The sequence below is a fragment of the Tractidigestivibacter montrealensis genome (genome assembly GCF_024741235.1).
Taxonomy (GTDB): Bacteria; Actinomycetota; Coriobacteriia; order Coriobacteriales; family Atopobiaceae; genus Tractidigestivibacter; species Tractidigestivibacter montrealensis.
The window spans coordinates 173,015-288,357 of the sequence record NZ_JANSKA010000002.1 but is presented as its reverse complement, the minus strand read 5'-3'; the positions used below and the strand labels follow the sequence as shown (position 1 = coordinate 288,357).

90 protein-coding genes, 2 tRNA genes and 1 pseudogene (2 of these 93 running past the window's edge) are annotated in these 115,343 nt (G+C 64.2%); 16 read left to right on the top strand and 77 right to left on the bottom strand.

Annotation, left to right across the window (positions count from 1 at the left end):
- The 11 genes from NVS32_RS04380 to NVS32_RS04330 all read right to left on the bottom strand — a co-directional run.
- Window positions 1–508: the 5' portion of a transposase gene (locus tag NVS32_RS04380; protein ID WP_258498854.1), read on the bottom strand. The gene continues 251 nt to the left of window position 1, outside the view; the window shows 508 of its 759 coding nt (coding positions 1–508); it begins with the start codon at window positions 506–508; its stop codon lies off the left edge, out of view.
- A gap of 115 nt (window positions 509–623) precedes the next feature.
- A complete protein-coding gene (locus NVS32_RS04375) occupies window positions 624–1,730 on the bottom strand; it encodes a 5-bromo-4-chloroindolyl phosphate hydrolysis family protein (RefSeq protein ID WP_258498853.1) in 1,107 nt (368 codons plus the stop codon).
- A gap of 44 nt (window positions 1,731–1,774) precedes the next feature.
- A complete protein-coding gene (locus NVS32_RS04370; protein WP_258498852.1) occupies window positions 1,775–3,292 on the bottom strand; it encodes an IMP dehydrogenase in 1,518 nt (505 codons plus the stop codon).
- A 533-nt stretch (window positions 3,293–3,825) separates the two neighbouring features.
- A complete protein-coding gene (locus tag NVS32_RS04365; protein WP_118077976.1) occupies window positions 3,826–5,130 on the bottom strand; it encodes a glycosyltransferase family 2 protein in 1,305 nt (434 codons plus the stop codon).
- Window positions 5,131–5,192: 62 nt separating this feature from the next.
- Window positions 5,193–6,209, bottom strand: a complete 1,017-nt coding sequence (locus NVS32_RS04360) for an RluA family pseudouridine synthase (protein WP_258498851.1) — start codon at window positions 6,207–6,209, stop codon at window positions 5,193–5,195.
- On the bottom strand, window positions 6,202–6,717 hold the full coding sequence (gene lspA, locus NVS32_RS04355; RefSeq protein WP_258498850.1) for a signal peptidase II: 516 nt from the start codon (window positions 6,715–6,717) through the stop codon (window positions 6,202–6,204). The genes NVS32_RS04360 and lspA overlap by 8 nt, the downstream gene beginning before the upstream one ends.
- 99 nt (window positions 6,718–6,816) lie before the next feature.
- Entirely contained in the window at window positions 6,817–9,630 is a 2,814-nt protein-coding gene (gene ileS, locus NVS32_RS04350; protein WP_258498849.1) for an isoleucine--tRNA ligase, read from the bottom strand.
- Window positions 9,631–10,050: 420 nt separating this feature from the next.
- A complete protein-coding gene (locus NVS32_RS04345; RefSeq protein ID WP_258498848.1) occupies window positions 10,051–11,937 on the bottom strand; it encodes a DUF4012 domain-containing protein in 1,887 nt (628 codons plus the stop codon).
- Window positions 11,938–12,135: 198 nt separating this feature from the next.
- Entirely contained in the window at window positions 12,136–14,040 is a 1,905-nt protein-coding gene (gene ftsH, locus NVS32_RS04340; RefSeq protein WP_258498846.1) for an ATP-dependent zinc metalloprotease FtsH, read from the bottom strand.
- 137 nt (window positions 14,041–14,177) lie between these two features.
- On the bottom strand, window positions 14,178–16,073 hold the full coding sequence (locus NVS32_RS04335; protein WP_258498845.1) for a fructose-1,6-bisphosphatase: 1,896 nt from the start codon (window positions 16,071–16,073) through the stop codon (window positions 14,178–14,180).
- Window positions 16,074–16,353: 280 nt separating this feature from the next.
- Window positions 16,354–17,178: a TrmH family RNA methyltransferase gene (locus tag NVS32_RS04330; RefSeq protein ID WP_258498844.1), complete on the bottom strand. Its 825-nt coding sequence runs from the start codon at window positions 17,176–17,178 to the stop codon at window positions 16,354–16,356.
- A gap of 173 nt (window positions 17,179–17,351) precedes the next feature.
- Here NVS32_RS04330 and NVS32_RS04325 point away from each other — a divergent pair, with 173 nt between their 5' ends.
- A complete protein-coding gene (locus tag NVS32_RS04325; protein ID WP_258498843.1) occupies window positions 17,352–18,815 on the top strand; it encodes a L,D-transpeptidase family protein in 1,464 nt (487 codons plus the stop codon).
- A 120-nt stretch (window positions 18,816–18,935) separates the two neighbouring features.
- Here the strand turns inward: NVS32_RS04325 and ffh are convergent, their stop codons facing one another.
- The 19 genes from ffh to NVS32_RS04230 all read right to left on the bottom strand — a co-directional run bounded on the left by ffh (window position 18,936) and on the right by NVS32_RS04230 (window position 39,988).
- A complete protein-coding gene (ffh, locus tag NVS32_RS04320; RefSeq protein ID WP_258498842.1) occupies window positions 18,936–20,327 on the bottom strand; it encodes a signal recognition particle protein in 1,392 nt (463 codons plus the stop codon).
- Between the two features lie 2 nt (window positions 20,328–20,329).
- On the bottom strand, window positions 20,330–21,232 hold the full coding sequence (ftsY, locus tag NVS32_RS04315; RefSeq protein WP_258498841.1) for a signal recognition particle-docking protein FtsY: 903 nt from the start codon (window positions 21,230–21,232) through the stop codon (window positions 20,330–20,332).
- Window positions 21,232–24,774 (bottom strand): chromosome segregation protein SMC, encoded by a 3,543-nt coding sequence (gene smc, locus NVS32_RS04310; protein WP_258498840.1) that lies wholly within the window; start codon window positions 24,772–24,774, stop codon window positions 21,232–21,234. The genes ftsY and smc overlap by 1 nt, the downstream gene beginning before the upstream one ends.
- Window positions 24,775–24,797: 23 nt before the next feature.
- Complete coding sequence (rnc, locus tag NVS32_RS04305; protein WP_258498839.1) at window positions 24,798–25,553, bottom strand: ribonuclease III; 756 nt, start codon at window positions 25,551–25,553, stop codon at window positions 24,798–24,800.
- A gap of 25 nt (window positions 25,554–25,578) precedes the next feature.
- A complete protein-coding gene (locus NVS32_RS04300; RefSeq protein ID WP_258498838.1) occupies window positions 25,579–25,818 on the bottom strand; it encodes an acyl carrier protein in 240 nt (79 codons plus the stop codon).
- A gap of 76 nt (window positions 25,819–25,894) precedes the next feature.
- A complete protein-coding gene (gene plsX / locus NVS32_RS04295) occupies window positions 25,895–26,884 on the bottom strand; it encodes a phosphate acyltransferase PlsX (protein ID WP_258498837.1) in 990 nt (329 codons plus the stop codon).
- A gap of 100 nt (window positions 26,885–26,984) precedes the next feature.
- Window positions 26,985–27,164: a 50S ribosomal protein L32 gene (gene rpmF, locus NVS32_RS04290; RefSeq protein ID WP_032111637.1), complete on the bottom strand. Its 180-nt coding sequence runs from the start codon at window positions 27,162–27,164 to the stop codon at window positions 26,985–26,987.
- 121 nt (window positions 27,165–27,285) lie between these two features.
- Window positions 27,286–27,903, bottom strand: coding sequence for a YceD family protein (locus NVS32_RS04285; protein ID WP_258498835.1), 618 nt, complete (start codon window positions 27,901–27,903; stop codon window positions 27,286–27,288).
- Window positions 27,904–27,908: 5 nt separating this feature from the next.
- On the bottom strand, window positions 27,909–28,406 hold the full coding sequence (locus NVS32_RS04280; protein ID WP_032111636.1) for an ATP synthase subunit B family protein: 498 nt from the start codon (window positions 28,404–28,406) through the stop codon (window positions 27,909–27,911).
- Window positions 28,407–28,520: 114 nt separating this feature from the next.
- Window positions 28,521–29,030, bottom strand: coding sequence for a pantetheine-phosphate adenylyltransferase (gene coaD / locus NVS32_RS04275; protein ID WP_258498833.1), 510 nt, complete (start codon window positions 29,028–29,030; stop codon window positions 28,521–28,523).
- The gene (rsmD, locus tag NVS32_RS04270) at window positions 29,023–29,607 is read right to left on the bottom strand and encodes a 16S rRNA (guanine(966)-N(2))-methyltransferase RsmD (RefSeq protein ID WP_032111634.1); all 585 of its coding nucleotides are present in this window, start codon (window positions 29,605–29,607) and stop codon (window positions 29,023–29,025) included. Before rsmD ends, coaD begins: the two co-directional genes overlap by 8 nt.
- The gene (locus NVS32_RS04265; RefSeq protein ID WP_258498831.1) at window positions 29,604–31,814 is read right to left on the bottom strand and encodes an ATP-dependent DNA helicase RecG; all 2,211 of its coding nucleotides are present in this window, start codon (window positions 31,812–31,814) and stop codon (window positions 29,604–29,606) included. Before NVS32_RS04265 ends, rsmD begins: the two co-directional genes overlap by 4 nt.
- Window positions 31,815–31,820: 6 nt before the next feature.
- Entirely contained in the window at window positions 31,821–33,491 is a 1,671-nt protein-coding gene (locus NVS32_RS04260) for a DAK2 domain-containing protein (protein ID WP_258498829.1), read from the bottom strand.
- Window positions 33,492–33,524: 33 nt separating this feature from the next.
- Window positions 33,525–33,875 (bottom strand): Asp23/Gls24 family envelope stress response protein, encoded by a 351-nt coding sequence (locus tag NVS32_RS04255; RefSeq protein ID WP_032111631.1) that lies wholly within the window; start codon window positions 33,873–33,875, stop codon window positions 33,525–33,527.
- Between the two features lie 182 nt (window positions 33,876–34,057).
- Entirely contained in the window at window positions 34,058–34,939 is an 882-nt protein-coding gene (gene lsrF / locus NVS32_RS04250) for a 3-hydroxy-5-phosphonooxypentane-2,4-dione thiolase (RefSeq protein ID WP_032111630.1), read from the bottom strand.
- A 115-nt stretch (window positions 34,940–35,054) separates the two neighbouring features.
- Complete coding sequence (locus NVS32_RS04245) at window positions 35,055–36,203, bottom strand: substrate-binding domain-containing protein (RefSeq protein WP_081920172.1); 1,149 nt, start codon at window positions 36,201–36,203, stop codon at window positions 35,055–35,057.
- A 69-nt stretch (window positions 36,204–36,272) separates the two neighbouring features.
- On the bottom strand, window positions 36,273–37,352 hold the full coding sequence (locus NVS32_RS04240) for an ABC transporter permease (RefSeq protein WP_081920171.1): 1,080 nt from the start codon (window positions 37,350–37,352) through the stop codon (window positions 36,273–36,275).
- A gap of 2 nt (window positions 37,353–37,354) precedes the next feature.
- A complete protein-coding gene (locus tag NVS32_RS04235; protein WP_233519083.1) occupies window positions 37,355–38,347 on the bottom strand; it encodes an ABC transporter permease in 993 nt (330 codons plus the stop codon).
- An 84-nt stretch (window positions 38,348–38,431) separates the two neighbouring features.
- On the bottom strand, window positions 38,432–39,988 hold the full coding sequence (locus tag NVS32_RS04230; RefSeq protein WP_042089315.1) for a sugar ABC transporter ATP-binding protein: 1,557 nt from the start codon (window positions 39,986–39,988) through the stop codon (window positions 38,432–38,434).
- 435 nt (window positions 39,989–40,423) lie between these two features.
- Here NVS32_RS04230 and NVS32_RS04225 point away from each other — a divergent pair, with 435 nt between their 5' ends.
- The 4 genes from NVS32_RS04225 (at window position 40,424) to rpmB (ending at window position 43,742) form a co-directional block, all read left to right on the top strand.
- Window positions 40,424–41,365, top strand: a complete 942-nt coding sequence (locus tag NVS32_RS04225) for a sugar-binding transcriptional regulator (protein WP_258498828.1) — start codon at window positions 40,424–40,426, stop codon at window positions 41,363–41,365.
- Entirely contained in the window at window positions 41,362–42,924 is a 1,563-nt protein-coding gene (lsrK, locus tag NVS32_RS04220) for an autoinducer-2 kinase (protein WP_258498827.1), read from the top strand. Before NVS32_RS04225 ends, lsrK begins: the two co-directional genes overlap by 4 nt.
- A gap of 93 nt (window positions 42,925–43,017) precedes the next feature.
- Complete coding sequence (locus tag NVS32_RS04215) at window positions 43,018–43,368, top strand: cupin domain-containing protein (RefSeq protein WP_032111627.1); 351 nt, start codon at window positions 43,018–43,020, stop codon at window positions 43,366–43,368.
- 185 nt (window positions 43,369–43,553) lie between these two features.
- Window positions 43,554–43,742 carry a 50S ribosomal protein L28 gene (gene rpmB, locus NVS32_RS04210; RefSeq protein ID WP_032111626.1) on the top strand — a complete coding sequence of 63 codons (189 nt, stop codon included), beginning with the start codon at window positions 43,554–43,556 and terminating at the stop codon, window positions 43,740–43,742.
- Between the two features lie 259 nt (window positions 43,743–44,001).
- Here rpmB and NVS32_RS04205 read toward each other — a convergent pair whose 3' ends face one another.
- Window positions 44,002–45,366: a thiamine diphosphokinase gene (locus NVS32_RS04205; RefSeq protein ID WP_258498826.1), complete on the bottom strand. Its 1,365-nt coding sequence runs from the start codon at window positions 45,364–45,366 to the stop codon at window positions 44,002–44,004.
- Between the two features lie 185 nt (window positions 45,367–45,551).
- Here NVS32_RS04205 and NVS32_RS04200 point away from each other — a divergent pair, with 185 nt between their 5' ends.
- Window positions 45,552–45,734: an FmdB family zinc ribbon protein gene (locus NVS32_RS04200; protein WP_032111624.1), complete on the top strand. Its 183-nt coding sequence runs from the start codon at window positions 45,552–45,554 to the stop codon at window positions 45,732–45,734.
- Between the two features lie 441 nt (window positions 45,735–46,175).
- Window positions 46,176–47,528, top strand: a complete 1,353-nt coding sequence (locus NVS32_RS04195) for a polysaccharide deacetylase family protein (RefSeq protein ID WP_258498825.1) — start codon at window positions 46,176–46,178, stop codon at window positions 47,526–47,528.
- On the opposite strand, the gene NVS32_RS04190 is transcribed toward NVS32_RS04195, so the two are convergent.
- The 14 genes from NVS32_RS04190 to NVS32_RS04125 form a co-directional block, all read right to left on the bottom strand.
- Window positions 47,525–49,348 carry an ABC transporter ATP-binding protein gene (locus NVS32_RS04190; RefSeq protein ID WP_258498823.1) on the bottom strand — a complete coding sequence of 608 codons (1,824 nt, stop codon included), beginning with the start codon at window positions 49,346–49,348 and terminating at the stop codon, window positions 47,525–47,527. The genes NVS32_RS04195 and NVS32_RS04190 overlap by 4 nt on opposite strands.
- Window positions 49,335–51,125 (bottom strand): ABC transporter ATP-binding protein, encoded by a 1,791-nt coding sequence (locus NVS32_RS04185; protein WP_258498822.1) that lies wholly within the window; start codon window positions 51,123–51,125, stop codon window positions 49,335–49,337. The genes NVS32_RS04190 and NVS32_RS04185 overlap by 14 nt, the downstream gene beginning before the upstream one ends.
- On the bottom strand, window positions 51,125–51,655 hold the full coding sequence (locus NVS32_RS04180; protein WP_258498821.1) for a MarR family winged helix-turn-helix transcriptional regulator: 531 nt from the start codon (window positions 51,653–51,655) through the stop codon (window positions 51,125–51,127). Before NVS32_RS04180 ends, NVS32_RS04185 begins: the two co-directional genes overlap by 1 nt.
- A gap of 104 nt (window positions 51,656–51,759) precedes the next feature.
- The gene (locus NVS32_RS04175) at window positions 51,760–53,196 is read right to left on the bottom strand and encodes a transcription antitermination factor NusB (protein ID WP_258498819.1); all 1,437 of its coding nucleotides are present in this window, start codon (window positions 53,194–53,196) and stop codon (window positions 51,760–51,762) included.
- 3 nt (window positions 53,197–53,199) lie between these two features.
- Window positions 53,200–54,126, bottom strand: coding sequence for a methionyl-tRNA formyltransferase (gene fmt / locus NVS32_RS04170; protein WP_258498818.1), 927 nt, complete (start codon window positions 54,124–54,126; stop codon window positions 53,200–53,202).
- Between the two features lies 1 nt (window position 54,127).
- Complete coding sequence (def, locus tag NVS32_RS04165) at window positions 54,128–54,682, bottom strand: peptide deformylase (RefSeq protein ID WP_258498817.1); 555 nt, start codon at window positions 54,680–54,682, stop codon at window positions 54,128–54,130.
- Between the two features lie 46 nt (window positions 54,683–54,728).
- Window positions 54,729–57,032: a replication restart helicase PriA gene (priA, locus tag NVS32_RS04160; protein WP_258498816.1), complete on the bottom strand. Its 2,304-nt coding sequence runs from the start codon at window positions 57,030–57,032 to the stop codon at window positions 54,729–54,731.
- Between the two features lie 264 nt (window positions 57,033–57,296).
- Window positions 57,297–58,004: an ABC transporter ATP-binding protein gene (locus NVS32_RS04155; protein WP_258498815.1), complete on the bottom strand. Its 708-nt coding sequence runs from the start codon at window positions 58,002–58,004 to the stop codon at window positions 57,297–57,299.
- Window positions 58,005–58,817: an ABC transporter ATP-binding protein gene (locus NVS32_RS04150; protein WP_258498910.1), complete on the bottom strand. Its 813-nt coding sequence runs from the start codon at window positions 58,815–58,817 to the stop codon at window positions 58,005–58,007.
- Window positions 58,818–58,899: 82 nt separating this feature from the next.
- Window positions 58,900–60,099, bottom strand: coding sequence for a branched-chain amino acid ABC transporter permease (locus NVS32_RS04145; RefSeq protein WP_258498814.1), 1,200 nt, complete (start codon window positions 60,097–60,099; stop codon window positions 58,900–58,902).
- A 10-nt stretch (window positions 60,100–60,109) separates the two neighbouring features.
- Window positions 60,110–60,985 carry a branched-chain amino acid ABC transporter permease gene (locus tag NVS32_RS04140; protein WP_032111618.1) on the bottom strand — a complete coding sequence of 292 codons (876 nt, stop codon included), beginning with the start codon at window positions 60,983–60,985 and terminating at the stop codon, window positions 60,110–60,112.
- A 101-nt stretch (window positions 60,986–61,086) separates the two neighbouring features.
- A complete protein-coding gene (locus NVS32_RS04135) occupies window positions 61,087–62,286 on the bottom strand; it encodes an ABC transporter substrate-binding protein (RefSeq protein WP_258498813.1) in 1,200 nt (399 codons plus the stop codon).
- 195 nt (window positions 62,287–62,481) lie between these two features.
- On the bottom strand, window positions 62,482–62,976 hold the full coding sequence (locus tag NVS32_RS04130) for a VanZ family protein (RefSeq protein ID WP_258498812.1): 495 nt from the start codon (window positions 62,974–62,976) through the stop codon (window positions 62,482–62,484).
- The gene (locus NVS32_RS04125; RefSeq protein ID WP_258498811.1) at window positions 62,976–64,253 is read right to left on the bottom strand and encodes a hypothetical protein; all 1,278 of its coding nucleotides are present in this window, start codon (window positions 64,251–64,253) and stop codon (window positions 62,976–62,978) included. Before NVS32_RS04125 ends, NVS32_RS04130 begins: the two co-directional genes overlap by 1 nt.
- Window positions 64,254–64,491: 238 nt before the next feature.
- On the opposite strand from NVS32_RS04125, the gene NVS32_RS04120 reads away from it, so the two are divergent.
- Entirely contained in the window at window positions 64,492–65,277 is a 786-nt protein-coding gene (locus NVS32_RS04120) for an SDR family NAD(P)-dependent oxidoreductase (RefSeq protein ID WP_258498810.1), read from the top strand.
- Between the two features lie 145 nt (window positions 65,278–65,422).
- Here the strand turns inward: NVS32_RS04120 and rho are convergent, their stop codons facing one another.
- The 7 genes from rho to NVS32_RS04085 all read right to left on the bottom strand — a co-directional run bounded on the left by rho (window position 65,423) and on the right by NVS32_RS04085 (window position 73,856).
- A complete protein-coding gene (gene rho / locus NVS32_RS04115) occupies window positions 65,423–67,633 on the bottom strand; it encodes a transcription termination factor Rho (protein ID WP_258498808.1) in 2,211 nt (736 codons plus the stop codon).
- 287 nt (window positions 67,634–67,920) lie between these two features.
- Window positions 67,921–68,631 carry a MarR family transcriptional regulator gene (locus NVS32_RS04110; protein ID WP_258498807.1) on the bottom strand — a complete coding sequence of 237 codons (711 nt, stop codon included), beginning with the start codon at window positions 68,629–68,631 and terminating at the stop codon, window positions 67,921–67,923.
- Window positions 68,632–68,819: 188 nt separating this feature from the next.
- The gene (gene argS / locus NVS32_RS04105) at window positions 68,820–70,664 is read right to left on the bottom strand and encodes an arginine--tRNA ligase (protein ID WP_258498806.1); all 1,845 of its coding nucleotides are present in this window, start codon (window positions 70,662–70,664) and stop codon (window positions 68,820–68,822) included.
- 101 nt (window positions 70,665–70,765) lie between these two features.
- The gene (locus NVS32_RS04100; RefSeq protein WP_258498805.1) at window positions 70,766–72,259 is read right to left on the bottom strand and encodes a nicotinate phosphoribosyltransferase; all 1,494 of its coding nucleotides are present in this window, start codon (window positions 72,257–72,259) and stop codon (window positions 70,766–70,768) included.
- A 75-nt stretch (window positions 72,260–72,334) separates the two neighbouring features.
- Window positions 72,335–72,646, bottom strand: a complete 312-nt coding sequence (locus NVS32_RS04095; protein WP_258498803.1) for a hypothetical protein — start codon at window positions 72,644–72,646, stop codon at window positions 72,335–72,337.
- Window positions 72,647–72,699: 53 nt separating this feature from the next.
- Window positions 72,700–73,710 (bottom strand): radical SAM protein, encoded by a 1,011-nt coding sequence (locus NVS32_RS04090; protein WP_258498801.1) that lies wholly within the window; start codon window positions 73,708–73,710, stop codon window positions 72,700–72,702.
- A 70-nt stretch (window positions 73,711–73,780) separates the two neighbouring features.
- Window positions 73,781–73,856 (bottom strand) — tRNA-Ala (locus NVS32_RS04085).
- Between the two features lie 695 nt (window positions 73,857–74,551).
- Here NVS32_RS04085 and NVS32_RS04080 point away from each other — a divergent pair.
- The gene (locus tag NVS32_RS04080; protein WP_303646508.1) at window positions 74,552–75,799 is read left to right on the top strand and encodes a glycosyltransferase family 4 protein; all 1,248 of its coding nucleotides are present in this window, start codon (window positions 74,552–74,554) and stop codon (window positions 75,797–75,799) included.
- Between the two features lie 289 nt (window positions 75,800–76,088).
- Here NVS32_RS04080 and rplT read toward each other — a convergent pair whose 3' ends face one another.
- The 11 genes from rplT to NVS32_RS04025 all read right to left on the bottom strand — a co-directional run bounded on the left by rplT (window position 76,089) and on the right by NVS32_RS04025 (window position 88,711).
- The gene (gene rplT / locus NVS32_RS04075; RefSeq protein WP_258498800.1) at window positions 76,089–76,454 is read right to left on the bottom strand and encodes a 50S ribosomal protein L20; all 366 of its coding nucleotides are present in this window, start codon (window positions 76,452–76,454) and stop codon (window positions 76,089–76,091) included.
- A 46-nt stretch (window positions 76,455–76,500) separates the two neighbouring features.
- The gene (rpmI, locus tag NVS32_RS04070) at window positions 76,501–76,698 is read right to left on the bottom strand and encodes a 50S ribosomal protein L35 (RefSeq protein WP_032111610.1); all 198 of its coding nucleotides are present in this window, start codon (window positions 76,696–76,698) and stop codon (window positions 76,501–76,503) included.
- A gap of 1 nt (window position 76,699) precedes the next feature.
- Window positions 76,700–77,272: a translation initiation factor IF-3 gene (gene infC / locus NVS32_RS04065; RefSeq protein WP_258498908.1), complete on the bottom strand. Its 573-nt coding sequence runs from the start codon at window positions 77,270–77,272 to the stop codon at window positions 76,700–76,702.
- Window positions 77,273–77,567: 295 nt separating this feature from the next.
- Window positions 77,568–77,653: transfer RNA gene (locus NVS32_RS04060), tRNA-Leu, on the bottom strand.
- A 121-nt stretch (window positions 77,654–77,774) separates the two neighbouring features.
- Window positions 77,775–78,452, bottom strand: a complete 678-nt coding sequence (locus tag NVS32_RS04055) for an MBL fold metallo-hydrolase (RefSeq protein WP_258498798.1) — start codon at window positions 78,450–78,452, stop codon at window positions 77,775–77,777.
- Between the two features lie 2 nt (window positions 78,453–78,454).
- Window positions 78,455–80,884 carry a RelA/SpoT family protein gene (locus NVS32_RS04050; protein ID WP_258498797.1) on the bottom strand — a complete coding sequence of 810 codons (2,430 nt, stop codon included), beginning with the start codon at window positions 80,882–80,884 and terminating at the stop codon, window positions 78,455–78,457.
- Window positions 80,885–80,896: 12 nt separating this feature from the next.
- Window positions 80,897–84,238: a single-stranded-DNA-specific exonuclease RecJ gene (recJ, locus tag NVS32_RS04045; protein ID WP_258498796.1), complete on the bottom strand. Its 3,342-nt coding sequence runs from the start codon at window positions 84,236–84,238 to the stop codon at window positions 80,897–80,899.
- A gap of 1 nt (window position 84,239) precedes the next feature.
- Window positions 84,240–85,223 (bottom strand): protein translocase subunit SecF, encoded by a 984-nt coding sequence (gene secF / locus NVS32_RS04040; protein WP_258498795.1) that lies wholly within the window; start codon window positions 85,221–85,223, stop codon window positions 84,240–84,242.
- On the bottom strand, window positions 85,216–86,751 hold the full coding sequence (secD, locus tag NVS32_RS04035; protein ID WP_258498794.1) for a protein translocase subunit SecD: 1,536 nt from the start codon (window positions 86,749–86,751) through the stop codon (window positions 85,216–85,218). Before secD ends, secF begins: the two co-directional genes overlap by 8 nt.
- Before the next feature lie 474 nt (window positions 86,752–87,225).
- A complete protein-coding gene (tgt, locus tag NVS32_RS04030; protein ID WP_258498907.1) occupies window positions 87,226–88,365 on the bottom strand; it encodes a tRNA guanosine(34) transglycosylase Tgt in 1,140 nt (379 codons plus the stop codon).
- 73 nt (window positions 88,366–88,438) lie between these two features.
- Entirely contained in the window at window positions 88,439–88,711 is a 273-nt protein-coding gene (locus NVS32_RS04025; RefSeq protein WP_258498793.1) for an HPr family phosphocarrier protein, read from the bottom strand.
- A 259-nt stretch (window positions 88,712–88,970) separates the two neighbouring features.
- Here NVS32_RS04025 and NVS32_RS04020 point away from each other — a divergent pair, with 259 nt between their 5' ends.
- The gene (locus NVS32_RS04020; RefSeq protein WP_258498792.1) at window positions 88,971–90,386 is read left to right on the top strand and encodes a coiled-coil domain-containing protein; all 1,416 of its coding nucleotides are present in this window, start codon (window positions 88,971–88,973) and stop codon (window positions 90,384–90,386) included.
- 49 nt (window positions 90,387–90,435) lie between these two features.
- Here the strand turns inward: NVS32_RS04020 and queA are convergent, their stop codons facing one another.
- The 6 genes from queA to NVS32_RS03990 form a co-directional block, all read right to left on the bottom strand.
- Complete coding sequence (gene queA, locus NVS32_RS04015) at window positions 90,436–91,602, bottom strand: tRNA preQ1(34) S-adenosylmethionine ribosyltransferase-isomerase QueA (RefSeq protein WP_258498790.1); 1,167 nt, start codon at window positions 91,600–91,602, stop codon at window positions 90,436–90,438.
- 107 nt (window positions 91,603–91,709) lie between these two features.
- Window positions 91,710–92,378: an epoxyqueuosine reductase QueH gene (locus NVS32_RS04010; protein WP_258498789.1), complete on the bottom strand. Its 669-nt coding sequence runs from the start codon at window positions 92,376–92,378 to the stop codon at window positions 91,710–91,712.
- Window positions 92,359–93,159, bottom strand: a complete 801-nt coding sequence (locus NVS32_RS04005; RefSeq protein WP_258498906.1) for a nucleoside/nucleotide kinase family protein — start codon at window positions 93,157–93,159, stop codon at window positions 92,359–92,361. Before NVS32_RS04005 ends, NVS32_RS04010 begins: the two co-directional genes overlap by 20 nt.
- Complete coding sequence (locus NVS32_RS04000; RefSeq protein WP_258498788.1) at window positions 93,159–93,986, bottom strand: PHP domain-containing protein; 828 nt, start codon at window positions 93,984–93,986, stop codon at window positions 93,159–93,161. Before NVS32_RS04000 ends, NVS32_RS04005 begins: the two co-directional genes overlap by 1 nt.
- Window positions 93,987–94,239: 253 nt before the next feature.
- Window positions 94,240–94,791: a DUF3267 domain-containing protein gene (locus NVS32_RS03995; protein WP_258498787.1), complete on the bottom strand. Its 552-nt coding sequence runs from the start codon at window positions 94,789–94,791 to the stop codon at window positions 94,240–94,242.
- Window positions 94,788–95,552 (bottom strand): YwaF family protein, encoded by a 765-nt coding sequence (locus NVS32_RS03990; protein WP_258498785.1) that lies wholly within the window; start codon window positions 95,550–95,552, stop codon window positions 94,788–94,790. Before NVS32_RS03990 ends, NVS32_RS03995 begins: the two co-directional genes overlap by 4 nt.
- A gap of 180 nt (window positions 95,553–95,732) precedes the next feature.
- On the opposite strand from NVS32_RS03990, the gene NVS32_RS03985 reads away from it, so the two are divergent.
- Window positions 95,733–97,778, top strand: coding sequence for a class I tRNA ligase family protein (locus NVS32_RS03985; protein WP_258498783.1), 2,046 nt, complete (start codon window positions 95,733–95,735; stop codon window positions 97,776–97,778).
- Window positions 97,779–97,847: 69 nt separating this feature from the next.
- Here NVS32_RS03985 and asrC read toward each other — a convergent pair whose 3' ends face one another.
- From asrC to NVS32_RS03955, 6 genes and pseudogenes are all read right to left on the bottom strand, one after another.
- The gene (gene asrC / locus NVS32_RS03980) at window positions 97,848–98,837 is read right to left on the bottom strand and encodes a sulfite reductase subunit C (protein ID WP_258498782.1); all 990 of its coding nucleotides are present in this window, start codon (window positions 98,835–98,837) and stop codon (window positions 97,848–97,850) included.
- Between the two features lie 9 nt (window positions 98,838–98,846).
- Entirely contained in the window at window positions 98,847–99,623 is a 777-nt protein-coding gene (asrB, locus tag NVS32_RS03975) for an anaerobic sulfite reductase subunit AsrB (RefSeq protein WP_258498905.1), read from the bottom strand.
- Between the two features lie 13 nt (window positions 99,624–99,636).
- The gene (gene asrA, locus NVS32_RS03970; protein WP_258498781.1) at window positions 99,637–100,419 is read right to left on the bottom strand and encodes an anaerobic sulfite reductase subunit AsrA; all 783 of its coding nucleotides are present in this window, start codon (window positions 100,417–100,419) and stop codon (window positions 99,637–99,639) included.
- Window positions 100,420–100,770: 351 nt separating this feature from the next.
- Entirely contained in the window at window positions 100,771–101,532 is a 762-nt protein-coding gene (locus NVS32_RS03965; RefSeq protein WP_258498780.1) for an ABC transporter ATP-binding protein, read from the bottom strand.
- Window positions 101,529–102,590, bottom strand: a pseudogene (locus NVS32_RS03960) (FecCD family ABC transporter permease). The gene NVS32_RS03965 and the pseudogene NVS32_RS03960 overlap by 4 nt, the downstream one beginning before the upstream one ends.
- A 4-nt stretch (window positions 102,591–102,594) precedes the next feature.
- Window positions 102,595–103,545, bottom strand: a complete 951-nt coding sequence (locus tag NVS32_RS03955; protein WP_258498779.1) for an ABC transporter substrate-binding protein — start codon at window positions 103,543–103,545, stop codon at window positions 102,595–102,597.
- A gap of 231 nt (window positions 103,546–103,776) precedes the next feature.
- Here NVS32_RS03955 and NVS32_RS03950 point away from each other — a divergent pair, with 231 nt between their 5' ends.
- From NVS32_RS03950 to NVS32_RS03940, 3 genes are all read left to right on the top strand, one after another.
- The gene (locus NVS32_RS03950) at window positions 103,777–104,901 is read left to right on the top strand and encodes an aldo/keto reductase (RefSeq protein WP_258498778.1); all 1,125 of its coding nucleotides are present in this window, start codon (window positions 103,777–103,779) and stop codon (window positions 104,899–104,901) included.
- Between the two features lie 59 nt (window positions 104,902–104,960).
- Window positions 104,961–106,670 carry a KAP family P-loop NTPase fold protein gene (locus tag NVS32_RS03945; RefSeq protein ID WP_258498777.1) on the top strand — a complete coding sequence of 570 codons (1,710 nt, stop codon included), beginning with the start codon at window positions 104,961–104,963 and terminating at the stop codon, window positions 106,668–106,670.
- A gap of 86 nt (window positions 106,671–106,756) precedes the next feature.
- The gene (locus tag NVS32_RS03940; protein WP_258498776.1) at window positions 106,757–107,635 is read left to right on the top strand and encodes an alpha/beta fold hydrolase; all 879 of its coding nucleotides are present in this window, start codon (window positions 106,757–106,759) and stop codon (window positions 107,633–107,635) included.
- 443 nt (window positions 107,636–108,078) lie between these two features.
- Here NVS32_RS03940 and metK read toward each other — a convergent pair whose 3' ends face one another.
- Both metK and NVS32_RS03930 read right to left on the bottom strand, forming a co-directional pair.
- A complete protein-coding gene (gene metK / locus NVS32_RS03935) occupies window positions 108,079–109,332 on the bottom strand; it encodes a methionine adenosyltransferase (RefSeq protein ID WP_258498775.1) in 1,254 nt (417 codons plus the stop codon).
- 140 nt (window positions 109,333–109,472) lie between these two features.
- Window positions 109,473–110,282 (bottom strand): TetR/AcrR family transcriptional regulator, encoded by an 810-nt coding sequence (locus NVS32_RS03930; protein WP_118100594.1) that lies wholly within the window; start codon window positions 110,280–110,282, stop codon window positions 109,473–109,475.
- 230 nt (window positions 110,283–110,512) lie between these two features.
- Between NVS32_RS03930 and NVS32_RS03925 the strand changes: the two genes are divergently transcribed.
- The gene (locus tag NVS32_RS03925) at window positions 110,513–113,479 is read left to right on the top strand and encodes a YhgE/Pip domain-containing protein (RefSeq protein ID WP_258498773.1); all 2,967 of its coding nucleotides are present in this window, start codon (window positions 110,513–110,515) and stop codon (window positions 113,477–113,479) included.
- On the top strand, window positions 113,476–115,343 hold the 5' portion of the coding sequence (locus NVS32_RS03920) for a YhgE/Pip domain-containing protein (protein WP_032110804.1). It continues 313 nt past the right edge of the window; the window shows 1,868 of its 2,181 coding nt (coding positions 1–1,868); the start codon lies at window positions 113,476–113,478; the stop codon falls past the right edge of the window. Before NVS32_RS03925 ends, NVS32_RS03920 begins: the two co-directional genes overlap by 4 nt.

The following is a 115,343-nucleotide window of genomic DNA, read 5'->3' as shown; positions in this document are numbered from 1 at the left end:
CTTCATATGCATCGAAGGCATCAAAGCCACCGAAGTATTCGAGAAGCACGCTTGTATCCACTACCCAATGGGTTCCTGCGTACTCTTGGTAGCTGCTCCAACGATAGTCCCGCATGGACGCTATTCCGGCGGCTTCGGGGTTCATATGTACATAGAAAACCGTGGCGACAAGCTGTGCGTCATCGGTAATGGGCTTGCTCCAGAAACTACCTTGGAAGAGGGTGCCCTCTCGGCCGGTTCGAGCGTTGAAGTATTTGCTGTATGGCAAGTCAATACTAAACATGAAATCGCTAATCGAAGACGGCAACTCACCAAAGTCGACAACAAGATGAACGTGGTTGGTCATGAGGACCCATGCGATAACGTGTGCGCCGGTTTTGTCTCGCGCATCTTTGAGCAGCCTGAGATAGCATCTGCGATCAGCATCGTCCTCGAAGAGCGCCACCTTTCCCGCACTCCTCACAACGATATGGTAGTAACCAGATTCGCTCAGACCGCGCCTGGGCATACAGACCCCCTCCCAACCGAGTGGTGGTTATCTGTACCCCAGAACTCACCGTGGGATTCAGTTACCTGGCAATGGGATTCCATTACCTGGCAATGGGATTCCATTGCCAGGTAAATCAATCCCGCTCGGAGAGACCATCCTGCTCAAGCATGGTGCGCAGGACCTCGATGTCGCTGTGGACGTCAATCGACTGGTCAAGCACCAGCTCGTCTGAAAGCTTCGAGAGCGCCTCGTCCACCTGCGCAAACGATGCGCGCAGATCCGAGAGGGTCCTCACTGCCTCTGGCCCTCCCGCATGTCCCTCGAGCTCGGCGTAGGACGCCGCAAGCTTGGCCGTGGTGGGCAGGTAATAGGTTGCCGCCCGCCTGAACTGAGAGGCAACCTCAGGGTGATGCATGACGTAGGCGCAGATGTCCTCGCTCTTCGATGCGATGCGTCCAAGTGTGGCGCTGACCTCTGCCTCGCGGATCCTTGATGCGCAGTCACTTATCTGCTTGGCACTCTGGGTGGCGGCGGATAGCACCTCTCGCGCCTCCTCCGGCAGAGTCGACGACCCAACGTCGTCACCGTCAGTTGCGGGTGCCGGTTCGTCAGCCGTCGCCTCCGAGGGACGCGTGCGCGCCTGCACGGCGTCCCAGGCGTCGTCGGTAAGGTAGAGCATCTTCTTGGTCCCAGCGACATCCAGATGCCCCTCGGGAATAAGCCCCCTCGATATCGCCTCATCAAGCACCGAGACAAGCTGCGGCACGGGAACGCCAGCCTCGCCGGCAAGCTCGGCCACGGAGACGCTCTGCCTATCCCCTAGAGCTTTGTCAACGCGCTGCAGCATCTGTGCGAAGGCCTTCTCGTGCGCCCCCTTGCCCACAAGCCGCGAGCCCGCTACGGCCGCTGCGACACCGAGCGCCAGCGTCACAATGCCGGAGAAAGGGCTAAAGACGAGAAGTGCAAGCCCTACGACAACCAGGGGAATTGTCACGAAGAAGAGGATCGCAAGGCCTGCCCACATGCGCCAGCGCGCCCGGCTCACGTCCTGTGGGTCGCTGATGACGTAGGGCGAGCGCTCGTCTCGCCCAAAGGTGCTCAGCTGCCAGCCAACGTCACGGACTGCCTTCTCGATCGACTTCGAAACGCCCGAGAAGTCAATCTGCGTGAAGGCCTCGCCCACCTGACGCGCGGCATCGGTGCCGGCACGCCGCATGTTGTCGAAGTCCTTCTCGTCCATCCTGATTCCCCCATGAGACAAAGGGACTGTCCCTTTGTCTCACTCTACGAGCGGAAGTTCACCTGCTGGCTGGAGTCCTTGAGCAGCACGTCGTGCGCGCCGCCCTCGACGAGCGACGTGGCCGAGACAAGCGTGAGCTTGGCCTTCTCGCGGAACTCCGCAAGGTCAAGCGCACCGCAGTTGCACATCGTGGAGCGGACCTTGAGCAGCGAGTTGTCGACGTTCTCCTTGAGCGGGCCGGCGTACGGCACGTAGGAGTCGACGCCCTCGACAAACGAGAGACCCTTCTTGTTGCCGCCCAGGTCATAGCGCTGCCAGTTGCGGGCGCGCGCGGAGCCCTCGCCCCAGTACTCCTTCATGTAAGAGCCGTTTACGTTGACGCGGCGCGTGGGGCTCTCGTCAAATCGGGCGAAGTAGCGGCCAAGCATGAGGAAGTCTGCACCCATGGCCAGCGCGAGCGTCATGTGGTAGTCGTAGACGATGCCGCCGTCGGAGCACACGGGCACGTAGACGCCAGTCTCCTCGTAGTACTCGTCACGCGCGCGGCACACGTCGATGAGCGCGGAGGCTTGGCCGCGGCCGATGCCCTTCTGCTCACGGGTGATGCAGATGGAGCCGCCGCCAATGCCTACCTTCACGAAGTCAGCGCCGCAGTCTGCCAGGAAGCGGAAGCCCTCGGCGTCGACCACATTGCCCGCACCCACGCGCACGGAGTCGCCGTAGTTCTCGCGAATCCACGCAAGGGTGCGCTTCTGCCACTCCGAGAAGCCCTCGGAGGAGTCGATGCACAGCACGTCGGCGCCGGCGTCCACCAGCTTGGGGACGCGCTCGGCGTAGTCGCGCGTGTTGATACCGGCACCCACGAGGTAGCGCTTGTGCTGGTCGAGAAGCTCGTCCGGACGGGACTTGTGGGAGTCGTAGTCCTTGCGGAAGACAAGCGCGACCAGGCGGTTGTCTGCATCGACGATGGGCAGCTGGTTGAGCTTGTTGTCCCAGATGATGTCGTTGGCGGTCTTGAGCGAGGTACCGTCCTCCGCAACGATCATCTTCTCGCGCGGGGTCATGAACTCCGAGACGAGCTTGGCGCGGTCGTCGCGGGAGGGACGATAGTCACGCGAGGTCACAATGCCCACGAGGTGACCGTGGGAGGTGCCGTCGTCGGTGACGGGCATGGTGGAGTGGCCGGTGCGCTCCTTCATCTCCATGACCTGGCCGAGCGTCATGTCGGGCGTGAGCGTGGAGTCAGAGACAACAAAGCCAGCTTTGTAGGACTTCACCTCTCGCACCATGGCCGCCTCGTCGTCGGCACTCTGCGAGCCATAGATAAAGGAGAGACCACCCTCCTGGGCAAGCGCCACGGCAAGCTTGGGGCCGGAGACCGCCTGCATGATGGCCGAGACCATGGGGATGTTAAGGCTCAGGGCCGGCTCCTCGCCGCGCTTGAAGCGCACGAGGGGCGTGCGGAGCGAGACGTTCGCGGGGATGTTCTCCGCCGAGGAATAGCCAGGAACAAGCAGGTACTCAGAGAAGGTGTGCGATTCCCCTTCGAAGAACGTTGCCATGCGCGTGCGCTCCTACTCTCCGCGAATGCGGTACTGGTAGCCACTATTGCGGGCCATTGTAGCATCCGACGGACGGCTCTTTGCCCCCGGCTGCCGAGCTGCGAGAACGCATCACAGGTGGGCGCAGCGAGGCGGGCACTGGTCTTTTCCGCGCGTCGCTGTCCAACTCCCCAACTTGGTAAATGTGTACAATTTGGCATTCAGTTGCCTGAAATTCCCGGTTGGGTTTTCTCGCATGCAACCAAATTGTACACATTTGCCGAGAGAGACAGCCGTTAAGACCCGCTCAACAGGGTCTGGGGTTCAGTGCAGCAAGTCCCGACCTCCAGTGCCGCAAGTCCCGGGGTCCAATGCCGCGCGTTATCGCCGGTTAGGAATTTTCCGAACGGTTAGACCGGCTTAACCGTTCGGAATCCGCGGCATTGCGACAATGCCGCGATATCTCGCCGGTTAAGTGCCCTTAAACAGCGAAATCGCGCGGTATAGAGAACGGCACGCACCGCCCCGCCGCCGCACGCCGCGTGCCCGCTCCCCTACTTGCTGGCGTCCTCCGCCAGGACGTCCTCGACGTTCACGGCAATGTCGTGCTTGGTGGGAATCCACTCGACCTTCTTGAAGAGGGCAACCACGGTCATAGGGATGTAGGTCATCATGAACAGCGGGAACGTGAACAGGTTGGTGAAGATAATCCAGCGCCTGTTCTTGTGGCAGTGGATGTGCTTGCGCTCGGAGATGGTCGTGATGATGGCGAGCAGGAAGAACACGAAGTACATCGAGAAGAATGTCATGATCAGCGAACCCACGCACATGGAGAGCTCAGCCTGCGTGGCAATGAAACCATGGCTCAGGCTGCCCACGATGAGGTAGGTCGCGTTCACAAAGGCCGAGAGGAGAGTGAAGATCATACCCGGCGCGATGGTCATGAGCATGTCGTACGAGGCAAAGCGCCCATGGCGGATTCCATGGAAGAGGTCCCTGCAATACGAGAAGAACACCTGGTAGAAGCCCTTGGTCCAACGCAGGCGCTGCACCCAGCTGGCTTTGAAGGTAACGGGCTGCTCGTCGAAGAACTCGGCAGGCGCATAGCCAATCTGGATGTTGTTTGCGCAGCAGAACGTGGAGAACTGGATGTCCTCCGTAAGCGTGTGGAAGTCCCACCCATGCATGCCCTTGATGATCTTGCCCGAGACGAGCCAGCCCGAGCCGGAGATAGCGCAGCTCGTGCCAACCATCATGCGCGCGTTGTTCAGGAACTTTGCCTCGCGCATGAACCAGAGCGCGTTTGCAGCAGAAATCCAACTGGAGTCGAAGTTCTTGGAGTTGCGGTAGCTCGTGCACACCAGGTAGCCGGCATCGAACGCGTCGTTCATGATGCGTGCGTAGTTGGGCGAGACCAGGTTGTCCGCGTCGAAGACGAAGAAGCCCTCGTACTTGTCGCCATACTCGTTGAGGATGCGATCAAAGCCGTAGTCCATGGCCCAGCTCTTGCCACGGCGCGCAAGGTCGTTTCTGTCCCAGACAATGGCGCCGGCGCGCTCGGCCTCCTCGTGCGTATTGTCGGTGCAGGCGTCGCAAACCACGAAGACGTCCATGAGCTCGCGCGGATAGTCCTGGGCAAGAATGGACCGAACAAGGTTGCCGATGACCGGCTCCTCGTTGTGCGCCGAGATGAAGAAGGCGTAGCGGTGCAGCTTCTTTGCCGGCGGCAGCTTGACCATGCCGCGAGCGGCAACGCGAATGAGGTAGACAAACTGGTAGAAGTACGCCAGCGTGAAGAAGAGCCACACAATCATGTTGAAAATCACGATTGGCGTGAGTCCGATCCTGTTGAACTCCATAGCAAGCTCTCTCTCACGTTGCCGCGCACACCAAGAGCACGCGCGCAGGACGACTGTGTTAGTTACACACCAAGCTGCGGGCAGATACGCTCCCCGGCCGCGGTTCGACCCATTGAGGTATCCTTCAGCGATTCTAGTACAGAGCGCAGGTCCTCCGGCAGCTCATCAGCAAGCTCGATGGTCTCTCCGGTCACAGGATGGTCAAAGCAAATGTGCCACGAGTGAAGGAACTGCCTGGTAAGGCCCAGGTTCTGGCGCAGGTCACCACGCCCATAGAGAGGGTCGCCAACTACGCAGTGGCCAATGTGGCGCATGTGAACGCGAATCTGGTGCGTGCGACCGGTGTAGAGGTGGCACTCAAGCAGCGTGTAGCCGTCGTCTCGGCGGCCAGCCTCAAAGCGCTCGAGCGTGGTGAAGGTGGTGATGGCCTCACGGGCACCGGGGTCGTCGGTCACCATCATGCGCAGGCGGTCCCTCGTGGAGCGCGCAATGCCACTCTCGATGGTGCCCTTGTCAGGGGCAACGTAGCCCTGCACCAGGGTCACGTATCGACGATCAAGCACACGCAGGCGAATGAGGTCCTGCAGGGCCTTCTGGGTCTCGTCGTCCTTGGCGGCGACCATGAGGCCCGAGGTGTCCATGTCAAGGCGGTGCACAATACCAGGCCGGTCGTCACCCTGAAGGCGACCCAGGTGTGAGTAGCCGCAATGTGCGACAAGGGCATTTGCCAGTGTGTCATCCACATGGCCGGGGCTAGGATGGCACACAAGTCCCGCCTGCTTCGAGAGAACCATGAGGTACTGATCCTCAAAGCGGATGTCCAGCGGAATGTAGGGATTGGGGGCAAGCACGCCGGTGGTGGGCTCCTCCTCGGGAAGCGTCACCTGCAGGCGATCTCCCAAGCAGAGGCGTTCGCTCTTGGACGAGACGGGCGTGGCGTTGAGCGTCACCCGCCCCTCCTCGACGAGACGCGCGCACGCGCTTCTCGACGGCATGCCATCTTGTGCCGAGAGGAACGCATCGATGCGCACGCCATCCCCCTCGGGCCCCACGAGCAGGCCAACGAGACGATCAGGCATCCTGGCGGTCTCCAACGCTGGGCGAGGCGGCGTCGCCGGTGCGCGCGGAAGCCTCCGCCGCGCCCGCAGGCGCATCAACCATCACAAGGTAGAGAATGACCGAGACCACAATGCCCACAGTGACAAAGATGTCCGCCACGTTGAAGACGGGGAAGTCCATGAACGTGGTGGCAAAGAAGTCCGTGACGTAGCCAAAGATCATGCGGTCGATCATATTGCCAACGCCCCCGCCGCAGACGCATGCAACGGAGACCACCAGAGGCATGGGCAGCGAGTCGTGCGACCACACGAGCCAAATGCCAAAGGCAAGCACCACGGCCGCAAAGACAATGAACACGGGGCCGGCGCCCTCCCCTATGGAGAACGCCGCGCCCGTGTTCTTCACGAACGAGAGAACCAGGACGCCCGGGATGAACTCCTGGGGCTGTCCCGGAACAAGCGACGCGCGGACGGCGGCCTTTGTGACCTGGTCGACAAGAACGGCAAGCACGCAGATAACCCAGAACACGACGAGCCTCGCGCCCCGCCATGACCGAGCCGTATGCATTGCGTCAACTGTCACAAAAGCCCCCTACGAACGTCTCCCAACAAACTTCCCTCAAAAAAGCTAGCCCTGCTCAGATGCGCCCTCAACCGCGTCGTGGCAACGGCAGCACAGGCCGTCCTCGCCAAGCTTGCGCCAGTTCCAGCACCTGGGGCAGCGCTCGCCCTCGGCGTGGCTCACGGCTGCAGAGAACTCGTCCCCTGCGGCAACGGTGACCGCAGAGCACACGAGCGGCTCGGCAAGATCGATGCCCGTGGCCTCGAGCTCCTCGAGCGCCTCGGCCGGCATGGTGAGCGCTGCGCGAGCGGCCTGCGAGGTCTTCTCGGGAATGACACCCTCGGAGGTGGCCTCCTCGTATGCCTTCGTAAAGGCGCTTCTCGTCTCGGCGAGGGCCTTGTGGGCCTTGAGCAGCGGCTCGTACTCAACAGTCGTCATGGGCGCCTGATACCAGTCAAGCAGCGCCGCGTGCTCCTGGTTGTCTCGCATGGAGGCGGGCAGGTGCGGCATGACCTCGTCGGTGGTGTAGACCAGGATGGGCTGGAAGTCGTGGATGAGCATCGACAGGATGTAGGCCCAGGTGGTCTGCGCAGAGCGGCGCTCGGGCGAGTTGGTGGCACCGCAGTAGACGCGGTCCTTCGTCGCATTGAGGTAGCCGTTGGAGAGCTCGGTCACGTAGTCGTAGAGCGTGCGGAAGACCACGTTGAAGCGGTAGCCCTCGTACGCGCGCGCAACGGTGTCGTGGACCTCGCACATGTGCGCGAGCGTTATGCGGTCGTAGGCAGTGAGCTCGGACACGGGGACGCCCTGGGTAGCGGGGTCAAACTGATCCTCGATCTCGCCCAGCAGGAACCTAAAGGTGTTGCGGATCTTGCGGTACGCATCGCCCACGTGGTCGAGGATCGTGTCGTCGCAGGGGACGTCGGTCGAGGTGTCGACCGAGGCCACCCACAGGCGCAGCACGTCGGCGCCACGGGTGTCGCACTCCTTGTTGGGGTCGATCACGTTGCCGAGCGACTTGGACATCTTGCGACCCTGGCCATCGAGCGTGAAGCCCTGCGAGACGATCGACTTGTACGGGGCCACGTCGTACGCGCCAACCGAGGTCATGAGCGAGCTCATGAACCAGCCGCGGTGCTGGTCGGAGCCCTCGAGGTACATGTCGGCGGGGAACTTGAGGTAGCCGCGGTGCTTGCACACGGCGGTGTGCGAGACGCCGGAGTCCCACCACACGTCGAGGATGTCGGTGTTTGCCTTGAGATTGTGGCTGCCGCACTTGGGGCACACGCAGGCGTCGCCCAGGTAGCTCGCGGGGTCCTCGGTGAACCAGGCGTCGGAGCCCTTCTCGCGGAAGAGCTCGATGACCTTGTCGAGCGTGGCGTCGTTCATGACCGTCTCGCCGCAGTCCTGACAGGTGTAGGCCGGGATGGGCACGCCCCAGTTGCGCTGGCGAGAGATGCACCAGTCGGGCCTGCCCTCCACCATCGAGGTGATGCGGTTGCGGGAGTGCGCAGGGTAGAACTTGACCTTCTCGAGCTCGCGCAGGGCGTCCTTGCGCAGGCCGGTCTTGTCCATCGAGACAAACCACTGGCTCGTGGCGCGGAAGATGACGGGCTGCTTGCAGCGCCAGCAGTGCGGGTAGCTGTGGGTGATGTCCTCGTGCAGGATGAGCGTGCCGCGCTCCTCGAGCCACTCGATGATCTTGGGGTTGGCGTCGTTCACGTTCATGCCGGACCACGGGCCGCCGGTCCCCATGCCGTCGCCCTTGTAGAAGTTGCCGTCGTCATCGACGGGCATGACCACGGGGATGCCAAAGCGCATGCCGGCGTTGTAGTCGTCGACGCCGTGACCGGGGGCCGTGTGGACGATGCCGGTGCCGTCCTCAAGCGTGACGTAGTCGGCGTAAATGAACTCGCCCTCGACACCCTGGTCGCCAAAGATGGGCTGCTTATACTTGTTGTGGCAGAGCTCCTCGCCCGTCATGCGCCAGACCTCGCCGTTTTCGCGGCGCGCAAGCTCGTAGGACTCGTAGCCAAACTTGGCGCAGTCCTTCTCGACAAGCGCCTCGGCCATGAGCTCGGCGCGGCCATCGACAACAACGGCCACGTAGTCTGCCTCGGGGTGCAGAATCACCGCGTCGTCGGCGGGAAGCGTCCAGGGGGTCGTGGTCCAGATGTCAACCCAGAGGTTGCCCTCGTAGGTCTCGAGGCCAGCGGGGACGGTGGTCATCTCAAAGCGCACGAAGATGGCCGGCGAGACCTCGTCGCCATACTCGATCTCGGCCTCGGCGAGGGCCGTGTGGCAGTGGGTGCACCAGTGCACGGGCTTGCGGCCGCGGTAGATGGCGCCCTTGTCGAAGATAGCCTTGAAGATCTCGACGTCGGTGGCGTCGTAGTCGTGGACGTAGGTGAGGTAGGGATTGTCCCACTCGGCCAGCACGCCCAGACGCTTGAAGCCCTGGCGCTGGGTGTCCACCTGCTCGACGGCCATCTTGCGGCAGAGCTCACGAATCTTGACGGTGGGGAGCTGGTTGAACTTCTCGGTACCCAGCGTCTCCTCGACCTTGTGCTCGATGGGCTGGCCGTGGCAGTCCCAGCCGGGGACGTACGGCGTCTGGTAGCCGCGCATGGCCCAGTAGCGGTTGATGATGTCCTTGCTGATCTTGTTCTGCGCATGGCCCAGGTGGATGGGGCCGTTGGCGTACGGGGGACCGTCGTGCAGGACGAACTTCTCGTGCCCCTCGTTCTTCTTGAGGAGCTGCTCGTAGAGCTTGTCCTCATTCCACTGCGCGAGGCGCTTGGGCTCGTTCTGGGCGAGCGACGCCCTCATGGGAAACCCCGTCTTGGGGAGGTTCATCGTCTTCTTGTACTCGTTTGCCACCTGAACACCCTCCATCTCGCGGACACAAAAAAGCGCCCGTCCCTCCTGCTGGGACGAAGCGCTCGTTTCACACTTCGCTTGTGACCACCCAGCGAGCGGATCTTCCGCCAAACTCGGCTGGCCTGTATCGGCGGCCACTCCGTCGGCGCCTACTTGCGAGGGCGAGAGTGCCTTCGCTTTGGGGCCGCAGCTCCGGGGTGATCTTGCGACGGACGCCAAGGCGGGCTTCCACCATCCCCGCTCGCTTCCCATGGCGCTGTCCGAGGCTACCTGTCCCCTTCACAGCCTTCGGGGCTGCATGATAGCACGTTCGCCGTGGCCTTACGAGCGCTGGCGGATTTCACGCCAGAAGAGCACGACGCCGCACGGCGTCTGAGCCTTGCGGCGTCGTGGTCGGTTGCGCAAAACCGCGCCCATGCGCTAGTTTTCGGCACTTGCGGGCGCAGAGTTGGTCATGAGGCTCTCCTGCGCAAGCGGCGTGGTGCGAAGCGCCAGGGGCTGCGTGGCCTCTGCGGGAACCGTGACCTGGTAGGTGAAGGTCCCCGACTCCCCGGAGCGCAGGTGCGTGCGAACGCGGATGAACTGCAGGCCGCTCAGCGTGGCATTGTTGATGCCGTAGTCGGTAAAGATGAGCCCATCACTTGCCGAGAAGTTCGTGATAGCTCCGCCCGCAGGAGCAATGAAGTACACGAAGTGGAGCATGTCGGAGTGGTCGCGCTTATCGGCGTTGCCACCATAGATGTAGATGGGGGCGCTTGCCGCCTCCTCCGGCGTGATGGTGTTGGTGAGCGTAGTGGTGACGTTGTAGGTCGTGGTGCCGTCGGCGTTCTTGGTGCCACCGTCGATGGTAGTACCCGCCTGCGTGTACCAGCTGAGCTTGCTGTAGGAGTCGTCGTTCATGTAGACGCCTAGGACGGGCCTTGCGGGGTCAGTCGAGAGGCCACCGGCAACGCCGAGCTCCTGCATGACCTGCTCCTCGCCCTGGTCGTTCATCCACACAAGAAGGCGGCCATCTGCGGCAGACTTCTTGTAGACGTCCTTGAGGTCCTTGATGCTGGCATTGCCGAGGTTGCTCAGGACCGACTTGAACGCAAGTTCAGCGACGCTTGCGAAGTAGGCGTCCTGGGCGTCCCCATTGTTGCCGTACTTCCAGTAGACGTCGCTCAGGAGCGCCTGCGCCGTGTTGGTGCCGTCGAGGGTCGCACCGTCCGGAGCGGTGATGGAGCCCGTAAGGGCAACAAGGCGCTGCAGGAAGACCGGGTCGATGGCAATGACACCGTCAACGTTGCCGCCACCCGTCTGGGCCCAGTAGTCACGGGCAAGCTCGCCCACGCGCACAAAGTCGGGGTCGCAGTTCACCTGGGCAGGGTCGGTGTCCATGTTGGTAGCCATGGCGTTGCGCTCCTCGTCGGTGATGTCCACCTTGAGGCCCGACTCGTGGAGAATCGTAGTGAAGTTACCCATGGTAAGGGTGCCGTTGTTGATCGTAACGGTACCCCAGGAGCCGGGAAGGCCTCCCGTGGAGCGCAACTCGGAGTTGTTCTGGGCAATCACGAGGTAGGTGCGCGTCTGGCCATTTGCGCCAAGCATCTGCGGGAGCACGTCGAGCATGGGCTTGGCCTTTGCAAGCGTGTCGCGTACCTGGGTGGTCTGCGTCTTGACCTTCTCGATGGCAGAGGCGAGCTGCGGGATGTGCGCCTCGGGCAGCGAGTGGATGGTGTCGAGCGTCCCCTCGATGGTGGGCGTTGCCTGGTCAACGGCGGCAACAACGGAAGAGATGGTCTCCACGTCGAACGAGCCGTCGTGCATGATGTCCGAGAGCTTCTTGCCCGAGACGCTCTGCGCTATGGGCACGAGGGCGTCGTTCACGAGGGCAGACGAGGCCGCACCCAGCGTCTGGACCGAGCGCACGTCCTCCCCCACCACGGGAAGGTTCGCGGCGAGCTTCCAGAGCGGCGAGGTCACCTCGACGTTCAGGGCGTCGCTGTCCTCGACGATGGTGTTCACAGAGTTGTTGAGGGCTTCCGTGTCACCACTCTTGACGGCTTCCTTAAGGGTCGAGAGCTCGGTGACCATATCCTCCGCGTGCCCCTTGGCCGTCATGGCCGAGCGGTAGAGCTGGAAGGCGCAGGCGCCGCACACCGCGACGACGGCCACGATGACAAGAGCTATGACGAGACCCACGCGCGAGTGATGACGACGCCCGTTGTTGTTCCCGCGGTGGCCTCGATGTGCGGTCTGGGGCGTGTAGTTGCTACGCGAGAGCCGCTCGTACTGGCTGTCGTGGGCAGCGAAATGGGAAGCCAAGGAAAACCTCTATTCATGTCTGGCATATAGGCACAGACACTATAGACGAACTTAAGGTCCCGGCCAAAGGCCGCTCCGCCAGGCGTCACGGCCCAAACACACGGGTGTTCTGCCAGCAAGCGCAGCTCGTACAAAAAGCCCGGCCCCAGCGGAAGGTCGCTGGAGCCGGGCTGCTTACCGACGTATGGTCGCGAGAGCCTACTTGGCGCTCTGTGCGGAGAACTGTGGAGCAAAGCCGTCATCGCGCTTGAGCATCTTCATGAACTCATCGCCCGTGATGGTCTCCTTCTTCTGGAGGTAGTGAGCGATCTCGTGGAGCTTGAAGCGGTTGGCCTTGAGGGTCTCCATGGCTTGCGTGTGACCCTCCTCGACCAGTGCCTGGACCTCGGCGTCAACCTCCTGCGCGGTTCCCTCCGAGCAGGTGAGCTCCGCACCTCCACCAAGGTAGCGGCTGCGCTGCTGGCCCAGGGCAACCATGCCAAACTTGTCGGACATGCCGTACTGGGTCACCATGGCGCGCGCGATCTGGGTGGCCTTCTCGATGTCGTTGGAGGCGCCGGTGGTCATCTCGCCAAAGATGAGCTCCTCGGCCGCGCGGCCGCCGCACAGCACCGCGATCTTGTCCTTGGCCTCCTTGCGCGTGGTGAGGAAGTGCTGGTCCTCCTCCACCTGCATGGTAAAGCCCAGGGCGCCCGAGGTGCGCGGGACGATTGTGATCTTCTGGACGGGCGCGGAGCCGGTCTGCATGGCAGCGACGATGGCGTGGCCGGTCTCGTGGTAGGCCACGACCTCCTTCTCGTGCTCCGAGAGGACCGTCGACTTCTTCTTCTCGCCGGCAATGACCACATCGACGGACTCCTCCAGGTCCTCCTGGGAGACGCGGTTGCGACCGTAGCGCACGGCACGCAGGGCCGCCTCGTTGATGATGTTGGCGAGGTCGGCGCCGGAGGCACCGGGCGTGGAGCGGGCGATCACGCTGAGGTCGATGTCGCGCTCCATCTTGACGTCGTTGGCGTGGATCTTGAGGATGGCCTCGCGGCCGGCGAGGTCGGGCAGCTCCACGGGGATACGACGGTCAAAGCGACCGGGACGCAGCAGAGCCGGGTCGAGGGTCTCGGGACGGTTTGTCGCGGCGAGAACCACGATGCCCTTGTGGTTGTCAAAGCCGTCCATCTCGGAGAGCAGCTGGTTCAGGGTCTGCTCGCGCTCGTCGTTGGAATTGATGGACATGTCGCGCTTCTTGCCCACGGCATCGATCTCGTCGATGAAGACGATGCAGGGGGCCTTCTCCTTGGCCTGCTTGAAGAGGTCGCGCACCTTGGCAGCGCCGCGGCCCACGAACATCTCGACAAACTCGGAGCCGGAGATCTGGAAGAACGGCACGCCCGCCTCGCCTGCGACGGCCTTGGCGAGCAGCGTCTTGCCCGTGCCCGGAGGGCCAACAAGCAGCGCGCCGCGGGGGCACTTGGCGCCGATCTCGTTGTACTTGCCGGGGTTCTTGAGGAAGTGGACGATCTCCTGGAGGGACTCCTTGGCCTCGTCCTGGCCTGCGACGTCCTTGAAGGTGACGCCGGTGTCCTCGCCCTTGACCTCCTTGGCGTTGGAGCGGCCAAGGCCGCCGCCCATGCCAAAGCCGCCTCCGCCAAAGTTCATCGACGGACCGTCGTCGCCCATCTGCTTCTTCATTTGGCGGTTTGCCCACCAGCCGAGCAGGAACAGGCCAACGAGAGGCAGACCGTAGGCAATGAGCATGTAGAGCCAGAGGTCACCCGAGGTATCGGGGATCGACGCCGTCATGTCGACGCCGTGCTCCTTGAGCGTGGTGGCGAGGGAGTCGTCGTTGGGCCATGCGGTGGTCTTGTAGATCTTCTGGGAGTCGCCTGTGCCCTCGGTGTACTTGATCTCGTTGTTGCTGGTGTCGATCTCGGCCGAGACAACCTTGTTGTTGTCGACATCCTCGAGGAACTGAGAGTAGCTGGTCTCAGTCACCTGGGAGCTCACCAGGTTGGGATAGAGCGTCTGGCTCACCGCGAGGTACACCACAATCGCGATGAGCACGTAGATCAGCATCGACCTGCGTCTCTTGTTGTCATCCATGTCCATTTGTGGACCCTTTCGTCCGGTGCCGTGCATGAACCTGGCTCTAGCGTACCCATTTGCCGGGGATCCATTAGTAACGTGTATCAACCATTCACGGGTACCGCACGTTGCGGGCTCCGGCCCAGACGTGGCGGGCTGGCCTATCCCCTCTCGGGCAGAAGGCCGGTGCGATATGCGTCGAGAAGCGCCCTCAGGTCCGCAACCTGCCCGCGAATCTGGGTGCCTGTGTCCGTGTCGCCAATGGTCTTGGGGCTGGGGTAGATCTCGAAGCGGTCGTCGTCGCTCATGATGTCGGCATTGAGGTCGAGCACGTCGGCAATGGTGCCAAACGGGCGGTGCGCCTTGATGCGCATGCCCCGGGGGTCAGAGATGAGGGTGTAGCCCGCTATCCCCGTGGTCCTGTGGTAGGCCTGGCAGAAGCCCCCGTCGATAACAACGAGCAGGCCACCCGCCTTGACGGGGCTCTCCCCGTCCGCGGCGTGGACGGGGGTGTGGCCGTTGATGATGTGGCCGTGCACCGGGTCTGCACCAAACTCCGCGAGTATGCGTCGCGCCACCTCGGGCTTCTCGGTGAGCCTGAAGTAGGGGTCGCGCGGCTCCTGCCAGGTGGAGCGGTCGGTGAGGTAGGTGCGCTCGAACGTCTTCACCACGCGGCCCGAGAGCGGTGAGTAGCGCCCACACCAGAGGTACCACATCCAGTCGAGCGAGACCTGGTCATGCTCGTGCCATGCCTGGCGCGCAAGGCGGTCGGCGTAGTCATAGTACTCGCGGCCGGCGAGGAGCCGGTCCTGGTGCCGCACGGCGCAGAAGGCGCCATCCTCGTTCATGGGGACGCAGGCGTGGAAGATTGCGTTGCCATTGCGAACCAGGTAGGCGGAGCCGTGGTCGTAGAGGAAGCCTATGTGGGCGCGCAGCTTGTCCGAGGAGCGCACCGCGTCCATGAGGCCGTCCATCACGCGTCTCTCGTCCACCGAAAGCTCGTAGGGGTGCGCCGGGTCAAGCGTGGGGAAATCTCGCGTGCGCATCTCGTATGCGGTGCCGTTGAGGTCGAGCACGCCCCGGGCGGGATCAACGTGTTCCAGAAGCAGCCTGTCCTCCATGTGCCAGTTGGGATGGCGCATGATGACCTGCCCCTCGAGCTTGAAGAGAATGACCGAGATGGCCTTCTCCATGGGCGTCATACCGTCGTCCTGCGTGTAGGTTGCCTCCGAGAAGAGCGTCAGCTCGCGCAGGCTCACACCATAGGCGCTCTCGAGGATCGAGAGGCTCTCGTAGTGGATGTTGTTGCGAATCACGGCCGCCAAGCACGCGGCAGAGCCAGAGGCCGCGCCCATCCACACGATGTCGTGGTTGCCCCACTCGACGTCGATGGAGTGGTAGCCCATGAGGCGGTCGCAGATCTTGTCGGCATGTGGTCCTCGGTCAAAGATGTCGCCTACCAGGTGCATGTGGTCCACGGCCAGGCGCTTGATGAGCGCCGCAAGCGAGCAGATGAAGTCGTCCGCAGAACCAGTGTCGATGATCGTGTCGATGATGCGTTGGTGGTAGGCAAGGCGGGTCTCCCGCTCGTCGGGCGAGATGTGCAGGAGCTCGTCAATGATGTAGGCATAGGCCACGGGCATGGCCTTGCGCACCTTGGAGCGGGTGTAAGAGCCGGAGAGCCGCCGCGCGAGACGAACGAGCCTCATGAGCGTGATGGCATACCACTCGCTGGTGGCCGTGCCCTCCTCGCGCAGCCGGCGGAGCTTCTCGGCGGGGTAGTAGACGAGCGTGCAGAGGTCGGCCTGCTCGCTTGCCGTGAGCTCGAGGTTGAAGATCTCCTCCACGCGCTCGCGGATGACGCCCGAGCAGTTGTTGAGAATGTGCTCGAAGGCCTCGTACTCGCCGTGGACGTCCGAGACAAAGTGCTCGGTGCCCTTGGGCAGGTTGAGGATGGCCTCGAGGTTGATGATCTCGGTGAACGCGGCCTGCGTGGTAGGGAACTTCTCGGAGAGAAGCTCGAGGTACTTGAGCTGTTCAGGGTCTTTCTCCTGCATGTGGCGGTCTCCCTCAGACGGTTGCATCGTTTTAGTCTGCACCGGGCCCCCGGGGCCAACGGCGTGAATTCGGCGAGACGCCTTTGGTTGGGCCGCTTGGGGTTCGCTGGGCACCCGTCTAACCGATCGAAATTTTCAAGGTCGTAATTAGCCTGCAGATTCCGATCGTTTAGCCGCCCCTAACCAATCGAAATTTGCAGGTGGGGATGCGGCGTTATGAGGGGGGACGGCCTTCGGAAGGAGGCAGCCTTCTAGAAGACCTCCAGAGAAACGGCCCCACCTACCTCCTGCGAGCGAAGAGCTCCCAGAACGCGACGGCGGAGGACGCGGCAACGTTCAGGGAGTCGACCCCGTTTGACATGGGGATGATAACGGAGCGTCCAACGGCATCAAGCGTTGCGCGCGCAAGCCCGTAGCCCTCGCAGCCAAAGAAGAGCGCGACCTTCTCGGCAGACGCCAGCCCCGGGTCGTCGATGGGCACGGCGCCCTCCTCGAGCGCCATGGAGAGGCATGTAAAGCCCCTGCCGCGGAGGTCTGTCACAAAGTCCGTAGGCCAGGCGCCGGCATCGACGCGCGCCCACGGCACCTGGAAGACCGTCCCCATGGAGACTCGCACTGCGCGCCTGCCCAGGGGATCTGCGCAGCGCGGCGAGAGGAGCACGGCGTCTGCACCAAGGGCAGCCGCCGAGCGGAATACCGCCCCCACGTTGGTCACGTCGACGAGGTCCTCGAGTACGGCAACGTGACGGGCGCCGAGAAGCACCTGCTCCACCGCTTGCGGACGCGGACGGCGCATGGCACAGAGCAAGCCCCGGTTTACGTTGAAGCCGGTGAGGCGCTCCATCTGGTCGTGCGGCAGCACATAGGCAACGCACCCGGCGCGCTCGATGAGGTCCGCACACGACTCCAACCTGGCGTCATCGACCAGAAACGAGAGGGGCTCGAGACCTGCGTCCAGAGCAACCTCAACGACCAGCCTGGACTCGGCGATGAGCACGCCCTTCTCGGGCTCGAGCTTGTTTCTGAGCTGGTGGTCGGTGAGCCGCACGTAGGTGTCAAGCCTTGGGTCATCCGCGCTCTCGATGCGTACCTTCTGCAAGCCCACGTCACTCGCCTTCCTGTCACACTCCGCGCCGGCTTCATGCCGCCCTGGCCTTTGGAGCTTTTCTCATGAGTCGGTCGGGGGACGGCTGTTGGCCGCCCTGGGTTACTATAGTCACACATGACAGCACTCTGGAACAAACACTCATCCCATCCTGAGGGAGACCAGCCATCACCATGAAACAGTCCTCACGAGGCGGGCACTTCGCCGGCTCGCACAAGAAAAAACACAACGGCCGCGGCCCCGTCATTGCTCTTCTCGTCTCGCTTGCCGTTGTCGTCGCCGTATACCTGGGGGGCGTGGCGTACTTCAACTTCTTCTTCATGCCTTCTACCAGCGTAGATGGTCAGGACGTCTCGCTCATGAGCGTCGACGAGGTTGCAAGCTCGCTCTCCGCCACCAAGACGTCTGGCTGGAAGGCAAGCGTCTCGGGCGACGGCGTCTCGTTCGAGCTTGATGGGGCGGACGTCTCGCTGGCCTATGACGGCGAGAGCGCCGCGCGCGCCGCCATTGCCCAGCAGCACCCCTGGGCCTGGCCCGTTGAGCTCGCGCAGGGCACCACACAGAGTCTCTCGACGGGTGACGTCTCCTCCTACGTCACGCTCAACTCGGATGCCATCGCGACCGCGCTGGCAAACGCCGTGAGTGCCGCATCCTCCGCAAACGGTGGATCAAGCACCTCCGACGTCACCTATGACTCAACGGAGAAGGTCTACACCGCATCTGACAGCGCGCAGGCGAGCCGCATCAATCAGGCTGCGGCCACCCAGGCAATCGCGGGGCAGGTCAAGTCCCTCGCGACCTCCATCGAGCTTGGCGACGAATCTCTCCAGGCCGGGGAGTCCGTGGACGATGCCATCAAGACGGCGAACGCTATGCTCGCCGCAACCGTCACGCTCACGCTTGGCGGCACCGAGGTCACGACCGTTGACGCCGACCTCATCTCTCAGTGGATCACCATTGGAGACGACCTCTCGGTGACCCTCAGCCAGGATGCAATCACCACCTGGGCAAAGGGTGGCCTCTCCGCAAAGACAGACTCGGTGGGCACGGCACGCACCTACACGCGTCCCGACGGCGTCCAGGAGTCCGTGGTGGCCGGCGGCGTCTACGGCTGGTCGATCAACGGTGCCGAGGCTGCGCAGGACATCTACAACAACATCATGACGGGCTCCCCCACCACGCTTGAGCTGCCCTGCTACACGACGGCAGCCACGTACAACCCCGGATGCCAGGACTGGCCAACCCGCTACATCGACGTGGACATCTCCGACCAGCACGCCATCTTCTTCGACTCGGATGGCTCTGCCATCTGGCAGGCCGACGTTGTGACCGGTCAGCCCAACCTCAACCGCAGCACGACGCAGGGCACCTGGACCATCACGAACAAGCAGAGCCCCTCAACGCTCGTCGGTCCCAACGACGAGTCGGGCAACCCCCAGTGGGTGAGCCACGTGGACTTCTGGATGGGCGTCGTGGGCAACCTCATGGGCTTCCACAACGCGCCGTGGCGCTCGGCCTTTGGCGGCGACATCTACCTCACCAACGGCAGCCACGGCTGCATCAACCTCTCCTACGATGACGCGGACAAGCTCTACTCGCTGTGTAACGTGGGCGACGTGGTCATCATCCACGAGTAGCACGAAGCTGGGTCCGGCAAAGGCGCCGGGGGGTCCTACGATATGGGCCCTCCGGCGCCTTTTTACGCCAGAGGGCCCCTTTCTTCAACAGGCGCGCACGGAACTCATGGACTGGCGTCGCTACATGCCCCAGCCGCGGCCGCCGCCGGGCATGCCGCCGCCCATGCCCATGTTGCGCATCATCGACTGCATCTGGCGACGCTGCTTCTTGCTGCCGCCCTGGGTGGCCGCCCGCATCTTGCTCATCATCTTGTTCATCTCGCCCCACTGCTTGAGGAGCTGGTTGACCTCCTGGACGCTGCGCCCGGAGCCAGCCGCGATGCGCTTCCTGCGCTGGCCGTTGATGATCTTTGGCCGCGCGCGCTCCTCCTTGGTCATGGACCGAATCATGGCCTCGATGCGCCCGAGCGAGCTCTCGTCTACGCCGCCCTGCTGCGCCAACGCGCGCTCACCGCCGGGAAGTGCGGAGATGATCTTTGCCAGGCCGCCCATCTTTCTAATCTGCTGCATCTGGCCGAGAAGGTCATCCATCGTGAAGCCCTCGCGCAGCATGCGCTCGGCCGCGTCGATCTGCTCCTGGTCGGCTACCTTCTGGGCCTGCTCGATGATCCCGTAGACATCGCCCATACCCAGGATGCGCTTGGCCATGCGGTCGGGATGGAAGACCTCGAGCGAATCGGGCTTCTCGCCCATCGAGACAAACTTGATGGGCTTGCCCGTCACCGCGCGAACGGAGAGGGCGCCACCGCCACGCGCGTCGCCGTCGAGCTTGGACATGATGACGCCGTCGAAGTCCACGCGCTCGGCGAAGGTCTGCACCACGTTCACGATGTCCTGGCCGGTCATGGCGTCAACCACCATGAGGATCTGGTCGGGCTTGACGGCCTGCTTGATGGCGACCGCCTCCTGCATCATCTCCTCGTCGATCTGCAGGCGGCCAGCCGTATCCACAATGACGATGTCATTCAGGTGGTCAACCGCCTCGCGGATGGACGCCGAGGCAACCTTGACCGCATCCTTGCCGTCACCGCGAAAGACCGGCACACCAATCTCGCTACCCAGCGTGGCCAGCTGGTCGGCAGCTGCGGGACGGTGCGTGTCGCAGGCGGCGAGCAGCGGAGAGTGGCCCTGGCCCTTGAGGAGGTAGGCGAGCTTGGCCGCGGCCGTGGTCTTGCCCGAGCCCTGCAGACCAACGAGCATGATCACGTTGGGCGTGCGGTTCTGCGCCAGCACGAGCTTGGACTCGGTGGTGCCGAGAAGCTCGGTCAACTGGTCGAGCACGATGCGCACCACGTTCTGCGCGGGCGTGAGCGAATCCAGGACCTCGGCCGTGAGGCACTTCTCCTTGCAGGAGGCGACAAAGTCCTTGACCACGCGGAAGTTGACGTCGGCCTCGAGCAGGGCCATGCGGATCTCGCGCATGGCCACGTTGATATCGGCCTCGGTGAGCTTGCCCTTGCCGCGGAGCTTGTCGAAGGTGTCCTGGAGGCGTTCGGAGAGGCTGTTGAACATGGCTACTTTCCTTCCCCAACGAGTGCGCGGCAGAAGTCGAGCGCGTCGAAGGTCTCAAGGTCGTCGATGGACTCCCCCACGCCAATGCGGTAGATGGGAAGCCCCAGCTGGTCGGAGATCGCAAGCGCGATGCCGCCCTTGGCGGTGCCATCGAGCTTGGTGACGATAAGCCCGTCGAGGTCCAGGGCGTCGTTGAACTCCTTGGCCTGCGCAAGGCCGTTCTGGCCGGTGGTGGCGTCAATCACAAGGACGACGGTGACCGGCATGGAGGTGCAGCGCTTGCGCGTGACGTTGACCACCTTGGCGAGCTCGCGCATGAGGTCGGACGAGGTGTGCAGGCGCCCTGCGGTGTCGATGAGCACCAGCTGAGAGCCGCGCTTCTCGGCCTCCTCGACCACGTCGTAGCAGACGCTCGCCGGATCCGCGCCGCGCTCGCGGGTGATGACGTCCACGCCTGCGCGCTTACCCCACACCTCGAGCTGCTCGATGGCGGCGGCGCGGAAGGTGTCGGCACCTCCTATGAGACAGGACTTGCCCTCGTCGCGAGCACGGCCGGCGAGCTTGCCCACCGTGGTGGTCTTGCCGGCGCCGTTGATGCCCACAAAGAGGACGCACGAGGGCACGTCCTCGAAGGGGTCGCGATCGGCCGTTCGGAACTCCTGGGCAAGGCGCTTGGCCAAGGCGTCACGCAGCTGGTCTGCGCGGGTGAGGTTCTCGCGCGCCGCCTGCTCGCGCAGGTCGTCGGCCACGCGCATGGCAAGCTCGCCGCCCATGTCGCCCATCACGAGCGTGTCCTCGAGGTCCTCCCAGAAGTCCTCGTCGACCTCCCCACCCATGTAGAAGATCTCGTTGATGGCCTCGCGCGAGCGCGAGAGGCCGCTTTTCAGCCTGTCGAAGAAGCCCATCAGGCATCGACCACCTTTCCAGTCGCCTTGTCGAGGCGCTGAGAGACGACGTGGCTCACGCCGTCGGCCTGCATGGAGACGCCGTAGAGGACGTCAGCCTGCTCCATCGTCCTTCTCTGGTGCGAGATGACAATGAGCTGCGTCGTGTCCTTGAGCTGCTCGATGGCGTCAAGGAGCTTGGAGAGGTTGGAGTCGTCGAGCGCGGCCTCTACCTCGTCAAACACGTAGAAGGGCACTGTGCGCGTCTTGTAGACGGCAAAGAGGAGCGCCAGCGCCGTGAGGGACTTCTCGCCGCCGGACATGAGAGACATCTTGGTGATGCGCTTGCCTCTGGGCTGCGCCACGATCTCGATGCCCGTCTCGGAGAGGTTGTCCGGATCGGTCATCTCGATGTGGGCATGGCCGCCCGGGAAGAGCATCGAGAAGATCTCCGAGAAGTTCTCGTTCACCTTGTCAAAGACCACGAGGAACCTGTTGCGCATCTTGCGGTCGATGGCGGCGTTGATCTTCTTGAGCGCCATGCGCGCGGCCTCGAGGTCTGCGACCTGCTCGCCAATGTAGTCCGCACGCTGCTTCAGGCGGATGTACTCGTCCATCGCGACCTCGTTCACGGGGCCGATTGAGGCGAGCTGGCCCTCGAGCTGGTCCGCCTCGCGCTCGGCGGCCTCGCGGTCGTCCGGTGCGGGGAGCGAGAGCGCCTCGTCGAGCACGAAGCCCGTTGCCTGGATGGCATCGATGGCGTTTTGGACCTGAACCTCCAGACGGCCGAGGTCAACCTTCACCGCAGACGCGGCGTCGCGGGCGCGTGTGAGCTCGGCGGTGGCATCGTTCACGGCGGACTTGGCGTCGCCGATGGTGCGCTTCAGGGAGTCGGAGTCAGCCTCGGCGAGCGAGGCGCGGTCCTTGAGGCGCGCGGCCCAGTCGAGCGCACGGGTGCGGATGGCGTCGTAGCGGTCGTGGAGCGGGTCAACGCGCAGGCGCACCACCTCAAGGGCTCGCGATCCCTCCTCGGTTGCCACGATGCGGGCATCGAGGTCGTGCTTGCGGTTGGCAAGCTCCCGCTCGCGGGACGAGAGGTTCTTGGCACGCTCCTTGGCCATCGCAAGCTCAAGTCGCGCGTCAGAGAGCTCGTGGGACGCCTTGCCCTGGGCGCGCACTGCCTCGTCATGCTGCGTGCGCAGGTCGCCCAGGCCGCCTACTAGCTCCTCAGCCTTTGCGCGCGCGGCGGCAGCGGCTGCCTTGTGCTCCTCGATGTGCGAGCGGGCATCCGCCGCGCGCTCGGAGGCTGCGTCGCGCTGGCGCGTGACCTGGCGCTGCTCGTCCGCCGCACGCTGGCGCTGGGCGTCCAGGCGGCCCATCTCGGACGTGACCGAGGAGAGCTCGCCGGAGAGACGCGCGACGTCGCCCTTTGCGGCTGCAGCGCCGTCGCGCGACGCGGCAAGCGCAGACTCTGCAGCGCTCACGGCCTCCGTCGCAGCCCCAAGCGAGGCGCGCAGCTCCCCCATGCCCTCCTCGAGGGCGCGGATGCGGCGCTTGCGCTCGAGGGCGCCCGCCTCGGTCGATGGCGCGGTGCCAACCACGCAGCGGCCGTCGGGCGTGACGGTGACGCCGTCCTGCGTGACGTAGGTGAGCGCCGGCATGGCCTGGTGCGCGCGAATGGCCTCCTCGGCGCTGCCCACGAGCCTGATGTCGCCGAGAAGCGCCGTGAGAAGCGGGCGCGCGGCGTCAGAGACGCGCAGGTGCGAGATGAGCGCCTCGCCGGGAGCGCCCTCCGCCGCCACCGCAACGGGAGCGGCCTCGCGGAAGACCACGGTAGCCCTGCCCTCGGCGCGCCCCTGCGAGAGCGCCGAGGCAGCGAGCGTGCCGGCATCGGCGGCGCTCGCCACGACGAAGGCGGCAAGATCGTCGCCAAGCAGGCGCTCGACCAGCGACTCGGTTGCCTCGTCGGCGTCGATAAGGTCTGCTAGGCGACACTCGACGAGGCTGGCAGCCTGCCCCTTGGAGACGGCCTCCACAAGCGGGCTCGCCTTCTCCACGTTGGCGTCGACGGAGCGCAGCGCCGAGAGGGTGGCCTCGGAGGACGAGAGCTTCGTGCGGGCAGAGCGCTCCTCGTCGCGCGCATGCTTGAGCGCGGCCTGGGCCTCGGCAATGGTGCCGGCGAGCTCCTCCGCCTTGGCGCGGGCGTCTGCGAGCTGTTCCTCAAGGCGGGCCTTGCGCTCTCCCCTCTCGGCCAGCGCCTCCTCTGTTGTGGCGAGGGTCTCGGCGACCTGCTCGAGGCGGCTCTTGTACATGCCATCCTCGACCTCGGCGTTCGAGATCTGGTCCTCGAGCTTGGCAAAGGCGAGGGTCTCCCTATCCGCCTCGGAGCGCGCCTGGCGCTCGTCTGACTGGCGCTTGTTGAGGGCGTCCTCCAGCTCGCGACGGTGCGCCACCGCCTCCCGCGACGCCTTCGAGAGCGCATCCATGCCCTCCTCGAGCTCTTGCTGGCGCACGCGGGCGTCGGAGAGGTCGCCAGCCACGCGCTCGTGCTCCTCGGTCACGTCCGCGCGCTGCTTGCGCATGGTCGAGAGCTGCATGCGCATCTCGGAGAGGCGCGAGACCATGTTCTTGCCCTTCTCCTCCAGAAGGCGCATGTCCGAGTCCATACGGCCGAGGATGTCCTGCATGCGGCGACGCTGCTCGCCGAGGTCGCCCACAAAGAGGCCCTTCTGCTCGAGGAGCGACTGGTACTTCTCAAGCTCGGCGGACTTCTCGTCCAGGCGGTACTGGGCAAGCTCGACGGCGGCGTCGGCCTCGCGGCCGCGGGCCGAGAGCGTGCCGTAGGAGGCCTGCAGGCGGCGCAGGTCGTCAACGGCGAGCTGCGTGCGCAGCTCGGTCAGGCGCTCGGTGATGTCATGGGCGCGCTTCGCCTTGTCGACCTGGCGCTCGAGGGGCTTGAGCTGGCGGTTGATCTCGCGCGCCACAACCTTGGCGCGCGCCAGGTTGTCGTCCATCGAGGAGAGCTTGCGGAGGCTCCGCTCCTTGCGCCTGCGGTGCTTGGAGATGTCGGCGGCCTCTTCGATGAGCTCGCGGCGCTCCTCGGGACGGCTCTGGAGGATGGAGTCAAGCTTGCCCTGGCTGATGATCGAGTGGGTGTCCTTGCCCAGGCCCGAGTCATGGAGGATGTCCTGCACATCCATGAGGCGCGCGGGCGCCCCGTTGATGAGGTACTCGGACTCACCCGAGCGATACATCCGGCGCGTGATGCCCACCTCGGAAAAGTCGATGGGCAACGTGTGATCGGAGTTGTCGAGAACCAGGGTGACCTCCGCCACGCCCACGGCGGGCCTCGCGGAGCTGCCCGAGAAGATTACGTCCTCCATGGCCTGACCGCGGAGCATCTTGGCGCTCTGCTCGCCCAGGACCCAGAGAATGGCGTCAGAGACGTTCGACTTGCCCGAGCCGTTGGGGCCCACAACCACGTTGAGGCCGGGGTCGAAGGACATGGATGTCCTGTCGGCGAAGGACTTGAAGCCCTTGAGGGTGAGCGACTTCAGATACAAGGGTGGTCCTCTCGCTTCTCGGGCTAGTGCTCGTCGGCGTCAGCAGGGGCGACGCTGGCGTCTGCCCCCTTGTCGCCGCCCTGTCCCATACGCTCGAGCGCGTCCGCGGCGGCGGCGTTCTCGGAGCTCTTCTTGGAGGGGCCGGAACCCCGGCCCACGCGCTTGCCGTCGACCAACACAACGGAGGTGAAGGTGGGGTCATGGGCAGGCCCCTCCTCGCCCACGAGCTTGTACTCGGGAGCAAGGCGCAGGTCGCGCTGGGTGATCTCCTGCAGGCGCGACTTGGGGTTTATCGGCCGCTCGGAGAGGCGATCGACAAGCTCGGGCGTGAAGTGCGGAGAGAGCGTGTCAAGCACGAACCTGCGGGTGTCCTCGTAGCCGGCATCAAGATAGAGGGCGCCCACGATGGACTCGTAGACGTTCTCGAGGGCGGAGTGCATGCCGCGCGCGTGCGTGCCCTTCTCGGACTCGCCCACCACGATGAGCGGCGCAATACCGAGGTCACCCGACACCTCGGAGAGCGTCTCGCCCGAGACGAGCAAGATCTTGAGCCTTGTGAGCGCGCCCTCGTCGAGCCCGGGAAAGCGCTCGAAGAGCTCGGTGGCGACGATTGCACCCAGGATGGAGTCGCCCAGGAACTCGAGCCTCTCGTAGGAGGCCGAGACAGGCTTTCCCTCCACAGCCGAGGGGTGCGTGATGGCAGACGTTATGAGCCTTTTGTCAGTGAAGTGATGGCCGCAGATGCGCTCCACCTCGCTGACCCTTTCATGCGTGTTCAAGTGAGAGAGCTCCCCTTACAAAAGCTTACTGAGCGACCTCGATGGCGCTCACGGCGTCACCCACGGTTGCAATCTTCTCGAGGGCCTCGTCATCAAAGGTGAGGTCGAACTCGTCCTCGAGGGCGGTGACCAGCTCGAGCAGGTCAAAGGAGTCTGCGCCGAGGTCCTTGAAGGCGGTCTTCTCGGTGAGCTCGACGTCTGCAGGGACCTCGAGGGTGTCGTTCACGACCGAGATGACCTTCTCGAGAATGGCGTCATGGTCCATGGGTTCCTCCTAGCGGATTGACGTTGCCGATTCGCGCGGGCCGAGAAGGCCCGCACACACGAGCCTATGGTACCCGTTACTCGGCCTTCTCGCAGGCCTTGGCGATACGTTCGCAGAGCTGTCCGCGAGCGGCGCGGGCGCAGGCAAGGGTGCCGCTGGCCACGGCCTCGGCGCTGGTGCTGCCATGGCCCTTGACCACGGGAGCGCGCAGGCCGAGAAGGACGGCGCCGCCCATCTCGTCGCCAGAGAGCTCGCCCGCGACGGTCTTGAGCGCCGGCTTGAGCATGAGGGCGCCCAGGCCCGCGCGCTTGGACTCGCCTGCCGCGGCCTTGACGCGAGACACGATGAACTTTGCCGTGCCCTCGATGGTCTTCAGCGCAACGTTGCCCGTGAACCCGTCTGCCACGATCACGTCGTAGGTGCCAGCAAGAAGATCCGTGCCCTCGGCGTTGCCCACAAAGCCGCAGTTCCCCTCTGCGAGCGCCTTGTGGTAGGACAGTGCGAGCTCAGAGCCCTTGGTATCCTCGGAGCCATTGCAGAGAAGCGCAACGCGGGGCTCCTCGACGCCAAGGACCACCTGTGCATAGGCGCGACCCATGTGCGCAAACTGCACGATGGCGTCGGGATGGACGTCTGCGTTGGCACCGCAGTCGAGAAGGACCGTCTTCTTCCCCGAGATGCCGGGGGCGGCAAGCGTGAGCGCCGGACGGCGGATGCCCTTGATGCGCCCGATGCCAAAGGTCGCAGCCGTGAGCACTGCGCCGGTTGAGCCGGCCGAGAAGAGGCCGTCCGCCTGGCCCGCGCGCACCGCGGAGGCGGCGCGCACGATGCTCGCGTCCTTCTTCTTGCGCACGGCGGAGGCGGGGTGCTCGTCCATGGCGATGACCTCGGTGGTCACGAGGGCCTCCGCGCGCTCGTGGTCGCGGGCGAAGGGCTCGACCACAGAGGCGTCGCCCGCCACGAGGACCTTGAGCTCGGGGTCGAGCTCGAGGGCCTTGGCAACGCCTTCGAGCAGCACGGGAGGCTCGCGGTCGGAGCCCATGACGTCAACGCAGATGGTGGTCATCTATCCTCCAAGGTCGCTGTGAGGCGCTCGCGCGCAAGATTAAAAAAGGAGGCCGACCCCAGAAGGGACCGACCTCCCAGGCCATGTTGCAGGCATGGGGCTACTCGGTGACAACGACCTCGCGGTCCTTGTAGTAGCCGCAGTTGGGGCACACGTGGTGCGGGAGCTTGGGGGCTCCGCAACGCGGGCACACGGAACGGGCCGGAGTGGCGACCTTGCTGTTGGCCGAACGACGGGTGTGCGTGGCTCCACGGCCCTTTTTCTGCTTAGGAACTGCCATCTTGAACCTCTCTTGCTCTTACACCGCGCCCCTCGTAGAGACGCGGGGCAACTTGACCAAAAATCATGCGTAGATGACTATACCACGCAATTGGGCATATGCGCCAGATGCGGCAATATCTTCACTCCGCATCCGGTTTGTCGTTTTTGGGTTGCTCGCCGGGGACGGGCGCATCGCCCTTCTCGTCCCCCTTGTGGTCTAGGTCCAGCGAGGCGAGAACCGCGAACGGGCTTGCCTTCAGGCGGTCCTCCTCGATCTGGGCTGCGTGGCCACAGTCCTCCTCGTTGAGGTTGGCGCCGCAGACGGGACAGAGACCCTTGCAGTCCGGACGGCAGAGCACCACGAAGGGCGTCTCCATGACAAGCGACGAGAGGAGCGCGCCCGAGAGGTCGATGGTGTTGTCGGCCGAGACGAGCGAGAAGTCGAGCTCGTCGTCATCGTCGTCACCCGTGTCCTCGGGCTCCTCGAAGAGGTAGTACTCGTCGACCTCGCCGCTCACGTCGAACTCCGCGGTGCTGAGGCAGCGGTCGCAGGTGCCCACCACGTGTGTGGTGAGGATGCCTGTGGCGAGGATGCCCTCGCCCGCGTTGGTGAGCATGAGGTCGTAGTCGATGCCCGAGGGCAGAGAGAACTCGCGCTCGCCAAGGGTGTAGGACGTCTCGTCGAGGTGGCCCTTAAGGGGCAGGGTGTCACCTGCCTCGCCAAGGCGCGCGTCAAGAGCAAGAATCACAGGCTGCATGGCGCTTACCAGGGAACGTTGTTCGAGGTGTTGCGCGGACCGGAGTTCTCGTCGAGCGTCTGGCGGACGCGGGAGACAGAATTGGTGAGCGACTTGAGGTTCTCCTCGAGGTGCGCGAGCACGGTGTCTGCGTACTCCTCGGCGTTGTAGCGGGTGTCGCGCTCGTACTGGGCAGCCTGGTCCTTGATGCTATCGGCCTGCTGCTGGGCGAGACGGACGACCTCCTGGTCTCCCGCAAGGATCATGGCCTGCTGCTGGGCGTCGGCGATGATGCTATCGGCCTGCTGCTGGGCACGGTCGAGCGTCTCCTGCTCCTCCTTGAGGATGCGGCGGGCGTCCTGGAACTCCTGCGGGAAGACCCTGCGGATCTCGTCGAGAATCTCGTACACGTCCTGCGCGTCGACTATCTTCTTCTGGCCGCCGCCGGTGAGCGGGGACTTCGCCTCGTTCACTAGCTGCTCGAGCTCGTCGACCAGGCTCTCTATTTCCTCACCCGGCTGCATCCAGGTCTCCTTTCGAGTACGGGCCACTGCTCGGGCGTTCCCGTGCGCTGCCCGAGGGGCATATCATATCGATGGTAGCAGAAAAGCAACGCAAGTCCCCAAACGAGCCAAAGCTCACGCATAGTGCGCACGGAGCCGCTCGGCCACGCACGGCGGCACGAGGAAGTCAACGTCGCCGCCCATGGCCGCAATCTCGCGCACGATGGAGGAAGATACGTAGCCGTACTTGGGGCTCGACATGACGAAGATGGACTCCAAGTCGGGCGCCATGTAGGTGTTGAGGTCGGCCTGCTGCAGCTCGTACTCGAAGTCCGTCGTGGCGCGCAGTCCCTTGACAACGCCGCCTGCCCCGCGCTCCTTGCAAAACTCAACGAGAAGGCCGCAGAACGGCACCACCTCGATGCCGTCGGTCATGCCCTCGTCGCGCAGGGCGCGCTTTAGCATGTCCACGCGCTCCTCGAGCGTGAACTCGGTGCCCGTGCCGCGCTTGTGGCGCGACTCCGCCACGGCTACCGTCACCTGTGGGAAGAGCTTGCGGGCACGGCGAATCACGTCCATGTGGCCCAGGGTCACCGGGTCGAAGGTACCGGGCACCACCACATGGGTGCAGAGCTCGCTAGTCAACGTCCTGTCCTTTCTCAAGAAGGTCCACGCAGGTGATGCCGTAGCGCTTCGTGCGCACGGGGATGAGCCCCGGCACGCCAAGCCCTGGCGCCTCCGCGGAGCGCTCGTAGACCACGGTCGCTCCCGGGCGCAGCGCGCCATGCGCAGCAAGGTGTTCGAGCATAGCACTCACGACGTCCGCCGAGAGCGCATAGGGCGGGTCGAGAAAGACAACGTCGAAGGGCGCCCCGGCGATGCGGCCGCGCTCGGCAAGCTGGCAGGCATCGCCGCGGAGCACGGCGTAGGCCACCTTCTCGGCGCCAACCTTGGCAAGGTTGCGGCGCACGCGGGTGGCCGCACGCGCATCCTGGTCGATGAAGGTGCAGCGGTCCGCCCCGCGCGAGAGAAGCTCGATGCCCATGGCGCCGGAGCCCGCAAATGCGTCGAGCACCGAGGCGCCGCCCAGGTTAAGCCCGCGCGCCGAGAGAATCATCGACGCCATTGCCTCGCGATTGCGGTCTGTCGTGGGACGCGTGACGCCACGACCCTCCGGTGACTCCAGGGGCACGCCGCCCCACTTGCCGCCAACAACCCTCATGCCCTGTCCAGCTCCTCGAAGTAGGCGCCAAAGCGGTCCCTGGCCTCCAGCGCCATGGGCCGAAAGCCCGGGCTGGCAAGGGAGGGGTCTTTGGCAAAGATCTCCTGTGCATCCTCGTGCGCGGCCACCACAAGGTCCTCGTCTGCCGCAAGGTCGCTCACGTGCAGCGTGATGCCGCCATGTTGGCGATACCCCAGGACCTCGCCCTCGCGGCGCAGCTTGAGGTCGAGCCGCGCCAGCTCGAAGCCATCGGCGGTGTGCTCCAGTGCCGAGAGGCGCTTGCGCGCCGGCGTGCCCTGCTTTGCCGCACACGAGAGCCACACCTCGCCCGGCCAGTCGCCACGGCCCACACGCCCGCGCAGCTGGTGTAGGGTCGCCAGGCCAAAGCGGTCGGCGTCATGCACGAGCATCACCGTGGCGTTGGGCACGTCGACGCCCACCTCGACCACCGTGGTGGAGACAAGCACGTTCACCTTCCCGGCACGAAAGTCCTCCATGACCGCGTCCTTCTCGGCAGCGGACATGCGACCGGTGAGCAGCGCACAGGAAAAGTCCGGGAAGATCCGCTCCGAGAGCTCGGCCAAGGTCGAAGTGGCCGAGCGAACGTGGGCGCTCCGGCTGCGCTGGGACTCTGGGACGTCGTCGAGGTCCGTCCCCAGGCTGTCTCCGGTGTCAGCATCGTCCACCAGGGGACAGATCACGTATGCCTGATGTCCTGACGCCACGGCGCTTCGGATGGAGCCGTAGGCAAGGTCGAGGTTCTCGGGCGTGATGACGCGCGTGGTGACGCCAGCCGTGGCCCTGGGGCGCCTGCGGATGCACGAGAGCGACACGTCGCCGTAGATGGAGAGCGCAAGCGTGCGCGGTATGGGCGTTGCCGTCATGGCGAGAAGGTCCGCCCCCGCTCCCTTTCGGCGCAGCGACGCGCGCTGGTCCACGCCAAAGCGGTGCTGCTCGTCAATGACCACAAACGTGAGACGAGCGAACGCGATGTCATCGGAGAGGAGCGCCGTGGTGCCAAAGGTCACGCAGAGGTCGCCTGCGGCCGTGTGCCTGGCCGTCTCCGCGCGCTCGGCGGCGGGCGTCGCCCCCGTGACAAGTGCCCAGGTGATGCCCGCCGCGTCGAGCACGGGCCCGAGCTTCTCGGCATACTGGCGCGCAAGAACGGAGGTGGGGGCCATGACGGCGGCCTGCGTTCCCGAGTCTGCCACGGCAGCGAGCGCCACGGCGGCAACGGCCGTCTTGCCCGTGCCAACATCGCCCAGAAGCAGGCGATTCATGATGCGGGGTGCCGCCATGTCGGCAAGAATCTGGTCTGCGGCGCAGCGCTGCTCGTCCGTGAGCGAGAAGGGCAACGCGGCGAGAAGGGCGTCTGTGTGGGGACCAAACGTCTTGTGCGTTGTGGCGCGGACGTCTCCCAGCTCAAGGGCCTGGCGGCTGAGAAGGGCCACCTGAAGGCAGAGGAGCTCGTCGTAGGCGAGGCGCTTTCTAGCTTGCTCGGCGGTGGCAAGGGTCTGCGGGAAGTGGACCTCGCGAATGGCACGCGCAAGCGTCATGAGCCCGTGTCGCGCGGCAAGCGGGGCGGGCAGCCAGTCCGTAACGTCCCCCACGTCGGCAAGGGCGCACGAGACAATGCGGCGCATCCAGGAGGTGGTGATGCCCTCCCCCACAGGATGCACGGGCAGAACACGCCTGTAGGCCGAGGCGCTGGCGTCAGAATCGAGAACCTCGTGAAAGGGCGCCCGCATCCGCTTGAAGCCGTAGGCAAACTCGACCTTGCCCGAGAGCGCCACCTTGTCGCCGCGCTTGACCTGCTCGGCCAGCCAGGGCTGCCCGAAGAAGCTCGCCGAGAGCACGCCGGTCTGATCGAACACGAAGAGCTCGACCACCGTGAGACGAGGCCGCGGCCGCTTGAGCTCCACCTTGTCGACGGTGCCCACCACCGTGACCTCGGAACCCACGTCCGCATGGCTAATGGGCACCACATGCGAGTAGTCCACGTAGCGGTGCGGGATGTGCAGGAAGAGGTCGCGTACGCGGTGAATTCCCAGGCGCTCCAGCGCGTCAAGCCGGGAAGACGCGCCTCGCGACGAGACGTAGCGAAGACGAGAGACGCTGTCCGTGAGGGCGAGCGTCCTGTCAATGCGTCCCGCAGCGGCCCCGATGCTCGGGGCAGTACCCGCGGGCGCCTGCTGCGGGACACCCATAGGACGCTACTCGATGGAGAAGACGATGGGATAGAGGGGCTGCTCACCGCGGTGGGAGTCTAGCTCGAGCGAGGGCTCGGCTGCCGAGATGGCGTCGAGGATCTCCTGGAAGGAGGCATCGTCAAGATCCTTGCCGGCGAGGATGGTGAGGGTGTCGCCCTCCTCTGCCTCCTGCATGCGGCGGATGAGCTCAACGGTGACGTCCTTCACCGATGAACCCACCACGGTAATGGCACCATCCTCGATGCCCATAACGTCACCGGCGTGGATGGGCGAGCCGTCTGCGGCCTGGGAGTCGCGCACGGCGCGCGTGACCTCGCCGCCGCGCACCTCTGAGACGGCATCGGTCATGGCCTCGACGTTGTCCTCGAGGGTACCCTCGGGGTCTGCCACGAACATTGCCGAGAAGGCCTGCGGGACGGTCTTGGTGGGAACCACGGCAACGTGGGCGTCCTCGCAGGCGGAAGCAGCAGCCTCGGCGGCCATGCGGATGTTGCCGTTGTCGGGAAGTACGATCACGTTCTCTGCGTTGGTCTTCTCGACCGCAGCGAGGATGTCTGCCGTGGAGGGGTTCATGGTCTGCCCGCCGGAGACAACCACGTCGACGCCGAGCGAAGTGAGGATCGATGCCTCGCCGGAGCCCGCGGCAACCGCGACAAAGCCAAGGGGCTTCTTGGGGGCCTTCTCCTCTGCTGCCTTGTCGGCAGCGATTTTTGCCGTGCGCTCGTGGGCCTCGAGGTCCATGTTGTGGATGAAGACCTCGAAAATCTGGCCACGCTTGAGCATGTAGGCAAGGACCTTGTCGGGCGTGTTGGAGTGCACGTGCACCTTGAAGTCTGGGTACTCGCCCACGAGCAGCTCGCAATCACCCATCGTGGCGAGAAACGCGAGCGCGGCGTCGCGGTCGAAGGACTCGTCGTTGGCATGGAAGAGGAACTCGTTGCAGTAGCGGTACTGCGAGCCCTCCCAGTCGTCGTTGAGCTCGATGGCAACCTTGGACGAGACGGCGGCCTTGGCATCAGCGGAGTCCACGGTGGTCTTGAAGTCCGAGACCTCGCCGGCCTTGCCCTCGACCGCGTTCACGAAAGCCTCGAAGAAGGTGGCGAAGCCAAAGGCACCGGAATCGACAACGCCGTTCTCCTTGAGGACGGGCAGGAGCTCGGGTGTGCGGGCAACGGACTCGTAGGCCTCGATGACCAGTGCGTCGAGCATCTCGGTGGCCGTGATGTGGGCCTTCTCGAGCTGGTCGGCACGGGTGGACATGTCACGCAGGACGGTGAGGATGGTTCCCTCGACGGGCTTGCGCACAGCCTTGAAGGCAACCTTCACCGAGCGGCGGAACGCGTGCGCAATGTCGGCGGCCGTGGGGTTGTCCTGATCCTTGGCGTCGCAGAGCCCCTCGGCGAGGCCGCGCAGAATCTGGGAGGTAATGACACCGGAGTTGCCGCGTGCGCCCATGAGCGAGCCATGGGTGATCGCCTTGGCGATGTCCTCGATGGTGGCGTCCTGCGGGAGCGCCTCCACCTCCTTGACGACGGTCCCAAGGGTGAGCGACATGTTGGTACCGGTGTCGCCGTCGGGAACGGGGAAGACGTTGAGCTTGTTGATCTCCTCGGCTCGCTCGGCAACGACGTTCGCCGCCACGGGGAAGCACGTGCGGATGACTGACGCGATCATCTTATTGGACCTCTGTTCTTTCTCTGCGGCGGCCTAGCGATTGGAGCGGAGGCCCTCGATGTGGACAGTGACCTTGACGTCATCGAGCTCGGCGATCTGCTTCAGGATGAACTTGACCGAGCTGGTGAGGTTGTTCACGACGGACGCCATGTTGACGCCCTGCTCGACGATGACGTGGAGGTCGACCGAGAGGTGCCCGTCTGCGGTGACGTCGACGTCGATGCCGCGGCGCAGGCGGTTGGTTGGCAGGAGCTGCGCAACACCAGCCTGCTCGTCGATGGCCGCCATGCCTACGACGCCATAGCACTCAAGCGCGGCGTAGCCAGCCAGGTCTGCGATGCAGTCGTTAGACACCTTGAGCGTTCCCGGAACGACACCGGCCATGGGGTCTCCTCTCAAAGCCCCCGCAGGACGGAGGCATTGTTACTGACATAAGTCCTAGCGATTATAGCGCAGGGCAGCGCACGCACGCGACCCCACCACGCGACAACAGAAAGGGAGGGCCAACGAAGTGGCCCTCCCCTGCTTGCATTTGGACTGGATGGCAGTCCAGTGTACGAGTGCACCTAGTGGGTGGCGTCCTGGTAGAACTCCCAGGCCTCCTTGTCGGTGGCACCCTCGTGAACAATCATGCGGATGGCCTTGGCCATCTCGACGGGGTGCGGGCTCTGGAAGATGTTGCGGCCCATATCCACGCCGTGTGCGCCCTTGCGCATCACGTCGTAGGCAAGCGCGAGCGCGTCAGGCTCGGCGAGCTTCTTGCCGCCAGCGACCACGATGGGCACCGGGCAGCCCGCGACGACCTTCTCGAACTCGTCGCACTGGTAGGTCTTCACGATCTGGACGCCCATCTCGGCGATAATCCTGGTCGCAAGCTCGAAGTAGCGGCTCGTGCGCTCCATGTCCTTGCCCACCGCGGTAACGCCCATGGTGGGGATGTCGTAGGCCATGCCGGCGTTGATGACCTGGTTCACGTTATCGAGGCTCTCGAGCTGGCCGTCGGCGCCGATGAAGACCTGGACTGCCATGCAGTCGGCGTTCATGCGGATGGCGTCGTCGATGTCAACGTTCACGACCTCATGGGAGAGGTCGTCCTGGATCATCGAGGAGCCGGCCGAGACGCGCAGGGCGATGCCCTTGTTTGCAACGCACTCGGGGGGCAGGCAGGTGCGCATCATGCCGCGGGTACCCATCATGCAGTCCATGTAGGGTGCGAGCTCGGGCAGGAGCAGGTCAAGACGCTCCAGGCCGGTGGCGGGCCCCATGAAGTAGCCATGGTCGAAGGCGAACATGACGGTGTTGCCGCTCTTGGGGTCGAAGATGTTCGCGAGGTGCTTCTTCATGCCCCAGCTGAGGTCGTTGGAACCCTTGAGGTAGAAGCCCTTGTCGTTGGCGAACGGCTGGTCCAGGTGGAAGTTCTTCTCGACCTTGTCGACGTTTTCTGCCATGTAGTTCTCCAATCTGTGACGAGCGAATCGATATGCGAGAAGGCCCAGCCATCACCAAGCCGGGGCCGCCAACACGTGGTTGGCGGCCCTTGGGGGAAGGGAGGACCCTATCGGCTTAGAAGTCGTAGTCGTTCATGTTGTCCTTGGTGAAGACGAGGCGCTCGGGCAGCAGGATGACGCCGTTGTTCTCGTCCTTGGTCGTGGCACCCTCGGCGATGCTGTCGTTGGAAAGAACCTCGCACTCGCCCACGTCGGGGATGTCGATCTTGTCGCCGACCTTGACCTTGTTGCCGGCAGCGAGGTATGCGGCGGCGTAGCAGCCCATGGCGCCCTGAAGGCCGCAGTCCCAGAGGCCCCAGTTGTAGATGGTGCCGTTGGAGCAGTACTGCTTGACCGAGTTGGGCGAAGCGAAGCCGGTGATGGTGATGGTGTCCTCGTTGTAGCCCTTGTTCTCGGCTGCCTGGAGCTGGCCGGGCAGTGCCGTGGAGTCGTTGCAGATGATGAGGTCGATGTCAGGATAGGCATCGAGAACTGCCTCGCCGATGGTGATGGCCTTCTCGGCGTCCTGCTCGGAGTAGTAGTTGTCGGGGTGCACGTTCTGCCACTTCGGGTAGGTCTCGGAGATGTACTTCTCGGCCGCGACGTGCCAGGAGTTCTGGTCGGTGACGGTAGCCTGCGAGTAGTGCCAGCAGTAGGTGATTGCGTCGTTGTCCGGGTCCTTGCCGCGCTGCTTGAGGCCGTCGACGCCCATGTCGACGAGCATCTTGCCCAGGATGTCAGGCGTGCCCTGGGAGACCATGAGGCAGCGGTCCTCGGGGTTGGCGTCGGAGTCCCACGTGCACACCACAACGCCGGAGTCGGTAGCCTTCTTGAGGGCGTCAGAGACACCGTTAGCGTCGACCGTGGAGATGCAGAGGGCGTCCACACCAGCCGCGACCTCCTGGTTGATGACGGAGACCTGCGCCGAGACGGAGGCCGTGGAGTCGCCAACGTAGTCGACCGTGAAGCCCCACTTCTGGGCGTGCTCCTGGGCGCCGTTGTTGGCGGACTCGAAGAACGCGTTGCCGGTCACCTTGGGGATGAATGCAACGGTCTTGCCGGCGACGTCGCCGCCGCTGGTCGAGGAGTCGGAACCCGTCGACGAGGAGTCAGAGGAGCCCGAGCCGGACGAGCTGGACCCGCCGCAACCGACGAGGCCGAGGCCGACGGTGGCCACGGAGACACCCATGAGCCTGCAGAAGTTCCTACGAGAGAGCTGTGACATTCTAACCTCCACCTTCCCATGCCTTGGGACTTTTGTCCCCCTTGTTTCACGCCCTTCGTGCGTACCGCGCTACGCCTTCTGAGCGTCCTTCCTGAAGAAAAGTGACTTGACCGTCGTACCCACGCTCTGGTGGCTGGCAACCGAGCGGCCAACGATGATGGCCACGAGCAGGATGCCGACGGGGATGTCCAGGTACTGCGTGCCGATCTTGAAGCACAGGGGCAGGCCAAACCTGAGCAGCGCGATGACGAGCGAGGAGAGCGCCGTGCCAAAGACCGAGCCCTTGCCGCCCGTGGAGAGGGTGCCGCCCAGGACGACTGCCGTGACGATGTCCATCGTGAGGTCGCTGCCGAGGTCAGACTTGGCCGTGCCGAGGTAGGACGTGAGGATGATGCCGGCGATTGCCGCGGCGATGCCGCTCAGGATGTAGGTCGACATGATCACGCGACGGGAGTTGATGCCCGAGAACTCGGCTGCGCTGGGGTTGACACCACAGAGGAAGATCTTGCGGCCGTACTTGGTCTTGTGAAGCAGGATGAACGCGATGACGAGCAGGACGATGTAAATCACGATCTGGAGCGGGATGACGCCGCCTATCTTGTACTGGCCTATGACCTTGAACTCGTCCGGGAAGTTGCCGATGCCCTGGTAGCTCGCCGTGCTGGAGAGCGTCGAGACGAGAAGAGCGATGCCCGAGTAGAGGAAGCTTCCGCCTAGGGTGACGACCATCGCCTGGACGCCGCAGTAGGCGATGAAGAAGCCGGAGAGCGCGCCGCAGGCTGCCGCAACGACAATGGCGAGCAGGCACGACTGCAGAATCGAGAAGCCAAAGTCCTGCCAGGTGACGCCAATGATGATCGACGTGAGACCGACGAGCGATGCCACCTGGATGTCGATGCCGCCGGTGATCATGACGAAGGTCACAAAGAGCGAGATAATCATGACTGACATGGAGTCGTCGATGCTGGTGAGAAGCAGCTGCGGCTTTAGGAACTTGGGGTTGGCCGCACCAAAGATGACAAACTCGAGAACGAAGAGTGCCACGAGCATGAGGTTCCAGCTTGCCTGGCCACTCTTGAGGAAGGTCAGTCCCTTCTTCTTGGGTGCTGCCTCCTTGCTGGCAGCGGGCGTCTTGCTGTTTGCCGCCATCGCTACTCGACTCCCTTCTCGGTCGCGCCGGCGACTGCCTGGTCAGGAGAGACCCGGGCGAGCAGGCGCGCGTGGTAGTTCTTGACAACGCTTCTGTGCTGGATGAGTGCGTCCACGACGACGATCACGATGAGGATGATGCCGGTGATGGCGTTGTCGTAGTTGGACGAGAAGCCCATGAAGACGAGCAGATAGCTGATCGAGGCCATGATCACGGCGCCAACCGCGGCACCTATCACGGAGCCGACGCCGCCCACCAGGCTGATGCCGCCGAGCACGCAGGCCGCGATGGCCTTCATCTCGTAGCCGTCGCCGGAGTCCGCGGTGACAAAGCCAATGCGGCTCGTGAAGATGATGCCGGCAACGGCGGAGAGCACGCCGCAGATGACGTAGGCGATGACCTTCACGCGCGTGGCGGGGATGCCCACGAGCTGGGCGCCGTTCGCGTTGTCGCCCACGGCGATAAAGTAGCGCCCGTGACGGGTCTTGGTCGTGAGGATCCATATCACGATGGTCAACACGACGGCGGCACAGTAGTACACCGTCAGGTCACCAACAGCCGTGACTGCCGAGAAGTCCTTGAAGTCCTTGGGGAGGTTCTCAACCCAGGCACCGTTGGTGTAGAGGTACATGAGTCCACGCAGGATGCCGCAGACGCCCAGCGTGTAGATGAGCGACGGCGCGTGCATGATGGCGACGCCCCACCCGTTGATGAGGCCGATGGCCGCACCAATGAGGATGCCCACCAGGATAGCGGTAGGAACCGGGGCGCCATCGCGCAGCATCGAGCCCACAACGGTGGCGACGATGCCCAGGTTGGCGCCAACGGAGACGTCAATCTCGCCGATGAAGAGGGTAAATGCCATGCCCACGGCGACGAGCGTGTAGACGACCGACGTGTTAAAGCACGCGGAGACGTTCGAGGAGTTGAGGAACGACGGGTTTATCAGCCCTACTACCAGGAAGAGGGCGATGAGGAAAAGGACGCTGCTCAACTCCCTCGCATGCAACAGCTTCTTCAGCGCTTTCACCGTGACACACACCTTCCGTCAGCGATACTTATCGTAAAGTCCGCAGTGCTATGAGGCGACCTTCACGCCCGCCTTCTCGTGGTAGACACCGAAGGATGCCGCCATGAGGTTGTCCTGGGTGATCTCGCCCTTCTTGAACTCGTGGTTGATGCGGCCCTGGAACATGGTCACCGCGCGGTCGGCCAGCTCCACGACCTCCTCCATGTCGCTCGAGATAAGAAGGATCGAGACGCCCGTCTTCCTCAGCTCCTGGAGCACCGCATAGACGTCGCCGCGGGCCGCGGCATCGATGCCACGCGTGGGCTCGTCGAGGATGACGAGGCGCGGCTCGGACGCGAAGGCGCGGGCGATGATGATCTTCTGCTGGTTGCCGCCGGACAGGCTTCCGACCTCCTGGTCGAGTCCCGTGACCTTGGTGTGGAAGTTGTCCACGTAGGACTGGGAAATCTTGTCCTCCTCGGCCCTGTTGAGGAAGAAGGAGCCCAGTCGCTTGCCATTGAGGATTGCCGCCGTGGTGTTCTCGGCAACGTCGCGGATGCGGAAGATGCCGTTGGCAAAGCGGTCCTCGGAGACGTAGTTGATGCCCTCCTCAATGACCTGCCGCGTGCTCTCGCCCGTGATGTCCTTGCCGTCGAGAAGCACCTTGCCGCCCAGGACCTTGTCGCGCCCAAAGATGGTGGTCGCCATCTCGGTGCGGCCGGCGCCCACGACGCCTGCAAGGCCGACCATCTCGCCCGGGTAGATCTTGAGGTTCACGTGCGAGAAGCCATAGCCGGTGAAGTCCTGGAGCTCGAGCACGGGCTGCGCGTTGTAGTCGATCTCGGACACGGGACGCGGCGCGGACTTTGCCTCGCGCTTCTTGGTGTCGGGCGGCAGGAGGCCGCGGATGAGGTCGTCACGCGTGAACTCGGAGACCTTGCCCTGCATGGCGATGATGCCGTCGCACATGACCGAGACGCGGTCTGCGATATCGAAGACCTCCGTGAGCCTGTGCGTGATGTAAATGATGCCGATGCCCTTTGCCTTGAGGCTCTCGATGACCTTGAAGAGGCTCTTGACCTCGTCGAACGCGAGGGCGGACGTGGGCTCGTCGAGGATGAGGACCTTCGAGCGGCGCATGATGCCGCGAAGGATCTCGACCATGCCCTGCTCGGCGATGGAGAGCGTCGAGGCCTTGCGCTCGAGGTCGAAGTGCCAGCCGATCTCAGTCATCACCTGCTCGAGCCTGTGGTCGAGCTCGCTGGGTTTCTCGGCGAATCCGATCTCCACGTTCTCGCGGACGGTCATGTTGGGGAAGAGCATAGGCTCCTGGGGCACCATGTAGGTGCTGTTGGAGAGCGCCTCGCGGGTGCTGTTGTGCTCGATCTTGCGCCCCTCGATGTAGATGTCGCCGCAGTCCTGCGTGTAGATGCCCATGATGATCTTCATGAGCGTCGACTTGCCGGCGCCGTTGCCACCCACCAGGGCGATTGCCTCCCCGGGCATGAGGTCCAGGCTCACGCCCTTGAGGACGGAGTTCGAGCCAAACGCCTTGCAGATGTTGCGCACGGACAGCAGCGCGTCCTTGATCTCGTAGGAGGAAACGCCCTCGTTCGTATCCGCCATTACTGTCCCCCGTTCATGGAAAAGGTGCTGTCGAGAGAAACGGTTTGATGCATGGACTTTTGTTTGCCCTGTGAGCACTCTACCGGTTTTTGTCTAAACAGATGTGCGCACATGGACGGATGGACCCAAATTGACGATGTACGGTCGCATTACGGCCGCAAATGGTAGCGTGCCTCCGTTCGCAGACACGCTTACCGGTGTTGATATAACCAGAGAATAGCGGCTTTTACCTTTTGTTTTACCACCCTCTTTAAATGCGTCTCCAGCGTTTCCCCCCTCTGGGGTCCAACCGTTTGCCGACGCTCTAACGCGCTTGCAGGCAATAACGCAGACACATTCGCGTAACCGTGAGACAGTGTTCTCTGAACTAGGTATTTGTCCAACATGTGTTACAATTGTCCACGCATTGGGAATTTGTTCTCGGAAAGGCCTTCCATGGACGACTCGACCAACATATATATGGTGAAGGCGGCGTGGTACTACTACATCGTTGGCTACACGCAGAACGACATCGCCTCGATGCTGGGGCTCTCGAGGGCCAAGGTGGTGCGCCTTCTCGACGAGGCACGCGAGCAGGGTGTGGTGCAGTTTACCTTCCGGGCGAGCGATACCTCGCGCATGGGTCTCGAACAGGAATTCATCAACCGCTTTGGCCTCGATGACATCTTTATTGTTCCTACGTCGCTCGACAGGGCCACAACCGAGGACTCGATCGCGCGTGCCACATCCATGTACATCACCTCGCACCTCTCGGACGGTGCCTACCTCAACATGGGCTACGGCGCCATGATGAACAGGGTGCTTGGTTACCTCTCGCGTGGGACGTGCAACAACCTGAGCGTCATCAGCCTCACCGGCGGCGTGAACTTCTACTTGCAGGACATTCCGCCCAGCGTCATGTCCATCAGGCTCAACCTTCTCCCCTGCCCCATACTGCTCTCCTCCAAGGAGCTAAGAGACGCCATGGTCCAGGAGCCAAGCATCACGAGCATCGCCAAGATGGTGGGCCTTGCCTCGATGAGCGTGGTGGGCATTGGCGGCATCTCGGACAACGCGACCATCCAGAAGAACGGCATGCTCACCAAGAGCGACTTCGAGCTTCTGCGCATGCGCGGATCGGTGGGCGACATCCTCTGCCACTTCATCGACATCGACGGAAACCCCATTGCCACCGACATCGAGTCGAGGATCGTCTCTACAAGTCTCTCGGCGCTCGAGCACATGAGCAACGTGGTGGCTGCCGCCGGAGGCGACGAGAAGATTCGCGCCATACGAGCGGTTCTCAAGCACGGCTACATCAACACCCTCATCACCGACGAGAGAACGGCACAGAAGGTCATCGAGGAGGACGACAGGCTCAAGGAGATGGTCCCATGAAGTACCTGATGGCAATTGACGCAGGAACGGGCAGCGTGCGAGCCGTGGTGTTTGACACCAACGGCACGCAGGTGGGTGTGGCGCAGAAGGAGTGGACGCACCGCGAGGACCCGCGCTGGCCAGGGAGCATGGACTTTGACTGGAGGCACAACTGGGACCTCGCCCGCGGATGCGTGCGCGAGGTTCTTGCGTCGACGGGCGTTGACCCCGCTGACGTGGCTGCGGTCTCGACCACCTGCATGCGCGAGGGCATCCTCCTCTACGACGCAGACGGTAACGAAATCTGGGCGTGCGCCAACGTCGACGCGCGTAGCAACGACGAGGTCGCGCAGCTCATCGAGAAGGACCCCGGCCTCGAGCGTGAGCTCTACCTCGAGAGCGGCCAGACCTACGCACTGGGAGCGCTTCCCAGGCTGCTCTGGGTCAAGAACAAGATGCCCGAGGTCTACGAGCGTGCGGCCACGCTGGGCATGTTCAACGACTGGCTCATCTACCACTTCACGGGCGTGCTCGCCGTGGAGCCCTCAAACGGCTCGACCACCGGCATCATGAGCCTTGAGAAGCGCGACTGGGACCCCTCGATCTCCGAGCGCTGCGGCCTTCGCTCGGACCTCTTTAAGCCCGTGCTCGAGTGCGGCTCTCTGGCTGGCCATGTGAGCGCCCAGGGCGCGAGCGACACCGGACTTGCTGAGGGGACGCCCGTCGTGGTGGGCGGCGGCGACTGCCAGCTGGGCATGATTGGCGTCGACGCATGTCTGCCGGGACAGGCTGGCGTCTTTGGAGGCAGCTTCTGGCAGTACGAATTCAACACCGCGAGCCCCAAGACCGACGACCACTGCCGCGTGCGCGTGAACTGCCACGCCGTTCCGGGCGTGTGGCAGTACGAGGCCCTCGCCTTCAAACCTGGCCTGGTCATGCGCTGGTTCCGTGACGCGTTCTGCCAGGAGGAGAAGCGCATTGCCGCCGAGAGTGGCACGAGCGCCTACGACCTCATGGACGAGCGCGCCGCCGAGGTGCCTGTGGGCGCGGGCGGCATGGTGTGCTGCTTCAGCGACATCATGAACTTCATCCACTGGACGCACGCTGCGCCCACCTTCACCAACTTCGAGCTCGACCCCGACAAGTACAACAAGTACACCTTCTACCGCGCGATCCTCGAGAACACAGCCCTTCTCGTCAAGGGCCACATCGAGCTGGTGCGCGAGTTCACGGGCAAAGAGCCCGACGAGCTGGTCTTTGCCGGTGGCGCCTCCTACAGCGACCTCTGGGCGCAGATCGTGAGCGACGTTACCAACAAGCCCGTGCGCGTGCCTGTGGTGAAGGAGGCAACCGCCCTGGGCGCCGCCATTATCGCCGGCTACGGCGTTGGCATCTACCCCAGCATTGCCGAGGGCGCACACCAGGTGGTGAAGATCGAGAAGACCTTCTCGCCAGACGCAGCAAACCACGCCATGTACGAGAAGCTCTACGAGACGTGGCGCAAGGTCTACGCCGCCCAGCTTGGCCTGAGCGAGCAGGGCATCACAAAGAGCATGTGGAGCGCGCCCGGCATCAAGTAGATCCGTGTCCTCAGGGCCGTCGCACCCGCGCAGCGGCGGCCCCGGCGGCAGACCCATGCAGGCGCACGACAACGCACAACAGGAAGGATTGACATGTTTGTGACAAACGAGGACAAGTTCGAGTACCGCTTTGGCGACTCTGGTCCCAAGTACCTCATGAAGGGTCCGCGGGCAAACTTTGCACTGGTAGCCTTCCAGCCGGGACAGGACTTTGACGCCCATCACCACAACGTGATGGAAGAGAACTTCTACATCCTCGAGGGCAAGATCGACATCGTGGTTGACGGCAAGGTCAACGTGCTCGAGCCCGGCGACTTCATTCACATCGAGCCGGGAGAGGTCCACTACGTGAACAACCCCTATGACAAGCCCGTGAAGATGGTCTCGGTACTGGCGCCCCACACCGACCCCGACAAGTTCATCGATCCCAAGCCCGTATACTAGGGAAACATGGTTTGGTCGGCGGAACGAGCCGGGTCGCACAGGCTAGGACGCATTATCGGGGGCTCAGAACCAAGACCAATACCAAGAAGTTGTGTGTATCGCTTGCGAGAAGCCGCCCAAGTGGTATATTTGCAAGGCTTGTTGATTAACGGGCGCGCGAGCGCCGCACTTTGGAGGTCAAGGTCATGTCGAAGGTTTGTGATATCTGCGGCAAGCACGCCGTTGCCGGTCGTTCCATCAGCCACTCCCACCGCACGGTTGCTCGCACGTTTAAGCCCAACATTCAGCGCGTCTCCGTTGTTGTCGACGGCCAGCGCAAGAAGCTCAACGTCTGCACCAGGTGCCTCAAGAAGGGCAACCTCGTCCGCGGCTAAGCTTTAGGACATTGCATGCAGGGAGGGTCGCACCACTTGGTGCGGCCCTCTTTTTTGTGACGGCGGGGGGTGCGGAGCGGTGCGGGGTTTGCCGCGGATTCTCGCCGGTTAGGAATTTTCCGAACGGTTGGAGCCCCCTAAAGGGCGAAATCGCGCGGCATTGCGGGCATGCCGAGGATTCCGAACAGTTAAGGCGGTCTAACCGGCGAGAAGGCGCGGCATTCGAATTGCGCCGCAACGCCACAGCCAAGACAGCGTCCTACCGCAGCAGGAACGCCGCAACCGCACCGGAGCTCACGGACACAACGGCGTCCTCGCTCTCCACCACGTTCGAGATGCCCAAGTCGTTGAGAAGACCGAGGGGCTTCTCGTCAAGACACCACTTCATGCCGGACTCGCTTACCACCGTTCCCGGCGCCACGGCCACGGCCGAGAAGATGCGCCCATGCGCGTCCGTGCCCAGCCGCCACTCTCGCGCGCCCGCCGCCGACACCACGCGCATCTCGAACGAGTCCTCGACCAGCGCCGGACACGCGTTTGCAGCTCCGACGAGAAGTCCCACCACGCCCAGGGCATGGTCCGGCCGACCGCCAGATGCACAGGTCACCGTAAGGCGCAGCGGACGCCGCTGCCGCGCGGCCTCGTGGCGCGCGCAGTCAATGGCAAGCGAGAGGTCCGTCGCATACTTCTCGGACGGAAACGAGATCGAGCGGCCTGCTTCGCTGCTTGCCCAGGCACCATCCGCAGCCGAGACGGAATCGTGGTCGCCGCAATATGCGTCTGGCACCACGCCGGCAGCCCGGCACGTCTCGGCACCCTTGTCGGCTGCAACGACGTAGTCCGCCCTGTCGGCTAGCCGCGCGACAAGCGCCGGCGAGCTGGGCGCCGGCGACCCATCAACCACAAGCGCGCGTAGGGGCTCCGCATCAGACGGCGCGTCCTGCGCCGCCGGTACCGCCGCATAGTCCTCGATAAGCGACAGCGAGAGCTCCGCGAAGCCATGCACGTATATGTCGCACCAGGGCTGCACGTCCCTCTCGTCCCGACCGTCATGGTCGTTCATGAGGCCAACCACGTTGAACCCCACGCGCTTGGAGGTGCGCACGCCAAAGGGGGCATCCTCGAAGACCCAGGTCTCACCCACCGGCGTGCCAAGGCGACGGGCCGCCTCGAGGTAGACGTCGGGGAACACCTTGTCGCGACCGCCCACCTGCTCGGTTGTCACGATGTCCTTGAAGAAGTGCGAGAGGTCGTGCGCCTCGAGCGCCACACGCACCTCGCGCAGCGGCGTGGAGGTCGCAATGACCATGGGGATGCCCGCCTCCGACAGCTCCTCGAGGAACTCACGAGCACCAGGCATGATCGGGATGTCAGTCGCGTAGTGGTGGCGAACGATGGCGCAGACCTCCTCGTAGAGATCGCTGACGGGGGTCTCGATGCCAAGCTCGTCATGCATGATCTGACACCCGTCTCGCAGGGTCACGCTCTCGATTCGATCGAAGAACGTCTGGTCAACGCCCCCGCAGCCGTGGGCGTGTGCCAGCTCGATCATCACATGGCTCCACATGCGCATGGAGTCGACGAGCGTCCCGTCACAGTCGAAGATCGCACCCTTGAAAGCCATCGTTTCCTCTCCCCTGCGGTACAGGCCATGCCATGGCGAGCAGATTCAGTGTTGTCCCCAGGCTTGCCGCCCGCGAGCTGGCAGCAATCCCTCCGGTTGGGTAAAGTATCCCATGGCTCGCTCGCAGTCACGCTCGCGCCGGCCACCTTACAGCATCTGCACCAAGCTTCCGGAGGAAGAAGAACATGGCTCGTTATGACTACAAGTGCCCCTCATGCGGTTCCACCTTCGAGGTCGAGCACCCCATGAGCGCCCATCCCAAGGTGAACTGTCCCAAGTGCGGCCATGAGGCCGAGCGAGTGTTCGAGACCTCTGGCATCGTGTTCAAGGGTTCCGGCTTCTACAACACCGACCAGAAGGGCAAGTAGCCCAAGCCCCATAGCTGGACGTTTGAAGGCCCTGCCGACTGTCGGCAGGGCCTTTTTCGAGGCGCGCGAGGTTGGAATGGGGCGAGGACGCGGCTCTCGACAACGCGAGGGCGCCTCTCGTCAATAAGGGCGCACGAAAACGGTTCAGGTGGCTTCCTGGCAACGCTTTTCTCAGGAAGCCAGCATGCAGGATTGTTTTGGTGTGCGTTTTTTGGGCGAGATGGACAGGGCCGACATTGAGCGCCACCACCGGATGCCAAGGTATAGCGACACTTCGGCCAAGCAATGCCTCCGTTATTGAGACACGAGGCATCGCCAAGGGCGGAGCGCGCCATGGCAAACTGAGCTATGGTTACTTGCACGCAGCCAGCGGGGCACAGCCCCTCGACACAACGAAGCAGAAAACAACACCATGAGGCGGATGTGGGTTCCGGAGGCAGCATGACTAGCAGCAATGACAAGAAGGATCGCTTCGAGCGCAAAGGGAAGCGCGAGGACAGCAACATTGGGCTTGTAGGCAGGGGCTCGGGCTTCATCCCCACGGGCGACGCCAGCACAATGCCCGAGGGGACCGAGCGGAGAGGCAGCCGAGGCAGGCGATTCGTGGTGCGAACGCTCGTCCCGCTCCTGGTGCTTGCGGTGCTTCTCGGCGGCGGCTTTGTATGGTGGACACAGCTTCGACCGGTTCAGGTGACGGTAAACGGCACGCTTCAGAGCGTGACGGTTGGCACCACCATCGACCAGCTCAAGAGCGACGAGGGCATCCAGACCTCGCCGGGCAACTACGTGAGTGTCTCGGGAAACATCCTTGCCGAGGGCGAGGGCTACCCGTACTCGGTCTCCGTCAACGACAAGGACATGGACTATGACGCCGCACGCGCCTACAAGGTCGCAGGCGGGGAGCGCATTACGGTGGGCGACGGTGGCGACCGTACAGAGCCCTACACCACCGAGACCGTGAACCAACCACCCAAGCTCCTCATGGACGGAAACGTAGGCGCCATCAACTACATATCGCAATGGGGATCCACCACAGTGAAGGACGTGCTCACGGGCCAGGAGTCTGGCGAGCAGGTCGACGGCACGGTCTACGAGCAGGGCCAGGACTGCGTGGTCACCGTGAAGGACGTTGAGCCCTCGGATGACCAGAAGCTCGTTGCTCTGACCTTTGATGACGGTCCAAGCGAGTACACACCACAATACCTGCAGATCTTGCAGGACAAGGGAGTCAAGGCGACGTTCTTCTGCCTGGGCAAGGAGGTTGACGCCCACCCGGATGAGGCAAAGGCCATCGTGGATGCCGGCTGCCAGATATGCAGCCACTCCTACGACCACCCCGATCTTAGGTACGCGGAGCCACAGACAGTAGTCGACCAGTTGACCTCGTCCTTCTCGTCCATAGAAAACGCCACGGGCAAGAAGACCACCGCGTTCCGCCCGCCCTATGGGAGCTTCACGCAGCGCACCTGGCTCAACACGCAGGGCGTTGCCACGGTGGCCGTGCGCTGGGACATCGACACCGAGGACTGGAAGCAGCCCGGTGCGGACCAGATTGTCTCGGCAGCATGCAGCAACGTACACTCTGGCAGCATCATCCTGATGCACGATGGCGGCGGCCCCCGCGACCAGGACGTCGAGGCACTGCCGCAGATCATCGACACGCTCCAGTCGCAGGGCTACACCTTCGTGACCATAAGCGAGCTTCTCGCCAGCGACGACTCCTTCCCGGACTATGTGGCGAGCTGCGATTCGACCATGCCCTCAAGCGCCGTCTGGCCGGACGAGATAGGCTAGGCGAACTGGCTGCGATAGAGCGTCGCGTACGCTCCGCCCTTGGCCAGCAGCGACTCGTGCGTGCCCTGCTCGATGATGTTGCCATGGTCCATCACCAGGATGAGGTCAGCGTCGACGATGGTGGAGAGGCGGTGCGCGATCACGAAGCTCGTGCGGTTCTCCATGATGGCCTCCATCGCGCGAACGATGGCCTGCTCGGTGCGGGTGTCCACGCTCGAGGTAGCCTCGTCGAGGATGAGCATGGCGGGGTCGGTGAGCATGGCGCGCGCGATGGTCAGGAGCTGGCGCTGGCCCTGGCTCACGTTCTCGCCGCCGTCGGTGAGCAGCGTGTCATAGCCGTGCGGGAGCGTGCGCACGAAGAAGTCCACGTGCGCCGCGCGCGCCGCCGCCTCGACCTCCTCCCGGGTGGCACCCGGCCTGCCGTAGGCGATGTTCTCAGCGATGGTTCCCTCGAAGAGCCACGCATCCTGGAGCACCATGCCAAACTCCCGGCGCAGGTCACGCCGGCGCAGCTGCCTGGTATCGACGCCGTCGAGCGTTATGCGACCTCCGTCAACCTCGTAGAAGCGCATGAGCAGGTTGATGAGGGTGGTCTTGCCGGCGCCAGTGGCGCCCACGATGGCGACCTTCTCGCCAGGCTCTGCCACAAGGGAGACGTCGCGCATGAGCAGCGCCTCAGGCGAGTAGCCAAAGCGAACGTGACCGAAGGCCACACGACCCCGCACGGGCTGTGGCAACTTTGCCGGCACTTCCGGGTCCGGAGAGACCTCCGGCGCGTCGAGCAGCGCAAATACACGCTCGGCAGCCGCAAGGGCGCCCTGCAGCATGTTCACCGTGAGCGAGAGCTGCGTGAGCGGCTCCGAGGCCTGGGTCACGTACTGGAAGAAGGCCAGGAACGCGCCGACAGACATCTGCCCGCCCGCCACGAGCGCACCTGCTGCTAGGCCTATGGCAACCTGCGAGAGGCGCATGAGGAAGCGAATCACGGGCGAGATTGCGTTGGTGAGGAAGTCTGCCCGGGCGCTTGTGGTAGCGACCTTATCGGCGCGCGACTCCACTGCCTCGAGGCTCGCGTCCTCGAGCCCAAAGGCCTTGATAACGGTACGGCCAGAGTACGCCTCCTCGACGCTCTCGGTGAGGTGCCCCAGCGCTTCCTGGCGCGCGGCGGCAGCTTCGAGCGTACGACTTGCAGCGAACTTGGTGACGGCTACCGACAGGGCGGCAAACCCGCAGAACACGAGCGCCAACAAGGGGTTGGAGACAAGCATGAGCACGATCGCGCCCACGAGCGTGGTGAAGGCGATGATGAGCTGCAGAAGGCCTCGCTGCAGAACCTCGGAGACCTTGTCGAGGTCGTTGGTAGCGCGGCTAATTGTGTCTCCAGGCTGGTGCGCGTCGAAGTACGAGAGCGGGAGCCGTCCCAGCTTTGCCGAGATCTCCTTGCGCAAGGCAAGGTTGAGGCGCTCGGCAAAGCTCGACATCACGAGGGACTGAACGCTGTAAAACGCCCAGGCGCAGGTCCAGATGCCCAGGTAGATGAGGACCTCGCGGCCGCCGTTTTCCAGGCCTACCACATAGGCCTCGCCTACGGCGAAGCTTTGCTGGATGTGCTCCCACAGCACGTCGACCACGTGCGCGCTATAGACAGCGGCGCCCAGGCTCGCGGCCACGTACACGATGGCACTCACGGCGGCGACCACAAGGCGCCAGCGCTGCCTGCCGGCGGCCTGCCACAGGCGACGCGCCGTCCCCATGGCGTCGTGCGGGCGCTCCTCGTCGAGCTGGTCCTTCTCGTCACGCACGTTCTTATCGTCCTTCATCGGCGGTGGCACCTCCCCTCGTCTGGGACTCAACGATGTCTCTATAGGCTGGGCACGTCTCCATGAGCTGGTCATGCGTGCCGCGGCCAACCACACGGCCGTCGTCAAGCACCACGATCTGTGCCGCGTGGCGCACGGTGCTCACTCGCTGGGCGATGATGACCACAGCCTCGTTGGCAAGCTCGCCCTCGAGGGCATGGCGCAGGGCAGCGTCGGTCTTGTAGTCGAGCGCCGAGAACGAGTCGTCAAAGACGTAGAGGTCCGCATGGCGCACGAGTGCGCGGGCGATGGCCAGGCGCTGGCGCTGGCCGCCCGAGAAGTTCGCCCCACCTTGCGCGACACGCGTGGAGAGTCCGTCTGGAAGCTCGTGCACGAAGGAAGCCTGCGCCACGTCAAGAGCGTGCCAGAGGTCCTCGTCGGTGGTGGAGGCATCGCCCTCACGCAGGTTCTCGGCAATTGTCCCCGAGAAGAGCCATGCCTGCTGCGGCACGTAGGCAATGCGGGAGCGCAGCTCCTGCTGCGTTACCTCACGCACGTCTGTCCCCAGCATGAGGAGCGACCCTGCCGTCACGTCGTGGAAGCGAAGCAGCATCTTCGCCACGGTTGACTTGCCCGACCCAGTGTTGCCCATGATGGCCGTGACCTCGCCTCGGCGAACGGAAAAGTCGAGGTCGTGGAGGGTGTCCTCATCGGCATCTGCAAAGCGGAAGCTCGCGTGCGAGAAGCGCGCCACCTCGTCGCCCGGCCGTGGGCCTGCGGGCGCAGCCAGGCACTTGGGCGACTCAGGGTCTGCCACGCTGGGCACCGCCTCAAGGACGGCCGCCGTGCGCGTGAGGCACGAAAGTGCCCTGGGCACCTGGATGATTGCAAACTGGGCCATCATCATGAAGAAGAGGATGAGCATGGCGTACTCGAGCAGCGCAGAGATGGAGCCAATCTGCATGGCACCCGCACCCACGCGGTCTGCGCCCATCCACATGACAAGTACCTCGACGACGTTCATGAGGAAGAACGTCGAGCAGTCCACAATCGAGAAGAGCATGTTCACACGGATGGCATTCGTAGCGTAGTCCTCGAAGGTCTCGTCCAGGCGGCCGCGCTCGCGCTCCTCCTTGCCAAAGGCGCGGATTACGCGCGTACCAGTGACCACCTCGCGCAGGCGCGAGTTCATACGGTCGACAAAACCCTGCATAGCCATGAAGATGGGTGTGGACTTGGCAACGGCAACGCCCGAGATGGCGAGCATCGCGATTGTGATGACAAGGAGCATGCGCCCCATCACGGGGTCGATACCATATGCCAGGACGATGGAAACCACGCAGGTCACAGGTACCGGAAAGACCATCATGAAGGTCATGAGCAGGGTCTGCTGCACCACATTGGCGTCAGATAGCGTACGGGTGATCATCGAGCCCATGCCAAACGAGTTGAAGTCCGCACCCGAGAGTGCAAGCGACTTCTTGTACACGGCCACGCGCAGGTCTCGACCCACATAGGCAGCGAGGCGAGAGGCCACGTAGTAGGAGGCCACGCACCCGCCGGAGCCCACCACGGCAGCCACAAGCATGGCCACGCCATGCGAGGTGAGCTCCGTAGTATTGCGTGTGCCCACGGCCACGTTCACGAGCGCCGAAAGCTGAGTGGGGATAAGGAGCATGCCCACGATATCGGCAAGCAGCAGCGCGCAGGCAGCCACCGCCAGACGCCAATGCGGGCGCACGAGCTGCGTGAGAACCCTCCACGACGCGCGCCTGCTGTAGTCACGTTGGGCGGCCATCAGACATCGCCTCCCTGGGTACGCACAGACGGCCCCTTCCCGATGGGCGCGTCCACATGCAGGGCGCGCGCTTCTACGTCGATTGCCACCACATAGCGGCGGATGAGCGCAACGAGGGCCGTTCTGTCCTCAGGCGAGAGGGACTCAAAGGCGCGCTGCTCCGCCTTGAGGGCAGGCGTGACCTCCCTCTCGCAGAACGCCCGTCCCTCTGGCGTGAGGGTCACGATCTTGCTGCGGCGGTTGTTCTCGTCACGCTCGAGCGTTACGAGACCACGGTCGACAAGCGACCGCATGGCCGAGCTCACCGTCTGTCGCGAGAGGGAGTGACAGGTTGCAATAGAGCCCTGCGGGCAGCTGCCGCCGGCAACCACGATGTCCACGAGAATCCAATACGCGGTCTCCGAGAGGCCGCAGCCCTTCGAAATCTCGTAGTACAGGCGCTCGACCTCCTGGTACACGATGTCCATGTCGCGGACCGTGGGGATGCTCGGCGCCTGCGCGCCCGCGCTTCCCGGCTGTTCCTCCGGCATATGGCCCCCAAAAGATACGATTTCGGACAATAGAGGGCCCATCTTAAGCGCAGCCCAGAAATAATTCAAGTACCTTGAGCAAGATTACGGAACAAATGTTCTATTTATGCCTCACGGACGAGAAGTGCAAGGAAGTGACCATCAAGGGGCAGTTCGGGCGTATCCACGCGAGAAGTGCGCACCATGCCATCGGGGCCGATCATGGCCGTGAACAGGCGCTGGGCCTGGGGCGGCAGTGCCGCGAAGGCAGCCGTCGAGCGGGGGCTCACCAGCGAGAAGGCCGCCCCTTCCTGGCCCGCAAGAAACGCCGAAACAACGCCCTCGTTCTCCTGACGCAGCTCTGAGCACGTGGCGTAGGCAAGCGTGCCGCCAGCTCCAACGCGAGTTGAGGCCGCCCTGAGAAGCTCCAGCTGGAGCGCGGGGAGCGACTGGCCTGCGGTACGAATTGCGGGTTCCTGGAGCGCCCAGGCGATCTCGGGGTGACGGCGGAGCGTGCCCGTGCCGGAGCAGGGGGCATCCACGAACGCGGAGTCGAAGCTACCGGAAAGCTCGGGTGGGAGGCCCTTCTCGCCAAGGCGTCGTCCATCCAATGCGGTGCAGGTCACAGCCTTGCCCAGGCGGGCACGCTCCATGCGGGTGCGCGAGACGGCAACCTTGAAAGCCTCTGACTCCACCGCAGCAAGGTGCGCGAGGCCTCCGCGGCGCAGCGCGCAGGACTCGAGCAGGAGCGACTTGGTGCCCCTCCCCTGCCCCACCTCGAGCATGCGAGTGCCGGGCGCGGGCGAGGCAAGCCACGCCACGACCTGCGCCGCCATGTCGGCGGGGACAACGTCAACGACATCCACGAGTCCAGAGGCCGCCAGGCCGGCTGCCGAAGAGAGCGAGAGGCACCCCGGCAGGCTGGTCGAGCACGGCATGAGGCCCGCGGCAGAGAGCAGGTGCTCGACCTCGACGTCATTGTGCAGACAGGCGTTGCCGGCCACGTAGACGCCAGGTGCGTCCAAGGCCGAGAGCGCCATGCGGCATACGCCGTCGGTGCCCAGCGAGACCATGAGCTCGTCTGCGAGCCACTGCGGCAGCGCGGCAACGAGCGCGATGCCGGAGGCGGTACAGTTCCTACGCTCCACGCGCTCGCGCGCGCGGGCAAGCGCCGGGAGGTCCTCCTCGGCCACGCGGTGCAGCACCGCGTTGGCAAGCCCGGTGCCGTGGGGCGAGACACGCCGCACCAGCTCGACGCCCTGGCTTATAGCCACGTGCGCGGGCGTCGCGAGCCACAGGAGCTCGAACGCCGAGATGCGCAGGGCGTCTCTCACGCGCGGCTCGAGGTGGCCGCGGCGCAGGTGGGCGTCGAGAAGCGCGTCGACGGTCCCAGACGTGCGAACGCCCCCCAGGGCAAGCCGGGTTGCGAGCGCGCGGTCCGCCGGCGTAAGGCGCGCAACCGGCGCGGACGTGCGCAGAAGGTCACGCGCACGGGCATTCCTGCGCCGAACGTTAGAGAGGACGTCCGCTGCTGCGATGCGGGCGGGTGAGAGCGTCGCCATGCGCTAGGCACGCTCCCAGGTGGCACCGTTGCCGCCGTGAAGGCCCTGCGCCCAGGCGGAGGCGTCCATCTCGCGCTTGCCGTCGGGCTTCACACGGAGAAGCTCAAGCGTCCCGTTGGCACAGCCGAGAAGCACGCGACCGTGGGCAAGCGCAACAGCACCAGCCGCCACCTGCGGGGCATTGGCATCTGCGACCGCAGCGCGAACGACGCGCATGCCCTTGCCCGCCACCTGGCAGCGCGCCGGCGCAGCGTCGGTCGAGGCCTGCACGCGAAGCGCATTTGCCATGCACGTGTCTGCCGGGTCAAGGCGCATCTCATCCTTCTTGACCTTCTCGGCAAGCGTCACCTTGGTGGGGTCCTGCTCGTGCCAGATGACGGTGCCGTTGGCAATCTGTGCCGCCGCGGCGACAAGCTCGGGCGCACCCGCCTGCGCAAGCTCGTCAAAGAGCTGGCCAGCCGACTTGGTGCCAATGGGCGTAGCCACCTGCCGGCACCATGCGCCGGCGTCAAGATCGTGCGCCACGCGCATGATGGAGACGCCGGTCTTCTCGTCCCCGGCAAGGATTGCACGCTGAATGGGTGCCGCGCCACGCCAGCGTGGAAGCAGCGAGCCGTGCACATTGATGGCCCCCAGGGACGCCACGGCGAGAAGGTCGTCGGGCAGTATGCATCCAAACGCCACAACGCAGATGAGGTCAGGCGCTGCGGAACGCACGGCGTCGATTGCCGCGGCGTCCATACGCTTGGCCTCGAACACGGGAAGACCCAGCTCGAGGGCGCATACCTTCACGGGCGAGGGCTCGAGCCTCTTGCCACGCGAGCGCACGGCATCGGGGCGCGTCACCACGAGCGTGACGTCGTAGGCACCGGCAACGGCCTTGAGCGAAGGCACCGCAAACTCGGGGGTGCCCATGAAGACGATGCGCATGCTAGTCCTCCTCGACCTCCACGTCGCCAGGGCGCGCGCCGGCATCGAGCGCCTCTTGGTACTCCGACATCGCGCGCACGCGCGCCGAAGGAGAGAGGTGGTCGATCATAGTCACGCCGTGCAGGTGGTCGATCTCGTGCTGTAGGCACACGGCAAGGAGGTTGTCCGCCGCCTCGTACTGCAAGAGGTCGCCGTCCAGGTCGAGCGCCTGCACAACCACGTGGCTGGGACGCTTGACCTCGACCGTGATGCCGGGGAACGAGAGGCACCCCTCGCCCGTGGTGCGCTCGGGGCCGTCCGCCGTGATGACCTTGGGGTTGATGAGCACGTAGGGGTTCTTCTTGGAGCCCTTGCCCGACCAGTCGACGTCAATGACCACGACCTGCTTGGCAACGCCCACCTGCGGGGCGGCGAGACCGCAGCCGTCGGCGGCATACATGTCGCGCAACATGCGCTTGGCAAGGGCGCGAATCTCGTCGTCGATCTTCTCGACGGGCGCGCACTCCTCGGTGAGAACGGGTGCGGGCGAGAGAACGATTTCGTCCAGGGGGTTCATTGCATCCTCCAATGCAGCGCGACAACTCGCGCGGGTTGCGTCTTGCCTACATGAGGTCGTAGGCGTCTATGTCCAATGCCATGTTAATACCCATACCGCGCCCTATGCCTGCGGCGCATTCCGAGACCACACCGCCAAGGTCGGAGTCGATGGGCGCCTTCACCATCACATGACGACGGGTCCGGTCCTTGACACGGGCCTTCACGCAGTCTGCAGGCCCCAAGACCTCCCAGCCAGGAAGGCCAGCAACCTTCTCGCGCAGGGTGGCTGCCATCTTGGCAGACGCATCCCAAACGGCACGGGCATCCTTGCCCCACACCAAGACGTTTGCGAGGCGCGAGAACGGCGGGTATGAGGCCTCCTTGCGCTCGGCCAGCTCGGGGGCGAGAAAGACGTCGCGCCGGTGCGAGAGGACCGCCTGCATGGCCGGGTGCGTGGCCCAGTAGGTCTGCACAATTACCTCGCCCGGACGCCCTCCCCTGCCGGCCCGGCCCGCCACCTGCTCGAGGAGGTCGTAGGTCCTCTCCGCCGCGCGGAAGTCCGGCAGCTTGAGCATGGTGTCCGCGTTGATGACGCCCACGAGCGTGACCTCGGGGAAGTCGAGGCCCTTGGCTATCATCTGCGTGCCCACAAGCACCGCGCATTCCGCCGCGTCGAATTGCTCGAGCAGACGCTGGTGGGCACCCTTCGCGCGGGTGGTATCCGCGTCCATGCGGATGACCTCAACGCCTTCTGGCAGGAGCATGACAAGCTCGTCCTCGACGCGCTGGGTTCCCACGCCATAGGCGCCCAGGTAGCGACTGCCGCAGTTGGGGCAGCGCGTGGAGGGGTCAGGGTAGGCGCGCACGGGCCAGCTGCGGCCGCAGGTGTGGCACACGAGCGAGTGGGTTCGCTCGTGGTACGTGAGTGCCGTCGAGCAGTGCGGGCACTCGGGCACGCACCCGCACTCGCGGCACATGAGGAAATTCGCGAAGCCGCGCCTGTTCAGGAGCAGCACGGCCTTCTCGCGCCTCTCGGCCACGCCCTCGAGCGCACGGCGCAGGGGCTCCGAGAAGACCGAGCGCGAGCCACCGCGGAACTGCGACGCCATGTCAACGATGCTGACCTTGGGGAGCACGGCGCCGCCGGGCCTCTCGGGCATCTCCACGCGCGTCCAGCGCGCACCGCGCCACGAGCCTACCTCGCAGCGGCGAAGGCTCTCGAGCGAGGGCGTGGCGGAGCCCAGCACCAGCGCGCAGCCCCACTCCTGCGCCATGCGCGCCGCGACCTCGCGGGCGTGATAGCGTGGGCTCGAGTCCTGCTTGTAGGAGGACTCGTGCTCCTCGTCGATGATGATGAGGCCAACGTTGGCGAGCGGCGCAAAGAGCGCGGAGCGCGCACCCACCACCACATGGACGGCGCCCTGGCGCACGAGATCCCACTGGTCGAAGCGCTCGCCCGTCGACAGACGCGAGTGGAGCACGGCCACGTTGTCGCCAAATCGCGAGCGAAAACGACCCACGGTCTGGGCCGTGAGCGAGATCTCTGGCACGAGGACCAGGGCGCCCTTGCCCGCGGCAAGGGCGCGCTCGATGGCCTCGAGGTAGACCTCCGTCTTGCCGGATCCGGTGACGCCGTCCACGAGGACCACGTCTCCCGCCGCGCGGGAGCGGGCTTCGTCGATAGCCGCGACAGCTGCAAGCTGGCCTTGCGTGAGGCGCTGAGGACGTGGGGCCTGCGCCGAGGAGAGCGTGGTTTTCTCGCCGCCACGAATCTGCCGGCGTGTCTCGACCGTCACCACCCCGCGCTTTGCGAGGGCGCTCACAGCCGTCGAGGCGCCGGGGATGGTAGCGGAGAGCTCAGCCAGGCGCATGGCCCCCGCAGAGAGCGCCTCCAGTACCTCGCGCTGTCTGCTGGCGTTGCGCGCGGGCCCGAAGCCCCGGGCGCCCGGTGTGAGCGAGACCCATCGGGCGTCGGCGGGCACGGCCTTCTCGGCGACAAGCTCCCACGGGGCGTCAGGCGACTCGCGGGTAACGCGGACCTTCTGGCCAGGGGCAAGGAAGAGCCGCACGGCGTCTGCGAGCGGGCATGCGTACTCGTGCGCGATCCAGCGCGCCACGGCAGCGGAGTGCGGGCCAAACGCCGCGGGAGCAAGCACCTGCACCACAGCGAGCAGGCGCGATGGCGCCACGTCTACGGGCGGCTCGTCCGAGGTGGCCATCACGTAGCCCACGGCGCTCCTGTGCGAGAAGGGCACGAGCACCGTAACTCCAACGGCTACCTGGTCCTCGATGGCCTCGGGGACTGCGTAGTCGAACGTGCCCTCGAGGGAGCGCGTGGGTATGTCAAGCGCGACGCTCGCGAAGCGCACGAATGCCCCCTCCCCTTTGGCTGCGAATCTCTCGCGCCACGGACGGTGGCGCCAACGGGAACCGATTGTACCCCCTCAACTCCATTGTCGCCGGAGGAGGACTTATAACGCAGATTGCGACACAAGCCCCTCTCCGGAGACGATTTGTCTCCGGAGAGGGGCATTTGCCATCGCGTGCAACAAAACAAGCCCTCCGGCGATGTATTTTCTCGCCGGAGAGCACGGTCTTGCAGGGCAATGAGACAAAGGGACTGTCCCTTTGTCTCATCCGCCGAGGTAGGCCTTGCGGACGTCGTCATCCACGAGGAGCTCGGCGCCGGTGCCGGTCTTCACGATCTTGCCGGTCTCGAGCACGTAGCCGCGCGCGGCAACCTTAAGCGCCATGTTGGCGTTCTGCTCGACCAGAAGGATCGTGGTGCCGTTCTTGTTGAGCGCCTGGATGATGTCGAAGATCTCGTCCACCAGAATGGGTGCCAGGCCCATTGAGGGCTCGTCGAGCATGAGGAGCTTGGGGCGGCTCATGAGGGCGCGACCCATGGCGAGCATCTGCTGCTCGCCGCCGGAGAGCGTGCCAGCAACCTGGTTCATGCGCTCCTTGAGACGCGGGAAGTGCTCGTAGACAAGCTCGAGGGTCTCCTTATTCTCGGCGTCGGTACGGGTGTAGCCGCCCATGTCGAGGTTCTCGGAGACGGTCATGTGCGTGAAGACGCGACGTCCCTCGGGGCACAGGGCAAGCCCGCGCTCGACGATCTTGTGCGGCTTGATGCCCACAAGCTCCTCACCGCTGAACTTGATGCTGCCGGTGTCCGGCTTTATGAGTCCGGCAATGGTGTTAAGCGTGGTCGACTTGCCGGCGCCGTTGGCACCGATGAGGGTCACGATCTCGCCCTCGTCGATGTCGAACGAGATGCCCTTGACGGCCTTGATGGCCCCGTACGAGACGGCGAGGTCGCTGACGGAGAGCATGGCCATCTACTTCACCCCCTGCTTGCCGAGGTAGGCCTCGATGACCTTGGGGTCGTTCTGGATCTCCTCGGGCGTGCCCTTAGCGATGATGCGCCCGTAGTCCAGGACGCCGATGACCTCGCAGATGCCCATGACAAAGTTCATGTCGTGCTCGATGAGCAGGATGGCAATCTGGAAGTCGTCGCGGATCTTCTCGATGTTCTCCATGAGCTCCTCGGTCTCGGCAGGGTTCATGCCGGCCGCGGGCTCATCCAAGAGCAGGACCTTGGGGTTGGTGGCAAGCGCGCGCAGAATCTCCAGGCGGCGCTGGGCACCGTACGGGAGGTTGCCGGCACGCTCGTGTGCCAGACCCTGCATGCTGAAGATGCCGAGAAGGTCCATGGCCTTGTCGTGGAACTCGGCCTCCTGCTTCCAGTGCTTGGAGAGGCGGAACACGTCCGTGAGGAGGTGCGTCGACATGGAGTTGCCAAAGCCTACGAGGACGTTCTCCTCCACCGTCATCTTGTTGAAGAGGCGGATGTTCTGGAACGTACGGGCAATGCCCATCTTGTTGACCTCGACCACGCTCTTGCCGGCCGTGTCGTAGCCGTCGAGCAGGATGGTGCCGCGCGTGGGCTTGTACACGTTGGTGAGCAGGTTGAAGATGGTCGTCTTGCCAGCGCCGTTGGGGCCGATGAGGCCCGAGATCTCGGTACGGCCCATGGCGATGTTGAAGTCGTCGACGGCGGTGAGGCCGCCAAAGTCGATGCCGAGGTGCTCTGCCTGGAGCACGGGCATCTTGCCAAGCTCGCGCTCGGGGACAAGGTTTGGGGTCTCCATCTGCACGAGCACCGGGCGGTGGCGCTTGGGAGGTGTCGAGGGGGCTGCCCCGACGGTCGTCTCGGCCTTCGTGGTGTTGTCGCTACTCATGGGTGTGGGCCTCCTTCCCCGTGTCCTTCTCGGTTGCCGCAGTCACCGTGCTTGGCTCCGGAGCGGCTGCCACGGCCTCAGCGGCAGGCGTCGTGGCAGGGGCAAGGTCCTCGGGACGCTTGCCGTGGTTCATGATGCGCTCGATCACGCGGGACATCGAGAAGTCGTAGTCGCCGAGAAGGCCCTCGGGACGGAAGATCATGACCAGGATCAGCACGACGGCGTAGACAACCATGCGGTAGTCGGAGACGGCACGCAGGGCCTCGGGCAGAATCGTGAGGACGGTCGCAGAGATGACGGAGCCGAGCATGGAGCCCATACCGCCGAGAACGACCATAACCAGGATCTCGATGGACTTCATGAAGCCGAACTTTGCCGGCGCCATGACGCCAATGCAGCCCGCGTACAGGCCACCTGCAACACCGGCGAAGAACGCCGACGCAACAAAGGCGAGCGTCTTGTAGTACGTGGTGTTGACGCCACAAGACTCGGCGGCAATCTCGTTATCACGGATGGAGAGAATGGCGCGGCCGTGGCGCGACTTCATCATCGTGTGAATCAGGAAGAGCGAAATCACCACCACGATGAACGTGTTCAGGAAGTTTGTGTACGAGGGGATGCCCGTCAGGCCCTTGGCGCCGCCGGTGAGCGTGAAGCCAAGGACGCTGTCGATGTTCTGCATGACCACGCGGATGATCTCGGCAAAGCCCAGCGTGATGATGGCCAGGTAGTCGCCCTTGAGGCGCAGCGCCGGGACACCGATGATAAGGCCGCAGATGGCGGCGCAGATGCCACCAAAGATGATACCGAGTACAAAGAGCCCCACGGCGGCGGGGCTGCCGGTGGCGAAGTCGCGCGCGGTCACGCCCACGACGTCCATCATCCGCATGATAAAGATGGCGCAGGAGTAGCCGCCCACCGACATGAAGCCAGCGTGGCCCAGCGGCAGCTGGCCCAGGTAGCCGGTCGCAATGTTGAGCGAGACGGCCAGGATGATGTAGATACCAATCTGCTCGATGACGCCAGTCTGGTAGCGGCTCACCACACCACCGTCGATCATGAGTTCGCCCACGACGAGAAACACCACGACGAGAATGGCGTTGATCAGGTAGCGCATGGGCATGGAGAGGCTGCGGTAGCCGGAGGCAGCCGGCGTGCCCGCCTGTTCAGTTGTTGCCTTGGATGCAGTCACGGCTTCCTCCTTAGACTTTCTCGGTCATCGGGCGACCCAGGATGCCGGTGGGCCTCACCACAAGGACGATGATCAGGAGCAGGAACACCACGGCGTCCTGCCAGACGGAAAGGCCAATAGCCGAGACAAAGACCTCAGCGAAACCAACGAGAAGCCCGCCGATAACGGCGCCGGGAATTGAGCCAATGCCACCAAGGACTGCCGCGACAAAGGCCTTGGTGCCCAGCATGATGCCCATCGTTGGCGTTGCCTGCGAGTACGCCATGCTATAGAGCACGGCACCAATGCCGGCGAGGGCAGAGCCCACGGCAAAGGTGAACGAAATGGTGTTGTTCACATTGATGCCCATGAGGCGCGCGGCACCCATGTCCTCGGATACGGCGCGCATGGCCTTGCCGAGTTTGGTCTTCTGCACGAGGATCGTGAGCACGATGGTCGAGATTGCCGTCACCACAATGGTGATGATGGCGTTCGCGGAGAGAGACACGCCTCCAACGCTCATGCTGGGAAGGTCAAAGTACTCGGGGACAACCTTGGCGTCGGCGCCAAAGACCAGCTGCGCGCCGTTCTCGAGGAAGTACGAGACGCCGATGGCGGTAATGAGCAAGCTCATGCGCGGTGCCTCGCGAAGGGGCTGGTAGGCCACCTTGTCGATAAGGACACCAAGCCCGGCGCACCCCACAATCGAAAGGACGATGGCAAGAACCGGGTTCAGCCCCAGCTGGCTCATCACGATCCATGAAATGTAGGCACCAACCATGATGATGTCGCCATGGGCAAAGTTGAGCAGCAGGATGATGCCATACACCATCGTGTAGCCCAGGGCGACCAGAGCGTAGATGCTGCCCAGCTGAAGACCATTAAGCACCTGCGTCAGTATCGTCACAGCACAACACTTCCTCTCTCGAACACAGGTCCTGCAGAACCAAATAAGCGCCGGGGGCTACGTGCGCACCCGGCGCTTCCCTCAAGACACTCTAAGCCGTCCTACTTGCCCTCGACGGTCTTGAAGACCTCCTGGGCACCATCCTTGAAGGTGATGATAAGGGTGGACTTAACGGGGTCGCCGGTGCCGGAATAGGAGATGTCACCGGTCACGCCGTTGGCGGTGCCGGAGGCAATGGCGTCGACGATGGCCTGCTTGTAGTCATCGGAGCCGTAGGTGGACTTACCGTCCTTCTCGACAGTCTCGATGGCGTTGAGGAGGATCATTGCGGCGTCGTAGCCAAGGGCGCAGAAGTTGGAGGGCGTGTCGTTGTACTCGTCCTTGTAGGCCTTGATGAAGTCCTGGACCTTCTCGTCCTCGTTCTCAGAGACGAAGGAGCAATCGTAGTAGCAGCCCTCGAGGTCCTCGGCGCTTGCGTACTCCTCGTCGCCGCCCACGATGTTGGACCAGCCGTCGGCGCCCATGAACACGCCGGTGTAGCCGAGCTTCCTGGCCTGGGTCACGATCTTGCCGTCATCCTGGTAGTAGTTAGGCGAGAAGATCGCGTCGGGGTTGGTGGCGATGATGTTGGTGAGCTGAGAGTTGAAGTCGGTGGCACCGGAGGGATAGCCCTCGGAGTCGCTCACGGTGACGCTCTTCTTGCCGGCCTCCTCGATGAAGGCGTCGGCAACGCCCTGCTCGTAGTCGCCGCCCTGGTTGTAGATCACGCCAACGGTCTTGTAGCCCTGGTCGGCTGCGAAGTCGGCCATGAGCTTGCCCTGATACGGGTCGGTGATGCAGGCGCGGAAGTAGTTCTTGCCATAGGAGATGACATCGGCTGCGGTAGCAGAGGGCGTCACGCAGGGCATGTTGTCCTTAACGGAGGCCTGTGCAACGGCGATGGTGGGGGTGGAGGTCACGTCGCCGATGATGCCCACGACGCCATCCTCGACGAGCTTGTTGTAGACGTTGACAGCCTCGGTGGCGTCGCCCTTCTCGTCCTGGGTGTCAAGCTCGATCTGCTTGCCGTTGATGCCACCGTTGCTGTTGACCTGCTTGACGTAGAGCTCGGCGCCATAGCGGCAGGCGAGGCCGTACTGGGCAACGTCGCCGGTGTAGGGGCCCATGAGGCCAATCTTGATGGTGTCGGAGCTGGAGCCGTTAGAGGAGCCAGAGTTGCCGCCGCAGGCAGCAAGGCCAAGGCCCATGCCCGCGACAGCACCGGCCTTGACAAAGTTGCGCCTGGAAATGTTGGTGTTCATACGTACCCTCCCTTGTCTTGACCGCGCGAACATCCCGCACGGAGGTTGTGGACAACTGTATGAAAGGGCAGCAGAAACAGGCGCACCGCACCTGAAAGCTTATTCGAGACGTAACACATGAATCAGCTTTGTAACATGCGCAAGCTGGGGATACACCGTTCCTAGTTATCCAGAGTGACGAGAGCTACTTGTCTTTCATGCCGCGCGGCGCCTCCCGCGAGTGACGAGAATGGCAACAAACGTGCCCGCAGCTGCCCCGCAGAGGTCGATGAGCACGTCTCTGGGAGAGGACTCGCGCCCTGGCACAAAGCGCTGGATCGTCTCGTCTGCCATGGGAACGAGAATCACCACGAGGGGCCCGAGCCAACGGGGAAGCCTCCCCTCCCGTGCCGGAACCAGAAAGGTTGGCACGGCAAGGACGCCGAGAACCGCGTACTCGAGAAAGTGTGCCGTCTTGCGCACGGCAAAGCTCATGGCCGCCTCGCCCGTTATGCCCAGCGCGTTGAGAAGCGGCGCCACAACGGCAACCACGCGCGAGCTCTCGAGCGATGACTGCGGGCCCTGCACGAGCGAGTGCCCCCACACAAAGGCCACCCACAGGCAAAAGACGAGCACCCACATACGGTGGTGGGCGCTCGTCCCGAGTCGTCCGTCCTTGGAGACCGTGGACTCCCCCAATTTCCTGCGCATCACGCCTCGAGCGCCTCCGCGCGGGCAAGTGGCACCGAATCGGCAAAGTGACGCGGACGGTAGCCGCCGGCAGTCGCTGTGTCAGGCCTCCCGGAGCCCATGTGACATCCACGGACGCGCAGCGCCGAGGTCTGGGTGCCACCCTCGATCACGCGCAGGTAGTCGCGGGAGGACCTGCGAACGGCGGCGGATGGGTTGTGTGAGAACTCGTCGGCAAGCAGGTAGTCAACGTAGGTCTCGGTATCTACGACCTCGGGGTGGCCCGCAGGCGGCTTGAAGTACAGGAACTGCGTGTCCTGCGCGATGCCGTCGGGCTCGTCGAGGGAGTCCTCGTTGCCTACACAGTCCGAGAAGGGCTCAAGGCGCTGGGGCACGAGCACCTTTGCCGAGGGCGCAGTCGCCGAGGATGGCGCGCCCACAGCGCCGATCTTCTCGTCCATGGCCCTGAGGGCACGGTCCCAGTCATCCCCCGTGACGTCCTCGACGCAGCGCTTCTCAGGATAGGCGTCCTCCTCCACCGGAGCGACACGTCGCGAGATGTCACGCGGCCGAGCTGACATGAACTGGAGGTCATCGATGCCAGCAGAGCCAAACTCGGAGGGGATGGCATCGGCTGCGGCCTCGGGCGCGTTGATGGGCCCAGAGACAGCGGGACCCACGGCCGCAGTCCACCAGGGGGTGCCCACGTCTCCCACCGAGCCGTCCGCACGCTCGATCACGGGGAGGCCCTCCATGCGATTGGCGTCGATACGCGCCGAGAGGGTCGCAGCCACGCCCTGCGCGCGCGTTGCCATGCGTTTGCGGAAGCTCCGCTTCTCAACGTAGTTCTCGGCAATGTCCTCGTAGTCACGGGCAGCGTGCATGCCCACTGCGCCGACACTCTGGGGCTTCTCGTTACTCTCCCCTGCCTGGACCCTGCGGCGTGCGGCACGTCTTCCTTCCTCCGAACGCATGTGATGCGGCACCCCAGGCTTGCGAACCGCCTCCGCCGCGCGCGTCTCGTCGGCGTCCCGAACGGGTCCTTCTGGCTTGCTGACGGAATCCCGCCTTCCCGCGATGGCGCTCGCAAGGGCATAGGTGCCCAGCGTGACAAGAACACCGCCCGCAAAGCTCACGCCCAAGGAGACGGCGGTCTCGGGGTCGATGCTTGAAAGGCTGATGCGTGACAGCACGTCGAGCGGCGCCGCGCTTCCTTCCGCCAGGGCGCGGGAAGGCGAGCCAACGGTAGCGACGCCAAGAAGGCCGGCAACAACCGCGGGGCTTCTCCTGCACGTCATCCTGCTGCACCTCCCGATGCCTACCGCCTTCAAGCGACGCAGCGAGAGACGAACGGGGTTGGCTGGCAACCAAGTGCTTGCCGCCCAATAAGGGGCAGCAGCTTACTGGTGGGCAACGGCGTTGTTCGTCTTTGGCTGCATGTGCCGTCGCGACACTCGCGTGTCATGAAATCTACGTATCAGACTATACTTTTCACCATGCCAAATGCAAGCAGGGAATTGTCATGAGGAGGGCAGAATGTCCAACATTGCAGTGGTTACGGGCGCGTCATCGGGAGTTGGGCGCGAGTTTGTCCGTCAGCTTGACCGCGGGGCGGGCGGCCCGCTCGATCAGATTTGGGTGGTTGCGAGAAACGCCCATGCTCTGGGGGTCATTGCCGAGCAGACCGCCACGCCAGTCCGCGTGTTTGCGCTCGACCTCACCAAGCGCTCCTCGTACGAGTGCTTGCGCGACGCACTTGATGACGAGGCGCCCACCGTGCAGTGGCTCGTGAACAGTGCGGGCTTTGGCAAGTTTGGCGACTTCGGGCAGATCTCGGAGGAGGACGAGGGCAACATGGTGCGTCTCAACTGCCTTGCCGTGGTCGAGACCACCTACCACTGCCTTCCTCACATGGTTGCCGGCTCGCGCGTGGTGAACATGGCCTCGATTGCGGGGCTCATCCCCCAGCCAGGCCTCTCGACCTATTCGGCCACCAAGCGCTTTGTGGTGGACCTCTCGCGCACGCTCGACTACGAGCTTGGTCCCGTGGGCATTCACGTGTGTGCCGTGTGCCCTAAGTTCATGGAGACGGGCTTTCTCGCCAACCCCGGCGATGCGCGCGAGGTGCGCCGCATGACCACCATTGGATACGAGAAGCCCGCCGATGTTGTGAGAAAGGCGCTGCACGCGGCGGTGCTGGGGCGCTCCACCTGCATTACCTCCCCGGACATGCTGGCAGCCAGCGTCGTCGCGAAGGTCCTTCCCGCGAGCTTGGTCATGCGTGCCCAAGACCTTCTCTTCACCGCCCGCGCAGGCGAGTAGGGCGAAGGATCACTGCGGCAGCACCGCGGCCCGCTCCGGCACCAAATGTCGCCGGAGCGGGCCGCATGTTACAAATGCCGCCAAAACTGCTTCTCCGGCGACACGCCCTCACGGCACGTGACTTATAGCCTCCCGGTGCCGAGAGCTACATCACGTACTCGCTCTGAGCGGCCTTCTTGGCCGAGCGGATGAGGAACTCCTCGTTGGAGTTGGTGGCCTTGAGTCCCTTGACCAGCGCGGATGCCGCCCTCTCGGTGTTGTTCATGTTGGCGAGCACGCGACGGATCCCCCACACAAAGGGCGTGAGCTCGGCAGGCAGGAGAAGGTCCTCGTTGCGGGTGCCCGAGGAGACCGGGTCGATTGCGGGGAAGATACGCTTGTCGGCCAGCTCGCGGTCAAGCTTGAGCTCCATGTTGCCGGTGCCCTTGAACTCCTCGAAGATGACCTCGTCCATCTTGGAGCCGGTGTCTACCAGCGCGGAGGCGATGATGGTGAGCGAGCCGCCGTTCTCGATGTTGCGGGCGGCGCCCAGGAACTTCTTGGGCGGGTAGAGCGCCGCGGAGTCAACGCCACCGGAGAGGATGCGGCCGCTCGCGGGCTGCGCGAGGTTGTACGCGCGGGCAAGGCGCGTGATGGAGTCGAGCACAACCACAACGTCCTCGCCGAGCTCGACGAGCCTCTTTGCGTGCTCGATGACCAGCTCGGAAACGGCGGTGTGGTTCTCGGCCGGCATGTCGAAGGTCGACGCCACGACCTCGCCGCGAATGGAGCGCTGCATGTCCGTGACCTCCTCGGGGCGCTCGTCCACGAGCAGGCAGACGAGGTGCACCTCGGGGTTGTTGGCGGCGATGGACTGGCAGATCTTCTTCAAGACCGTGGTCTTGCCCGCCTTGGGAGGGCTCACGATGAGGCCGCGCTGGCCCTTGCCGATGGGTGCCACAAGATCGATGGCACGGCCGGTGATGGAGTCCTTGCCACACTCCATGACCAGGCGCTCGTTGGGATAGATGGGGGTAAGGTCGCGGAAGCGCGGGCGGCTCTTCATGGACTCGGGGTCGCGCCCGTTCACGCAAGCGATGGAGATGAGGGGCGGATACTGGGCGGGATACTTGGTGTTTGTGCGAGCAGGGCCAACGGTTCCCTCGATGCGATCGCCTGGACGCAGCGCGTAGTTGCGGATGAACTGCTGGCTTACGTAGGCGTCGTTGTCGCCCTTCATGTAGTTGCCCGTGCGAACCCAGCCTGCACCGGCATTGCCAATCTCGAGGATGCCCTCGACAGGGTGGAAGCCCTCGGCGGCGGCAGCGGCCTGGTACACGGCCTCGACCAGGTTTGACTTGTGGACGCCAACATACTCGACGCCAAGCTCGGCAGCCTTAGCGCGAAGGTCCGCCACCTTCATTGCCTGCAGCTCGTCGCGGGTGAGCGAGGGCTGCGTCTGGACCTGTTGGCCATTGTGGCGGTTGTGCTGCCTGTGGTTCTGCTGGTTGCGACGGTTGAAGCCATTGCCCTCTCCGCCGTTACCGTTGTTGAAGCGATTGTTGCCGGAGTTGTTGTAGCTAACGCGACGGCGCCTTCCCTGCTGCTGGCCCTGCTGCTCTCCGCGCTGGCTGTGCTCGCGGGGCTGTCGCTGGTAGTGGCCCTGTTGCTCATCTGAACGATCGGCCTCGGCGAGCGTTGCCGCAGGCATGGGCGCAGGCACCGAACTGGTCTGCGTTGCCTCCTGCGTCATGCGCGTCATTTCCGAGAAGCTCGCCTGGTCGCGCTCGCTGCGCTCGCCATCCTCGACGCGCTTGGACTCACGCTGCCCAGAGGTTGCGTGCTCCTCGGAGGCCTCGGCTTTGGCGCGCTCGTCCGCCTCTATCTGGGCGCGAGTGCGACGGCGACGACGAGGCTTGGGTGCGCTCTGCTCGTCTGAGGCTGGCTCGGGAGTCGCGGGCGCCGCAGGCTCGGCCACACTGGTTGCGGTCTTCTCGGCCGCCTCCGCCTTGGCCTTCTCGTCCGCCTCGATCTGGGCGCGCGTGCGGCGACGACGACGCGGCTTAGGCGCCTCTTCCGAGGAACCCTCGGCGACGGGTACCTCTGGCGTCACCGGAGCGCCACCAAGGGGCAGCTCGCCCTGTGCCGCGCCGGCCTCCTCGACCTTCTTTCGAGACGTCCGCCGGCGCCGAGGCTTAGGCTCCTCACCTGCAGCGGGTTGACCGTCGGCGGGCGCAGACTCGGCGGCTGACGCCTTGGCGAGCTTCTCCGCCTCTATCTCGGCGCGGGTGCGACGGCGACGACGGGGCTTTGGCGCCTCCTCGGGGGCTTCCGCCGGGGTAGCGCCCATAGAATCCGAGGGTGTCTCGTCTGTCATACTATTTGTACCTTTCACTCTCGCGCGGGGCGCAAGGCGCGCCATACCGTCGTGCAAATTAAGCAATTGATAGGCTTCGCAGAGGCCGTGGGATTGATGCGCCCCCTCGGCACGACTCTGGGGCAGCTGCGTTCAAGCCGTCCGACACATGCGATGAGGGGTTTGCAACGCGCCTTCATACAACACGTGCTTGCACACGCGGCGTTGCGTCTGCGTCACTATAGCACGACACGAACAGCTGTGCACGTTGATGCCACAAAACGAGCCTGGGCAAAGGGTCGCTTGGGCTACGCCTCTGGCTCCTCCGCCTGCTCTGGATCCTCTGGCTTCTGGCCCCTTGGACGGCGCTTCACGACAACCTCCCCAACGCGTGCGGCAAACTCAGCCGCACGCTCGGAACCCTGGGGGGTAAGCGAAAGCCCGGACGCACGGGACGACCCGCGCTCGATGAGGCCCGCAGTCACAAGAGCAGTGACCGACATCGATACCGTGGGCTGTAGAAGCCCCAGGGAATCTACGAGCCTTGTGATGGTGACGGGCTGGGAGTCCTCGATGTAGAGGGCGAGAAGCACGAGGTCTCCGGCCTTGGCAAAGACCGACCCCATGGCATCAACGTACTTGACGATGCGCTCGGGCAGCGTACGGGAGAGCGGCTGGCCGGGCAGAATCTCCTTGCAGGTGAGCTCGGAGAGCTTCTCAACGTGGAGCGAACCCTTGGACGTGATGGCGCACACCACATTGCGGCGATCCCTGCCTCCCTCGCCACGTGAGATGAGGCCAAGCTCAGCCAGGTGGTTCGTGCGGTGTGTCATGGTTGGGCGCAGCGCCCCCTGATACTCGGCAATAACCGATGTGTTGAGAGGCTCCCCTGCCACCTGTAGGCGACAGAGAACAGCAAACTCCTCGAATGTGAGCCTGTCGCGCGCAGGCTGTGACTGACGCACGAGGTTGTACGCTCTGCGTACCGACATGTACTCGCGCAGGTCCACAAGGCCCACCTCTGTCTCTAGCCGCACCCTCACGTATGGGACGACGTAGTAGTGCCAGGCAAAGCGCGCCGGATGCTAACCCTCGGCCCCCCTTAAAGAACAATTATATCTTAGTTTTCACATCGCGCCGAAACAACTGCATATCTTTGATTATTGCCGCTGTGCTTCCAGCACGAAAGAGGGACGGGGCGAAAAAGCTACATGCTCTGCGGCGCATGGACCCCGCACAACTCGAGCGTAAGGGCGAGCGCCCTGCGCGTGGCGTCCACGGCGGCGAGACGAGCCTTGGAAAGGCCCTCGTCGACTGGGCGCCCCTTGCTGGGCAGCACCTGGCACACGGTGTAGAAGGAGTGGAAGTCGCCCGCCAGCTCCTCGGCGTAGTGCGTAAGACGGAAGGGAGCGCGGTCACGAGCGCAGCCTTCCACCAACGCCGGGAACTCCGAGAGCTTGCGCGCGAGCGTTGCCTCGGTTGGGTCGGTGAGCAGCGAAAGATCGTACTCCTCGCCCACCGCGCGCCTGGCAACCTCGTCCATGCCGAGCTTCTCGGCCTCCTCGGCCGTCACGCCGGCGCCCTTGCGCAGGATCGAGCAGATGCGCGCATGCGCGTACTGCACGTAGTAGACGGGGTTGGTGTTGTCCTGCTTCTTGACCTTCTCGATGTCGAAGTCGATCATCTGGTTGCTCGACTTGGAGATGAGCGTGTAGCGCGTTGCGTCCACACCAACCTCGTCCATGAGCTCCTTGAAGGGGATCATGGTGCCCTTGCGCTTGGACATGCGCACCGGCACGCCGTCGCGCAGCAGGTTCACGAGCTGGCCGAGAAGGACCTCCAGCTTGCCGGGGTAGCCAAGAGCCGCGCAGGCGGAGTCGACGCGCTGGATGTAGCCGTGGTGGTCTGCGCCCCAGATGTCGATCACGTGGTCGACGCGCTGGAACTTGTTCCAGTGGTACGCCACGTCGGAGGCGAAGTACGTGTACTCGCCGTTGGTCTTGATGAGCACGCGGTCTTTGTCGTCGCCAAGCGCGGTGGAGCGGAACCACAGGGCACCGTCCTCGTCGCGATAGAGGTAGCCCATCTCGTCCAGACGTGCGAGGGCGCGATCGACTGCCGAGGTGCCGTCCTCGTTCTTCTTGTAGAGGGAACGCTCGGAGAACCACACGTCAAAGTAGCAGCGGGACTCGTCAAGCGTGCTCTTTATTGACTCGAGCATGAGCTTGTAGCCGCGCTCTCGGAACTCGAGCATGCGCTTATGGGGATCCGCGTCGACCCAGCGGGTGCCATCTGTATCCATGAAGTGGCGGGCTACGTCGATGATGTAGTCGCCGCCATAAGCGTTGCCGCCAAGGTTCTTGTTGAAGGCGTCCATGTAGGGGTGGAGCTCGGGGTGTGCGTCCTCCTCGTCCTTCACGAAGGCCTTGCGGTCATCGAGAAGCACCTGCACAGCCTCATCGAGCGAGCAGCCTCGCTCGGAGACCACCTGGGAGAGCTGCAGGTAGCGCTCGGCGACGGAGTTGCCAAAGACATCCATCTGGCTGCCGTGGTCGTTGATATAGTACTCGCGCTCCACGCTGTAGCCGGCGTGCTCCATCACGCGGCAGAGAGAATCGCCAAGGGCGGCCCAGCGGCCGTGGCCAATGTGGAGCGGCCCCACGGGGTTGGCCGAGACAAACTCGACCTGGACCTTCTCGCCGGCGCCAATGTTGGAGCGGCCAAAGTCGTGGCCCTGCTCGCGCACCGTGCGGAAGACCTCGTTGTTAGCAGCGGCAGAGAGATAGAAGTTCACAAAGCCGGGACCGGCGACCTCGACCTTGGAGATGCCGGGGTCCTTCTCCATGTGGTTCACGATTGCCTGGGCGATGGCGCGGGGCGCCATGTGGGCGAGACGAGCGGAGCGCAGGGCGAGCGTAGTGGTCCAGTCACCGTTGCCGGCGTCTGCGGGGCGCTCGAGGCCAAGGTCCCCAACCTCGAAGGCAGGCAGGTCTCCCGCCTCCTGTGCGTCCGCGACGGCCTTCCTGACGAGCTCCTCAATCTTCTCGGGCATGTGCCCCGTCCTTCCGTGATACCCGCGCGCCCCCTGGCGCGCTCCCGTGTGCAGCAGTGTAGCAGAGGCGTTGGCAGACGCCGAGGTGGGACGCTGACGTACTAGCGCCTCACGCGAGATGAGCCGCTGCGCTCCTCCGCCGCAAGGTCGCGACGAAGCGCGGCAAGGCCCTGCTCCAGGCCCACGGGGTAGGCCTGCGGGTTGAGGAAGCGGGTGATTGCCGGATCGAGGTGCATGAGCGCGTTGTGGCAGCGCGAACGGGACTCCTCGATGTCGACCGGCTCGCCCACGCGCTTGCCGTGCTCGACGTAGCAGGCGAGAAGCTCGCGCGGGGTTCCGGAAAGGCCGTAGGACGAGAAGGGGTCGAGGATGTCCTCCATGCTCGTTGCCGCCGTGGCGTCGCCGCGCGTGTAGGAGTCGTCAAGGATCATGTCGCCCACGGGGCAGTGGTCGTCGTCGAGGAAGCGCAGAACGTGCTGGACGCCTGGGATGGTGCGCTTGTAGGCCTGCTCGGAAAGCTTGATTACGGGGTTCCAGGGGGCGTCAGCCGAGTCGCGTACGGCAGAGAGCTTGTAGACGCCGCCAAGCGAAGGCTGGGGATCGCAGGTGGCGAGCTTGGTGCCCACGCCAAACGAGTCGATGGGCGCGCCCTGGGCGTAGAGCGACTGGATGGTGTACTCGTCCAGGTCGTTCGAGGCAGAGATCTTGACATAGGGCAGGCCTGCGTCGTCGAAGGCCTTGCGGGTCTCCTTGGTGAGCTTTGCCAGGTCGCCCGAGTCGATGCGGATTGCAGCCAGGCGCTCGCCCGCGGCCTCCATCTCCTTAGCGACCGTGATTGCGTTCTTTATGCCCTGGTGGACGTCGTAGGTGTCGAGGAGCAGCACGCAGTTCTTGGGGCTCGACTTAGCGAAGGCGCGGAACGCGTCAAGCTCGGTGGGGAACGCCATGACCCAGGAGTGGGCGTGCGTGCCAAAGACGGGGATGCCGTAGATCTTGCCCGCCAGCAGGTTGGAGGTGGAGCTTGCGCCGGCGATGTAGGAGGCACGGGCAACGGCGAGGCCGCCGTCTGGACCCTGGGCGCGCCTCAGGCCAAAGTCGGACACGGGGTGCCCCTCGGCCGCACGCACCACGCGCGAGGTCTTGGTTGCTACAAGGGTCTGGAAGTTCACGAGGTTGAGCAGGGCCGTCTCGATGAGCTGGCAGTCGATGAGCGGGCCCTGGACGCGAACCATGGGCTCGCGCGGGAAGACCACGTCACCCTCGGGAACGGCGTGGATTGTGAGGTCAAGGTGGTGGTTGCGGAGGTACTCGAGGAAGGCCGGCTTGAACATGGAGCCGCCGCCGGGCGCCGGGATGCTGGCCAGGTAGTCGATGTCCTCGTCGTCGAAGACGAAGTTCTCTACCAGGTCGGGAATCTGGCCCATGCCGCAGGCCACCGCGTAGCCGCCGCCAAAGGGGTTCTCGCGGAAGAAAGCGTTAAACGTCGCCTGCGTGTCCACAAGGCCCGACTCCCAGAATCCCTGGGCCATCGTGAGCTCGTAGAGGTCAGTGTTGAGCGAGACGTCGGTTGGCTTGGTGCGGTCCGTGAGCGACATGGTGATACTTCCTCCTGTGTTGATGCACCCGCCGCGAGACCTCGCCCCGCGCCGGGCGCCTGTCTGCTGTGTGCCTTACCCGAGCGCCATGGCGAGGAACGACATCGCCGCCGCGACGACTATGGCCGCGATGACGATCTTCTGGCCCTTGGGCATGCGCAGGTCATCGTCATCGGGCTCCATGAGCTGGCGGCCCTTCTCGCGCGCCTCGGCAATGCGCCGCTGCTCGGCGGCGTCCTTCTCCCTGGCGGCCTTCTCTGCCTTCAGGCGCTCGAGCTCAGCGCGCTCGCGGGCAGCCTCCTGGGCCTTGTCGCGGGCGGCCTTCTCGGCACGAAGCTTCTCGAGCTCTGACCTCTCCTCGTCGGAGAGGGGCGTGTTCTCTGGCATGGAACCTCCAAGGTGGACGCGCGGCAGGCGCGCGGTTGCCTACAGATGTGAGTCTATACCCCTTTGCGACCGCTGGGCAGCGATGGTGCCGCTTCCTGGGTGCCGGGAAGCTCCGGACCCTCGACACCTGTGGCGTCGAAGGCGGGCACGAAGCTCTCCGAGACGGTGCCGCCCTCCTGCCACCATATGTTCTCGAAGCCGAGGTCATCCGCGTGGCAGAGGACAATCTCGTACTCCTCGTCCGTCACCGCGCGCGCAAGGTCGCCGCAGGCCTTGCGGCAGGTGTCGTTGGGCGTGTACTGGTTCATGACCGAAAGGTCCGCCGCGTTGCCGCAGGTTTCCCAAACGCGGTCGAGGACCGCGCAGGAGTCATCCACGTGTCCGGGAAGCACCAGGTGTCGCACGATGACACCACGCTTCATTGCGCCATCCTCCCCCACCAGCCGGCCGCCGGCCGCGTCTACGGAGGAGACCATCTCGACCAGAGCCGCGGCGGCGACGCTGGGGTAGTCGCGCGCAGCAGAGAGCGAGCCCGCAAGCGTGGGGCTTGCGTACTTGAAGTCGGTGAGCCAGATGTCGATGACGTCGGACATTGCGCGCACGACCTCGGGGAGCTCGTAGCCGGAGGTGTTGCAGACTGTGGGGATGGCAAGGCCGTTCTCGCGTGCGAGAAGCACCGCCTTGCGCACCGTGGGCGCAAAGTGCAGGGGCGTCACGAGGTTGATGTTGAGGGCGCCCTGGGCTTCTAGCTCGAGCATCATCTCGGCGATGCGCGATGTGGAGACGGCAAGCCCAAAGCCCTCCTGGGAGATCTGATGGTTCTGGCAAAAGCGGCAGCGCAGGGGGCAGCCCGTGAAGAAGATGGCCCCCGAGCCAGCCTCCCCCGAGATGGGCGGCTCCTCCCAGAAGTGGAGCGCGGCCCTTGCGACGCGCGGGGTGGCGGTGGCGCCGCAGATGCCAGCCTTGCCCTGGGAGCGCGCGGCACCGCAGCGGCGCGGGCAGAGCTCGCAGGCGTCGTAGGAGGATGCGTCCAGCTTGGCGAGAAGGCCTTCCATCCCTGCCATGCTCCCATCGGGCTTGGAGACAAGATAAGAAAAAGGGCCCAAGCTTTGTGCCCGGGCCCCACAGATTCCATGGTGGAGATGAAGGGATTCGAACCCTCGGCCTCTGCCTTGCGAAGGCAGCGCTCTCCCAGCTGAGCTACATCCCCAGGCGCGCATGCGCGGGAGCCATTGTCGCAATTTGCCGCGTCCGTGTCAACGTCAAAGTGCGGGAATTGCGTAAGAGCACCACAGGACGTCGCGGCAGGGCGTCAGCGCACGGCGCTGCCACGAGCCGAGCTGTGCCAGAAGGGCAGTTTGTACGCACTTGCCGCCAAAACTCGCCCTCCGTCGACGATTCTACGCCGGAGCAGCGAAATTCCCCGCGGACCCCCAAGGCGGCTGACCACGACTTTGGCCGCGACCTACCGGCGGATGGACCTCGACCTGCTCGCAAGTGAGAAAAGCCGCCCCCTGCGGATACGATTATGAACCCACCTTCATAAGGTGGGTGTCCTCATCGCCCGTTCCGGCTTCCCCAGCAACGGAGGATCCCCTTCCAGGACGAGATGTCGGACTCCCTAGTAACGCTTGTCGGTTCACCCAGTTTGTACCGCAGGGGGACGACAAGACCAATGTAGGCGAACTCGCACCCCGATGCCAGTCTTGACATGGCGAGTGGTGGCCACACAATGGATGTGTTGGGCACTTTTTGCGCAGCATGCCATACCAGTGCAAACGAGTCGCAGGTAGATGGCTGTGCCGGTTGCCTTCCCTTTCCGCCTGGCACCGCTTAGCAGCACGTTTTCCCACATTTCTGTGTATTATGTCTCGCTAGGAAATGGCGGCGAGAGGGGGGAGGTGTTTGACGGTGCCCAGGTACTGGCTATCGTTTCTCTGCCTGTTTGCCGCTTCGCTCGCCTGCGCGCTGGCCGTGACCCCCCTCGCCAGAAAGATTGCCATCCGCGTTGGAGCCGTCGACTACCCCAACAAGCGCCGCGTCAACAAGACCCCCACGCCGCGCATGGGCGGCGTCGCAATCTTTGCAGGCATCGTTGCCGCCTTCGTGGTCCAGTACATCGGTACCACGCACTTTGGATGGCCGGTCGTTCTCGTACCATCACCGCGTCTCTCGGTAAACTACTGGATGCTGGTGCTTGCGTTTGTCGTCATATTTGTCACGGGACTTCTCGACGACAAGTACACGCTCACCCCAAAGGCAAAGCTTGCCGGGCAGATTCTTGCCGCCGCCATAGCCGCAATGGGCGGCCTGGTAATTGGCGTGATTGCGAACCCCTTCGAGCCAGGCGAGTTCATAGAGCTGGGCTGGCTCACCTACCCCGTGACCATCATCTACCTCGTTGCCTACGTGAATATCATCAACCTCATCGATGGGCTCGACGGGCTGGCCGCGGGTATCTCATGCATAGCCAGCGTGACCATGTTCGTGCTCTCGATCTGGGCCGGCCGCCTGGACGCCGCGGCGCTTGCGTGCGCCATCGCCGGCTCCACGCTGGGCTTCCTCCACTACAACTTCCACCCCGCGAGCATCTTCATGGGAGATTCGGGCTCGCTCACGCTGGGCTTTGCGTTGGGCACCATTTCGCTTCTCTCGGTGACGAGAATCGCAGGTCTCACCACCATCATCGTGCCGCTGGTGATTGCGGGGATCCCCATCATCGACACGTTCTCCGCGATTGTCCGGCGCACCCGCGCGCACGTGAGCGTGGGCCGAGCAGATCGCGGCCACATCCACCACCGACTGCTTGCCGAGGGATTTGACCAGAAGCAGGCAGTGCTTGTTGTGTACGCCTGGACAGCGCTCCTGTGCGGCGGCGCGCTTGTGATGACGCAGGTCACCACGGTGCCGCGCATCTGCATCTTCCTCGTGCTCTTGGTGATTTCCGGGGCGTTTGCCAACCACCTGCACCTCTTCGAGCCAGTGCTGCGCCACCACAGGGACCCTCACACGGGAGACGACGAGCTCGTAGGGCCAGACGACCCCGCCTTTGCCGAGGAGGCCGAGAAGGCCCGCGAACGGCGCGAGGAGAGGCGCGAGGAGCTTCTCGGCATTCGCCCGGAGGGCAAGGACGAGAGCGAGAAGCACCAGTAGGACTCTTGGCTGCTGGTTTTGGTTCCGGGTCTAGGCCCGCTGGTTTCGGTCCCGGGTCGCCGGGATGACCCCCGCCACACATTCGGATACGAATCTGTGACCCGCGCAGGTTGCCACACGTTCGGACGACGAACGTATGGCGCTTTCTCGCCCCTACCCCGGAACGGGATTCCATTACCCGGCAACGGGATTCCACTGCCCGGCAACTCAATCCCGCGGCGGCACAAAAATGGCGGCACCGGGATTTCCGGTGCCGCCACAGGCAATGCGATAAACCAACGGCTAGACGCTACTCGGCGTCAGCAAGAGCCTTCTTGGCAACGTTGGCAAGGTCGGCGAAGGCCCTCTCGTCGCTGTAGGCGATCTCGGCGAGGACCTTGCGGTCCAGCTCGACGCCAGCAAGCTTGAGGCCGTGCATGAAGGTGCTGTAAGAGAGGTCGTTCATGCGGGCGGCAGCATTGATGCGCTGAATCCACAGGCTGCGGAAGTCACGCTTCTTGTTGCGACGATCGCGATACTGGTACTGGCCGGAGTGCTGAGCCTGCTCCTTCATGCCACGGAAGGTGCGGGAGGAAGTTCCGTAATAGCCCTTGGTACGCTCGACCAGGGTCTGACGCTTCTTGCGGCCGGCGACTGCGCGCTTGACTCGAGACATATTTAATCAACTCCTCGTTGAGGGAAAATCGGGACGCGCGAGGCGCCTACTTGGAACCCATGCGCTGGGAGACAACCTTGACGTCGCTGGGGGCGAGCTCGGCCTCCTTGCGGAAGTTGCGGATGCGCTTCTGGGACTTCTTGGACAGGATGTGGCTCTTGAACGCCTTGGCGCGCATGATCTTGCCGGTACCGGTGCGACGGAAGCGCTTTGCCGTACCCTTGTGCGTCTTCATCTTGGGCATGTTACTTCTCCTTCTTCTCGCTCGTGGCTTCGTCGCCCTCGGGCGTTACATCGAACGCGCCCTTGATGGGGGCGATGAGCATGTGCATGTTGCGACCCTCCATGAGGGGCTGCTGCTCGACGGTGGCCCAAGGCCTGAGATCCTCGGCAAGGCGGTCGAGCACGATGCGTCCCTGCTCAGGGTGAGCCATCTCACGACCGCGGAACATGATCGTGATCTTGACCTTTGCCCCCTTCTTGAGGAAGCGCATCACGTGGGCCTTCTTGGTCTCATAGTCGCCCACGTCGATCTTGGGACGGAACTTCATCTCCTTGACCTCGACGCGCGCCTGGTTCTTGCGCGCAGCCTTGGCCTTGCGATCCTGCTCGTACTTGTACTTGCTGTAGTCGAGCACCTTGCACACCGGAGGGTTCGCGTTTGGCGCGATCTCCACGAGGTCAAGCCCCTGCTCCTGCGCAATGCGCAGGGCGTCACGCACACCAAACAGGCCCAACTGCGAGCCGTCAACGCCAATGAGGCGGCACGTGCGTGAGGTGATTTCCCCGTTGACGCGAGGACCATCGTTCCTGGCTATCTCTCTACACCTTCCTCTCTCTGCGGCGCTTGGCGCCGCGATAAAAAAAAACTCCCGATGACACACAGCCGCCGGGAGACAATGACCACCCATGCCTGGGTGGTGAGAAATCTTTGTCTGACCAGACAGCTGCCGCGTGGGCGCCGTTCAGGTGGGGGCGAGAAGCCCCGCTTAGCATGTTCACGCAGGTGAGATAATACCTCAGCGGCCAGGCCGGCGCAACGACCAATTTTCGAGACGCGCATCTCCACCAAGACAACACGGGGAACGCGTAGCCGAGAAGCGCTGAAACAACTGGTGCCCGAGGTGGGGGTCGAACCCACACGAGGTTTCCCTCAGAGGTTTTTGAGACCTCCGCGTCTGCCATTCCGCCACTCGGGCGCACCATGCGCACCAGAGAACTATACCAGATGCAGCGAGAGCGGTTGGCGTCTTGCGGGCGCAGGGACGGGATTGAGTTGTACGGCAACGGAATCCCGTTGCCGGTAAAAAGTTGCACGGGTTAGCGCACGAAGGGGTTGCTCGCCAGCTCCTCCGCCATCATGGTAGCTGGCCCGTGCCCGCAGAGAAGAGCCGTCTGCGGGGCAATCTCGCGGCCCATGCGCGCAAGCGAGCGGCGCATGGCATCCGGATCGCCGCCGGCAAGGTCGGTACGGCCGCACGACCCCGGGAAGAGCGTGTCGCCCACAAAGGCAATCCCCTCGGCCGTACCCTCACCCACCAGGCAGATGCCGCCCGGCGTATGGCCGGGCGTCTCCATCACGCGGAAGCGCGCCGTGCCCACCGCAAGGACATCGCCCTCGGCAAGCAGACGAGAAGGTACCGGAGCATCGTCGTCGTAGGCAATCCCCGAACCGGAGTACGACGGGTCTCCGGCGTGCTCGGCCATCTCGGCGTCTGCCGCCGCAAGCGCAAACGGCGCGCCCGTCGCCGAGACGAGCGCAGCCACGCCGCCCACGTGGTCACCGTGGCCGTGGGTCGCCGCCACGCACACGACCTTCTCGCCAGCAAGCGCCGCAGCCACGCGCGCACCTGCGGCTCCGGGGTCAACGACCAGGGCCTCGCCGGCAGAGACGTAGGCGTAGCAGTTGGTCTGGATGGGGCCAACGACAAAGACGCGCACCACGTCACCGGCGTCGGACGCCGCAAAAGACCCCGCATCGCGAAAGTAGCTCCTCATGGCTACACCCGCTGCTTCATCTGGTTGGCGCCCTCGCCGGGCATGATGCGGCGCGCGTCGTAGACCGAGGGCACGCGAGAGACGCTGGCGAGAAGCGCGTCCAACAGGCTCGCGTCCGAAATGGCCACGATGAAGCGCAGCCGCGCGATGCCCTGCTTGCCCGTCTGCGTGGCGGCGGAGAGGATGTTGCCGCCCGCGTCGCCAATGGCGATGGTGACGTCCTTGAGCAGCCCCATCCGGTCGGTGGCCTCGACCACGATCTCGACCCTAAACTCGGTGGCGCCGGAGGTGTCCCACTCCACCGGGATCATGCGCTCGGGGTGGTTCATGAGGTCGCGCACGTTGGGGCAGTTGGCGCGGTGCACAGAGATGCCGCGGCCGCGCGTCACAAAGCCCACGATGTCATCGCCGGCCACGGGGTTGCAGCAGTGCGCGAGGTGGACGAGAAGGTCGGCGTCGCCTTTCACGACCACACCGCAGTTGCTGCGGCGCCTGGCCCCCTTGGCAGTCTGCGTGATGGCGTAGGACTGCATGAGGGGCTTGTTCTCCTTGATGGCCTCCTCGCGCTTGGCCTGGCGCTCTGCCTCCTTGCGCGCGGCCTCGAGCTGCTCGGGCGAGCCCTCCTCGAGGATCTCCTCGATGCGGTTGGCCACCTGCTTGGCCGAGACCTTGCCCGTGCCAATACCGGCAAAGAGGTCGTCGGCCGAGCGATAGTCGAACTGCGGGTACACATGCTCGATGGCCTTGACCGTGCGCTGTGTCGAGATACCGTAGCCGCGGCGGCGCAGCTCGTGGGCGAGGTCGTTCCTGCCCTGCTCGGCATCATCCGCGCGCGTCTCAACCGAGAAGTACTTGCGGATCTTGGCGCGCGCCGAGGGCGTGACCACGATGTTCATCCAGTCGCGGCTGGGCTTGGCGTTCTTGTTGGTGAGGACCTCCACACGGTCGCCCATGTTGAGCTTGTAGGTGAGCGGCACAACCGATCCGTTGACCTTGGCGCCCACGCAGTGGTTGCCCACCTCGGTATGGACGGCGTAGGCAAAGTCGAGCGGCGTCGAGTCGCGGCGCAGGCTCATGACCTCGCCCTTTGGCGTGAAGACAAAGATCTCGTGCTCAAAGAGGTCAACGCGCAGGTTGTTCAGGAACTCATGCGGGTCATCTATGTCGTCCTCGACGGCCCAGTCAAGGCTTTTGCGGATCCAGTTGATGGTCGAGTCAATCGAGCGGTCCTCGGCCGACATCTTGCCCTGGGAGTTGCCGGCCTTCTTGTAGAGCCAGTGGGCGGCGACACCGTACTCGGACGCCTCGTGCATCTCGACCGTGCGAATCTGAATCTCGATGGGCTTGCCGTCTGGACCCACCACCGTGGTGTGGAGCGACTGGTAGAGGTTGGCCTTGGGCGTGGCGATGTAGTCCTTGAAGCGGCCGGGCATGGGGTGCCACAGCGTGTGGACGGCGCCGAGCGCCGAGTAGCAGTCCCCCACCGTCTGGGTGATGATGCGCAGCGCGATGAGGTCGTAGATATCCGAGAAGTCCCGACCCTTGCGGGCCATCTTCTGGTAGATGGACCAGAGGTGCTTGGGGCGGCCGGTAATCTGGTAGTTCTTGAGGCCCACACGCTTGAGCTCGTCGTCCAGGGTCTTGATGGCCGCCTCGGTATCGTCCTCGCGCTGTGCGCGCGAGTCCTGCACCATGCGGGCAACGCGCTGGTACTCCTCGGGCTCGAGCCAGAAGAACGCAAGGTCCTCGAGCTCCCACTTGATGGACGAGATGCCCAGGCGGTCGGCGAGAGGGGCGTAGACATCCATGGTCTCGCGCGCCTTGAAGAGGCGGCGGTCTGGCGGCAGCGCCGCCAGGGTGCGCATGTTGTGCAGACGGTCTGCCAGCTTGATGATGACCACGCGGATGTCCTTCGACATGGCGAGGAACATCTTGCGCAGGTTGAGCGCCTGCTTCTCGTCCATCGAGGTCACTTTGATGGACGTGAGCTTGGTGACGCCGTCCACCAACTCGGCCACCGTCTCGCCAAAGAGGTCAGAAATCTGGGCGAGCGTTGCCGGGGTGTCCTCCACGGTGTCGTGCAGGAGCGCGGCGCAGATGGTGTCCTCGTCCATGTGGAGGTCCTTGCAGAGGATGAGGGCCACCTCGACGGGGTGGTTGATGTAGGGCTCGCCCGAGCGACGGCGCTGGTCACGGTGGTAGTCGGCCGCAAAGTGGTAGGCGCGGTCGATCTTCGCCCACTCCTCGTCGTTGAGGTAGGCGCGCGCAGCCTCCTCGAGCACGCGGAAGTTGGCCGCGTCGGGGATGACAGGCTTCTTGGCGGGTGCGGGCGTAGGTGCTGACGCCGCAGGCGTAGCGGGAGCTGTGGGCACTGTCTGAGCCGCACCCAGTGCGTCCTGGGCCTTCTCGGCCATCGTGCCGTTGTCGCCCATGGTCCCCTCCTCCTATTCGCCCACGCGCACGCCAAAGTCGGGCGCAATGGGCCTGTTTATCGCAGAGAGCAATTCTTCCTCAGTACATGAGAGTACCCATTCCCCAAACTCGCCGCACGCCTCACGCTCGCGAATGCCCTCGAGGTAGCGGGCAGAGCCCTCGAGGTCCACATGGCCTGGGTTTGTCGCCATGGTTATGAACCGCGCGTCGCCAAAGCCCGCAACCGAGAGCAGGCCCAGCTCCGAGAAGACCTGGATGCCGCAGGAGACGGCGCCCTCGGTGAGCGGTCTGCCCTTCACCGTTGCCATGGTCGCAAGCTGCGAGTCGCGTGCCGAGAAGGACTCCTTGCCCACGCTTGCGGCGCCCCTGGAGATGCCGCGCAGTGCCCGGTAGAGGGAGGCAAGCTCGTCTCGCGTGGGCGCAACCTGGTCGAGGATGCGCTGCGAGGAGGCGAGGTCGCGCTGGCCAAAGAGCAGGTGCACGCAGGCGCTGTTCCCGTCTCGTCCGGCTCGGCCGCTCATCTGGTTGAACTCCACGCGACCCAGCGGCATGTCGTAGAGCACCACGCTTCGCACGTTGGGAATGTTCACGCCTTCGCCAAAGGCGCTGGTAGAAACGATGCAGGAGAGCTCGCCCGTGCGGAAGGCGCGCTCGACGCGCGTGCGGTCAGTACGCGGCAGGCCAGCGTTGTAGAAGGCGACCCTGGGCGCAAGCTCCGGCACCTGGTGGCGCAGCAGCCTGGCCAGCGTCACCGAGCGCGCTCGGGAGTTTACGTAGGCGATGCACTTCTCGCCCTGGGCCACAATCGAGACAAGCGCCGCGTCGCGGTCGCGCAGGCCGCGGCAGTCGTCCAGACGGAGGTTGTCGCGCACGGAGGGGTCCACGACCACGTCCTGTGCGCCAATCCCGCAGAGGTCGCAGATGTCGCGGGCAACCTCGGGCGAGGCCGTGGCGGTTACGGCAAGGACGGTTGGCTCGCCCAACGCAGCGCGAACGCGAGGCAGGTCGCGATAGGCGTCGCGCGACCCCGAGCCGGCAGGAGAGGTGTGGTGTGCCTCGTCCACCACGAGAAACCCCACGCGCCCGGAGCTCGCGAAGTCGTCCACGTGGATGGCAAGGTACTCGGGCGTGGTGAGGACGATGTCCACCTGGCCGCCGGCCAGCGCCTCGTAGACGCGGGCGCGCTCGTCTGCGGGCGTCTCGCCCGTGAGCACCGCCACACCCACGCCAAGAGGCGCAAGCTCGTCGGCAAGGTGGTGCGCCTGGTCGGCCACAAGTGCGCGCAGCGGGTACACAAAGACGCTGGCACGGTGCTGTGCGAGTGCCGTGCGTGCCGCATGGACGTGGAAGACGAGCGACTTGCCGCGTCCCGTGGCCATCACGCAAAGGGTGGATCGGCCGGCCTCAAGGCGCGAGAGGGCCTCGCGCTGCGCAGGGAGGAGCGGATTCTCGCCGATGAGGGCGTGCACCAGGCTTGCCATAAGGGCATCGTAGCTTTGGGGCAAGGCAGCGGGCGCGGACGCCGCATGCCCTTCGGAAGCGCATGCCGCCGCGGAGCAGACGGCAGCGGCCCCGCCCTCTGCGCCCTCCTCGCGCGCGAAGAGCTCGTCCACGAAGCTGGGACCAGAGGGCTTCTCGTCCCCACCGTCGCGATAGAGGATGTCCTTGACCATGAGCTTGGGCTTGGTGCGGCCCTGCCAGGTCTCGTCAACGGCCTCGAAGACAAGGTCGACCACGCTGTCCGTGGCGCAGGCGCGCGGGCAGTCCGGCACGCGGAACATGATGGCAGGCACGGACGAGACTCCGTCCGTGGCAAGGAAGCGCAGGTGGGCGCCATCGGCCCCAACGCGCGAGCGGTTCTTCATGGTGACGCCGCGCACGGCAAAGAGCGGCTTCTTGTTGCCCTGGCCAAAGGGTTGCAGCGCCTCGAGCGCGGCAATAGAGGAGATTGTTAGCTCGGAGAGGTGCACGACCGCCGTAACCTCGCCGCGCGACTCGAACTCCTCCGCGGGAAGGGCGTCGAGCACCGACTCCAGACGGTCGCGGAACTCATCGAGGCGCGACGCCTCGCAGGTCACGCCCACTGCCCCGGCGTGGCCGCCAAAGCGAACGAGCAGATCCGAGCACTGCTCGACGGCACGGAACAGGTCAACCGAGCCAACGGAGCGGCCAGACCCGCACGCGATACCGTCCTGGATGGTGAAGAGGATCGTAGGCACGTGATAGCGGTTCACGATGCGGCTTGCCACGATGCCCTTCACGCCCTCGTGCCAGCCCTCGCCGCCAACGACAATCACACGGCCGCCGTGCCAGGTGGCGGCGACCTTCGCAAGCGCCTCCTCGGTTAGGGTGGACTCAATCTCGCGGCGCTGGCGGTTGATTTCCTCGAGCTGCCCCGCAAGCACCGGGGCCTGGGCGGGGTCGCTCGTCATGAGCAAATCGATGGCCACGTCGGTGGTGCCCATGCGACCTGCCGCGTTCAGGCGCGGGATGATCGAGAAGGGCAGCGAGTCCGCCGTGACCTCGGAGATCTCCTGGCCCGCGCAGGCAGCAAGGGCAACCAGGCCAGGACGCGAGGTCCTTCTCAGCCGCCCGATGCCATCAGCCACCAGCGCGCGGTTCTCTGGCGTGAGCTGCATCATGTCCGAGAGGGTGCCCAAGGCAGCAACGTCGGTGTAGGAGCGCCAGACATCCGGCCTCCCCAGGCGCTGTCCCAGCGCAGCCAAGAGCTTGAGCGCCACGCCCGCACCCGCAAGGTCGCGAGAGGGCCCCTCTGCAGCGAGCTTGGGGTCCGTCACGGGAACTCCCTGGGGAACAAGGTCCGCAGGCTCGTGGTGATCGGTCACAACCACGTCTATGCCCTGCTCGCGGAGCCAGTCGACCTCATGCTGCGCAGCAATGCCGTTGTCGACGGTCACGAGGAGGTCCGGCTTGCCGTCTGCCAGCACGCGGTCGAGCGCGGCCTTGGTAAGGCCGTAGCCCTCGCCAAAGCGGTGGGGGATGTAGGCACGGGCGCGGCAGCCCAGCTCGCGCAGGCCCAGCGCGAGGATGCAGGTGGAGCTCATGCCGTCGACGTCGAAGTCGCCAAAGACGGCAATGTCCTCCCCCGCCCTCACGGCGCGCTCGACGCGGTCTGCCGCCTCGGCCATCCCGGGGATGAGGAGAGGGTCTGCCCAGTCGCGCTCGAGCGAGGGAGTGAGGAATGCGCGTGCCTCCTCGGCGCTGGTGAAGCCACGGGCCACGAGGACCCGTGCCACTAGCGGCGGCACGCCCAGGGCACGAGCAAGGGACGCCTCCGCGCGCGGATCCGCGTCGAGGACGTCCCAGCGTCGACTGTCTAGCAGGCCAGGCACGTTAGCCTTCCTTGGGCTCGTTCTTTTCGGCGCCGTCGGCGGGGGTCGCCGTGGTCTTGGCGGCGCTGCCGTACTTTGCCTCGAGCTTTGCCCACTTGGGCTCGCGCGTCTTCCAGATGGCCAGGAGCGGGGACGCCACGGCGAAGCTGGAGTAGGTGCCCAAGATCTCGCCGACCAGGATGGCGAAGGCAAAGTCCTTGAGCGTGGCACCGCCAATGGCCAGCATGCAGACGACTGGCACGAGCGTCACGATCGTGGTGTTGATGGTGCGGACGATGACCTCGTTGATCGAGAAGTTGCAGATCTCGAAGTAGGTGTGGTGCACGCCATCGCGGAGCTGCTTGGCATTCTCGTTCATGCGGTTGAACTCGACCACGGTGTCGTAGAGCGAGTAGCCCATGATGGTGAGGAGTGCGGCAATGACGTTGGGCGAGATGTCAATCTGGAACCAGGCGTAGACGCCCAGCGTGATCACGAGGTCGTGGATGAGCGCGATTACCGCCGTGATGGACATCTTGAACTCGTAGCGGAACGAGACGTAGGCAATGATGAGCAGGATGGCCACGCCAAACGCCATGAGCGACGAGCGCGTGGTGTCTGCGCCCCAGTCGGGGCCGATGGTCGTGACGGTGTAGTTGTCGCTCGTGAGGCCCAGGGACTCGGCGGCCGCCTGTGCGTGGGCGTTGGCGGTGGTGGGGTCGGTGGTGTCGGAGCGAACGAGGAAGCCCGCCTCGCCCTGCGTGGTGGTGGTCTGGACGGTGGCCGTGCCCTCGTTCGTTGCCGCGAGGGCGTCGCGCATCTGCTCGATGGTGATCTCGCCCGTCTGATAGAAGTCTATCTCTGTGCCGCCCGTGAACTCGATGCCAAAGACCAGGCCGCGCACGGCAAGGCCGACGATGGACAGGATTACAAGGATGCACGAGAGCGTGAGGAACTGCTTGCGGTGGCCGATGAACGAAATCTCGTGGGAGAAGTGGCTACGCACGAGCCTCACCCCCCTTCGCAGACGAGGCGGGCGCCTTTGCGCCCCTCGCCTTCTGAGCCTCCTGGGACTTGCGCTCTGCCTCGGCGATGTCCTGGTCGACACCCCAGAAGCCAGGGTGCGATGGGATGACGTGGACGGCAAGGAGCCTGAGCGCGGGCGCCTTGAAGCCAAACATTGTCACGATGTCGCAGGCAACGCCGAGCGCCAGCGTGAGGCCAAAGCCCTTTACGGTGCCAGTGCCCACAAAGAAGAGCGCAAGGGCGGTGACGAGGGTCACGATGTCGGCGTCGAGGGAGGTCATGATGCCGTGGCGCGCACCCGAGACGGAGGCGTTCTTGACGGTGCGGCCCATGCGAATCTCCTCGCGGAAGCGCTCGAGCACGAGGATCGAGGAGTCGGCCGCGGAGCCAGTGGTTAGGACCATGCCCGCAAGTCCCGGCAGTGACAGCGAGAACATCCCATAGCGCGAGAGAATCGCAAGAAGCCCCAGGTAAAGAATAGCGAAGACCACGAGTGAGCCAAGCGTAAGGAGCCCCAGGCCGCGGTAGAAGAAAAACAGGTAGACAATCACGATGGCCACGCCGATGACAAGGGCGAGGATGCCCTGGTTGAGCGAGTCCTGTCCAAGCGTGGGGCCAACCACGCGGCTCTCCGAGTAGTTGAGGCTAACCGGCAGCGAGCCAGAGTCGAGCACGGTCTTGAGCTCCTGCGCCTGGTCGCTCGTGAAGTTGCCGGTGATGGAGACCTTTCCGCCAGAGATCTCCTCCTGCACGGCGGGGGCAGACTGAACCACGCCGTCGAGCACGATGCAGATCTGGCCGTTGGTGGGGGCAAGCTCCTTGGTCACCTTGTCAAAGATGTCCGCACCCTCGGAGTTGAAGGTGATGTTCACCGCATAGGTGCCCACCGAGGTGGAGGACTGTGCGACGGAGGTGGACTCGATGTAGGAGCCGTCGAGGAAGGAGGTGTAGGTGCCCTGCTCGAGCGTCGCGTTGGAAGCGCCGGCCTCAATCTTTGCGAGGGCGTCCGCGTCACCGATGTCATCGAGGCGGACAAACTCGAGGTGGCCGGTCTGGCCGATTGTCTGGACCGCAGCATCCGCGTCCGTGGCGCCGGGAATCTGGACCAGAATCGAGTTGTTGCCCTGGATCTGCACGGTTGCCTCAGAGGCGCCCAGCGTGTTGACACGCTTCTCGACGATGGTCTTGGCGGTGTTCATCTCGTCCGTCGAGGGCGCAGAGCCATCCTGCTTTGAGGCGGTGAGAATCACCGAGACGCCGCCCTGGATGTCGAGGCCGGTGGTGATGCGCTCGCCAAGTGGCGTGAAGCAGAACGCGCACGCCGCGCAGAGAACTGCAGTCACCACAATCGTGGAGACGTAGCGGCGTACGGTTGGGTTCATGCGGCGGCGCTTGGAGCGGCCGGGGCGAGCGGCGCGCCCACCCTTCGAGCCACGCGATTTCGACTCGGTAGCATTCCACCGGTCGAGGCCCGTCTTGGGGGCCTCGCGGTCTTGCTTTTGGGCCATGTGCAAACCTTCCGTTTATTGGCAAACATGCCGACCGCGTGAGAGACACGCGGTTGCGATTATTTTCCGAAGCCATTATAGGGTTTGCTCCGCAACGTCGCTGAGTGGGCCTTTGTCCCGCCCCCTGCGCGCCCGCCCGTTGTTACCGGCCCGTCTTGGCACCAAATCATTTCCGCAGGTAAGGAATGACGGAAGCCACGGACCGGTAATACCGCGCGCTTCACTGCCGCCGCTGTTACCGGCCCGTTGGGAGGTCGCCGCTGCTACCTGGGAGAACGCTCGGGGATCACGACGACTCGGTAATAAGGCCCGATCGCCCGGAATCGACATGCAGCACCCCCTCCTCGAACCCGCCGCCCTACGGGAGCGGGTGCGTTGCGGAGGCGCGACAGAATTTAGCTGCGCTTCTGCGCGAGCTTGGGGGCAATGTTCTCAATATCCGCTAAAGAACGAAACTGGCGTGGAACAGGCTGGCTACCAGTCCTTTGCGGCCGGCGAGTCCATCCAGCGCGAGACGAACTCCCCGTACGTTCCCGCGATGATCGACTCGCGCGCACGGCGCATGAGGTCGAGAAGGAAGTACAGGTTGTGCATCGACAGCAGGATGGAGCCGACCATCTCCTTCTGACGCACCAGATGGTGCAGGTAGGCGCGCGTGTATCCTCCCTGGCAGACGGGGCAGGTGCATGCGGGGTCGAGCAGTCCGGCGTCGTGCGCAAAGCGCGCATGGCGCAAGTTGAGCTTGCCCTCGCTCGAAAAGGCCGTACCCATGCGCGCCGTTCGCGTGGGAAGCACGCAGTCAAACATGTCGATGCCGTACGACACGCCGCGCACGAGCGTGGTGGGGTTGCCCACGCCCATGAGGTAGCGGGGCTTCTCGCGCGGCATGTACTGCGAGGCAAGGGGCGCAAGGCTCTCGAACATGGTCTCGTGGTCCTCGCCAACCGAATACCCGCCAATGCCAAAGCCCGGGAAGTCTCCCACGTCGAGAAGGTGCTGCAGCGAGCGCCTGCGAAGCGTGAGGTCCATCCCGCCCTGCACGATGCCAAAGAGCGCCTGGTCGGTGCGGGTGTGCGCTTTCCAGCAGCGCTCGGCCCACATGGCGGAGAGGTCTACAGCGCGCTCGACCTTCGAACGCGGGGCCGGGTAGCCCACGCACTGGTCGAGCTGCATCACGATGTCGGCGCCCAGCTTCTGGGCAATGTCCATGTTCTCCTCGGGCGTCCAGGTGAACCAGCGGCCGTCGTAGTCGACCGCGCGAAAGCGCACCCCGTCGGCGGAGAGCTTGCAGAACTCCTCGTGGCTAAAGACCTGGAAGCCACCGGAGTCCGTGAGGATGGGGCCATCCCAGCGAGTGAAGCCATGCAGGCCACCCATCTCGGCAACAAGGTCTGCGCCGGGACGCATGGCCAGGTGGTAGGTGTTGGCAAGGACAATCTTGGCGCCAAGCTCCTTGAGCTGCGGCACCAAGACCCCCTTTACCGTACCCTTGGTACCCACGGGCATGAAGATGGGCGTGGGCACGTCGCCGTGCGGGGTGTGCAGGACGCCCGCCCGCGCATGCGTGGCGGGATCCTCGGCGACTATGTCGTAGGTGAACCACTCAGGCTCCATCACGTGCTCCTCTTGCGTCATGAAAACGGCCCGGGAGACCCGGGCCGTCAGCTTGCACATGTACTTGCGCAGCCTACTCGCCGAAGCCGGAGTCGACGAGGGCGACGAGGGCGACGAGAGCCTCCTGCTCGTCGGGACCATCGCACGCGATCTCGATCTTGGTGCCGGTGCCAAGGCCAGCCGCCAGGATCATCATGATGGACTTGGCGTTGACGGGCGCGGTGTCCTTGTCGACGTTCTTGATGGTGACGTTGGACTGGTACTTCTTGGCCTCGGTCACGAAGACGGACGCGGGACGGGCGTGAAGGCCGGTGGCGTTGATGATCGTAGTCTGCTTGGAAACCATGTTAGAACTCCCCTTCTAGACTCCCTGACTAGGCTCGGGGAGCAATTCCCCGAATCGCTTATATCGTACCAAACGCTCGTATAGTTTACACACATCATGGACAGCTGACGGACAAACTCTTCTCATACGAGACGATTATCCCCACGTGCGGTTGCTTGCGGCAAAATGGAGAAGGCGCAGCAGCCGTTGGAGCGGCTACGGCGTTGCAACCACAACAACTGTCTCGCGCGGATGAAGCGCGGTTTCGAAAGGAGCCTCCATGTCTTGGGGCAAGGGCAATAAGGGCGAGAAGAGCGCTTCCGAGAAGGGTGCCACGAACGCACAGGGCAAGGCCGCGGGGGCCAGGGGCAACGCCGCCACTCCCAAGGACGACGGTAAAGGCGCGAAGGACGGTGCCGCCCAGGTCGCGTCCAAAGCCGCGGGCGCAGCCGCAGGAGCCGCCAGCGCGGCCGCAGGTGCAGCGGCAGGAGCCGCCCGTGGGGCAGGCAGGGGCATAGCAGCCGGCTTCACCGCCCTGCGCGACGTGCGCGACGCGGCGCGTCAGTACTCCTCCGCAAAGGCACAGATGGAATCCACCGAGAAGGCGCTCACGGCGCAGCGGGCGGCCCTCGAGCACCGCGAGAGCATCGAGGGTGGGTACGAGGACATCGTGACGGCGCAGACCGCAGCGCTCGCTGACGCCCAGAAGCGCGCAGCAGATGCCGTACAGTATGCCGCGCGCCTCACCCACGAGCTCCAGGACCTAGAGGCCCGTCTCACCAAGATGCGCTCCGATGACGAGCAGGCACTGCGTCCCTACAAGCAGCTTGCTGAGTCCTCCAAGGGCCGCGCGGACGATGCAACGCGCACCGTCGCCGAGGCCAAGCGCGCCGTGCGCACAGCAGAGGGCCAGGTAAAGGATGCCACGGACCGCCGCGAACAGGCGATTTCCTCAGCAAACCGTGCGCTCGACAACTCAAAGGCGCGCCAGCGCAAGGTCCAAGGCGAACTTGACAAGCTGCTCGCCGACCCTTCTGCCAAGCGAGACGCAATCGCACAGGTTCGCCAGGAGCTCGCTGCCGAGACCGCGCACGTGAGCGCGGCCGAGACGGCCGTGACCAGGGCCACTGCAGACGCGCAGTCCTCCGTCGACAACGCCCAGACGCACCTCTGGACCCAGAAGCAGTCGCTCGAGACCGCCCAGCGCGAGTCAGACGCGATGCAGGCCGAGGCCAAGGAGCGTCGCGGCGAGTACGACCGCCTCCGCTCAGAAGCAGAGGCGCGCCAGAAGAAGCTCTCGGACAAGATCGACCGCCAGAAGGCAGAGATAGACCGCTCGAACCGCCTGCGCGACAACGCCAGGACGGACGCAAGCAAGGCGAACGACCTTCTCAGCGAGGCGAAGAGCATCCACGACACGCCGCAGGCAACGGAGCAGCTGCGCCGTTCGATTGCCGAGCGCGAGCAGACGCTCGAGTCACAGCGCGCACAGGTGGAGGAGCTGGGACGCGCGGAGAAGGAGCTGCGTCGGCGCACGCGTGCCACGCGCATCGCCGTGCTGGTGATTCTCGTTGTCTTGGTGGCAGTGGTGGTGGTTCTCGTCGGCTCTATGCTACTTGGACAAGGCGGCGACGCCGCAGGCACGGCCGCCTCGGCAAGCGTGACCACTACGGGCACGGTGTCTGCAGGCGCGTAGCCGCTGTGGCGGCCCCGTCATGGGGTCGCCACCGGGCGTTTTGTCAGCGCTACCTGATGAGCATGGCGTCGCCAAACGAGAGGAAACGGTACCTCTCGTCAATGGCTGCCTGGTAGGCGGCCATGATTTGCTCGCGCGTGGCAAGCGCCGAGACAAGCATCATGAGCGTCGAGCGGGGCACGTGGAAGTTGGTGATGAGGGCGTCCACCACGTGGTAGGTGGAACCCGGCATGAGGTAGAGGTTGGTGGTGGCGTCGCGGCGCTCGACGATGTCACCGCGGCCCGTGACTGCCGCGGAATCAGGCGCGCCCTCGAAGCGACGGGCAGTGACTGCCGGCGTGGACGCAGGCGCCTCCGGGTCCCAGGCGCTCTCGAGTGAGCGAACCGCGGTGGTGCCCACGGCGACCACGCGGTGCCCCGCCGCCTTGGTGGCATGCACGGCGTCGACCACGTCCTGGGGCACGTGGTAGCGCTCCGTGTGCATCACGTGCTTGGTGGGGTCATCCTCGGTGACCAGGCGGAAGGTGTCGATGCCTACCTCGAGCTCGACCGTCTTCCAGCCCACGCCCTTGTCCTCGATCCGCTTGATGAGCTCCGGCGTGAAGTGCAGCCCCGCCGTGGGTGCCGCCGCAGAGTGCTCCTCGTGCATGGCGTAGACCGTCTGGTACTTCTCGGGGTCGCCCTCGTACTTGGTGATGTAGGGCGGAAGCGGTACATGGCCGGCCTCGTGGATGGCGGCGTCGAGCGTGCGGCCGCCCTGCGGCTCGAAGCGCACCAGACGCCCGCCGCGGTTGTCCTCGAGGAAGTCGACAATCTCGCCTGTGAGCACGACCTCGGCGGAGAGGGGCGCGTGCAGCCCACCCGCACGGTACTCGATGACAATACCGGGCTGGCGGAGGCGCTTCCCGGGGTTCACGAGGCACTCCCACACATGGCCCAGGGGGTCGAGATCCTCCCGGCGCTTGAGCAGGAGCGTCTCGGCCACGCCACCGGTTCCACGCTTGTGGCCCACGAGGCGCGCCGGCATGACGCGCGTCTTGTTGGCAACGAGAAGGTCGCCGGGGTCGAGGTAGTCAATCACGTCGGTGAAGTGGCGGTGCTCGAGCGAGCCGTCCTCACGGTTGAGCACGAGAAGGCGGCAGGAGTCGCGGGGCTCCGCGGGTGCCTGTGCAATGAGCTCGTCTGGGAGCGGGTAGTCAAAGTCGTCGGTGCGCATGTGTGTGGTTCTCCTCGTGCCCTAGGGCTGGTGTGATGAGGTGAGATGCGGCGCGTTGTGCGCCGGCCGCCCATTCTAACGCGTGGCGGCACAAAGCGACGGTGAGGCTAGCGCGCGGCTGCGGCAGCGTTGGCTGCGGCGTGGGCGGCCTCGCGCTCGGCCTTGCGGCGGTCGCGGGCCTCGTGGCGCTCGACGGCGGCCTCGGCGGCCGAGAAGCGGCAGCCACAGTAGTTCTGGCGATACATGCCAAGGTCGCGGGAGGTGCGGGTGGCCTCGGGGTAGAAGGGCCTGAAATCGCGCCACACCGGCGTAAGGCCGTAGGCGGCAGCGGTCTTGGCAAGCACGTCACCGCAGGTTTCGAAGAGCTGGTAGGGCGAGACCGCAAGCGTGGTGGAGATGTGAGTAAAGCCCAGGTCGCGGGCGATACGGCATGCCTCCGCCAGGCGCAGGGCGTAGCAGGCGCGGCAGCGTGCGGCACGGTCAAAGCCGTGCGGGGCAACGCCTGCCTCCCATGCGGCGCGGTTGTCTCCGGCAACAATCATGCTGACGTGCGCGACGTCCGCCGCCCACGCGCGCAGCGTGGCAAGACGACGGTCGTGCTCCTCCTTGGGCTGGATGTTTGGGTTGGTCCAGCAGATGGTTGGCTCAAAGCCCTCGCGGCGCAGGAGCTCCACGGGCTCTATCGAGCAGGGACCGCAGCATGCGTGGAGGAGCAGCGGCGTACGGGAACTCGGCACCAAACCGCTGCCGTTCTTGTCATCCCCGTGAAATTGCATCGGCACCGCTCCCCACAATCTTGCCCCCAGAAGGCCAAACATCGCCTTCCATATCCTCTACCAGCATATTATCTGCTGAGGAATGAGCAAGGACGCGATGCACGTTCATTCCGTCACATTTCCTGTACCACTCCTCTGCCGCCTCGGGCGAAAGCCCACCGCGGGACTTTCGCGCGACCAGCCGACGATGAAGGAGGTCAGGGTCGGCAACCAGGAGATACGACAGGTCTGCCAGGCTGCGCGTTTCGTCCCACGGAGTCTCGTTCGAGAGGAGCCAGTTCCCCTCAACGAGGACCAGGCGCGCGGTGGCCGGAACCGCGATCGCATCGTCGACGACGTCGTGGATGTTGCGGTCATAGCGCGGCCACAAAACGGCCGTGCCCGAGCAGAGCTTTCTGCACTTCTCAGCAAAGCGGGCGTGGTCGAAGGTCTCCAGCGTCCCCTTGACCTCGCGCATGGGCACCTGCCGCCCCTCTACGCAAACGCTGCGCGCCGCAATCACATCCGCATGGTAGTGAAAGCCGTCGAGTGGCAGCGCTACCAGCGGTTCACATGATTCGTCCTCGCAAGAGAGCTTCGCGAGAAGGCTCGCAAGGGTGGACTTTCCGGCACCCGGAGGGGCGGCAAGAAAGATGACCATGCGGCGGCCAAGCTCACGCTGGCGCGAAGTCCATTTGGCGAGAAGGTCGTGGCAGAGGCGAATGGTCTGCCCCGAGAAGGGGACCCGGCAGGGCACCCCGTCGACGACAAGGTCGACCACGTTTCTCTGGGGGTCTCCCATCACTGAGCGCCCTCCCCCAGCGGCACCTCGCGCATCACGACCTCGCCGCGCGCGTCATGCCCGAGGACGAGCGCGCTCGTGAATCCGCATGACGCTGCAAAGCGCGCGCCATCGTCCAGCCCGCCGCAGAGCGCATCCGCGCTGTGGGCGTCGGAGTTCACAAGGATTTGACCGCCCATCTCGTGCAGTGCGCTGAGGAGCTCGCGGCGCGGATAGGGCTGGCTGCGAATGCCGCGCGCGAGGGCACCGCAGCTGACCTCGAAGGGCACGCCCTCCCCCACCAGGTACTCCATGGCCTCGAGCGCCGGGTCAAGATATTCCTTGGACGTCTCGTCAAAGTACTTTCCGCCCTCGTTGAACTTGCTCACTAGGTCGAAGTGGCCAACGAAGGTGCATTCCGTACGGTCGTGCGTCGTGACCTCCAGTTCGTAGTAGGCACGGACAAGCGCCATCCAGTTGCCACCAAACGCCTCGAGGCACAGGGTCTCGAGCCTCTCGGGAGTCCAGTCGACCGCCGTGTCACACGGCACGTCGACATCAAGAAAGTGCGTCGAGCCAATCCGGTACTCCGCGCCGGGGCAGCACGCGGGATCGTAGAGCGTGTCCAACTCCACACCCATGAGGATGTCCATGCGTCCGCGGTACTCGTCCTTGAGCTGGCGTATTGCTGTCACATAAGCATCCCAGTCCATATGGACGTCCTGATCCATGTGACCCGAGAAGCCAAGGGCGAGAAGCCCCTTGTCAAAGCCCGCCTTGGCCATCTCCTGCGGCGTGTTCTTGCCGTCGCAGAGCGTCGTGTGCGTGTGGAAGTTTGCTCGTATCATCCCGGTCCCAGCGTTCCGCCAAAAAGTTTGCCCCACACACGATAGTGCAGCCAGGGCAAGCTTGCGGCGAGAAGCACGCAAAGAGAACGTAAGGTGATGGCGCCACGATCCTCCGCAGCGCTGGCCACGACCTTCTTCTCGTCCGAGCATTATTCGATTGGTTAGAGGGGGCTAAACAATCGAAATTTGCAAGATGCCAAGGTACCTGCATTATTAGATTGGTTAGAGCACCCTAACCGATCGGAATTTGCAGCTATGCGCCGTCACCATCACCGTCATTGGCGAGAAGCTCCACGCCCGTGTCTGTGTCGCGCACGTGCGTGCAGCCGGGCATGCGCGCAATGCATGCAACCATGGCCAGGTCGCCGGCACACCCCGAGAGGTGCGTCCACGCAAGCGCCCAGGCAAGAGCCGGCCCGGCAACCGCATTGCCCACCAGGACCAACGCTGCCGTGACAAGCACCGACGGCGCCAGCAGCACCGCCACAAAGCCGCCTCGAGTGAGCGGGTCGCCTTCGGCGCGGGTGTAGAGCATCCCCGTCTCGTAGCCAAAGCGAATGCGCACCCGGCCGCGTCCCAGCAGCAGAAACGCTGCCGCGTGGACAAGCTCGTGCACGGGCAGCGCCGCAACCGTCGCCGCCACATAGACGGCCATCCACGCGCCAACGGCCATGCCCCACCCGTGCGTCACCACAAGGTAGATTTCGCCCAGAAGGCCCACGACGAGAATTGCTGCCGAGAGGGTCACCACGCGGCGCGTAAGCGGCGTGTCACCCAGGATGTCGAGATGCGCAACGCTCCTCACGACGCGTCTCCTTCTACGCTGCGCCACCGCGAGGCTTGCCATGCGTGCAGCAACACAACCGCCACCACGAACGACGCCATATACGGCACGAGGTAACCGGGGTTGCCAAAGGCGCGCTCCCACCACTCGAGCGGCGAACCCACGGCGGGGCTTGTCACAAAACCAAAATTGGTACCAAACACTCCGTTGAACCACCTAAAGAAGGCCAGGTAGAGCGCAGATGCCGCGAGCGAGAACCACGCGTCGCGCCACTTTGGGGCCTTGTGAGGGTCGTCGAGCGCCATGAGCGAGACGGAGAAGATGAACGCATGCTCCATGAAGCCGCTGATGCAGGGGAGCGTGTACGGCGGGCAGTACGTCCAGCCAGGGAAGAGCATGGCGCAGAGGCCGCCGGTGAGGCCAAAACACAGCAGCAACTCGCGAGTCACGCGCGACGGGGCGAGCGCATGCCATAGGCAGATGTACTCGGCAATGTTGCACAGGTGGAGCGGCCACCAGTTGGGCGAGAAGGTCCCCGTCTGCACCTTGAGTACGTCTCCCCACAGCAGAAGCGCGTTGGGGACGATGGCGGCAGCGAGGACGAGCCAGCGCCTGCCGCCGTGCCAGGAGTTGTCTGCGGGAAGGCTCCGATAGCCATGGACGAGAAGCGCGATGACCGCCGCGCAGATAGCAAGCCAGAGCAGGTGCCAGGGTCCAAACATGGCAAAGCCCTGACCGCCCCACAGCAGCGGCTCCGCGACTATGACCTTCTCGACGCTCATATCCCCCCCTCTGCTCTCTCGAACCTGGTCCCTCTCGCCGCACTCGGTCGCACTCTTTAACGTACCCGCCAGACCACCCGCGCGTACGCGCGTTGTGGGATAATCACGTGGCCCATGGCGTGCGCGCCACGTCAGCGGGCGTCACCTGCACCACCACGACCAAGAGGGAGCACGTCCCACATGGCAGACAATTCCCAGAACGTCCCGGAGCAAGATCGCCCGAGCTTCCCCGCCCGCGCCGTCATTACCGGGGGCATGCCGTACGGCAACAAGAACCTGCACTTTGGCCACATCGGCGGCGTCTTTGTGCCCGCGGACTTCTTCGCGCGCTTCCTGCGCGACCGCATTGGCAGCAAGAACGTGATCTTTGTCTCGGGCACGGACTGCTACGGCTCGCCCATCATGGAGGGCTACCGCAAGAAGGTGGAGCAGGAGGGCTACCAGGGCACCATCACCGACTACGTCCAGGCAAACCACGACGCCCAGAAGGCGGCGCTTGATGCCTATGGCATCTCGCTCGACCTCTTTGCGGGCTCCGGCCTCGAGCCGGCGCGCGACTTCCACGCCCGTCTCACCGCCGAGGTCCTGCGCCGCCTCCACGAGCGCGGCTACCTGCACAAGATGAGCACCCGCCAGTTCTACGACGTCGAGGCCGGCCAGTTCCTGAACGGGCGCCAGGTCATTGGCCGCTGCCCCGTGCGCGGCTGCAAGTCCGAGAAGGCCTACGCCGACGAGTGCGACCTGGGCCACCAGTTTGACCCCGAGGAGCTCATCAATCCTGTCTCGGCGCTCACCGGCACCACGCCCGAGCTGCGCCCCGTTGACAACTGGTACTTCGACCTGCCCGCCTTTGAGTCGCAGCTCAAAGAGCTCATGGACGAGTGGGACGTCGACCCGCAGGTGAGGCCCATCGTCACCAAGACGGTGCGCGAGTCTCTCGTGCCGCCCGTGGTCTACATCCAGGACAAGTTCCGCGAGAGCTTCAACGCGGTCGAGGACAAGCTCCCCGCCCACCAGCTCCACGAGGCCGAGAAGGGCCAGCAGTCCTTCTCCGTTGAGTTTGCCAACTGGCGCGACCGCGACGACGCCCGCGCCATCCTAGAGGCCGCCGGCGTGCGCTTCCGCACGGGCAAGACGCTTCTGCCCTTCCGCATCACCGGCAACATCGAGTGGGGCGTGCCCGCACCGGAGCTCGAGGACACAAGCGGCCTCACCGTGTGGTGCTGGCCCGAGAGCCTCTGGGCGCCCATCAGCTTCACGCAGACCGCGCTTGCCCTGGACGAGAAGGCCGGCGGCACGCGCTTCTCGTCCGACGACTGGCGCGACTGGTGGTGCGCGGACGACGCCAAGGTCTACCAGTTCATTGGCCAGGACAACATCTACTTCTACTGCGTGGCGCAGCCCGCGCTGTGGGACGCACTCGACTGGGGTCTCTTCCAGGACACGCCCGTGGCCAACTACCACATCCTGTTCATGAACAAGAAGGCCTCCAGCTCGGGCAAGATCCGCCCGCCCATGGCAGCCGAGCTTCTCGACCACTACACCGCCGAGCAACTGCGTTGCCACTGGCTGAGCCTGGGCCTGGACCAGAAGGCCGTGAGCTTCTCGCCCAAGCCCTACGACACCTCCGTGAGCCACAAGGACAAGGCCACCGGCGAGGATGTCCTGGTGAAGGACGACCCGCGTGTGGTCGACCCAGCCCTCAAGGAGAGCGCCTTCCTCACCAACATCTTCAACCGCCTGGCCAGAAGCTGCATCTACGGCGCACAGAACGTCTGCGCGGGGCACCTGCCTGCCGTTGAGGCGGATGCCGACGTGCTGGACGCCTGCCACGAGGCGACGCTAGCCTACGAGCGCTGCGCCCACGCCTTCGACGCCCACGGTGCGCTTGCCGTGGCCGAGGACTTCTGCCGCAACGCCAACCGCCGCTGGGGCGACGAGTCCAAGGCCGCCAAGGGCGACGACGCGGCCTACGAGCACGCGCTGGCAAATGCCTTTGCCGCGCTGCGCACGGTGACGCTGCTCATGCACCCCGCGGTGCCGGCCGGATGCGAGAAGATCTGCGAGCACTTGGGCTTTGCGGCCGAGGACTTCTTCTCCTGGGAGCATGCGTTCGAGACCCCCGGCGAGCTGGCGCAGGCGCTTGGCGAGAACCCCGCCGAGCACGCGCTGCCCGAGCTGCCGCCGCGCTTCGACTTCTTCGAGAAGCACCCGAGCCAGAAGTAAGACGAGAAAAGAGGGGCGCCGCCGGGGCGCCCCTCTTCTTGAATGAGACAAAGGGACTGTCCCTTTGTCTCATCGCAGGTTGTTGTCGCGGTCGTAGCGCTTGGTGTCCCAGTACACACGCGTGGCACGCTGGCACTTCTCGGGAAGCTCGACGTCCTTGAGCGCCCACTCGCAGAACTCGTCGAAGCCAACGCGGTCGACGATGTAGCCGATGTGCTCCTTGCCCTCGGGCGCGTTGGGGTCGGTGTACTCCTCGATGAAGGCATAGGTGTTCTTCACGATCTTCACGATGGAGTCCTCGTCCACCCAGCCCAGCCAGTCCTGCGCCAGCCGCGGGTTCTGCTTGCCCGTTCGGCCCATGATCTTGACGCGGAAGTAGTGCTCGGGGCTGCGCGTCCAGGCACGCGTGGGGCAGTAGACCACGCACACGCCACAGCCAATGCAACGGTCCTCGTCGCGCACGACCTTGCCCTTCTCCAGCCTGAGCGCGCTCACCGAGCGGCGCTGGCACCAGTCCACGCACTGGCCGCAGCCGATGCAGCGATTGGGGTCGTACTGGGGCTCGGTCATGCCGATGATGCCAAAGTCGTTCAAGGCAACGTGCGCGCAGTCGTTGGAGCAGCCGGTGAAGGCCACCTTCACGTGGCGGTTGTTGGGGAAGATCTCGTGGTCCATGCGCTGCGCGAAGGCCGTGGTGTCATAGCAGCCAAACGGGCACAGGCGCTTGCCCGGGCAGGCCACCACGTTGCGTGTGCCGCTTGCCAGGTAGCCCTGAGAGGTGTCCTCCTGGTTGATCTTGGTGTCCTCGATGATGGCCTGGAGCTTCTCGTTGACCTTGGGCATGTCCTCCATGTGGATGCCCGGGATCTCCACTCCCTGGCGGTTGGTGAGGAAGATCTCCCCCCTGCCGTACTCCTCGGCGATCTCAACGATGCGCGCCATGCTCTTGGCGCTCACCAGGCCGCCGGGAACGCGCACGCGGCTGGCGGTCATCCCGCGCTCCTTGCTCACACGGAACGCGTTCTTCTTCATGGCCTTGACGTCGATGCCCTGAATCATGGCGGCCTCCTAGTCCAGCAACTGCTTGCTCTGGGTGTAGTTGAAGACGGGCCCGTCCAGGCACACGTACTTCTCGCCTATGCGGCAGTGGCCGCACTTGCCCAGGCCACAGCACATCTTTCGCTCCTGGCTCACCCAGATGTACTCCTCGGCAAGACCCAGCTCGAGAAGGCCCTTCACGGAGAAGCGCATCATGGGCGGCGGACCAACCACAATGGCCTGCGTCGTGGAGGGATCGCGCAGCGGAAGGCCGGGAATGAACTTGGTGACCAGGCCGACGTTGCCCTGATAGCCCTCGGGCGCGCCGTCCACGGTAAGGATGAGGTCGACGAGGTTCTCCCAGCGCGCCAGGTCATCACGGAAGAGCAGGTCGTTGGGGCTGCGGAAGCCCACAATCACGTGCTTGTCCTGCGGCGTGGCACTTGCAGCCAGCGCCTCCACCACGCCTCGCACCGGGCTCACGCCCGTGCCGCCGGCCACCACGACGCACTCGCCATCCACGTAGCGCTCCACCTCGAAGCCGTTGCCGTAGGGGCCGCGCAGGAGGAGCGACTGGCCCTCGTAGGCCTCGAACACCTCGTTGGTCACCACGCCCACGCGGCGGATGGTGAGGTCGACCGACTCGCCGGGCACGATGCCACTCACGCTGATGGGGGCCTCGCCGTACTTGGGGACGGAGACCTCAAAGAACTGGCTGGGGCGCACCTCTCCCCCAAAGGCCATGCGGAAGGTGTATTCCTTCTCGGTGTGCCTGACGACCTTGAGCACCTTGGACGAGAAGGGCAGGTACGGGTTGTTGCTAGGCGTCGACGCTCACGCTCCCCTCGTGCCGGGCGTCCCACTCGTCGGGAGCGTCGGCAAGCTTGTTGACACACGCGGCGAAGCTGATGTACTCGGGACAGACGTCGTCGCAGCGGCCGCAGCCCACGCACATGTCGTAGTCAAAGCGCTGGCGGAAGTCGTACACCTTGTGCAGCACCTTGAAGCGCATGCGCTCGCCATGCCGCTTGCGGTAGCTTGCGCCGCCGGCCACCGTTGAGTAGCCGTCGATCATGCAGCTGGCCTGCACGCGGCGCCTCTCGCCCACCCTGCCGTTCTCGGTGTAGGCCACGTCCTGCATGGTGAAGCAGGTGCAGGTTGGGCACACCAGCGTGCAGCGGCCGCAGCCGATGCAGCGGTGGTTGTACTCGTCCCACACGGGGCTGGTTCTTAGCTCGAGCGGCACGGTCTCGGGGACGCGCACGTGGACCTCGTTCTGCGTGACGTGCGCGGGAACGACCTCGCGGACGCCCGCGGCATGGCGCTCGAAGAGCGGGCGGAGGGACTCGTTCGCGACGGCGCACGCATAGCCCTCGCCCGAGCGCTCGAGCGAGAACTCCCAGTTGTCCGGCGCAACGTTTGACCCCATGTCCACGCAGAAGCAATGCTCGAAGGTCTGGGGGCAGCCGAGAAGCACAAAGTGCACGCGGTCGCGGATGCGCTTATAGAAGCTGTCCTCGGGGCCGTTGTGCAGGTACATGGCGTCGAGGCGCTTAACGCCATGCAGGTCGCAGGCACGCATGAGCACAAGGACGTCGCGCACGTCCCCCTCGCGGGCGGGGTCGCCGCAGCGCCGATGCCACCTGCCTCGCGCACCTGGTCCTCGATGTAGTAGAAAAGCGTCTGCGAGAGCGGCGTGAGCAGCTCCTTGAAGGAGTAGTCGCTCTTGGCGTCAAGCTCGATCTGCGACGCGTTGTCCACGAAGTCGTAGATCACCTGGTCCACGTCGGTGAAGCGGCCAGCGCCCACCTTGCGGACCGGCGCAAAGACGAGGTAGTCGCGGGCAAGCTCGCGAACCAGCCCGTCAAGCCCCTCCCCATCAAGCACGTATCCCATGGTCTCCCCTCTCTTCCGCGCCCGAGGGCGCACGTCCTTTCCTGTCTCAAGCGCAGGCTCACGCGCGTGCGAGCGCATACCTCCACAGAAGCCTGGGGTCGTCCTGCTCGGCAACGCCCACCCCAAGTGCCGATGGCACCGCCCCGCTCGCGGCAACGGCACCAGGCGGTCCTTGGGCGACAACCCGGCCGTCAGCCATGAGGCAGACCTTGTCGGCGAACGAGGAGGCCGACTCCACGTCGTGCGTGGCGACCACGACCGCCAGGCCCTCGTCTGCAAGGCGCCGCAGCAGCTTCGCAAGCTCCCAGCCCCTGTGGGCGTCCAGGTGCGCGGATGGCTCGTCGAGAAGGAGCGTACCGGCGTCCTGCGCGACAACCATGGCCAGGTAGGCGCGCTGCAGCTCGCCGCCGGAGACGTCCGCGAGGGGCCGGTCGCGAAGACCCCACACTCCCGTGAGCTGCATGGCCTCGCGCACGAGGCGGCGGTCCCTCTCGCCCAGGGTCCTCACGGCGCCAAGCGTGGCAAAGCGACCGTGGCAGGCCAGGGTGTAGACGTCCATGCGCGGGCACCCCAGCTCCTGCGGCAGGTAGGCCAGGTGCCGTGCGCGCTCCCTGTGGCCGATGCTCCCCAGCTCCACGCCGTCGAGAAGGACGCTGCCCTCGTGCGGCAGCACGCCGGCAAGGCAGCGAAGGAGCGTTGACTTGCCGCAGCCATTCTTTCCCACCAGAGCGCTCACCTGGCCGTCATTGAGCTCGAGCGAGTCCACGGCCAGAGAAAAGCCGCCGTCGCACACAAACGAGAGGCCCTTCACACCAATCACGCGGCCTCACCCCCACGACCCGCCGCCATGGAGTGCGAGCCGTGCTTGCGCCCGCGCCGTGCCAGGAGCGCCATGAAGAACGGCGCGCCGAGAAGCGCAAGAACCAGGCCAACCGGCAGCTCGTAGGGAAACGCGATGGTCCGCGCCACGAGGTCGCACGCAACCAGAAGCGCAGCTCCCCACAGGGCGCAGAGCGCGAGACCCTGACGGGTTGTGGGACGTGCCCACATGCGCACCAGGTTGGGGACGATGAGGCCCATAAAGCTGAGAAGGCCGCAGATCGAGACAGCCGAGGCGGCCAGAAGCGCCGCGCAGGCGATGGTGCCAAGTCTGCAGGCGCGTACGCCGAGGCCAAGGCCGTGCGCGGCCTCGTCCCCCAGCGCAAGGAGGTCTATGCCGCGACCGAGATAGGCCCCCGCAACAAGCGCCACCAAGAGGGCGGGCACGCAGAGTGCCAGGCTCTGGTAGGTAACGCCCGAGAGGCCGCCCAGCGTGAAGGACACGCGGTCCGTAACCGACTCGGGCTACACGACCACAATGGCGTCGATGGCAGCGCTCATGAGGCTCGAGACGGCGACGCCCGCAAGGACCACGGTCCCGCGACTGGTACCAGCACGGCGCGACACCAGGTAGACCAAAAGCGTGGCGAGAAGCGCGCCGACAAAGGCCATGGCTTGCCGGAGCACCGGATGTCCTGGCATCCAGAGTGCCGCCACGAGCCAGAGCAGGCCCGCCCCGGAGTTGACACCCATCACGCCCGGCGACGCAAGGTCGTTATCGAGCGAGGCCTGAAGGAGCAGACCGGAGCAGGCAAGCGCTGCACCGCAGCACACGCCCGCTAACACACGGGGAAGGCGCACGCTCAGGAGGACGAGTGTGGCAGTGGCGTCCGCGGTACCGCCGGAGGGAAGGGCCGCGAGCGTCTGGAGCGCGTCGCGCGTGCCCAGGGCCGCGGTGCCCCAAAGGAGCGAGGCAAACGAGACGAGCACAAGCGCCACGACGCCCAGAACGCACGCCCAGCGGCTCCTCTCGCTTGTACCCTCTCGCCCATGGGCCATGTGGCTACCTCTCTTGCTCGCGAAGGTCGGGGATGTAGGAGTAGGCCTCTGCCCAGCGCTCGTTTGGCTTGTACTCGAAGAGGTCCTTCGGCAAGACGTTGACCCTGCCTGCCTTGACCGCAGACAGGGACGCCCATGCGGGTTGCGCCTGGAAGTCCTGCTCGAAGACCGCCTTGGCCTCGTCCTCGTCCCCGCGGGGGATGACAAAGACGTAGTCGGGATCGGCGGCAACGATTTCCTCGACGGAGAGGTCGTCGAGCGAGCTGTCGTCCTCGGCGACGTTTGCCATCTGCAGGTTGTCAAAGACCTCGCAGGCAAAGTAGTCGCCCTTCGCGACCTTCGCCTTGGTCGACGAGACGAGAAGCGCCAGGTAGCTCACCTGCGGGAGGCCTGCGGCGCTCTCCTCGACCTTGACTATGGCGTCAGAGACGTCCGTGACGTTTGCCTGGTAGAGGTCGTCCCGGCCGCTCATCTCGGTGAGCGCCTGCATGTGGGCAGCGTAGTCGCCAAAGCCGTTCACGTCGACGTCGCGCCACGCGATGCCGGCGCCGTCGAGGCCGGCCTCCAGCTCCTTCTGCGCGGGGACCTCGGCGGTGATGAGCACGAGCGTGGGCGCGAGCTCGACGATCTTCTCGAGGCTGGAATGCGCGGCGGTACCCACGGTCGCCACGTCTTGGGGAAGGCCGTCGAGGTCCGTGGCGTCCTCGGTCACGCCCACGGGCGGCATGCCGGCAAGAATCGCCATCTGGGCGAGCGAGCGAGTCCCGGCGACAACGCGCGCTGCGGCGCCGTCTGCCGAGAAGGACACGGCCGGCGCGCTTGTCGGCTGCTCCGACGGGGCGTCCGCATCTGGCTGCGCGGCGCAGCCTGACAGGAGGCCAAGGCCGAGGAGCGCCGAGAGGCGCAGGAATTCTCTTCTCTGGAGCAGGGCTCCTCCCGCACAACGCCGTGACACCGGGATTTCTCGCCCATCATATCGCAGTCGCATAACGACGAGACAATATCAGGAATGAGAAGAAGGTTCTGTTGGATACGCAACAAAATGAGGTAAAGAGGACTCACTATTTCTCATCGCGGCAGCTCTGCACCCTGCCTCATAGCAACGACAGCCGAGAAGCCGCGCGACATCGCCCAAGCTTGGCACATACTGGATGTAGACGGTTTGACCGCAAGGAGAGGAGCGGCCGTGAACGAGTTCTTTGGAACCACCATGCCCAAGCTGGGGTTTGGCCTCATGCGCCTGCCGCGCCTGGCAGACGGCACGACCATCGACGTCGAGCAATGCGAGGCCATGACCGACGCCTTTCTCGACGCGGGCATGCGCTACTTCGACACCGCCTATGTCTACGAGGGAAGCGAGGAGGCAGCCAAGCGCTTCCTGGTAAGCCGCCACCCGCGCGAGAGCTTCCTTCTCGCCGACAAGATCAATGCCAGTCCGTGGACGGCAAAGAGCGCCGAGGAGGCCAAGCGCGAGCTGGCGACATCGCTCGAGCGCACGGGAGCGGGCTACTTTGACTTCTACCTGCTCCATGCGCTCTCCTCGCGCAATGTCGACTACTACGAGGACTACGGCATCTGGGACTTTGTCGCCAAGGCCAAGGAACAGGGCCTCGTGCGTCACGTGGGCTTCTCGTTCCACGACCGCCCCGACGTCCTGGACAAGATCCTCACGAGCCACCCCGAGGCGGAGTTCGTGCAGCTGCAGCTCAACTATGGCGACTGGGAGAGCCCCAGCGTCTGCTCGCGCGAGAACTACGAGGTTGCGGTTGCCCACGGCAAGCCCGTCATCGTAATGGAGCCGGTCAAAGGCGGGCTTCTCGCCAATCCGCCACAGCAGGTTCAAGACATCCTGCGCGCGGCCAACCCGAGCGCCTCGATTGCCAGCTGGGCGGTGCGCTTTGTAGCCAGCCTGGAGAACGTGATGGTCGTGCTGTCGGGCATGTCGAACGTCGCGCAGATGGAGGACAACCTCTCCTACATGCGTGAGTTCGCGCCCCTGAGCGCCGCTGAGCGGGATGCGGTGGCGCGGGCGAGCAGGGCGCTCGCCGCCGTCGAGCAGGTGCCTTGCACCGGGTGCCACTACTGCACCGGCGGATGCCCGCAGAAGATCGACATTCCGTCGGTCTTCTCGGCGTACAACTGCTACCTCGTGTATGGCGACCTTGCCGGCGCCAAGCGCAACTACCAGTCGGCCGTGTCGAAGCGTGGCAAGGCGAGCGACTGCGTGCGATGCCTTCAGTGCGAGAGCGCCTGTCCGCAGGGGATCCAGATCACCTCGTGGCTGGAGAAGGCCGCGGCGGTGCTGGAGTAGGCCAGCAACTGAGTTGCATCTCAGTCACTGGAAGGGACTGATAGAGCTTGTCGAAAAACATGGAGATCAAAAGGCACGGATTCACCGACCAGGCAACGGACAATGACTCGCTGAATGCAAGCAGCTTCTGCTCGGGCATCGCAACCTTCATCGAGACGTGCGATACACCCATGACGATAGCCATTCAGGGCGGCTGGGGCTCCGGAAAGTCGACCGCACTGCAGCTCATCCAGAAAGAGCTTCGCAACTACAACATCAGCAACCCTGACAATCAGATAGCCTACTCGACCTTTAACACTTGGCAATACTCCACGCTCAAGGCAGATGATTCGTTGCCCGTATACCTGCTGGCAAATATGCTTCATTGCATTAGCAAGGCAGTAGGAGACGAAGGGTCCGAGCGGGCACGGCATGCAATAGACTCGCTCCGTACCGCGCTGAGCAGAGCGGCAGGCATTTCCGCCGAGGTAACTCTTGGATCAGATACTCTAGCCGAATTCCTCACCAAACTCATTGCACCTCCCACCGGAGACGGCTCTGAGACGCTGCCTGCTGAAACGTTGAAAAACAACGTCTCTGAACTCATTGATGACTGCGTGAACCCCACCGATAAGAAGGGAAGGCCCAACAAGCGACACATTAGCCGAGTGATTCTCTTCATCGACGACCTTGACCGCCTGCGACCAGAAACCGCATTCGAACTTCTTGAGGCAATGAAGAACTTCCTGGACTGCGAGCATTGCGTCTTTGTCCTAGCTGTCGACCGCGATGTGGTCTACCAGGGTATCGAGAGCAAATACGGCAACGGCATCTCGCCGTTCAAGAAGCGCCAGTTCTTCGACAAAATCATCCAGCTACCGTTCAACCTCCCTACGGAGCAGTACAACGTGCCCCATTACGTCGAGACGCTTCTCAGCCAGAAGCTCCCGAAGTCCGAATCCGACCGCTATTCGGAGCGCTATGCAAATCTGTTTGCCACGATCCTTGGATCCAACAACCCCCGCACCATCAAGCGAGTCCTGAATGTTTGGGACCTCTACCAGCTCATTTATCCACAGTATGTTTTGGATGGAGATGACAGGCTGTTCCTATTTGCCACACTTCTCCTCAAGTATCGCGACGAGGCCAAAGGGCCGGATGAAAAAGACCGGAACACGTACAACGACCTAAGTGCGCATGCTCGAGAAGGAACCGATCCGTTAAAGGACTATCTCAATGAGGAGCTCGATAAGAAAGACCGCGTCATAGATACCTTGATTAACGTGTTTGGCATGCGTGCTGCAGATGGTACCTACAACGAGGAACTTCTCGATAAGTTCACTGATTTTCTCAGTAGCATCTCTGCAATCTTCTCGCCAGAAGCTGCTCCCCTTTCAAACCAGGAGCCAGAGTCAGGCGGCGTTCTCAACAAGCTCAGAGAACATCTGAAGAGGGAGGGTCTCGTCGAAGTGCATGCGTCCTCAAAGGAGCGTTATGACTTCAAACGCCCCGGGACATCGCTCGTACCCTGCTCCCTTCGTGACAAAAGTAGCGGAGTCTACGTTGTTTTCAAGTTTGATGTAAATCGAGCAACATCCAGCGTGCTTGATGATTTTAGGCAAAAATCCAAGAAGATTGCACGAGGATGCTATCTCCGCTGCAGAGAGGGACAAGGCTGGGCAACGCTCATCGGAATCACCAGAGACTTTAACGACGATTCCGTAATAGCGGCAGAACGGTATATCGACAAGTTTGTCAGCTGGGCGGAGAGCGATAACCCCAGCGTCTAGCCCACCGAAGTACTCAGGACACAAGCCCGACCCGTTGGAACGTGTACCCTGAGGAATTACCAACCCAACCCATCGAGAGGAACCCCATGCCGCGCGTCACTGCCCCCGTACCGCCACAGCCGCATTTTCCCAGCTACTACCTGCGCCCCACCGTCGCGCCGAGCGTTGCGCGCAGGGTGCGGACTGCCGATGGCGCACAGATAGCAACCTTTGTGTACGGCATGGATGGGGCTCGGCGAGAGAGCACGTATCCCGTTCTCTTCCTGCACGGCAACGGTGAGGAGCACGGCATCTTTGGCGTGCAGATAAACGGCCTGGTGGGCGACGGGCGCTGCGCGATTGGCGTGGACTCCCGCGCCCAGGGTGCTTCGACGCGCGGGACCGCCCCGCTCACCTACGAGCTTATGGCGGCCGACGCGCTTGCCGTGCTCGACGCCCTTGATGTGCCGCGCGCGCACGTGGTGGGCTTTTCGGACGGGGCGATTGAAGCGCTGCTCATGGCACGGGACCATCCCGAGCGCGTGGCCTCAGTCCTCTCGATGGGCGCGAACCTCTCGCCCGAGGGAGTCCTTGCCGGAGACGACTGGGACGTGGAGGGCACGGCCCGGCAGTGCGAGGCATGGGCCGCATGGCTGGAACGTGGACCCGAAGGCGTGGACCCCTCTATTGTGACGCCAGGCGCCAAGGAGGCGAGGGCGACCGCCGAGCTCATGCGCCTCATGCTGGAAGAACCGCACATCCCCGCCGCGTCTCTTGGCTCGATACGCTGCCCCGTCACCGTGATGACCGGGGAGTTTGACTGCATCGACCCCGCCGAGACCCAGCGGATTGCCAATGCGATTCCAGGCGCGCGCAAGGTGATGGTCCCCGGCGCCGACCACGTGCTACCCAAGTGTGCCCCCGACGATGTGAACCGCGAGCTCTTCTCGCTGCTCCGCCTGGTCGAATCGAGCCCCTGTCGGTAGCGCCGCACTCGCGCAGTTGCCCGGGACATCCTGCACGAAGTCTGGGCCTCATTCAGCTCATGGCGTGGATGCACAAAAACGCTCTATCGGACGGCGAAACCGAAGCGGCTGCATAAAAATGCTCTATCGGACAGTGCTCTCGAGGCGGATACATCAATAATGCAACTACAATTGTGTCATTATGCATATTTCTGTTAATACATTCAGTTTTTATGCATATATAGTTAAATACTTGATTCCAAAGCTCTAGAGCCACTGTCCGATAGAGCACTTTTGTGCAAAGAATCGCCAAGCGCCGTCCGATAGAGCGTTTTTGTGCAGTGAGCAAGCGAACGTTGTGTGCCGGAACCCCCTTCGCACATAGAGTCCAAGCCCCACGCAACGCAAAAGGCCCCTCCGACACACGGACGGAGGGGCCAAGCGTAACGGAACAGCGGGAACGCTTACTTGGCAACCTCGGCGATGGCAGCCTTGAGCTCGTCGATGCGGTTCGTGGCCTCCCAGGTGAAATCGGGGTCCTTGCGGCCAAAGTGACCATAGGCAGCGGTCTTCTGGAAGATCGGACGACAAAGGTCGAGGTCGCGTATGATGGCGCCGGGACGCAGGTCAAAGACCTTCTCGACGGCCTTCTCGATGAGCTCGTCGTCATACGCGCCGGTACCAAAGGTGTCGACCATGATGGACAGCGGGTGGGAGACGCCGATGGCGTAGGCCAGCTCGACCTCGCACTTGTGGGCAAGCCCTGCGGCAACCACGTTCTTGGCAACCCAGCGAGCGGCGTAGGCGGCCGAACGGTCGACCTTGGTGCAGTCCTTGCCGGAGAAGCAGCCGCCGCCATGACGGCCCATGCCACCGTAGGTGTCGACGATAATCTTGCGACCGGTGAGGCCGGTGTCGCCCATGGGGCCGCCCACCACAAAGCGGCCGGTGGGGTTCACGTAGATGTCGGCATCGCGCCACTTGATGCCAACCTCGTCAAGGACGGGGGCAATCACGTGCTCGACCATGTCGTGCTCGATCTGATCGTGCTCGACCTTGGCGTCGTGCTGCGTGGAGACCACGATGGCCGTAACCTCAACAGGCTTGTCGTCCTCGTAGCGCACGGTGACCTGGGTCTTGCCATCGGGACGCAGATAGTCGACCTCGCCGGACTTGCGGACGGCAGCCAGGCGCTCGGCCATGCGCTGCGCGAGGTAGATGGGCATGGGCATGAGCACGTCGGTCTCGTCGGAGGCGTAACCGAACATCATGCCCTGGTCGCCGGCGCCGATCTTGTCCAGCGGGTCGGTGTCGTCGGCGCGAGCGTAGGTGCCGTCTACGCCCTGTGCGATGTCGGGGCTCTGCTCGTGGATCATGTTGATGACGCCGCAGGTATCGCAGTCAAAGCCATACTTGGCGCGGTCGTAGCCAATGCCGCGCACGGTCTCGCGCACGATCTTCTGCACGTCGACGTAGGCCTCCGTGCGGACCTCTCCCATAACCACAACGGTGCCGGTGGTGGTAAAGGTCTCGACGGCGCAGCGCACGTTGTCGACGTTGGCGGGGTTGCCGTCGGCGTCCACATAGCCCGCAGCCTGGAGCTTAGCCTCCTTGCTGAGAATAGCGTCGACAATGGCGTCGGAGATCTGGTCGCACATCTTGTCGGGGTGGCCCTCGGTGACGCTCTCCGAGGTGAAGTAATAGTTCTTGTGGGCCATTCCAGTTTCCTTTCCGCACGGGCGGGCCCGTGCCAACAGCGATCGCCGCGTCGGCGCTCGACTATGACTGAGAGGTGCAACGGCTCATCGCCTGGGCGAGAAGTTCGCCTGCACAAGGGTAGCGCGCTGGCTACGTCTCGTCACCCCTGTTCGGACACCTGGGGTGAGGACTTCTCGGGCTCTGCGTCAGACGAGGATGACGCGTGTCCGACGGCAGCGAGGGTCGTGTGGGCGGCCTCGGTGCCCATGCCGTTGAGCGCGATGTCGATGAGGGAACGGGCGAGCTTGTCGCCCGTGGGCGCGTCCTCGCCAAGGCTTGCCACCTCGAGGGCGGCAAAGATGAACGCGCCAGAGATGGTAACGGCACCAAGGCGGCTGTTCACGCCCTCGCGCACCATGCCCTCGCCCTTGGCGCGGTCAAGCTGCGCACTGATGATAGAGATGATGCGCGCGAAGTGCGTTTCCATGGAGGGAAGCACGTTGTTGTTGGCGTCGATGACCTCGCGGGTCATGGCCAGCGCAAGCGGGCTTCCCACGCTCATGCGGCACGTGAGCTCGCGCGTGAGACTCGCGAGCGCCTCGAGCGCAGAGGAGGCGCCGGCAACGGCACCCTCGACAGAGTCGACAAGCTCATCGATGGAGCGGTCGAAGATGGCCTCGACCAGGGCGTCCTTGTCCGCGAAGTAGTAATAGAGGGCGCCCTTGGACATCTTGCAGCGAGAGGAGACCTCGCTCATCTGGAAGTCCGTGTTGCCGCGCTCGACCATGAGCGACGTTGCAGCCGCCATGATTCGCTCGCGCGTCGCGGCGCTCTTGCGCGTCTTAGTGCTGCTGCGAAGCCTTGTGGTCTGACGGGTAACCGTCTCCTCGAGCGACGTGCGTGCCGCGCCACTCGCTTTCTTCAGGCTATTGGCCAGCTCGGACGTCATCTTCTCGTCAAGCAGACTCATGCAGTTTGCGCCCCACTTCGCGCCTCTGGACTCATGTATGACGACGAGATTCTACCATCTGGGCTTGGATTTTTGAGCAGTTTTCAAAAAAACTGCCTGCGACGTCTAAAAACCAGGTCTTTGGGATACCAACAGGTGTAGAAATATATGATTGAAGATCAACGCATTCTTTATAGTAAGTGGGGTAGCAAACCCCGCCACCGAGAAGCTACGACCCACGACGGAGGAGCATGGGCAAGGTATTTCAAATCTTCTGGCGTGACCTCAAGAGGATACTGCGCAACCCCGTGGCGGTTATTGTCACGCTGGGCGTCTGCGTTATCCCGTCTCTCTACGCCTGGTTCAACATCATGGCCAACTGGGACCCCTACGAGAACACCCAAGACGTTCGCGTTGCCGTGGTGAACCTCGACGAGGGGGCCGATGCCGGCGGGGACTTGGGCTTCATCAACGCTGGCGACATGGTTGTTGAGGAACTGGGCAAGAACACCCAGCTCAAGTGGGTTTTTCTCGACGAGGACACCGCACTCGAGGAAGTTCGCTCGGGCCGCTCGTACGCCGCCGTCGTGATTCCCGCTGACTTCACGCGCGACCTCACCTCAGTCCTCACCGGAAACCTGGTCTCCCCCGACCTCACCTACTACGTAAACGAGAAGGTCAACCCCATCGCGCCCAAGGTCACAGACACTGGTGCCTCCACCGTCGAGACGCAGATCAACGAGACGTTTGTCTCGACCGTCTCGAACGTGGTGGTAGGTAAGCTCCAGGACCTCATCGTCTCCGCGAAGGGCGATGCCGACAACGCCACCACGAGCATCGTGGGCCGCGTGCGGGGCGTAAAGGGAACGGTGGACGACCTCTCCACGAGCATGTCGGGCGCTCAGGACACCGTAGCTGCCGCGCGCCAGACCATCGAGGACGCCGAGTCGACCCTCGACGAGCTTGACCGCATCTCGACCAATGCGAGCGGGAGCCTCGCGGACGCAACGGGTGTCCTCTTCACCTCGCGCGACGACGCAACGTCGCTGGCAACCTCGGTTGCCGGCGCGGTGACCGATGGCTCCACGCGTCTCTCGTCCATCTCGGGTACCACCAACCAGGCCATAGGACGCATCTCTGGCAAGATTGGCCAGGCACAAGGCACGGCCGAGGGCGCGCTTGCAACCGCCCAGTCGCTCGTGAACCAGAACCGCCAGCTGGTGCAGGACCTCCAGAGCCTGTCCGCATCCCTTCCCGATGGCGTGCGCCCCGCCTTTGACGCATCCGTAGCTAGGATCAGCGCACAAGTGGACAAGGAGCAGGCGACGGTAGACGACCTCTCGCGAGCGACGAGCGACATTGGGGCCACCAACGACGCCGTCGCGGGGCTCTCCTCGTCCGTGAACGACGCCATCCAGACCGGCACCACGTCGCTCTCGGGCGTGAACTCCTCGTTCAACCAGGACACGCTGCCCGAGCTCTATGGCGCACTCGACAACTTCTCGGGCGCCGCGCAGAGCCTCTCGGGGTCCCTCGGCGGGCTCTCCCCCACCATCGCTCAGACAAAGGCCGTACTCGAGCAGCTCGACGACACGCTTGAGCAGACTTCGACCGCCCTTTCGGTCACCGCGGACTCGCTGAACGAGATGTCCTCCACCCTCGACAACGTTGCCACGGACCTCTCGGCCATCCAGAGCTCGGAGGCCATGAACCGCGTGAACGAGCTTCTCGGCCTTGACGCAAACGGCATCGCGTCGTTCATGTCCTCCCCCGTCGAGCTTGATGAGGAGGCCGTATTCCCGGTAGCTAACTACGGCTCGGGCGTGGCGCCCTTCTACACCAACCTCGCCCTGTGGGTGGGCGGCTTTGTCCTCATCGCCATCTACAAGGCCGAGGTGGACGACGAGGGGATTGAGGGCGGCTTTGCTCCCTGGCAGGGCTACTTTGGACGCCTGCTGCTCTTCCTGCTGCTCGGCGTTCTCCAGGGCGTCATCTGCACGGTGGGCGACCTCGTGATTGGCATCCAGTGCCTCGACCCCAAGGCGTTCGTCCTCGCGGGTGTGGTCGAGTCCTTCGTCTACGTGAACATAATCTTTGCCTTTGCCGTGGCGTTCAAGCACATTGGCAAGGCACTCTGCGTCCTTCTCGTGATCCTGCAGATCCCAGGCTCCTCGGGTACCTATCCCATCGAGATGATGCCGGGCTTCTTCCGCGCCCTCAACCCGTGGCTGCCATTCACCTACGGCATCCGCGCCATGCGAGAGACCATCGCCGGCTACTACGGCAACTACTTTGGCCAGAACGTCTTCATGCTCCTGCTCTTTGTGATTCCGGCCCTGCTCATTGGCGTGGGCTGGCGTCGCCACCTCCTGAACATCAACTCGCTCTTCGACAAGAAGCTCGCCGAGACGGACCTCATGATCTGCGAGCGCGACGGCATCGAGGTCGAGCACTACCGGCTCTCCTCGCTCATCAAGGCGCTCATGCACAACGACGAGTACCGCGCGCAGATCGTGCAGCGCGCTGCACGGTTCAACGCGGCTTACCCGCGCCTCATCCGCGTGGGCTTTGTACTGCTGCTGGCCCTGCCCCTGGCACTCTCGGTGGTCATGTTCTCCGTGAGCAACAAGCTGCCGTGGTTCATTGTGTGGATCGTCTGCCTGGTGCTTCTGTGCACGGCGCTCATCATCATCGAGTACTTCCACGAGTCGCTCAACCGCAAGAGCGCCATGGTTGACCTCTCCAAGGACGAGATGTACCAGCTCCTGGGCGACCAGCTCGACCGTGAGTACTTCTCCTCGCCCATCGAGCGGCTGCGCCAGCGCATGAGCAACGTGGTCGCAGGGGCACAGGCGAAGATTGCGCCGGACGCCAAGCCTGGCACAGGCGCCAACGGGGCCAGCAGCGCAACGGGCTCCCAGACAACGCTTGTGCTGAGGCGCCTCGTCAACGAGCATGCCCCCGAACCTGAGGTCGAGGTGCCCACGATCACGCGCGGCGGCATCGTGACAGTGCCTGCCGCAGCCGAGGAGGCGGAGCCCGCCTCGGCTGACGACGCCCCCACAAGCGACACCACGTCAGAAGAGCCCCAGGTCGAAAAGGACCACCACGGCCACAAGAAGCACGACAAGCACAAGGCCGACAAGGACAAGAAGCACAAGAAAGACAAGAAGAAGGACCGCAAGCACAAGCACGGCAAGAAGGGAGACCGCGCATGAGAAAGATTTGGCGCATCTTCTGCCTTGACGTGAAGCACGCGACCAAGAACATCATCTCGCTCATCGTGTGCGTGGGCCTCGTGGTCATTCCGTCGCTCTACGCATGGTTCAACATTGCGGGAAGCTGGGACCCCTACGGCAACACCGGCAACCTCAAGGTGGCCGTTGCCAACAGCGACGAGGGCTACCAAAGCGACACCATCCCCGTAAAGATCAACCTTGGCGAACGCGTGGCCTCGAATCTCTCGCAGAAGAAAACCATCGGCTACGTGGTCACAACCGAGGACGATGCCGTCGAGGGCGTGCGTAGCGGCAAGTACTACGCGGCCATCGTGATTCCCGAGGACTTCACCAAAGATATGCTCACGGTCTTCTCGGATGACATCCAGCAGGCGGCCATCGTCTACTACAGCAACCAGAAGGAGAACGCCATCGCGCCCATCGTGACCGACAAGGCCGCGACCTCTGTGAAGAACAGCATCCAGACCGACTTTGCGCAGAGCCTGGGCGAGATGGGCGCAGGCGCCCTCTCTGAGATCTCCGGCTACGTGAGCGACGATCAGCTCATGGAAATCAGCCAGAACCTGGACAACGCCATCTCGCAGGCATCGACCGACCTGCGCACCGTCTCGTCGCACATGGGCGTCTACTCGAGTCTGCTCTCATCGGCGGGCTCCATCATAGACTCCTCCTCAACCCTGCTCTCGGGGACCGACTCCTCGACCCAGGACGTGCGCAACGCGCTGGCGGAATCTGCCCAGGGCGTGCGCAAGGTGGGCGACTCCGTGGACACGGCGTCTGCCGCCATAGACGAGGCGCTCTCCACCAGCAAGGAGAGCTTTGACTCGGTCTCTGACGCGGTGGACACCGCCTTCGACACCGCGCAGACCGACGCCTCAGACGGCGCGGCAAAGCTCCGCGACATCGCGACGCGCATCGATGCGCACGCCGATGCCTACCAGGAGCTCGACAACAGCCTCAAGTCGCTCCAGGAGCTACTCCCCGAGGACATGAAATCGCTCCTCGACCCCACGATCTCGCGCGTGGAGGGCGTCATCTCCACGCAGCGCGCGATGGCCGAGCGCCTGCGCACCTCGGCGACAAACCTCGAGAACGGCGTTGCCGACGCCAAGCAGGACCACGAGGACGTGGAGGCACTCATCGAGCAGGACGCGCAGCAGATCGAGGACGCGCGTGGCAGCTTTGACTCCGACCTGCGAACGCAGCTCTCGGACCTTGCCAGCTCCATCGACTCCGCCTCCACGGCGGCGAACACCGTCTCGATCAAGCTCGAGGGTACCGTGAGCGATGTGAGCGAGGCGGCCTCTCTCACCTCCGGCAATCTCGCGGACATGAAGAGCCTGCTCGACTCTTCCGCCGAGCAGGTCAACGGCATGGCCGATGACCTCGACGACCTCTCCGCGCGCCTCACCGCGGCGCTCGAGTCCGGCGACGCCCAGCAGGTGCGCCAGATCCTCTCGGCAAACCCCACCGACCTTGCAACGTTCCTCTCGCAGCCCGTGGGCCTCGACCGCGTTGCCGTCTACCCCATTGCCAACACCGGCTCGGCCATGGCGGGCTTCTACACCACGCTTGCGCTTTGGGTGGGCGCCGTCGTCCTTGTCGCCATGTGCAAGGCGCAGGTCTCGGACGCCGAACTTGCCGAGGCAAACGCCCGCCCGCGCCACGGCTACCTGGGGAGGCTTCTCCTCTTTGACCTGCTGGGCATTCTCCAGGCTCTGCTTGTCTCGTTTGGAGACCTCTTCTACCTGGGCGTGCAGTGCGCTGACATGGTGGTGTTTGTGCTCACGTGCTGCCTCATGTCGGTGGTCTTCGTGAACATCATGTACGCGTTCACGGTATC

What these genes read in the sequence shown, in the direction of transcription:
- NVS32_RS04375 (WP_258498853.1), bottom strand. Translation starts at nt 1,730, where the DNA reads ATGGACGAGAAGGACTTCGACAACATGCGGCGTGCCGGCACCGATGCC.
- NVS32_RS04370 (WP_258498852.1), bottom strand. Translation starts at nt 3,292, where the DNA reads ATGGCAACGTTCTTCGAAGGGGAATCGCACACCTTCTCTGAGTACCTG.
- NVS32_RS04365 (WP_118077976.1), bottom strand. Translation starts at nt 5,130, where the DNA reads ATGGAGTTCAACAGGATCGGACTCACGCCAATCGTGATTTTCAACATG.
- NVS32_RS04360 (WP_258498851.1), bottom strand. Translation starts at nt 6,209, where the DNA reads ATGCCTGATCGTCTCGTTGGCCTGCTCGTGGGGCCCGAGGGGGATGGC.
- ftsH (WP_258498846.1), bottom strand. Translation starts at nt 14,040, where the DNA reads ATGGACATGGATGACAACAAGAGACGCAGGTCGATGCTGATCTACGTG.
- NVS32_RS04335 (WP_258498845.1), bottom strand. Translation starts at nt 16,073, where the DNA reads ATGCAGGAGAAAGACCCTGAACAGCTCAAGTACCTCGAGCTTCTCTCC.
- NVS32_RS04325 (WP_258498843.1), top strand. Translation starts at nt 17,352, where the DNA reads ATGAAACAGTCCTCACGAGGCGGGCACTTCGCCGGCTCGCACAAGAAA.
- ffh (WP_258498842.1), bottom strand. Translation starts at nt 20,327, where the DNA reads ATGTTCAACAGCCTCTCCGAACGCCTCCAGGACACCTTCGACAAGCTC.
- ftsY (WP_258498841.1), bottom strand. Translation starts at nt 21,232, where the DNA reads ATGGGCTTCTTCGACAGGCTGAAAAGCGGCCTCTCGCGCTCGCGCGAG.
- NVS32_RS04300 (WP_258498838.1), bottom strand. Translation starts at nt 25,818, where the DNA reads ATGGACCATGACGCCATTCTCGAGAAGGTCATCTCGGTCGTGAACGAC.
- plsX (WP_258498837.1), bottom strand. Translation starts at nt 26,884, where the DNA reads ATGACCACCATCTGCGTTGACGTCATGGGCTCCGACCGCGAGCCTCCC.
- rpmF (WP_032111637.1), bottom strand. Translation starts at nt 27,164, where the DNA reads ATGGCAGTTCCTAAGCAGAAAAAGGGCCGTGGAGCCACGCACACCCGT.
- NVS32_RS04285 (WP_258498835.1), bottom strand. Translation starts at nt 27,903, where the DNA reads ATGCAGCCTGTGATTCTTGCTCTTGACGCGCGCCTTGGCGAGGCAGGT.
- NVS32_RS04280 (WP_032111636.1), bottom strand. Translation starts at nt 28,406, where the DNA reads ATGCAGCCGGGTGAGGAAATAGAGAGCCTGGTCGACGAGCTCGAGCAG.
- rsmD (WP_032111634.1), bottom strand. Translation starts at nt 29,607, where the DNA reads ATGAGGGTTGTTGGCGGCAAGTGGGGCGGCGTGCCCCTGGAGTCACCG.
- NVS32_RS04265 (WP_258498831.1), bottom strand. Translation starts at nt 31,814, where the DNA reads ATGGGTGTCCCGCAGCAGGCGCCCGCGGGTACTGCCCCGAGCATCGGG.
- NVS32_RS04260 (WP_258498829.1), bottom strand. Translation starts at nt 33,491, where the DNA reads ATGATCGCGTCAGTCATCCGCACGTGCTTCCCCGTGGCGGCGAACGTC.
- NVS32_RS04255 (WP_032111631.1), bottom strand. Translation starts at nt 33,875, where the DNA reads ATGGCCGGTGTCGTTCCGGGAACGCTCAAGGTGTCTAACGACTGCATC.
- lsrF (WP_032111630.1), bottom strand. Translation starts at nt 34,939, where the DNA reads ATGGCAGAAAACGTCGACAAGGTCGAGAAGAACTTCCACCTGGACCAG.
- NVS32_RS04245 (WP_081920172.1), bottom strand. Translation starts at nt 36,203, where the DNA reads ATGTCACAGCTCTCTCGTAGGAACTTCTGCAGGCTCATGGGTGTCTCC.
- NVS32_RS04240 (WP_081920171.1), bottom strand. Translation starts at nt 37,352, where the DNA reads ATGGCGGCAAACAGCAAGACGCCCGCTGCCAGCAAGGAGGCAGCACCC.
- NVS32_RS04230 (WP_042089315.1), bottom strand. Translation starts at nt 39,988, where the DNA reads ATGGCGGATACGAACGAGGGCGTTTCCTCCTACGAGATCAAGGACGCG.
- NVS32_RS04225 (WP_258498828.1), top strand. Translation starts at nt 40,424, where the DNA reads ATGGACGACTCGACCAACATATATATGGTGAAGGCGGCGTGGTACTAC.
- lsrK (WP_258498827.1), top strand. Translation starts at nt 41,362, where the DNA reads ATGAAGTACCTGATGGCAATTGACGCAGGAACGGGCAGCGTGCGAGCC.
- NVS32_RS04215 (WP_032111627.1), top strand. Translation starts at nt 43,018, where the DNA reads ATGTTTGTGACAAACGAGGACAAGTTCGAGTACCGCTTTGGCGACTCT.
- rpmB (WP_032111626.1), top strand. Translation starts at nt 43,554, where the DNA reads ATGTCGAAGGTTTGTGATATCTGCGGCAAGCACGCCGTTGCCGGTCGT.
- NVS32_RS04205 (WP_258498826.1), bottom strand. Translation starts at nt 45,366, where the DNA reads ATGGCTTTCAAGGGTGCGATCTTCGACTGTGACGGGACGCTCGTCGAC.
- NVS32_RS04200 (WP_032111624.1), top strand. Translation starts at nt 45,552, where the DNA reads ATGGCTCGTTATGACTACAAGTGCCCCTCATGCGGTTCCACCTTCGAG.
- NVS32_RS04195 (WP_258498825.1), top strand. Translation starts at nt 46,176, where the DNA reads ATGACTAGCAGCAATGACAAGAAGGATCGCTTCGAGCGCAAAGGGAAG.
- NVS32_RS04190 (WP_258498823.1), bottom strand. Translation starts at nt 49,348, where the DNA reads ATGAAGGACGATAAGAACGTGCGTGACGAGAAGGACCAGCTCGACGAG.
- NVS32_RS04185 (WP_258498822.1), bottom strand. Translation starts at nt 51,125, where the DNA reads ATGGCCGCCCAACGTGACTACAGCAGGCGCGCGTCGTGGAGGGTTCTC.
- NVS32_RS04180 (WP_258498821.1), bottom strand. Translation starts at nt 51,655, where the DNA reads ATGCCGGAGGAACAGCCGGGAAGCGCGGGCGCGCAGGCGCCGAGCATC.
- NVS32_RS04175 (WP_258498819.1), bottom strand. Translation starts at nt 53,196, where the DNA reads ATGGCGACGCTCTCACCCGCCCGCATCGCAGCAGCGGACGTCCTCTCT.
- fmt (WP_258498818.1), bottom strand. Translation starts at nt 54,126, where the DNA reads ATGCGCATCGTCTTCATGGGCACCCCCGAGTTTGCGGTGCCTTCGCTC.
- def (WP_258498817.1), bottom strand. Translation starts at nt 54,682, where the DNA reads ATGAACCCCCTGGACGAAATCGTTCTCTCGCCCGCACCCGTTCTCACC.
- NVS32_RS04155 (WP_258498815.1), bottom strand. Translation starts at nt 58,004, where the DNA reads ATGGCCATGCTCTCCGTCAGCGACCTCGCCGTCTCGTACGGGGCCATC.
- NVS32_RS04150 (WP_258498910.1), bottom strand. Translation starts at nt 58,817, where the DNA reads ATGGAGACCCCAAACCTTGTCCCCGAGCGCGAGCTTGGCAAGATGCCC.
- NVS32_RS04135 (WP_258498813.1), bottom strand. Translation starts at nt 62,286, where the DNA reads ATGAACACCAACATTTCCAGGCGCAACTTTGTCAAGGCCGGTGCTGTC.
- NVS32_RS04130 (WP_258498812.1), bottom strand. Translation starts at nt 62,976, where the DNA reads ATGCGCAGGAAATTGGGGGAGTCCACGGTCTCCAAGGACGGACGACTC.
- NVS32_RS04125 (WP_258498811.1), bottom strand. Translation starts at nt 64,253, where the DNA reads ATGACGTGCAGGAGAAGCCCCGCGGTTGTTGCCGGCCTTCTTGGCGTC.
- NVS32_RS04120 (WP_258498810.1), top strand. Translation starts at nt 64,492, where the DNA reads ATGTCCAACATTGCAGTGGTTACGGGCGCGTCATCGGGAGTTGGGCGC.
- rho (WP_258498808.1), bottom strand. Translation starts at nt 67,633, where the DNA reads ATGACAGACGAGACACCCTCGGATTCTATGGGCGCTACCCCGGCGGAA.
- argS (WP_258498806.1), bottom strand. Translation starts at nt 70,664, where the DNA reads ATGCCCGAGAAGATTGAGGAGCTCGTCAGGAAGGCCGTCGCGGACGCA.
- NVS32_RS04100 (WP_258498805.1), bottom strand. Translation starts at nt 72,259, where the DNA reads ATGTCGCTCACGGACCGCACCAAGCCAACCGACGTCTCGCTCAACACT.
- NVS32_RS04095 (WP_258498803.1), bottom strand. Translation starts at nt 72,646, where the DNA reads ATGCCAGAGAACACGCCCCTCTCCGACGAGGAGAGGTCAGAGCTCGAG.
- NVS32_RS04090 (WP_258498801.1), bottom strand. Translation starts at nt 73,710, where the DNA reads ATGGCAGGGATGGAAGGCCTTCTCGCCAAGCTGGACGCATCCTCCTAC.
- rplT (WP_258498800.1), bottom strand. Translation starts at nt 76,454, where the DNA reads ATGTCTCGAGTCAAGCGCGCAGTCGCCGGCCGCAAGAAGCGTCAGACC.
- rpmI (WP_032111610.1), bottom strand. Translation starts at nt 76,698, where the DNA reads ATGCCCAAGATGAAGACGCACAAGGGTACGGCAAAGCGCTTCCGTCGC.
- NVS32_RS04055 (WP_258498798.1), bottom strand. Translation starts at nt 78,452, where the DNA reads ATGAGGAGCTACTTTCGCGATGCGGGGTCTTTTGCGGCGTCCGACGCC.
- NVS32_RS04050 (WP_258498797.1), bottom strand. Translation starts at nt 80,884, where the DNA reads ATGGGCGACAACGGCACGATGGCCGAGAAGGCCCAGGACGCACTGGGT.
- secD (WP_258498794.1), bottom strand. Translation starts at nt 86,751, where the DNA reads ATGGCCCAAAAGCAAGACCGCGAGGCCCCCAAGACGGGCCTCGACCGG.
- tgt (WP_258498907.1), bottom strand. Translation starts at nt 88,365, where the DNA reads ATGGAGCCTGAGTGGTTCACCTACGACATAGTCGCCGAGGATCCCGCC.
- NVS32_RS04025 (WP_258498793.1), bottom strand. Translation starts at nt 88,711, where the DNA reads ATGGTTTCCAAGCAGACTACGATCATCAACGCCACCGGCCTTCACGCC.
- NVS32_RS04020 (WP_258498792.1), top strand. Translation starts at nt 88,971, where the DNA reads ATGTCTTGGGGCAAGGGCAATAAGGGCGAGAAGAGCGCTTCCGAGAAG.
- queA (WP_258498790.1), bottom strand. Translation starts at nt 91,602, where the DNA reads ATGCGCACCGACGACTTTGACTACCCGCTCCCAGACGAGCTCATTGCA.
- NVS32_RS04010 (WP_258498789.1), bottom strand. Translation starts at nt 92,378, where the DNA reads ATGCAATTTCACGGGGATGACAAGAACGGCAGCGGTTTGGTGCCGAGT.
- NVS32_RS04005 (WP_258498906.1), bottom strand. Translation starts at nt 93,159, where the DNA reads ATGGGAGACCCCCAGAGAAACGTGGTCGACCTTGTCGTCGACGGGGTG.
- NVS32_RS04000 (WP_258498788.1), bottom strand. Translation starts at nt 93,986, where the DNA reads ATGATACGAGCAAACTTCCACACGCACACGACGCTCTGCGACGGCAAG.
- NVS32_RS03990 (WP_258498785.1), bottom strand. Translation starts at nt 95,552, where the DNA reads ATGAGCGTCGAGAAGGTCATAGTCGCGGAGCCGCTGCTGTGGGGCGGT.
- NVS32_RS03985 (WP_258498783.1), top strand. Translation starts at nt 95,733, where the DNA reads ATGGCAGACAATTCCCAGAACGTCCCGGAGCAAGATCGCCCGAGCTTC.
- asrC (WP_258498782.1), bottom strand. Translation starts at nt 98,837, where the DNA reads ATGATTCAGGGCATCGACGTCAAGGCCATGAAGAAGAACGCGTTCCGT.
- NVS32_RS03945 (WP_258498777.1), top strand. Translation starts at nt 104,961, where the DNA reads ATGGAGATCAAAAGGCACGGATTCACCGACCAGGCAACGGACAATGAC.
- NVS32_RS03940 (WP_258498776.1), top strand. Translation starts at nt 106,757, where the DNA reads ATGCCGCGCGTCACTGCCCCCGTACCGCCACAGCCGCATTTTCCCAGC.
- metK (WP_258498775.1), bottom strand. Translation starts at nt 109,332, where the DNA reads ATGGCCCACAAGAACTATTACTTCACCTCGGAGAGCGTCACCGAGGGC.
- NVS32_RS03930 (WP_118100594.1), bottom strand. Translation starts at nt 110,282, where the DNA reads ATGAGTCTGCTTGACGAGAAGATGACGTCCGAGCTGGCCAATAGCCTG.
- NVS32_RS03925 (WP_258498773.1), top strand. Translation starts at nt 110,513, where the DNA reads ATGGGCAAGGTATTTCAAATCTTCTGGCGTGACCTCAAGAGGATACTG.